The organism is Ruegeria sp. AB8 (assembly GCF_056542605.1).
Window position 1 is genome coordinate 111,792 of sequence record NZ_JBQGAB010000007.1, and the last position, 105,964, is coordinate 217,755.

Annotated in this window: 108 protein-coding genes, 1 tRNA gene and 2 pseudogenes (1 of these 111 running past the window's edge); 54 read left to right on the forward strand and 57 right to left on the reverse strand. The window is 58.1% G+C overall.

The window, feature by feature from the left end; translation table 11 throughout:
- Window positions 1-361, forward strand: partial view of an alpha/beta fold hydrolase gene (locus ACR0CG_RS09190; protein WP_480524293.1) — the end only. 464 nt of this gene lie to the left of the window's left edge; only the last 361 of its 825 coding nucleotides appear in the window; its start codon lies beyond the left edge, outside the window; its stop codon occupies window positions 359-361.
- 35 nt (window positions 362-396) lie between these two features.
- Here ACR0CG_RS09190 and ACR0CG_RS09195 read toward each other — a convergent pair whose 3' ends face one another.
- The 7 genes from ACR0CG_RS09195 to ACR0CG_RS09225 all read right to left on the reverse strand — a co-directional run bounded on the left by ACR0CG_RS09195 (window position 397) and on the right by ACR0CG_RS09225 (window position 6,570).
- The gene (locus tag ACR0CG_RS09195; RefSeq protein ID WP_480524294.1) at window positions 397-1,431 is read right to left on the reverse strand and encodes a threonine aldolase family protein; all 1,035 of its coding nucleotides are present in this window, start codon (window positions 1,429-1,431) and stop codon (window positions 397-399) included.
- Window positions 1,431-1,904, reverse strand: a complete 474-nt coding sequence (locus ACR0CG_RS09200) for a YcgN family cysteine cluster protein (RefSeq protein WP_170807905.1) — start codon at window positions 1,902-1,904, stop codon at window positions 1,431-1,433. Before ACR0CG_RS09200 ends, ACR0CG_RS09195 begins: the two co-directional genes overlap by 1 nt.
- Entirely contained in the window at window positions 1,901-2,833 is a 933-nt protein-coding gene (locus tag ACR0CG_RS09205; protein WP_480524296.1) for a bifunctional riboflavin kinase/FAD synthetase, read from the reverse strand. Before ACR0CG_RS09205 ends, ACR0CG_RS09200 begins: the two co-directional genes overlap by 4 nt.
- 68 nt (window positions 2,834-2,901) lie before the next feature.
- A complete protein-coding gene (locus ACR0CG_RS09210) occupies window positions 2,902-3,345 on the reverse strand; it encodes a MaoC family dehydratase (protein WP_170614757.1) in 444 nt (147 codons plus the stop codon).
- 100 nt (window positions 3,346-3,445) lie between these two features.
- On the reverse strand, window positions 3,446-4,321 hold the full coding sequence (locus ACR0CG_RS09215; RefSeq protein WP_480524298.1) for a TIGR01459 family HAD-type hydrolase: 876 nt from the start codon (window positions 4,319-4,321) through the stop codon (window positions 3,446-3,448).
- Window positions 4,322-4,560: 239 nt separating this feature from the next.
- Window positions 4,561-5,481, reverse strand: coding sequence for a manganese-dependent inorganic pyrophosphatase (locus ACR0CG_RS09220; protein WP_480524300.1), 921 nt, complete (start codon window positions 5,479-5,481; stop codon window positions 4,561-4,563).
- 108 nt (window positions 5,482-5,589) lie between these two features.
- Window positions 5,590-6,570: a TraB/GumN family protein gene (locus ACR0CG_RS09225; RefSeq protein WP_480524301.1), complete on the reverse strand. Its 981-nt coding sequence runs from the start codon at window positions 6,568-6,570 to the stop codon at window positions 5,590-5,592.
- 121 nt (window positions 6,571-6,691) lie between these two features.
- On the opposite strand from ACR0CG_RS09225, the gene ACR0CG_RS09230 reads away from it, so the two are divergent.
- The 6 genes from ACR0CG_RS09230 (at window position 6,692) to ACR0CG_RS09255 (ending at window position 12,565) form a co-directional block, all read left to right on the forward strand.
- Window positions 6,692-7,366, forward strand: coding sequence for a DUF2161 domain-containing phosphodiesterase (locus ACR0CG_RS09230; RefSeq protein ID WP_480524303.1), 675 nt, complete (start codon window positions 6,692-6,694; stop codon window positions 7,364-7,366).
- 174 nt (window positions 7,367-7,540) lie between these two features.
- Window positions 7,541-7,828: a co-chaperone GroES gene (locus ACR0CG_RS09235; RefSeq protein WP_480524305.1), complete on the forward strand. Its 288-nt coding sequence runs from the start codon at window positions 7,541-7,543 to the stop codon at window positions 7,826-7,828.
- Between the two features lie 55 nt (window positions 7,829-7,883).
- Complete coding sequence (groL, locus tag ACR0CG_RS09240) at window positions 7,884-9,524, forward strand: chaperonin GroEL (RefSeq protein ID WP_170614751.1); 1,641 nt, start codon at window positions 7,884-7,886, stop codon at window positions 9,522-9,524.
- A gap of 238 nt (window positions 9,525-9,762) precedes the next feature.
- A complete protein-coding gene (locus tag ACR0CG_RS09245) occupies window positions 9,763-10,605 on the forward strand; it encodes a DMT family transporter (RefSeq protein WP_480524307.1) in 843 nt (280 codons plus the stop codon).
- Window positions 10,606-10,643: 38 nt separating this feature from the next.
- Window positions 10,644-11,417, forward strand: a complete 774-nt coding sequence (locus tag ACR0CG_RS09250) for an alpha/beta fold hydrolase (RefSeq protein WP_480524309.1) — start codon at window positions 10,644-10,646, stop codon at window positions 11,415-11,417.
- Window positions 11,414-12,565, forward strand: coding sequence for an alpha-D-ribose 1-methylphosphonate 5-triphosphate diphosphatase (locus tag ACR0CG_RS09255; protein ID WP_480524311.1), 1,152 nt, complete (start codon window positions 11,414-11,416; stop codon window positions 12,563-12,565). The genes ACR0CG_RS09250 and ACR0CG_RS09255 overlap by 4 nt, the downstream gene beginning before the upstream one ends.
- Before the next feature lie 67 nt (window positions 12,566-12,632).
- Here ACR0CG_RS09255 and ACR0CG_RS09260 read toward each other — a convergent pair whose 3' ends face one another.
- The 3 genes from ACR0CG_RS09260 to ACR0CG_RS09270 all read right to left on the reverse strand — a co-directional run bounded on the left by ACR0CG_RS09260 (window position 12,633) and on the right by ACR0CG_RS09270 (window position 14,470).
- Complete coding sequence (locus tag ACR0CG_RS09260) at window positions 12,633-13,700, reverse strand: 5-(carboxyamino)imidazole ribonucleotide synthase (protein WP_480524313.1); 1,068 nt, start codon at window positions 13,698-13,700, stop codon at window positions 12,633-12,635.
- On the reverse strand, window positions 13,693-14,181 hold the full coding sequence (gene purE, locus ACR0CG_RS09265; protein WP_170614746.1) for a 5-(carboxyamino)imidazole ribonucleotide mutase: 489 nt from the start codon (window positions 14,179-14,181) through the stop codon (window positions 13,693-13,695). The genes ACR0CG_RS09260 and purE overlap by 8 nt, the downstream gene beginning before the upstream one ends.
- A gap of 64 nt (window positions 14,182-14,245) precedes the next feature.
- The gene (locus tag ACR0CG_RS09270) at window positions 14,246-14,470 is read right to left on the reverse strand and encodes a YdcH family protein (RefSeq protein WP_037308505.1); all 225 of its coding nucleotides are present in this window, start codon (window positions 14,468-14,470) and stop codon (window positions 14,246-14,248) included.
- A 164-nt stretch (window positions 14,471-14,634) separates the two neighbouring features.
- Here ACR0CG_RS09270 and ACR0CG_RS09275 point away from each other — a divergent pair, with 164 nt between their 5' ends.
- The 4 genes from ACR0CG_RS09275 (at window position 14,635) to ACR0CG_RS09290 (ending at window position 17,148) form a co-directional block, all read left to right on the forward strand.
- Window positions 14,635-15,048, forward strand: coding sequence for an Hsp20 family protein (locus ACR0CG_RS09275; RefSeq protein ID WP_058275530.1), 414 nt, complete (start codon window positions 14,635-14,637; stop codon window positions 15,046-15,048).
- Between the two features lie 5 nt (window positions 15,049-15,053).
- On the forward strand, window positions 15,054-15,278 hold the full coding sequence (locus ACR0CG_RS09280; protein ID WP_170614745.1) for a DUF1150 family protein: 225 nt from the start codon (window positions 15,054-15,056) through the stop codon (window positions 15,276-15,278).
- Window positions 15,279-15,391: 113 nt separating this feature from the next.
- Window positions 15,392-16,279 carry a PhzF family phenazine biosynthesis protein gene (locus ACR0CG_RS09285; RefSeq protein WP_480524315.1) on the forward strand — a complete coding sequence of 296 codons (888 nt, stop codon included), beginning with the start codon at window positions 15,392-15,394 and terminating at the stop codon, window positions 16,277-16,279.
- A complete protein-coding gene (locus tag ACR0CG_RS09290; RefSeq protein ID WP_480524317.1) occupies window positions 16,276-17,148 on the forward strand; it encodes a glycosyltransferase family 10 domain-containing protein in 873 nt (290 codons plus the stop codon). The genes ACR0CG_RS09285 and ACR0CG_RS09290 overlap by 4 nt, the downstream gene beginning before the upstream one ends.
- Window positions 17,149-17,205: 57 nt before the next feature.
- Here ACR0CG_RS09290 and ACR0CG_RS09295 read toward each other — a convergent pair whose 3' ends face one another.
- The 3 genes from ACR0CG_RS09295 to trxB all read right to left on the reverse strand — a co-directional run bounded on the left by ACR0CG_RS09295 (window position 17,206) and on the right by trxB (window position 21,867).
- The gene (locus tag ACR0CG_RS09295; protein ID WP_170807918.1) at window positions 17,206-18,924 is read right to left on the reverse strand and encodes a bifunctional sulfate adenylyltransferase/adenylylsulfate kinase; all 1,719 of its coding nucleotides are present in this window, start codon (window positions 18,922-18,924) and stop codon (window positions 17,206-17,208) included.
- A gap of 206 nt (window positions 18,925-19,130) precedes the next feature.
- The gene (locus tag ACR0CG_RS09300; protein ID WP_480524319.1) at window positions 19,131-20,801 is read right to left on the reverse strand and encodes an adenylate/guanylate cyclase domain-containing protein; all 1,671 of its coding nucleotides are present in this window, start codon (window positions 20,799-20,801) and stop codon (window positions 19,131-19,133) included.
- A gap of 124 nt (window positions 20,802-20,925) precedes the next feature.
- A complete protein-coding gene (trxB, locus tag ACR0CG_RS09305) occupies window positions 20,926-21,867 on the reverse strand; it encodes a thioredoxin-disulfide reductase (RefSeq protein WP_480524321.1) in 942 nt (313 codons plus the stop codon).
- Window positions 21,868-22,094: 227 nt separating this feature from the next.
- Between trxB and ACR0CG_RS09310 the strand changes: the two genes are divergently transcribed.
- Window positions 22,095-22,595, forward strand: coding sequence for an Lrp/AsnC family transcriptional regulator (locus ACR0CG_RS09310; protein ID WP_170619551.1), 501 nt, complete (start codon window positions 22,095-22,097; stop codon window positions 22,593-22,595).
- Window positions 22,596-22,712: 117 nt separating this feature from the next.
- On the opposite strand, the gene ACR0CG_RS09315 is transcribed toward ACR0CG_RS09310, so the two are convergent.
- From ACR0CG_RS09315 to lgt, 4 genes are all read right to left on the reverse strand, one after another.
- Window positions 22,713-23,495, reverse strand: a complete 783-nt coding sequence (locus tag ACR0CG_RS09315) for a Hint domain-containing protein (RefSeq protein ID WP_480524323.1) — start codon at window positions 23,493-23,495, stop codon at window positions 22,713-22,715.
- A gap of 736 nt (window positions 23,496-24,231) precedes the next feature.
- On the reverse strand, window positions 24,232-24,990 hold the full coding sequence (gene pgeF / locus ACR0CG_RS09320; RefSeq protein ID WP_170807922.1) for a peptidoglycan editing factor PgeF: 759 nt from the start codon (window positions 24,988-24,990) through the stop codon (window positions 24,232-24,234).
- Window positions 24,987-26,054 (reverse strand): class I SAM-dependent methyltransferase, encoded by a 1,068-nt coding sequence (locus ACR0CG_RS09325; RefSeq protein WP_480524326.1) that lies wholly within the window; start codon window positions 26,052-26,054, stop codon window positions 24,987-24,989. The genes pgeF and ACR0CG_RS09325 overlap by 4 nt, the downstream gene beginning before the upstream one ends.
- A complete protein-coding gene (gene lgt, locus ACR0CG_RS09330) occupies window positions 26,051-26,938 on the reverse strand; it encodes a prolipoprotein diacylglyceryl transferase (protein ID WP_480524328.1) in 888 nt (295 codons plus the stop codon). The genes ACR0CG_RS09325 and lgt overlap by 4 nt, the downstream gene beginning before the upstream one ends.
- Window positions 26,939-27,036: 98 nt before the next feature.
- Here lgt and ACR0CG_RS09335 point away from each other — a divergent pair, with 98 nt between their 5' ends.
- The 5 genes from ACR0CG_RS09335 (at window position 27,037) to ACR0CG_RS09355 (ending at window position 30,249) form a co-directional block, all read left to right on the forward strand.
- A complete protein-coding gene (locus ACR0CG_RS09335; RefSeq protein ID WP_050604795.1) occupies window positions 27,037-27,285 on the forward strand; it encodes an accessory factor UbiK family protein in 249 nt (82 codons plus the stop codon).
- A gap of 327 nt (window positions 27,286-27,612) precedes the next feature.
- Window positions 27,613-28,113, forward strand: coding sequence for a type III secretion system chaperone family protein (locus ACR0CG_RS09340; RefSeq protein WP_170614734.1), 501 nt, complete (start codon window positions 27,613-27,615; stop codon window positions 28,111-28,113).
- A gap of 39 nt (window positions 28,114-28,152) precedes the next feature.
- Window positions 28,153-28,968, forward strand: coding sequence for a pyrroline-5-carboxylate reductase (proC, locus tag ACR0CG_RS09345; protein WP_480524330.1), 816 nt, complete (start codon window positions 28,153-28,155; stop codon window positions 28,966-28,968).
- Window positions 28,961-29,299 (forward strand): tRNA-binding protein, encoded by a 339-nt coding sequence (locus tag ACR0CG_RS09350; protein WP_480524331.1) that lies wholly within the window; start codon window positions 28,961-28,963, stop codon window positions 29,297-29,299. Before proC ends, ACR0CG_RS09350 begins: the two co-directional genes overlap by 8 nt.
- A complete protein-coding gene (locus ACR0CG_RS09355) occupies window positions 29,299-30,249 on the forward strand; it encodes a 2-hydroxyacid dehydrogenase (RefSeq protein ID WP_480524333.1) in 951 nt (316 codons plus the stop codon). The genes ACR0CG_RS09350 and ACR0CG_RS09355 overlap by 1 nt, the downstream gene beginning before the upstream one ends.
- On the opposite strand, the gene ACR0CG_RS09360 is transcribed toward ACR0CG_RS09355, so the two are convergent.
- On the reverse strand, window positions 30,246-30,824 hold the full coding sequence (locus ACR0CG_RS09360) for a thymidine kinase (RefSeq protein ID WP_170680897.1): 579 nt from the start codon (window positions 30,822-30,824) through the stop codon (window positions 30,246-30,248). The genes ACR0CG_RS09355 and ACR0CG_RS09360 overlap by 4 nt on opposite strands.
- Window positions 30,825-31,179: 355 nt before the next feature.
- On the opposite strand from ACR0CG_RS09360, the gene ACR0CG_RS09365 reads away from it, so the two are divergent.
- On the forward strand, window positions 31,180-31,641 hold the full coding sequence (locus ACR0CG_RS09365) for a hypothetical protein (protein WP_480524335.1): 462 nt from the start codon (window positions 31,180-31,182) through the stop codon (window positions 31,639-31,641).
- A 65-nt stretch (window positions 31,642-31,706) separates the two neighbouring features.
- Here ACR0CG_RS09365 and ACR0CG_RS09370 read toward each other — a convergent pair whose 3' ends face one another.
- Window positions 31,707-32,831, reverse strand: a complete 1,125-nt coding sequence (locus tag ACR0CG_RS09370; RefSeq protein ID WP_480524337.1) for a beta-ketoacyl-ACP synthase III — start codon at window positions 32,829-32,831, stop codon at window positions 31,707-31,709.
- A 220-nt stretch (window positions 32,832-33,051) separates the two neighbouring features.
- Entirely contained in the window at window positions 33,052-36,405 is a 3,354-nt protein-coding gene (gene carB, locus ACR0CG_RS09375) for a carbamoyl-phosphate synthase large subunit (RefSeq protein ID WP_480524338.1), read from the reverse strand.
- A gap of 178 nt (window positions 36,406-36,583) precedes the next feature.
- Here carB and ACR0CG_RS09380 point away from each other — a divergent pair, with 178 nt between their 5' ends.
- The 4 genes from ACR0CG_RS09380 to aspS all read left to right on the forward strand — a co-directional run bounded on the left by ACR0CG_RS09380 (window position 36,584) and on the right by aspS (window position 40,836).
- Complete coding sequence (locus ACR0CG_RS09380; RefSeq protein WP_480524340.1) at window positions 36,584-37,711, forward strand: aminodeoxychorismate synthase component I; 1,128 nt, start codon at window positions 36,584-36,586, stop codon at window positions 37,709-37,711.
- Window positions 37,666-38,313, forward strand: a complete 648-nt coding sequence (locus ACR0CG_RS09385) for an aminotransferase class IV family protein (protein WP_480524342.1) — start codon at window positions 37,666-37,668, stop codon at window positions 38,311-38,313. The genes ACR0CG_RS09380 and ACR0CG_RS09385 overlap by 46 nt, the downstream gene beginning before the upstream one ends.
- On the forward strand, window positions 38,310-38,981 hold the full coding sequence (locus tag ACR0CG_RS09390; RefSeq protein WP_480524343.1) for a CPBP family intramembrane glutamic endopeptidase: 672 nt from the start codon (window positions 38,310-38,312) through the stop codon (window positions 38,979-38,981). The genes ACR0CG_RS09385 and ACR0CG_RS09390 overlap by 4 nt, the downstream gene beginning before the upstream one ends.
- A 79-nt stretch (window positions 38,982-39,060) precedes the next feature.
- Window positions 39,061-40,836, forward strand: coding sequence for an aspartate--tRNA ligase (aspS, locus tag ACR0CG_RS09395; protein ID WP_480524345.1), 1,776 nt, complete (start codon window positions 39,061-39,063; stop codon window positions 40,834-40,836).
- A gap of 333 nt (window positions 40,837-41,169) precedes the next feature.
- Here aspS and ACR0CG_RS09400 read toward each other — a convergent pair whose 3' ends face one another.
- Window positions 41,170-41,889, reverse strand: coding sequence for a response regulator (locus ACR0CG_RS09400; RefSeq protein ID WP_480524347.1), 720 nt, complete (start codon window positions 41,887-41,889; stop codon window positions 41,170-41,172).
- A gap of 151 nt (window positions 41,890-42,040) precedes the next feature.
- Here ACR0CG_RS09400 and ACR0CG_RS09405 point away from each other — a divergent pair, with 151 nt between their 5' ends.
- Window positions 42,041-43,015 carry a 2-dehydropantoate 2-reductase gene (locus ACR0CG_RS09405; RefSeq protein ID WP_480524348.1) on the forward strand — a complete coding sequence of 325 codons (975 nt, stop codon included), beginning with the start codon at window positions 42,041-42,043 and terminating at the stop codon, window positions 43,013-43,015.
- 6 nt (window positions 43,016-43,021) lie between these two features.
- On the opposite strand, the gene ACR0CG_RS09410 is transcribed toward ACR0CG_RS09405, so the two are convergent.
- The 3 genes from ACR0CG_RS09410 to hrpB form a co-directional block, all read right to left on the reverse strand.
- Window positions 43,022-44,500, reverse strand: a complete 1,479-nt coding sequence (locus tag ACR0CG_RS09410) for an inorganic phosphate transporter (protein WP_480524350.1) — start codon at window positions 44,498-44,500, stop codon at window positions 43,022-43,024.
- A 90-nt stretch (window positions 44,501-44,590) separates the two neighbouring features.
- Window positions 44,591-45,049: an NUDIX hydrolase gene (locus tag ACR0CG_RS09415; RefSeq protein WP_170614720.1), complete on the reverse strand. Its 459-nt coding sequence runs from the start codon at window positions 45,047-45,049 to the stop codon at window positions 44,591-44,593.
- Window positions 45,050-45,226: 177 nt separating this feature from the next.
- The gene (hrpB, locus tag ACR0CG_RS09420; RefSeq protein ID WP_480524352.1) at window positions 45,227-47,674 is read right to left on the reverse strand and encodes an ATP-dependent helicase HrpB; all 2,448 of its coding nucleotides are present in this window, start codon (window positions 47,672-47,674) and stop codon (window positions 45,227-45,229) included.
- A 123-nt stretch (window positions 47,675-47,797) separates the two neighbouring features.
- Here hrpB and meaB point away from each other — a divergent pair, with 123 nt between their 5' ends.
- The 5 genes from meaB to ACR0CG_RS09445 all read left to right on the forward strand — a co-directional run bounded on the left by meaB (window position 47,798) and on the right by ACR0CG_RS09445 (window position 51,849).
- Window positions 47,798-48,775, forward strand: coding sequence for a methylmalonyl Co-A mutase-associated GTPase MeaB (gene meaB / locus ACR0CG_RS09425; protein ID WP_480524354.1), 978 nt, complete (start codon window positions 47,798-47,800; stop codon window positions 48,773-48,775).
- Window positions 48,776-48,940: 165 nt separating this feature from the next.
- Window positions 48,941-50,077: a Hint domain-containing protein gene (locus ACR0CG_RS09430; protein ID WP_480524356.1), complete on the forward strand. Its 1,137-nt coding sequence runs from the start codon at window positions 48,941-48,943 to the stop codon at window positions 50,075-50,077.
- 222 nt (window positions 50,078-50,299) lie between these two features.
- Window positions 50,300-50,587, forward strand: coding sequence for a 50S ribosomal protein L28 (gene rpmB, locus ACR0CG_RS09435; RefSeq protein WP_170614716.1), 288 nt, complete (start codon window positions 50,300-50,302; stop codon window positions 50,585-50,587).
- Window positions 50,588-50,984: 397 nt separating this feature from the next.
- A complete protein-coding gene (locus ACR0CG_RS09440; protein WP_170614715.1) occupies window positions 50,985-51,335 on the forward strand; it encodes a hypothetical protein in 351 nt (116 codons plus the stop codon).
- A gap of 40 nt (window positions 51,336-51,375) precedes the next feature.
- Window positions 51,376-51,849 (forward strand): copper chaperone PCu(A)C, encoded by a 474-nt coding sequence (locus tag ACR0CG_RS09445; protein ID WP_480524358.1) that lies wholly within the window; start codon window positions 51,376-51,378, stop codon window positions 51,847-51,849.
- Between the two features lie 96 nt (window positions 51,850-51,945).
- Here the strand turns inward: ACR0CG_RS09445 and ACR0CG_RS09450 are convergent, their stop codons facing one another.
- Both ACR0CG_RS09450 and ACR0CG_RS09455 read right to left on the reverse strand, forming a co-directional pair.
- A complete protein-coding gene (locus tag ACR0CG_RS09450; protein ID WP_480524360.1) occupies window positions 51,946-52,554 on the reverse strand; it encodes an HdeD family acid-resistance protein in 609 nt (202 codons plus the stop codon).
- Between the two features lie 61 nt (window positions 52,555-52,615).
- The gene (locus ACR0CG_RS09455) at window positions 52,616-53,311 is read right to left on the reverse strand and encodes an NAD-dependent deacylase (RefSeq protein ID WP_480524362.1); all 696 of its coding nucleotides are present in this window, start codon (window positions 53,309-53,311) and stop codon (window positions 52,616-52,618) included.
- Between the two features lie 28 nt (window positions 53,312-53,339).
- Here ACR0CG_RS09455 and ACR0CG_RS09460 point away from each other — a divergent pair, with 28 nt between their 5' ends.
- Window positions 53,340-53,783, forward strand: coding sequence for a low molecular weight protein-tyrosine-phosphatase (locus tag ACR0CG_RS09460; protein WP_480524363.1), 444 nt, complete (start codon window positions 53,340-53,342; stop codon window positions 53,781-53,783).
- On the opposite strand, the gene ACR0CG_RS09465 is transcribed toward ACR0CG_RS09460, so the two are convergent.
- Together ACR0CG_RS09465 and ACR0CG_RS09470 are read right to left on the reverse strand one after the other, a co-directional pair.
- Entirely contained in the window at window positions 53,780-54,730 is a 951-nt protein-coding gene (locus tag ACR0CG_RS09465) for a LysR family transcriptional regulator (protein ID WP_480524365.1), read from the reverse strand. The genes ACR0CG_RS09460 and ACR0CG_RS09465 overlap by 4 nt on opposite strands.
- A 65-nt stretch (window positions 54,731-54,795) precedes the next feature.
- Window positions 54,796-55,107 (reverse strand): hypothetical protein, encoded by a 312-nt coding sequence (locus tag ACR0CG_RS09470; protein ID WP_170614710.1) that lies wholly within the window; start codon window positions 55,105-55,107, stop codon window positions 54,796-54,798.
- Between the two features lie 520 nt (window positions 55,108-55,627).
- Here ACR0CG_RS09470 and lepA point away from each other — a divergent pair.
- Window positions 55,628-57,427 (forward strand): translation elongation factor 4, encoded by a 1,800-nt coding sequence (gene lepA, locus ACR0CG_RS09475; RefSeq protein ID WP_480524367.1) that lies wholly within the window; start codon window positions 55,628-55,630, stop codon window positions 57,425-57,427.
- 267 nt (window positions 57,428-57,694) lie between these two features.
- Here the strand turns inward: lepA and ACR0CG_RS09480 are convergent, their stop codons facing one another.
- Together ACR0CG_RS09480 and ACR0CG_RS09485 are read right to left on the reverse strand one after the other, a co-directional pair.
- Window positions 57,695-58,327 (reverse strand): hypothetical protein, encoded by a 633-nt coding sequence (locus tag ACR0CG_RS09480; RefSeq protein ID WP_480524369.1) that lies wholly within the window; start codon window positions 58,325-58,327, stop codon window positions 57,695-57,697.
- A 68-nt stretch (window positions 58,328-58,395) separates the two neighbouring features.
- Complete coding sequence (locus ACR0CG_RS09485; protein ID WP_480524371.1) at window positions 58,396-58,716, reverse strand: helix-turn-helix domain-containing protein; 321 nt, start codon at window positions 58,714-58,716, stop codon at window positions 58,396-58,398.
- Window positions 58,717-59,208: 492 nt separating this feature from the next.
- Here ACR0CG_RS09485 and ACR0CG_RS09490 point away from each other — a divergent pair, with 492 nt between their 5' ends.
- Entirely contained in the window at window positions 59,209-59,694 is a 486-nt protein-coding gene (locus tag ACR0CG_RS09490) for a hypothetical protein (protein WP_170807944.1), read from the forward strand.
- A 168-nt stretch (window positions 59,695-59,862) separates the two neighbouring features.
- The gene (locus tag ACR0CG_RS09495; RefSeq protein ID WP_170680848.1) at window positions 59,863-60,315 is read left to right on the forward strand and encodes a hypothetical protein; all 453 of its coding nucleotides are present in this window, start codon (window positions 59,863-59,865) and stop codon (window positions 60,313-60,315) included.
- A 99-nt stretch (window positions 60,316-60,414) separates the two neighbouring features.
- On the opposite strand, the gene ACR0CG_RS09500 is transcribed toward ACR0CG_RS09495, so the two are convergent.
- The 3 genes from ACR0CG_RS09500 to ACR0CG_RS09510 all read right to left on the reverse strand — a co-directional run bounded on the left by ACR0CG_RS09500 (window position 60,415) and on the right by ACR0CG_RS09510 (window position 62,058).
- Window positions 60,415-60,882: a type II toxin-antitoxin system Phd/YefM family antitoxin gene (locus ACR0CG_RS09500; RefSeq protein WP_480524373.1), complete on the reverse strand. Its 468-nt coding sequence runs from the start codon at window positions 60,880-60,882 to the stop codon at window positions 60,415-60,417.
- A 380-nt stretch (window positions 60,883-61,262) separates the two neighbouring features.
- A complete protein-coding gene (locus ACR0CG_RS09505; RefSeq protein WP_480524375.1) occupies window positions 61,263-61,472 on the reverse strand; it encodes a hypothetical protein in 210 nt (69 codons plus the stop codon).
- A gap of 244 nt (window positions 61,473-61,716) precedes the next feature.
- Window positions 61,717-62,058 (reverse strand): metalloregulator ArsR/SmtB family transcription factor, encoded by a 342-nt coding sequence (locus ACR0CG_RS09510; protein ID WP_170614702.1) that lies wholly within the window; start codon window positions 62,056-62,058, stop codon window positions 61,717-61,719.
- 341 nt (window positions 62,059-62,399) lie between these two features.
- On the opposite strand from ACR0CG_RS09510, the gene ACR0CG_RS09515 reads away from it, so the two are divergent.
- The 6 genes from ACR0CG_RS09515 to ACR0CG_RS09540 all read left to right on the forward strand — a co-directional run bounded on the left by ACR0CG_RS09515 (window position 62,400) and on the right by ACR0CG_RS09540 (window position 66,290).
- A complete protein-coding gene (locus tag ACR0CG_RS09515) occupies window positions 62,400-63,032 on the forward strand; it encodes an ATP-dependent Clp protease proteolytic subunit (RefSeq protein ID WP_170614701.1) in 633 nt (210 codons plus the stop codon).
- 133 nt (window positions 63,033-63,165) lie between these two features.
- A complete protein-coding gene (clpX, locus tag ACR0CG_RS09520; protein WP_170614700.1) occupies window positions 63,166-64,434 on the forward strand; it encodes an ATP-dependent Clp protease ATP-binding subunit ClpX in 1,269 nt (422 codons plus the stop codon).
- A gap of 188 nt (window positions 64,435-64,622) precedes the next feature.
- On the forward strand, window positions 64,623-65,006 hold the full coding sequence (locus ACR0CG_RS09525) for a RidA family protein (protein ID WP_480524377.1): 384 nt from the start codon (window positions 64,623-64,625) through the stop codon (window positions 65,004-65,006).
- Window positions 65,007-65,085: 79 nt separating this feature from the next.
- Window positions 65,086-65,469, forward strand: coding sequence for an NADH:ubiquinone oxidoreductase subunit NDUFA12 (locus ACR0CG_RS09530; protein WP_480524379.1), 384 nt, complete (start codon window positions 65,086-65,088; stop codon window positions 65,467-65,469).
- Window positions 65,470-65,481: 12 nt separating this feature from the next.
- Window positions 65,482-65,934 carry an outer membrane lipid asymmetry maintenance protein MlaD gene (gene mlaD / locus ACR0CG_RS09535; protein WP_170614697.1) on the forward strand — a complete coding sequence of 151 codons (453 nt, stop codon included), beginning with the start codon at window positions 65,482-65,484 and terminating at the stop codon, window positions 65,932-65,934.
- Window positions 65,931-66,290, forward strand: coding sequence for a DUF2155 domain-containing protein (locus ACR0CG_RS09540; protein WP_480524381.1), 360 nt, complete (start codon window positions 65,931-65,933; stop codon window positions 66,288-66,290). Before mlaD ends, ACR0CG_RS09540 begins: the two co-directional genes overlap by 4 nt.
- Here ACR0CG_RS09540 and aat read toward each other — a convergent pair.
- From aat to ACR0CG_RS09560, 4 genes are all read right to left on the reverse strand, one after another.
- Complete coding sequence (aat, locus tag ACR0CG_RS09545; RefSeq protein ID WP_480524383.1) at window positions 66,254-66,886, reverse strand: leucyl/phenylalanyl-tRNA--protein transferase; 633 nt, start codon at window positions 66,884-66,886, stop codon at window positions 66,254-66,256. The two genes, ACR0CG_RS09540 and aat, sit on opposite strands and share 37 nt — an antisense overlap.
- Before the next feature lie 48 nt (window positions 66,887-66,934).
- Window positions 66,935-68,284, reverse strand: a complete 1,350-nt coding sequence (gene accC, locus ACR0CG_RS09550; RefSeq protein ID WP_170614694.1) for an acetyl-CoA carboxylase biotin carboxylase subunit — start codon at window positions 68,282-68,284, stop codon at window positions 66,935-66,937.
- A 9-nt stretch (window positions 68,285-68,293) separates the two neighbouring features.
- Window positions 68,294-68,797 carry an acetyl-CoA carboxylase biotin carboxyl carrier protein gene (accB, locus tag ACR0CG_RS09555; protein ID WP_170614693.1) on the reverse strand — a complete coding sequence of 168 codons (504 nt, stop codon included), beginning with the start codon at window positions 68,795-68,797 and terminating at the stop codon, window positions 68,294-68,296.
- 152 nt (window positions 68,798-68,949) lie between these two features.
- Window positions 68,950-69,486: a LuxR C-terminal-related transcriptional regulator gene (locus ACR0CG_RS09560; RefSeq protein ID WP_170614692.1), complete on the reverse strand. Its 537-nt coding sequence runs from the start codon at window positions 69,484-69,486 to the stop codon at window positions 68,950-68,952.
- A 278-nt stretch (window positions 69,487-69,764) separates the two neighbouring features.
- Here ACR0CG_RS09560 and ACR0CG_RS09565 point away from each other — a divergent pair, with 278 nt between their 5' ends.
- The 5 genes from ACR0CG_RS09565 (at window position 69,765) to ACR0CG_RS09585 (ending at window position 75,630) form a co-directional block, all read left to right on the forward strand.
- Window positions 69,765-71,006, forward strand: a complete 1,242-nt coding sequence (locus ACR0CG_RS09565) for a short-chain fatty acyl-CoA regulator family protein (RefSeq protein WP_480524385.1) — start codon at window positions 69,765-69,767, stop codon at window positions 71,004-71,006.
- Between the two features lie 78 nt (window positions 71,007-71,084).
- Complete coding sequence (locus ACR0CG_RS09570) at window positions 71,085-71,465, forward strand: response regulator transcription factor (protein WP_170680831.1); 381 nt, start codon at window positions 71,085-71,087, stop codon at window positions 71,463-71,465.
- Window positions 71,462-71,776: a hypothetical protein gene (locus ACR0CG_RS09575; protein ID WP_170807953.1), complete on the forward strand. Its 315-nt coding sequence runs from the start codon at window positions 71,462-71,464 to the stop codon at window positions 71,774-71,776. Before ACR0CG_RS09570 ends, ACR0CG_RS09575 begins: the two co-directional genes overlap by 4 nt.
- Window positions 71,764-74,442 carry an ATP-binding protein gene (locus tag ACR0CG_RS09580; RefSeq protein ID WP_480524387.1) on the forward strand — a complete coding sequence of 893 codons (2,679 nt, stop codon included), beginning with the start codon at window positions 71,764-71,766 and terminating at the stop codon, window positions 74,440-74,442. The genes ACR0CG_RS09575 and ACR0CG_RS09580 overlap by 13 nt, the downstream gene beginning before the upstream one ends.
- 78 nt (window positions 74,443-74,520) lie before the next feature.
- Window positions 74,521-75,630: a FliM/FliN family flagellar motor C-terminal domain-containing protein gene (locus ACR0CG_RS09585; protein WP_480524389.1), complete on the forward strand. Its 1,110-nt coding sequence runs from the start codon at window positions 74,521-74,523 to the stop codon at window positions 75,628-75,630.
- Here ACR0CG_RS09585 and ACR0CG_RS09590 read toward each other — a convergent pair whose 3' ends face one another.
- From ACR0CG_RS09590 to ACR0CG_RS09605, 4 genes are read right to left on the reverse strand one after another with little or no spacing between them, the layout of a single operon-like run.
- The gene (locus tag ACR0CG_RS09590) at window positions 75,631-76,062 is read right to left on the reverse strand and encodes a TIGR01244 family sulfur transferase (RefSeq protein WP_170680823.1); all 432 of its coding nucleotides are present in this window, start codon (window positions 76,060-76,062) and stop codon (window positions 75,631-75,633) included.
- 9 nt (window positions 76,063-76,071) lie between these two features.
- Window positions 76,072-76,503: a DUF6691 family protein gene (locus ACR0CG_RS09595; protein ID WP_480524391.1), complete on the reverse strand. Its 432-nt coding sequence runs from the start codon at window positions 76,501-76,503 to the stop codon at window positions 76,072-76,074.
- Entirely contained in the window at window positions 76,503-76,925 is a 423-nt protein-coding gene (locus ACR0CG_RS09600; RefSeq protein ID WP_480524393.1) for a YeeE/YedE family protein, read from the reverse strand. Before ACR0CG_RS09600 ends, ACR0CG_RS09595 begins: the two co-directional genes overlap by 1 nt.
- 33 nt (window positions 76,926-76,958) lie before the next feature.
- Window positions 76,959-77,822 (reverse strand): MBL fold metallo-hydrolase, encoded by an 864-nt coding sequence (locus ACR0CG_RS09605; protein WP_170619544.1) that lies wholly within the window; start codon window positions 77,820-77,822, stop codon window positions 76,959-76,961.
- Window positions 77,823-78,075: 253 nt separating this feature from the next.
- Between ACR0CG_RS09605 and ACR0CG_RS09610 the strand changes: the two genes are divergently transcribed.
- Window positions 78,076-78,291: a hypothetical protein gene (locus tag ACR0CG_RS09610; protein WP_480524395.1), complete on the forward strand. Its 216-nt coding sequence runs from the start codon at window positions 78,076-78,078 to the stop codon at window positions 78,289-78,291.
- Window positions 78,292-78,301: 10 nt separating this feature from the next.
- Here the strand turns inward: ACR0CG_RS09610 and ACR0CG_RS09615 are convergent, their stop codons facing one another.
- Complete coding sequence (locus ACR0CG_RS09615; protein ID WP_170614682.1) at window positions 78,302-78,520, reverse strand: hypothetical protein; 219 nt, start codon at window positions 78,518-78,520, stop codon at window positions 78,302-78,304.
- Window positions 78,521-78,683: 163 nt separating this feature from the next.
- On the opposite strand from ACR0CG_RS09615, the gene ACR0CG_RS09620 reads away from it, so the two are divergent.
- Window positions 78,684-78,953: a DUF2312 domain-containing protein gene (locus ACR0CG_RS09620; protein ID WP_170614681.1), complete on the forward strand. Its 270-nt coding sequence runs from the start codon at window positions 78,684-78,686 to the stop codon at window positions 78,951-78,953.
- Between the two features lie 294 nt (window positions 78,954-79,247).
- Here the strand turns inward: ACR0CG_RS09620 and ACR0CG_RS09625 are convergent, their stop codons facing one another.
- A complete protein-coding gene (locus ACR0CG_RS09625) occupies window positions 79,248-80,123 on the reverse strand; it encodes a hypothetical protein (protein WP_480524397.1) in 876 nt (291 codons plus the stop codon).
- A gap of 180 nt (window positions 80,124-80,303) precedes the next feature.
- Between ACR0CG_RS09625 and ACR0CG_RS09630 the strand changes: the two genes are divergently transcribed.
- Window positions 80,304-80,379, forward strand: a tRNA-Thr gene (locus tag ACR0CG_RS09630).
- A gap of 104 nt (window positions 80,380-80,483) precedes the next feature.
- Here ACR0CG_RS09630 and ACR0CG_RS09635 read toward each other — a convergent pair.
- From ACR0CG_RS09635 to ACR0CG_RS09670, 8 genes are all read right to left on the reverse strand, one after another.
- On the reverse strand, window positions 80,484-80,999 hold the full coding sequence (locus ACR0CG_RS09635; protein WP_480524399.1) for a hypothetical protein: 516 nt from the start codon (window positions 80,997-80,999) through the stop codon (window positions 80,484-80,486).
- A 373-nt stretch (window positions 81,000-81,372) separates the two neighbouring features.
- On the reverse strand, window positions 81,373-82,962 hold the full coding sequence (locus ACR0CG_RS09640; RefSeq protein WP_480524401.1) for a hypothetical protein: 1,590 nt from the start codon (window positions 82,960-82,962) through the stop codon (window positions 81,373-81,375).
- 281 nt (window positions 82,963-83,243) lie between these two features.
- On the reverse strand, window positions 83,244-83,960 hold the full coding sequence (locus ACR0CG_RS09645) for a hypothetical protein (protein ID WP_480524403.1): 717 nt from the start codon (window positions 83,958-83,960) through the stop codon (window positions 83,244-83,246).
- Window positions 83,945-84,730 carry a terminase large subunit domain-containing protein gene (locus ACR0CG_RS09650; RefSeq protein WP_480524405.1) on the reverse strand — a complete coding sequence of 262 codons (786 nt, stop codon included), beginning with the start codon at window positions 84,728-84,730 and terminating at the stop codon, window positions 83,945-83,947. Before ACR0CG_RS09650 ends, ACR0CG_RS09645 begins: the two co-directional genes overlap by 16 nt.
- A complete protein-coding gene (locus ACR0CG_RS09655; RefSeq protein ID WP_480524407.1) occupies window positions 84,720-85,295 on the reverse strand; it encodes a hypothetical protein in 576 nt (191 codons plus the stop codon). Before ACR0CG_RS09655 ends, ACR0CG_RS09650 begins: the two co-directional genes overlap by 11 nt.
- Before the next feature lie 2 nt (window positions 85,296-85,297).
- Window positions 85,298-85,702, reverse strand: coding sequence for a hypothetical protein (locus ACR0CG_RS09660; RefSeq protein ID WP_480524409.1), 405 nt, complete (start codon window positions 85,700-85,702; stop codon window positions 85,298-85,300).
- Window positions 85,683-86,318: a hypothetical protein gene (locus ACR0CG_RS09665; RefSeq protein WP_480524411.1), complete on the reverse strand. Its 636-nt coding sequence runs from the start codon at window positions 86,316-86,318 to the stop codon at window positions 85,683-85,685. The genes ACR0CG_RS09660 and ACR0CG_RS09665 overlap by 20 nt, the downstream gene beginning before the upstream one ends.
- A gap of 401 nt (window positions 86,319-86,719) precedes the next feature.
- On the reverse strand, window positions 86,720-87,802 hold the full coding sequence (locus ACR0CG_RS09670) for a Zn-dependent alcohol dehydrogenase (RefSeq protein WP_480524413.1): 1,083 nt from the start codon (window positions 87,800-87,802) through the stop codon (window positions 86,720-86,722).
- 180 nt (window positions 87,803-87,982) lie between these two features.
- Between ACR0CG_RS09670 and ACR0CG_RS09675 the strand changes: the two genes are divergently transcribed.
- Together ACR0CG_RS09675 and ACR0CG_RS09680 are read left to right on the forward strand one after the other, a co-directional pair.
- On the forward strand, window positions 87,983-88,672 hold the full coding sequence (locus ACR0CG_RS09675) for a winged helix-turn-helix transcriptional regulator (protein WP_480524415.1): 690 nt from the start codon (window positions 87,983-87,985) through the stop codon (window positions 88,670-88,672).
- A 582-nt stretch (window positions 88,673-89,254) separates the two neighbouring features.
- Complete coding sequence (locus ACR0CG_RS09680) at window positions 89,255-90,178, forward strand: LysR substrate-binding domain-containing protein (RefSeq protein ID WP_480524417.1); 924 nt, start codon at window positions 89,255-89,257, stop codon at window positions 90,176-90,178.
- A 288-nt stretch (window positions 90,179-90,466) separates the two neighbouring features.
- Here ACR0CG_RS09680 and ACR0CG_RS09685 read toward each other — a convergent pair whose 3' ends face one another.
- The 6 genes from ACR0CG_RS09685 to ACR0CG_RS09710 form a co-directional block, all read right to left on the reverse strand.
- The gene (locus ACR0CG_RS09685) at window positions 90,467-90,733 is read right to left on the reverse strand and encodes a hypothetical protein (RefSeq protein WP_480524419.1); all 267 of its coding nucleotides are present in this window, start codon (window positions 90,731-90,733) and stop codon (window positions 90,467-90,469) included.
- Window positions 90,734-90,759: 26 nt separating this feature from the next.
- A complete protein-coding gene (locus ACR0CG_RS09690; protein WP_480524421.1) occupies window positions 90,760-93,096 on the reverse strand; it encodes a bifunctional DNA primase/polymerase in 2,337 nt (778 codons plus the stop codon).
- Between the two features lie 136 nt (window positions 93,097-93,232).
- Window positions 93,233-93,484, reverse strand: a complete 252-nt coding sequence (locus ACR0CG_RS09695) for a helix-turn-helix transcriptional regulator (RefSeq protein WP_480524423.1) — start codon at window positions 93,482-93,484, stop codon at window positions 93,233-93,235.
- A gap of 137 nt (window positions 93,485-93,621) precedes the next feature.
- On the reverse strand, window positions 93,622-94,773 hold the full coding sequence (locus ACR0CG_RS09700; protein ID WP_480524425.1) for a tyrosine-type recombinase/integrase: 1,152 nt from the start codon (window positions 94,771-94,773) through the stop codon (window positions 93,622-93,624).
- A gap of 808 nt (window positions 94,774-95,581) precedes the next feature.
- Window positions 95,582-98,068: a hybrid sensor histidine kinase/response regulator gene (locus ACR0CG_RS09705; protein ID WP_480524437.1), complete on the reverse strand. Its 2,487-nt coding sequence runs from the start codon at window positions 98,066-98,068 to the stop codon at window positions 95,582-95,584.
- A 99-nt stretch (window positions 98,069-98,167) separates the two neighbouring features.
- Window positions 98,168-98,647 (reverse strand): molybdopterin-binding protein, encoded by a 480-nt coding sequence (locus ACR0CG_RS09710; protein ID WP_170617483.1) that lies wholly within the window; start codon window positions 98,645-98,647, stop codon window positions 98,168-98,170.
- Between the two features lie 135 nt (window positions 98,648-98,782).
- On the opposite strand from ACR0CG_RS09710, the gene ACR0CG_RS09715 reads away from it, so the two are divergent.
- The 6 genes and pseudogenes from ACR0CG_RS09715 to ACR0CG_RS09740 all read left to right on the forward strand — a co-directional run bounded on the left by ACR0CG_RS09715 (window position 98,783) and on the right by ACR0CG_RS09740 (window position 105,870).
- Complete coding sequence (locus ACR0CG_RS09715) at window positions 98,783-99,403, forward strand: response regulator transcription factor (RefSeq protein WP_170617481.1); 621 nt, start codon at window positions 98,783-98,785, stop codon at window positions 99,401-99,403.
- 478 nt (window positions 99,404-99,881) lie between these two features.
- A pseudogene (locus ACR0CG_RS09720) lies at window positions 99,882-100,307 on the forward strand (integrase core domain-containing protein); the annotation flags it as partial.
- Between the two features lie 1,904 nt (window positions 100,308-102,211).
- A complete protein-coding gene (locus ACR0CG_RS09725) occupies window positions 102,212-102,661 on the forward strand; it encodes a phasin family protein (protein ID WP_480524428.1) in 450 nt (149 codons plus the stop codon).
- A 58-nt stretch (window positions 102,662-102,719) separates the two neighbouring features.
- Complete coding sequence (locus ACR0CG_RS09730; protein WP_480524429.1) at window positions 102,720-103,127, forward strand: universal stress protein; 408 nt, start codon at window positions 102,720-102,722, stop codon at window positions 103,125-103,127.
- A 421-nt stretch (window positions 103,128-103,548) separates the two neighbouring features.
- Window positions 103,549-103,734: pseudogene (locus tag ACR0CG_RS09735) on the forward strand (IS6 family transposase); the annotation flags it as partial.
- A 462-nt stretch (window positions 103,735-104,196) separates the two neighbouring features.
- Window positions 104,197-105,870 carry an acetolactate synthase large subunit gene (locus ACR0CG_RS09740; protein ID WP_480524431.1) on the forward strand — a complete coding sequence of 558 codons (1,674 nt, stop codon included), beginning with the start codon at window positions 104,197-104,199 and terminating at the stop codon, window positions 105,868-105,870.
- Window positions 105,871-105,964: the final 94 nt, after the last annotated feature.

Sequence of the window (105,964 nt, forward strand, 5' to 3'; positions counted from 1 at the left end):
CAACCGCATGTGGAGCACACAGGACAGCCCCCGCTGGGCGGATCTGCCGGACCGTACCCGCGCCGCAATGATTCGCGGGGTGCATGTAGTCCCGGCCTCCAACAATGCCCTATCCGAGGACGGTGCGGGCCTGTTGCAACCGGAAAAACTGGAACGCGCCCAGATGCCGGTCCGGATCCTCAGCGGATCGCTGACGCACCCGGTCATCCCCGCAATATGCAACAGCCTGCAACGCCGTCTGCCTGCGGCAACCACCGAAATCATCCCGGAGGCAGGGCACATGCTGCCGATTTCCCATCCAAAAGAGACGGCGCGCAGCCTGTCGGAGTTCTTCCGAATTCCGTTGGCTTCTTCCGTTTGAATTTGCTGCGGCGGGGGCGACGCCCCCGACAACCGTCAGAAAAGGGCCAGAAACCGGTCGATCTGTTCCGCACTGATGGACCAGTCGCAGACAAGGCGGCAGGCCAGCATTTCGTCTTCGTCCGCCCCGTCCAGTTCATCACCCCACATGTGATAGACCGCGCCCTTTTCGTGCAATCGACGATGCAGGTGCCTCGGGAAACGGGCGAAAACGATATTGGCTTGCGGCTCGTGCAGGAAATCCGAACCGGCCGCCCGCAATCCTGCCGCCAGCCTTGCGCAATTCGCGTTCGCCTGCCGGGCTGCGCGCAGCCACAGATCATCCCGCAGATAGGCCGCCATCTGCGCGGACAGATAGCGGTGTTTGGAAAACAGATGCGCGCCCCGCTTGCGGCGCAACTCAAATTCCCAGGCTTTGCTTTCGTCAAAGAAAACGACAGCCTCGACACCCATCAGCCCGTTCTTGGTGCCGCCAAAGCTTACGGCGTCCACCCCGGCTTTCCACGTCATTTCGGCAGGGGAACAGTTGAGCGCGACCAGAGCATTGGCGAACCGTGCCCCGTCCAGATGCACCGGCAGGCCGTATTCCCGTGCCACACCGCACAGCCCCTGCAATTCGGCGAGCGAATAGACAGACCCGCGCTCGGTCACCTGAGTGATCGAAACAGGACCGCGCTGCGGACCATGTACGCCGCGGGTCTCCTCGCCCAGAATGCTGCTGCGCAATGCCTCTGGCTGCATCTTGTCGCCGCCGGGCACCAGCGTCAGCTTGGCGCCGCTGTAGAACTCGGGCGCGTTGCACTCATCCTCGTGAATGTGGGCGACGGGCGAGCAAAAGACGGTGTCCCAAGGGTTCGCCAGTGTCGCCAGCGCCAGCGAGTTTGCAGCCGTGCCTGTCGCCACCAGGTATACCGCCGCGCCCGGCGCCTCGAAGACGCCCCGGATCCGGTCGCGCACCTCGTTCATCAGCGTGTCGGCGCCATACGCCATCTGATAGCCATCATTGGCTTCACTCAGCGCGGTCAGCACTTCAGGATGGACTGGTCCGGAATTGTCAGAGGCGAAAAACATCAGACGGGCTCCTCGATAATATGGTCTTCCCACTCTTCCAGAGGGGTCTCGAATTCGGAAACGGTGCGCCCCTGAACGGAAACCCCGGCCGCATGAACGCTGTCCGGCGTCCCCGATATCAAGGGGTGCCAGTCATACAAGGGCTTGCCTTCCCACAGCAGCCGGTAGGCACAGGTCTGCGGCAGCCAATAGGCGTGATCGTCAATATTGTCCGGGGTCATCACGATGCATTCCGGCACGAACTGATGGCGGATGTCGTATTGCGTGCAGCGGCAGCTTTCGTCGTCCAGCAGGCGGCAGGCGACGCAGGTCAGGGCGACCTCGCCCGTGTCTTCATCTTCCAGCTTGTTCAGGCAGCATTTACCGCAGCCATCACACAGGGCCTCCCATTCGCGCTCGTTCAGGCGACGCAGGGGCTTACGCTCCCAAAAGCGATGCGGCAGGCCACCGCGTTCGATCGGGTCTTTTTTCATTGTCCCGCCAGAATCTCGCGGGCACGGGCACAATCCGCATCCATCTGCGCGACCAGCCCGTCCAGCCTCTCAAACGTCATCTCCGGGCGCAGATAGTCCACCAGCCCCACCGACAATGTGGCCCCGTAAAGATCGCCCGAAAAGTCGAACAGAAAGGTCTCAATATTCGGCACTGCGCCATTGAACATCGGGCGCGTCCCAACAGATGCGGCACCGCGATAGCTGCCCTGATTGGGTCCATCCAGAACGTCAACCAGCACCGCGTAGACGCCGAATTTCGGCGGATGCAACCCTTCGATGGACATGTTGGCCGTCGGAAAACCCAGTTCGCGCCCGCGTTGTTCCCCGCCGATGACCTCGCCTTCGATCCGGTGCCAGTGACCCAGCATCGAGGCGGCGTCGAGGGGACGCCCGTCACTCAGCGCCTGTCGGATCGCGGTGGATGAGACCACATGCTCGGACCGTTCTTTCAGCGGCGCGATGGTGACACCAAACCCCATGTCCCGGCCAAACCGGACCATGTCATCGGCTGTGCCGCTGCGTCCCTTGCCAAAACAGAAATCGGCCCCCACCACCACATGTGCCAGACCCAGGCCTTTGCAAATGACATCGCGCGCGAATTCCTCGGGGGTCAGGCCGGCCAGCGCACTGTTGAAGGGCAGCTCATACAACTTCTGCACCCCCAGCTTTTCCAGCCGATGCGCTCTGCTGTTGCCGCGCATCAGCCGAAAGGGGGGGCTGTCCGGCGCGAAAAACTCGCGCGGATGCGGCTCGAACGTCATGACACCCAAGGGCGCATCCGGCGCGGCTTTGCGCGCCAGTTCGATGACCGACTGATGGCCGATATGAACGCCGTCAAAATTCCCGATCGCCACGCTGGCGCCCCGGTCCTGAGGCTCGACAAACTGAAAATCCCGGATGATGCGCATGGCGTCTGCCTAGCGGGACTGAGAGGCGGGTTCAAGACCTGCCGATAGCAGATCAGACAGAGTTCGCCTCAGTCGAATTTCCGCGAGGGGGCCAGAACCATGGCTTCGCCAACCAAAACCTTTTTGCCTTCGACAGAACAATGGCAGTCCAGCTTGACGCGCCGCTTCGAGAAGTCGATGTCGATGACCTTGACCTCGGCATAAACCATGTCGCCGGGGCGGACCGGAGCCAGAAACTTCAGCGACTGGCCCATGTATACGGTACCGTGACCGGGCAGCTGCTCACCGATTACCGCCGAAATCAGGCCGGCCGTCAGCATCCCATGCGCGATGCGCCCTTCGAAAATCGTGTCGCGGGCATAATCGTCGTCCAGATGAACCGGGTTCCGGTCGGTCGACACCTGGGCAAACATCTCGATGTCCTCGTCCGTCACCACTTTGCGCAGGTGGCGGCTCATGCCCATTTCAATGTCTTCGATACAGATCGTTCCGCGCGGAAGATTGTCCAACATGTTGCCCTCACTTGCAGTTGGCGGAGAAATAAAAAACCGCCCGTAGCCATCGATTGGCAACTTTATTACTTCGCAAGTGCAGAAAATCAAGCCCTATTTACTACCTCAGACGGCCGATCGAATAGGTTGGATTTATTTTTTCTTTTTCAATATAGCTGTTTAGCGCATCCGGGTCAGGCTGGTATGATGTTTTTGTCTCGGATGCAGCCAGACCGCCGGATATGAACAGGGAATCAATCCCTTCCCCCATACCGCCGGCGATGTCCGTATGTGGACCGTCACCGATTGCCAGAATATCGGCATCGGCAATGTCTGCGCCCAGTTCCTGCAGCCTGCGCCGGGCCAGATCATAAATCGGCGGATGAGGCTTGCCAAAATAAAGGCTCTCACCGCCCATTTCGGTGTAAAGGCGGGCCAGAGCCCCTGCACACCATTCCCGTACTTCACCACGATCAACGACTATGTCGGGGTTTGCGCAGAGCAGCTTCAGCCCTTTTTGTTTGGCGTACAGAAAATCGGCCCGGTTGACCGCCGGGTCCGCCATGGGGTCGAACGGGCCGCAGCAAACAATTCCTTCGGCTTCATCCAGCGGCACCCGTTCGATCTGGATTGGGTGATGCAACAGCTTGAGTGGTTCAAAGAACCCTTCGTCACGCTCCCATTCGCCCATGAAATAGACTTTCTGGCCAACCGTGCCCCGGAACATGGCTGACCGGGCCGAGTCGCCACTGGTGGCGATAGTGTCATAGGCGTCGGCCGGTACGTTGAACTGCGTCAGTTGCACTGCCACACCGGCACGGGGTTTTGGTGAGTTTGTGACCAGAACCACCAAACCACCCGACGCGCGGTAAGATTGCAGCGCAGCAACTGCTTCGGGGAAGGCTGTAATGCCATTGTGCACGCAGCCCCACAGGTCGACGAACAGAGCTTTGTAGCGGTCGGAAACCTCGTCAAGCGATTGGATGATCTGTGTCATGTCAGGCCCCTGTTGACGCGGTGGGAAAGTCATCAAAGCCTATGGCAGAGGAATACCGGTTTGGCCAGTAGGGGCTTTGCCCCCGCCGCCTTTCGGGCGTCTCCCCCAGGATACTTTCAGCCAGATGAAGCAGGGGATCCAAACTTCATCTGGCCAAAAATATCCCGGAGCGCGAGGCAGAGCCTCGCAAAAAAAAGGTGCCCGATAGGGGTGCCTAACTTTCTGTAAAGAGTTCGGTGTTAGACCTTGAGGTTCGGGATGATCTGTTTCTTGCGGCTCATGATGCCGGGCAAAACCACGGCATCGCCGTCGACCGAGGCGCCAAAGCTTTTTTCGGCAACGGATTTGACCAGATCGTTCGGAACCAACAGGGTGGCTTCTTCGTTCAGGATGTCCACAACGAACAGCAGAACCTGATCCACACCATCTTCCCTGGCGACATCCGCCATCGAGCCTGCCAGGCTGTCCTTGCGGTCCAGAACAACACCGGGCGCGGTGGTTTCTAGAACCGAGACGCGGAATTTGGTGCCGTCGACTTCGTATTCCTTGCTGTCCATGCGGATCAGTTCCGCGTCGGAAAAGGACGAAACGTCCGACTTCGCGGCGAACATGTCGGCAGCGTATTCCGCAATATCCAACTCAAGTTCTGCGGCGAGCTTTTCCGCGACCGCACGATCGCGCGGGGTCGTGGTCGGCGAGCGGAACTCCAGCGTATCGGACAGGATGCAAGTCAGCGCCGCGCCTTTGATGGCGTCAGGCATCCTGGCCGCGTCATCCCCGATCAGGTCGATCATGATGGTTGCGGTACAGGCCAGCGGGCGGACGGTAATGTCGATCGGGCCTTTGGTTTCCAGGCCGCCGACCAGCTTGTGGTGGTCGATGATGGCGCGGATATCGGCGCCGTTGATACCGGCAGGCAGCTCGGCGGGGTTGTTGGTGTCGACGATGACGACCGGAGCGCCCTCACTCACGTCATCGATGATCCGCGGTTTCGGCAGATCCCAGTGGCGCAGCATGAAGGCGGCTTCGGTATTAGGCTCACCCAGCAGCACAGGCTCAGCTTTCTCGCCCTGGATTTCGTTCAGATACCAGGCCCACAGAATGGGCGAGCCGGTCGAGTCAGTGTCGGGGGACTTGTGGCCGAAAACCTGGATTGTCATGTCAGTGTCCTGCAGAAATGGGATTTTGCGGGCCTTATAGGGTGGACAGACAGGCTTGTCACCCGGCTGTGCGCCAGATGCGACTGTTCGTCAAACCTGACTGTCAGATCAGAAGGGCGCGCGGGTCAGCGTGAAACCTGCAAGCTGTAATTGATGCAACAACCCCTGCTTACCGGCCAGATGCCCCGCACCCACGGCGATGACGGCCGTTTGGTTCTTCAGTTCCAGAATGTGCTTCAGCCAGTTGTCGTTGCGCTGGATCAGCAATTGCTGCTCGAACGCCTTCCATTCGGCATCAAATTCTTCCTGCGTCAGATCTGATGCGTCGAACCCCTGCAGCAAGGAAAGCTGGATGATTTCGGCATGTTTTTCTTCCAGATAGGCGTTGGTCATCGTGGCCAGCTGGTCTTCGCTGGCCTCCAGCGCGCCGGCAAGCCGGGCCAGTGACTGGGCCTGTTCTTCGATCGGATGGCTTTCGAACATCGCAATGACATCTTCGACCTGTTCCAGCGAATGCTGCGGGATACCGTGAGTATCGGCGAGTTCGGACAGGCGTGCATCCATGCCGCGGTCTCCGTCCGGGGTCTGTGCCACGCAGGATGGCACGCCCAATGTCAGGCTCAAAAACCAGGGGCGCAACTTGGCGGCGGTCCAGGCGGGAATGCCGCGTTTGGCCAAGGTGGCTGACAGGGCGGCCCAATCCTCGGCCGGCATCAGATCAATCAGAGTCGGCCCCGATGTGATCAGCAAAGGGCTGGGGTCCTTGGCCAGAGCCTGCTCGAACGCTTTCATCTCGGCCTGCGAGGTTTCAAAGAAAAAGGCGTCGGCGTCTTTCAGGAGTGGTTCCAGCCGCTCGACCACGGCGGACATGCGCGGGTCATTGACGTGCAGGGTTCCGATCAGATGCAACACCGTGTCGCCCCTGACAGCAACCCAGTGGTTGCCTTCGGGAAAGAGGATGCCGTCCAAGGCGTGTTCAAGGCGGGTCGCCATCTCGGGTGTCATGTCCGCCCTCAGGTCGCGGCCTTCGCAAGCGGCGTGAAGGCTGGCAGGCAAGATCAGGCACAACAGAAATATCAGAAGGCGCATCGTTTTCCCCGGTTTGACGGCTATCCTATCGGGCGCGACATTGCCTTTCCTTTCGGCGGGGCGCAAGCTGAAGGGGCTGGCAACGTCTGGCAATCCCGGCCGAATAGCCTAGCATGGTGAGATGAAGCGCGAACAGGACCTTTACCCGCCGATCAAGGCGTTGCTTGAGCGTCAGGGATACACCGTCAAGGGCGAGGTCGGCGCAGCCGATATCGTTGCCGCGCGCGACGGCGATGATCCGGTCATTGTCGAACTGAAGCTGGGGTTTTCGCTGGCCCTGTTTCATCAGGCGATCACGCGCCTGAAAGTGACCGATCAGGTCTATGTCGGCGTGCGTAAACCCAAGGGCCGGACCGCAAGGCGGGCGCTGAGGGATAACCTGTCCTTGTGCCGTAGGCTGGGTTTGGGCCTGATCACCGTCCGGGAAGACGGCCGGGCCGAGGTGCATTGCGACCCGGGGCCTTACGCGCCCCGCAAGAACAAGGTAAGGGCCGCGCGGTTGTTGCGGGAATTCGACCGGCTGCAGGGCGACCCGAATGCGGGCGGGGCCACGCGGCATGGAATCGTGACCGGGTACCGCCAAGACGCCCTGAAATGTGCAGCATATCTGGCGGAATGCGGCGCGACCAAGGGATCTGACGTGGCCAGCGCAACCGGAGTTACCGGGGCGACGCGCATCATGCGCGACAATCACTATGGCTGGTTCGAAAAAGTCGAAAAGGGGGTCTACCAATTGTCGGCCTGTGGATCCGAGGGGCTGAAGCACTGGGCCTACAGCTGGGAACAGCAGGACTGAAGCCCGAAACGGCCCCGCTGGAATCCCGGACGCAAAAAGTTTCTCACATCTTGTTGACTCGGCCTTTCCAACTCCCTAGCTATGCGTCGTTATCACTCGGATGACCCGAGTGCTAACGCCTCGCCGTTAGGTGAGGGGAGGATAAACAAACTTTGAGCCCAAGGAGCTGCAAAGATGGCATTGAAACCGCTTCATGACCGTGTGCTGGTCCGTCGCGTTGAAAGCGACGAGAAAACAGCAGGCGGCCTGATCATTCCTGACAGCGCAAAAGAAAAGCCCAGCGAAGGCGAAGTCGTTGCAACCGGCGAAGGCGCACGCAAGGACAGCGGCGAACTGATCGCAATGGCCGTAAAAGCCGGCGACAAGATCCTGTTCGGCAAATGGTCGGGCACCGAGGTCAACGTCGGCGGCGAAGAGCTGCTGATGATGAAAGAAAGCGACATCATGGGGATCATCGAGTAAGCCTGCGCGCTTTCTCTGATCTTCATTTCCAACATATTTCTCAAGGAGAAACGACATGGCTGCAAAGGACGTCAAGTTCGACACCGATGCCCGCAACCGTATGCTGAAGGGTGTGAACATCCTGGCTGACGCGGTTAAAGTGACCCTGGGCCCCAAAGGCCGCAACGTGGTTCTGGACAAATCCTTCGGCGCGCCGCGCATCACCAAAGACGGTGTTTCGGTTGCCAAGGAAATCGAACTGGAAGACAAGTTCGAAAACATGGGCGCGCAGATGGTGAAAGAAGTCGCCAGCCGCACCAATGACGAAGCCGGCGACGGCACCACCACCGCAACCGTTCTGGCACAGGCCATCGTCAAAGAAGGTCTGAAGCAGGTTGCAGCAGGCCTGAACCCGATGGACCTGAAGCGCGGCATCGACCTGGCAACCGCCAAGGTTGTTGAAGGCATCAAGGCCGCTTCGCGCGAAGTCAAGGACTCGGCAGAAGTTGCTCAGGTTGGCACCATCTCGGCCAACGGCGAAGCCGAAATCGGTCAGCAGATCGCAGACGCGATGCAGAAGGTTGGCAACGAAGGCGTTATCACCGTCGAAGAAAACAAAGGTCTGGAAACCGAAACCGACGTTGTCGAAGGTATGCAGTTCGACCGTGGCTACCTGTCGCCCTACTTCGTCACCAACGCAGACAAGATGATCGCAGAGCTCGACGACTGCATGATCCTGCTGCACGAAAAGAAACTGTCCTCGCTGCAGCCGATGGTTCCGCTGCTCGAGCAGGTGATCCAGTCGCAAAAGCCGCTGCTGATCATTGCCGAGGATGTTGAAGGCGAAGCGCTGGCAACTCTGGTTGTCAACAAACTGCGCGGCGGCCTGAAAATTGCTGCTGTCAAAGCACCGGGCTTCGGCGATCGCCGCAAAGCCATGCTGCAGGACATCGCAATCCTGACCGGCGGTCAGGTCATCAGCGAAGATCTGGGCATGAAGCTCGAGTCCGTGACCATGGACATGCTGGGCACCGCCAAGAAGATCGAAATCACCAAAGACGAAACCACCATCGTCGACGGTGCTGGCGAGAAAGCCGAGATCGAAGCACGTGTTGCCCAGATCCGCACCCAGATCGAAGAAACCTCGTCGGACTACGACCGTGAGAAGCTGCAAGAGCGTGTTGCCAAACTGGCAGGCGGTGTTGCTGTTATCCGCGTCGGCGGCATGACCGAAGTTGAAGTGAAAGAGCGTAAGGACCGTGTGGACGATGCTCTAAACGCAACACGCGCTGCCGTTCAGGAAGGCGTCGTTGTGGGCGGTGGTGTTGCTCTGGTTCAGGCCGGTAAAGCACTGGAAGCTCTGAAGGGTGCAAACGCTGATCAGGACGCAGGCATCAACATCGTTCGTAAGGCTATCGAAGCGCCGCTGCGCCAGATCGCCGAGAACGCAGGTGTCGACGGTGCGGTTGTTGCAGGCAAAGTTCGCGAATCCTCGGATGCTGCCTTCGGCTTCAACGCGCAGACCGAAGAATATGGCGACATGTTCTCGTTCGGCGTGATCGACCCGGCCAAAGTTGTCCGTACCGCTCTGGAAGACGCGGCATCGGTTGCCGGTCTGCTGGTCACCACCGAAGCGATGGTTGCAGACAAGCCGCAGAAAGACGCACCTGCCGCCGGCGGCATGCCCGACATGGGCGGCATGGGCGGCATGATGTAAGACGTCGAATTCGCTCCGGCGAATTCTGACGGCCCCGACAGGCGCCAGACCCCATGGCCAGGCTGCTTCACGGGGACGCACAGTGCAAAGGAACGGGGTCGTCTTCGGGCGGCCCCGTTTCGGTTTCGATGGCCGCGATGCGGCCATGCCTCCGGCGGGAGTATTTGGGAAAAGATGAAGCGCCGGGTGTTTGCGGAAAGGACTGTCCAGTTCGCGGCGAACCGGCTATGCGGTTGATATGAGACTGTTCCTGCTGACCACCCTGACCATGTGCGCCTTCGCGGCGAACTCGATCCTGAACCGGCTGGCAATCGACAGCGGGGCCGCCGATCCGGCGGGATTTGCCGTGGTGCGGGTTCTGTCTGGGGCCTTGATGCTGGTCGTGTTGGTCCGGCAACAAGGCGAGCATCTGCCGGTATTTCACAAGCGCAGGGTTATCGGGGCCGGGTCACTGTCCATTTATATGATCGGGTTTTCGATGGCGTACCTGACGCTTGATGCGGGATTGGGGGCGTTGATCCTGTTCGGGGTTGTACAGATTTCCATGTTTGCCTTTGGCGCCGTGTCAGGTTCGGGTCCCACCGCGCGCCAGGTGGCCGGAGCGGGGATTGCGCTTGCCGGACTTGGGTATGTGTTGTGGCCATCTGGTGCTGTTCAGGTCGACTTGTCCGGCGCCGCGCTGATGACAGCGGCGGGTGTGGGCTGGGCCGCTTATTCGCTGGCAGGCCGGTCCGAGCCCGACGCGTTGCAAGGGACAGCTGCCAATTTCGTGGTTGCCCTGCCGGTCACGGCCGTTGCGCTGTTTTTGTTGGGCGGAGTTTGGCAGATGGAACCCACTGGGTATGCGCTGGCGATTTTGTCCGGCGCCGTGACTTCGGGGCTGGGTTATGCGCTGTGGTATCGGGTTCTGCCGAAGCTTTTGCCTGCGACTGCGGCCGTGGTGCAACTGAGCGTTCCGATCATCGCCATCGCGGCTGGCATTGCCCTGCTGGGGGAAACGGCAGGTCTGCGTCTGGCTGTTGGAACCGTCGCGGTTCTGGGCGGCATTGCGATGGCCGTATCGCGACGGAAGACCGGCTAGGGGTTTTCACGATCCACGATAAGCCTTATCTGGCGGCTATGAGATTTCTGGTCGTATTGCTTCTTTGCCTCGCTCCATCTTTTGCCAGCGCGAAATGCGTTGTTTTGCTGCATGGGCTTGCGCGAACCAAGGCTTCGTTTTCGGTGATGGAGCAATTGTTTAGCGCCCACGGCTACAAAGTCGTGCGTCCGGATTACCCGTCAACGGATCTGCCCATACCCGAACTGGCCCGGCAGACCGTGCCGGGCGCCCTTGCCGCCTGCGGGGACGAGACCGCGAATGTCGTGGCCCATTCGATGGGCGGGATTCTTCTGCGGTACTGGCTGCAAGACAATACACCGGACAACCTGGGCCGCGTTGTCATGCTGGGTCCGCCAAACCAGGGCAGCCAACTGGTTGACGAGCTTGGCTCATGGGAGGTTTTCGGTATGCTCAACGGTCCTGCCGGGTTGGCGCTGGGAACGGGACCGGAGGGTATTCCGGGCCAGTTGCCGCCGGTCGAATTCGATCTTGGCGTAATCGCGGGAGAGAACTCGCTGAACCCTTTGTTTTCGTCGATGATCGAGGGGCGGGATGATGGAAAGGTGTCAGTGCGAACCACCCGTGTCGCGGGCATGGCCGATCACATCGTATTGCCGGTGACCCATACCTTCATGATGAACAACCCCCGGGTCATGGCGCAGGCGCTGCATTTCATCGAGTTTGGCCGCTTTGATCCGCAGATCACCTGGCTCGACGGTGTCATGGATGTCATTGACGAGATCTGTATCGGAGAGGACTGTTCAGAACCTCCGTCGGAGCCGACGCGATGACCGCACTTGAACTGACCTTCACCCGGGCGGATGTTCTTGTGTCGGGTCACGAAGTGACGCGAACCGAACTGGCTGTGGCAGACGGGATCATTCAGTCCTCGGGGACCGGACGGCAGATCGATCTGTCGGGATACACCATCCTGCCCGGGATCGTCGATCTGCACGGGGACGGGTTTGAGCGTCATCTTGCGCCGCGTCGCGGAGCGATGAAGCAAATGGCCGAAGGTCTGGTGTCGGCCGAGGCGGAACTGGCCGCCAATGGTATTACCACAGCCGTGCTGGCCCAGTTCCACAGTTGGGAGGGCGGCGTGCGTGGCCCGGGATTTGCGGGCCAGGTCTTTGATGCGATTGCCGGGGTCAGGGATACCATCGTGACGGATCTGTTACCCCAGTTGCGGTTTGAAACCCACATGCTGGACGACTATGCGGACCTGCCCGAGCGTATTGCCCGGTGGCAGGTGCCTTATGTGGTGTTCAATGACCATCTGCCGCATGACCGCTTGGCGCAAGGACGCACACCGCCGCGTCTGACCGGGCAGGCGCTCAAGGCCGGGCGCAGCCCCGAAGCGCATCTTGAAATGCTGCAAGAAATGCATGCCCGGTCAGGGGAAGTACCGGCAGCGCTGGAACGGCTATGCGACACGCTGTCCGATCGCGGTGTCCGGTTGGGCAGTCATGACGACGCCACGGCCCGGGCCCGGGCAGACTGGCGCGCGCGTGGGGCCCGGATATCAGAATTTCCCGAAACGCTGGAAGCGGCCGAGGCGGCCCGTGCTGCCGGTGATCACGTCATACTGGGGTCTCCGAACGTGGTGCGGGGCGGCTCGCACAAAGGCAATGCCAGCGCGCTTGACCTGATCACGATGGGCCTGTGCGACGCGCTGGCGTCGGATTACCATTACCCCAGCCCGCGCCGCGCGGCCCTGATGCTGGCCAAAAGCGGTCTGCTGGATCTGGCCGGGGCCTGGGCGCTGGTCTCGTCAGGGCCTGCGCAGGTGCTGGGTCTGACGGATCGCGGCACGCTTGCACCGGGCAAACGGGCCGATCTGGTGATCCTGGAAACCGCCACCAACCGTGTCGCGGCCACTCTGGCGGGTGGGCGCGTCAGCTACATGTCCGGGGATATCGCGGCGCGCCTGGTGGCATAAGCGCGCTGCGTTTTCTATTGTTCAGGAATAGCTTCGACTGAGGCATCGCACGCAGGCTCGATAACCTTCAGCGGATGACCCGGTTGAAATGGCCCATCTTGCGGCCTGCCTTGACGTCGGCCTTGCCGTAGAGATGCAGCGCCACATCCCGTTCGCGGGCCAGATCGGGCACACGGTCCATATCGGCGCCGATCAGGTTCTCCATGACCACGTCGGAATGCCGCTGGCCATCCCCCAGAGGCCACCCTGCGACAGCGCGGACATGCTGTTCGAACTGATCCACGGCGCATCCATTCTGGGTCCAATGTCCCGAGTTGTGAACACGCGGGGCGATCTCGTTGACGATAAGACCCTCGGCCGTGACAAACAGTTCAACGCCCATCACCCCGACATAATCCAGCGCGTTCAGAATATTGGCCGCCAGCAGCACGGCATCCGTTCGCTGCGACGGCGACAGCCGCGCCGGTACGGTCGTTGTATGCAGGATACCGTCACGGTGGACGTTTTCACCGGGATCGAAACAGGCAACCTGACCGTCCAGACCTCGGGCGGCGATGACGGACACCTCGTGCGAGAAATCCACGAAGCCTTCCAAAATAGCAGGCGCGCCCGCCATATCGGCCAGTGCGGATTCGGCGTCGCCGGGCGCGCGCAGCCGGGCCTGACCTTTGCCGTCATAACCGAACCGGCGGGTCTTCAGAATGGCGGGTGTGCCAATCTCATCAATCGCTGCGCGCAGGCTGTCCAGATCTGTGATGTCGGCGAAGGGTGCCGTTTTAAGGCCCAGTCCCTGCAGAAAGCTCTTCTCGGTCAGCCGGTCCTGACTGACCCGCAGGGCTTCGCGGCCCGGGCGAATGGGGCGATGCGCTTCCAGCAGATCCAGTGCCTCGGTCGGGATGTTCTCGAACTCATAGGTGATGACATCCACGTCTTCGGCAAAGGCACGCAGGGCGTCGGCATTGTCATAGGCGGCAGTGGTCACGCGGTCGGCAACGTGGCCAGCAGGCGGGTTAGCGCCCGGCTCATAAACATGGGTGACAAACCCCAGTCGGGCCGCCGCGACCGACAGCATCCGGCCCAGCTGGCCACCGCCCAGAATTCCAATCCGAGCCCCGGTTTGCAATGCTTCAGTCATCGGCAGGCTCCTCGGGGATAGAGGCCGACAGGGCCTCACGCCAGGCATCCAGCCGTCCGGCCAGTTCGGCATCCTGCAGGGCCAGGATACCAGCAGCCATCAACCCGGCATTGGCACCACCCGCCGATCCGATGGCCATGGTCGCCACCGGAAACCCTTTCGGCATCTGTACGATGGAATAGAGGGAATCGACACCCGACAGGGCCCGCGTCTGAACCGGCACCCCGATCACCGGAACCCGTGTTTTCGAAGCCATCATGCCCGGAAGATGCGCGGCCCCGCCAGCACCCGCAATGATCACCTGCAAGCCGCGCGACACAGCGGTTTTTCCATAGTCCCACAGGCGATCCGGCGTGCGGTGGGCCGACACGATGCGCGCCTCGTAGGCAACACCCAGTTCGTCCAGAATATCCGCGGCTTCCTTCATCGTGGGCCAGTCCGACTGGCTGCCCATGATGATGCCTACCTTGATCTCACCCATCCGCATTTTCCCCGGCTTTTCAAAGAGCGCGCACTATAGCCAAATCCACCTGTCTGGCAATGCGTCAGGCGATGATGTCGGGGGTCAGGCGGTCCTCGATCAGCCGGATGATGTCCTTCAGCCGCAGTTTCTGCTTTTTCAGACGTTTGATGGTCAGCTGGTCCGAGGTACCCGTTGCCTGCAGCGCCTCGATCGCTTCGTCCAGATCGCGGTGCTGACGTCGGAACACCTCAAGTTCAACCCGCAAAACCTCATCAGTTTTCATGGAAAGATCGGTAGGCGCATTCATAGGCGACTCAGTCGTAGTTGTGGTGCTTTCCACACAAGATAGTGTGTCAGGGTTTATCGGGCCAGACCTTGTGGACATCCCTGCATATTCCCATATTCTATAACACGCGGTTGCCGCAACGGGGCCGCACCACCCGTCGCTTTGACATAAAAGGACGAGAAAACGTGTCAAAACTTACTCTTGGCTCATACCCGCATCTTTTGGGGTTCGAGCAGTTGGAACGCCTTCTGGAACGGTCTGCAAAGGCTGGCAACGAAGGATACCCGCCCTACAATATCGAACAGACATCGGATTTTTCGTATCGCATCACCCTGGCCGTGGCCGGGTTCGCGGAAGAAGATCTGTCGATCACCATCGAGGATCGCCAGCTGGTGATCCGGGGCCGTCAACGCGACGACAGCGAGGGGCGCATCTTTTTGCACCGTGGCATCGCGGCGCGTCAGTTTCAGCGCATGTTTGTGCTGGCTGATGGGGTCGAGGTTGGCGAAGCGATCATGGAAAACGGTCTGCTGCACGTGGACCTGACCCGCGCCGTGCCGGAAACCGTGGTGCAGACGATCAACATAAGGAAGGGGTAAGAGCAATGAATACACCGATTGAGATTAACACCGAAGGCGACCGGATCGTGTATGTCAAAGCGGTCGATGTTGCCGATCTTCCCTTGGAAGTGCGAGAGCAGGCCGGTGATCTGGATCAGCTTTACGCGGTTCACGATTCCGACGGACAGCAATTGGCGCTGGTCGCCGACCGGAAACTGGCCTTTGTCCTGGCCCGTGAACATGACTTTTCACCGGTGGCCGTTCACTGAACGGCCCCGCCTCCGGCTGTTTTTAGCGTGACAATGACCGCCATAGCGGCGACACATGCGAACCGGAAGGGCCGGATGCGCCCGTAATTCATATCGTTCGGGGAAAGTGACGCATGAGCTGGTTCGATTTTGACTGGGTAGACGCTTTCAGCGACCGGGCATTTGGCGGAAACGGGTGTGCCGTGGTCCACGGTGGTGCTGTGCTGTCGCAGGAAGTGTGCATGGCCTATGTCTGCGAAACCTCGCTTGTGGAATGCACCTTCACCGGCCCTTCGGAAGTCGCTGATGTGCATGTGCGTTACTTCCTGGCCAGCCGCGAAATCCCATTTGCCGGGCATCCCACCATCGCCACCGTAGCAGCCATGCGGTCGCGCGGGTTGTTCGAAGGTAACAGCCTGACGCTGGAAACCGGGGCAGGGATCGTATCGGTCCGCCTGAGCGGCGATGAAATTGAGATGACGCAGGTTGCCCCCCAATTTGGCCAGCACGTGCCGGCGGAACTTGTTGCCGCCGCGATCGGCCTGCCTGAAAGCGCCATCATCTCCCCGCCCCAGTTCGTGTCGACCGGATTGCCGTTCTGCATCACCGTGCTAGGCGATCATGATGCCCTGCGCGCCGCAAAACTGTCCGAAGAGCCTCTGCGCAAGGTGGCCGAGAAGGCAGGTTTTTCGGGCTCAGATATGGCCGAACCCTTCCTGGTGACGCTGAAGGGTGCAACGTCTGTCGGTGACACATTCTCGCGCCTGCTGCTGGCGCCACCCAGCCCGCCAGAGGATCCGTTCACCGGCTCGGCCACGGGCGCCATGGCGGCTTACCTGTGGAAATACGGCCTGATGCCGAAGGACACCTTTGTGGCAGAGCAGGGGCACGACATGGGCCGCCCCGGACAGGCAACCGTCACGCGAGTCGGCCCCCCGGACGCGATGACCGGGATCAGGGTTGCCGGTCGCGGCCATGTCCTGATGCGTGGTCAGGTCGACCTGCCAGAGACTTTGCAATGACCCGTCCCGCGATTGCCGTTTTGCCATATGGCCACCGTCTTGGGCCGAAACTGGGGGCAGTTCCCCTGTCCGATCTCATCTGGCCCGAGGGCTGCCCGGAGCGCCTGATCGGCAAGACCATCGGCGATCTCGAGCGCACCGATCACCTGATCATGTACCCCAACTCTACCGTACATCTGCGGCTGCGTCGGGGCACACGCGCGCGCATTTCGTTGATGATGGGGGAACCTTCGGCCATTCACGCCAAGCACGACCGGATGCTGCGTTGGACCCATCGCCGTTTTTTCCGGGTGTTCACCTTTCACGACATCCTTCTGCAGACCATCCCAAACGCCGTGTTCCTGCCCTACGGCGATACGCAGGTGTCGGACTGGCAGGATCTGAAAATTGAAAAAAACCGCTCCTGTTCCCTCATCGCGTCGGCCAAACGAGATCAGGTTGGGCATGAATTGCGGCACGAACTGATTGACTGGGTCCGGGAAAGTGGCGCGGATGTCGATGTAATGGGCCGGGGTTACAAACCGTTTGAAAACAAGTCCGATGGTCTGGCCCCATACCGGTACTCGGTGGTTATCGAGAACGTCCGGGAACGGAACTACTTCTCGGAAAAGCTGATCGATGCGATCCTGTGTTCGACCGTGCCGATCTACTGGGGATGCCCGAATATCGACGACTTTATGGACACTTCGGGCATGATCCTGTGCGAATCCAAGGCTGAAATTCAGCAGGCGATTGCGGATGCATCGCCAGAGGATTTCACCGCCCGTCTGCCGCATGTGCAGGCCACTCAGGCCAAAGCCGCCGAATTTGGCGCCTTCGAGCGCCGCGCAGTCGAGGCGCTTCGCGCGGAACTGAATTCCGGAAGTTGAGAGAAGATAACCCCCGGCATAGACCGGGGGCTTCCGTGTTCAGGTTCTGAAACCGGCTCAGGTCGCGGCAATCAGGCCCATGCTTTCCAGTTTCAGCAGTACCTGGTGGGCGCAGTTGTCGACCTCGACATTTTCGGTTTCGACGCGCAGTTCCGGGTTCTGCGGTACATCGTAAGGGTCCGAGATGCCGGTGAATTCCTTGATCTTGCCTTCCCGCGCCAGCTTGTACAGGCCCTTTCGGTCGCGGCGCTCGCATTCCTCAATCGTGGTGGCCACGTGAACCTCGCAGAACGCGCCGAACTGTTCGATCTCTTCGCGAACCGCGCGGCGGGTTGTGGCATAAGGCGCGATCGGCGCGCAGATGGCGATGCCACCGTTCTTGGTGATTTCAGACGCCACATAGCCGATGCGGCGGATGTTCAGATCCCGGTGTTCCTTCGAGAAGCCCAGTTCCGATGACAGGTTCTTACGCACAATGTCACCGTCCAGCAAAGTCACAGGGCGGCCGCCCATTTCCATCAGCTTGACCATAAGCGCGTTGGCGATGGTGGATTTGCCCGAGCCCGAGAAACCGGTGAAGAACACCGTAAAGCCCTGCTGGCTGCGCGGCGGCTTGGTCTTGCGCAGTTCTGCAACGACTTCGGGGAAGCTGAACCATTCGGGGATTTCCAGACCTTCGGCCAGACGGCGGCGCAGTTCGGTGCCCGAGATGTTCAGGATCGTGACCTTGTCCTTGTCCAGGATCTCGTCATTCGGCTCGTACTGAGCACGCTCCTGCACATAGACCATGTGTTTGAAGTCGACCATCTCGACGCCGATTTCGTCCTGAAACTGGCGGAACAGATCCTGCGCGTCGTAGGGGCCATAGAAATCCTCGCCCTGGCTGTTCTTGCCGGGGCCGGCATGGTCGCGGCCCACGATGAAATGGGTGCAGCCGTGGTTGGCGCGGATCAGGCCGTGCCAGACCGCCTCGCGCGGGCCGGCCATGCGCATCGCCAGGTTCAGCAGCGACATCGATGTGGTGGATGCGGGATACTTGTCCAGTACCGCCTCATAGCAGCGCACGCGGGTAAAGTGATCGACATCACCCGGCTTGGTCATGCCGACAACCGGATGGATCAGCAGGTTGGCCTGCGCCTCCTTGGCGGCGCGGAAGGTCAGTTCCTGATGCGCTCGGTGCAGCGGGTTACGGGTCTGGAACGCCACGATGCGGCGCCAGCCCAGCTTGCGGAAATAGGCGCGCAGCTCGTTCGGGGTGTCGCGGCGGGCGCGGAAATCGTAGTGGACCGGTTGCTGAATGCCGACCACGGGGCCGCCCAGATATACCTTGCCGGCCACGTTGTGCAGATAGTTCACGGCCGGGTGCGCGTCGTCGTCCGCGCCAAAGACTTTCTCGGCCTCACGCGCCTTGTCCGGCGTCCAGCGGTCGGTCACGGTCATGGTGCCCAGAATGACGCCTTCCTGGTCGCGCAGGGCAATGTCCTGACCCAGTTCGATATTCTCGGCAAAATCTTCGCTGACATCCAGCGTAATCGGCATCGGCCACAGGGTGCCGTCAGCCAGGCGCATGTTTTCCACGACGTTGTCGTAGTCGGCCTCGGACAGGAAACCCTTGAGCGGGTTGAACCCGCCATTCATCAGCAGCTCCAGATCGCAGATCTGGCGCGGGCTCAGGTCCCAGCTTGTCAGATCGGCGGCTTCGACCTTCAGTTTCTGGGCCGAGTCATAGGATACGTACAGTTCAGGGATCGGTGCCAGATTGCTTAACATCGTCATCAGAATACTCTTATTACAGTGTGGTGTTGCCTGTCGTCGCGGCGCATGTGCCCCGATGCAGGCCCGGAGTCCATATACCTTCATGAAACAAAGGACGATATGCGTCGAATTCTCCCGGATTGGAAGGATTTTCCATGTTTGGAATGCAATTGCGATCGAGGTTCTTCAAATTGGCAACAATTCCGCCGCTTTCAGCGAATGTGTTCCTATGCAGCGACGCTCAGCTCAAGTTCCGATGCACGTTTGACGGTCAGGGCCGGCACCGGGTGGCTCACACCGCGCAGCTCGAAAAAGTGGATGTCTGAAACGCTGTAATCAAACTCCGCAGCCTGCAAAAGCGTCTCGGACACCAGCAGTTCCGCACCCAGTGCCTTGGTTTCGGCTTCCAACCGGCTGGCCACGTTCACGGCATCCCCGATAATGGTGCGCGAAGCCGAACCGGCAGCGCCGATCTCGCCCAGTACCAGATCGCCCAGATGCAACCCCATGCCGATCCGAACACCCGGTGCGCCTTCGCCCTCAAGCTGACGGTTGAACTGCTGCAGCGCCTGGCTGATCTCGGCTGCCGCCTTCAGCCCGGCCCGGGCCGAGCTTGCGGTATCCGGCGTTTCAAACACGGCCAGCAGCCCGTCGCCCATGTACTTGTCGACAACACCGCCCTGGGCAGTGATGGGCGGCACGATCGCGTCAAAGAACCGGTTCAGAAGGAACACGATGTCATACGGCAATTGGCCGGTCGTGCGCGCGGTGAACCCCCGCATGTCCAGAAACAGCACGGCAAGCTGGCGTTCTTTTCCCTGACTGGCATGCGCGCGCCCGCGGCGGCCTTCAGGGCGGAACATGCGGAACACGGTTGCGGATTCGGTCGGGCGAATCTGACAGGCCAGGCGTGCGCCCTGCGGGGCGTTCACCGCGCTCAGACTGCGTGCCTCGACTGCACTGGGGGACGGAAGATCGTCCGCGCCTTTCTCGACAATTACACGGCAGGTGGTGCAACGCCCCTTGCCGCCGCACAATGCAGTGTGCGGGATGCCGTTGGCCTGAGAAATCTCAAGCAGGGTCATGCCTTTCTCTGCCACTACCTCGGGGCCGTCCACATACCGGACACGCACCGAATGCCTGCGCCGCCACATCTTGCGCCCGTAATAGATCAGCAGCGTCGCCCCAAGGGCCACCCAAAACACCAGTAGCGAGGTATTTTTGACACCGAACATGGTCTGAAAAGCTTCGGGGGAGGGCCAGTTGTAGTGCTCGATATACTGCTCGCGCAGGTCATCATCGGCGAAATCCAACCACAGCCGCCGTCCCTCTGTGAGCAGCCCCGCAAGCGCAAAGGTTGGGATGAAAACGGCCAATCCAATCAGATAAGGCACGGCCCGAGACCACCAACGGGTCAGGCGTAGCCACATATGCAGGCCGATGCAGCCATGTATCCAGACCAACAACAGCAACAGGCTTTGCATCCAGATCGCGATGCTGGGCCACATCAGGATGATGATATAGCCCATCTCGTCATTCACATCGAAAATCTCGTGCGCATACCGTGTATGAACAATGTGAGAGATCAGCTGCAGCGGGATCAGCAACCCCAGAACAACCTGCAATCCTGTGCTGAACGGCATGCGCAGGGTTCTGCGCTGGGCAATGGAATAAAGTGCCAGACCGGCATGGGTGAACAGCGCCGCATACAGAAGGATTGCCCCGGCATCGTGCCGGGTGACAGCCTGACGCCCATCCTGCATGCCATGCAGGTAGTCTGTGTGAAACAGGCCCAGGCCAATGTTGATGAAATGAAAGAAGGCAAAGGTAAACAGGACAAGGCCGCTGCCGATCCGAAGACGGGTAGCCCATCCGCCGCGCCACAGAACGTTACTCAAAGATGCCACCCATATCCGGCCTTTCGTGCCCCCAAAGTCTGATACGGGGTAGGGCGGCGGTCAAGACGGCCATCGGGCGAAGGACTGAATTCACCGTGCGGCGCTGGTGAATTCAGCCAATTGCTTATTCCTGTTCGGCCAGGAAACGCTCGGCGTCCAGGGCAGCCATGCAGCCCATACCGGCGCTGGTGACGGCCTGGCGATAGATATGGTCCGTCAGGTCACCCGCAGCGAAAACACCGGGAACCGAGGTTTCACTGGACCCCGGCTTGGTCACGACATAGCCACCCATATGGGTTTCCAGCGTTTCCTTGACCAGTTCGTTGGCCGGAGCGTGGCCGATGGCCACGAACACGCCCTTGCATGGAATTTCTGTGATCTCGCCAGTTTTCACGTTCTTCACGCGCACGCCTTCCACGCCCAGCGGAGCATCGGTTCCGATCACCTCGTCCAGTTCATGGAACCACAGCGCCTCGATCTTTTCGTTTTTGAACAGGCGATCCTGCAGGATCTTTTCTGCCCGCAATTCATTCCGGCGGTGAATCAGCGTGACCTTGCTGGCAAAATTGGTCAGGAACAGCGCCTCTTCGACGGCGGTATTGCCGCCACCGATCACCACGATTTCCTGTCCACGATAGAAGAACCCGTCGCAGGTGGCGCAGGCAGACACGCCAAAGCCCTTGAACTTGTCTTCCGAGGGCAGGCCAAGCCATTTGGCGCGGGCGCCAGTGGCAAGAATGACCGCGTCTGCCGTATAAACCGTGCCGCTGTCACCCTTCGCGGTGAACGGGCGCTTACTGATATCCAGATCGCTGATGATGTCTCCGATGATCTCGCAGCCCATCGCCGCTGCGTGTTCCTGCATCTTGATCATCAGGTCGGGGCCCTGCACCTCGGTAAAACCGGGGTAGTTCTCGACATCGGTTGTGGTGGTCAGCTGGCCGCCGGGCTCAATCCCCTGTACCAGGATCGGCTCCAGCATTGCGCGGCTCGCATAAACGCCTGCCGTGTATCCGGCCGGTCCCGACCCGATGATCAGAACCTTGGTGTGTTTTGTGTCGGCCATGGTACCCCCAACTCGATCTGCCTGATGTGGGCGCTCGGCCCGTTGAGGATGGATATAGCGACCGCTTGATCGGGCTTAAAGCCCTTTCCTGACGGTTCCTGTACGGCAGGCGGGGCAGGCGTTGTCGATGAAATTTGCATTACAAATAAACAATATTGCGCGGCGGTGAAATAATATTGCGCATTAGCCGGGCGCTGATATAACAACTGAAAATTCAGGAGCATTCCATGGTCGCTACACGGCTGGATGAGATTGACCGCAAAATTCTGGCGGAATTGCAGGCAGACGGTCGCATGACCAATGTAGAACTGGCCAAACGCGTGGGAATATCAGCCCCACCGTGTCTGCGCCGGGTGCGCACGCTCGAGGAATCAGGCCTGATCCACGGCTACCACGCCGACGTCAACGCCCGCGAACTTGGGTTCGAAGTGCAGGTCTTTGCCATGGTCGGCCTCGAAAGCCAGGCCGAATCCGAACTCAGCGCGTTCGAAAATCGGTGCCGGGAATGGCCACTGGTCCGCGAATGCCACATGCTGAACGGCGAAGTCGATTTCATCCTGAAATGCGTTGCGCCAGATCTCAGCAGCTTTCAGCAGTTTCTGACAGGCGACTTGCTGACCACGCCGAACGTGGCCAGCGTCAAGACGTCGCTTGTCATCCGCGGCGCAAAAGACGAGCCCGGCGTGCCCTTCGACGTTCTGGAAGAACGAATGAACCGGACGGCGTAACCCCCGCGCGTTTTGGATGTGCCGTAACCGGCGGCAGCATTGCGGCGACCGCCAAAGATAAGATCCAACTGAGTATTAGCTGCATTATGCCCCCACTATGCAGTAATCGTTAACATTTCACGCTGATATCGCGTCCACCTCTCCATCTCCGGCGCGCGGCATCAGCAGCGGGCCAAAATCGTTGAGCGACTCGATATGAGCAAACAGGTTCAAATAGATCGACCGCAAAGAGTGGCTGATCATCCGAACAGCATTAACACCTGGATGATAAGACTCAAAAGATAACCCATCAACACTTATCACCGAATGCCGTTTGAGGCAGATATGAAACAGTTCGACCGGAGTGGGCGGCAATGTTTCGATAACGCCCATTCCGTCCTGGAACTCCCGAACCGGTGCCAGAATCGGCGCGCCGCCATGCAGGTGGCGCAAATGGGCCGGGCAGCCCAGCAGCCGGGCCGCTGGTCCGGCGATGACACCGGACATCGGTTTCTGCATTCCGAACGTGTCGGCCATGATCCGGGTCAATGGCCGCGTCCGGCCGCGAGAATCTTCGCGTCCTGGAATCAGCGTGACGGATCCTTTCCACAGCACGGTTTCCGAGGTGCCATCCTGTGTCAGGACCGTATCCCCCGGCATCAGATCTTCGATTGCAATCGGTCCGTGTTCGGTATCGACCAGCGAACCGCGCGTGAAGGCGCAGAACGCATCCTCGAACATGGGCAGCGCCGGTGCGATATGGCGGGTTTGCGAAACTTCACCGTTTTTCAGCAACGTGCTCACCTCGTAGCGCCGCAGCTGCGCCTTTGCCTTTACTGGCGGTTGTTGGGCTTCGCGCAGCATCGCCGACGTTTCGACGGCATTTCTGGCGGCGCGTGCCAATGAATTTGGAATAGTCATATTTATTCCGTCCCCTCTAAATACCGGTCATGCAGGCCGAACCCTAGGGCAGACCCACCAGATCGGTGTTGTTCTTTGTCTTGAATGAAACGAGAGACCACAGGACGGCAGTCGGAATTCCCGCGCGTCGCGACGCAATATCGCATAACTTTGGTCAACACATTGACCCCCCAGACAAACTCACACAAACGCAAACTGAAATTGTTCACGCACACACGCCCCGTATCAGCGCCACGCAGTATGGTCGTGGCAGCTCGTGCATCGGGCCGGAGCACCCTCCCGTTGCACGTATTAGCCCTTGGAACCGGCAGCATGGTTCCGCGGGCCTTCATGATCAGCGCCGCGCCGTCAGACGGCGTGCAACTCTGACAGATCTGCTGGAAACTCGCTTCCATGGCATGTCAGGGTTTTGATCCCTGATCGCCGCGAAAACAGCGCATAGAAAACGTGATCTCGTCTTCATAACTTTGTCCTGCTCAATTATTGGGGCTTAGGCCCGTTTTCCCTTGTGTGAACCATTTGTGACGCTGATTTGCGGCACCGATAAGGCTGATCCGGGATCAATTGAGGACAAATTGAAGGTAAGCGGCTCCCTTTTGTTAACATTGCCGCGCCAATCAAAGGTCAAAACGTATAACTGTTTGACAGCGGACAATAATTTCCGTTCGATTCTGATTAGAATAAACACCACAAATGTGGCGGAAAAGCGGCAAAATTGCCTTAATCTTGCCTAAAACTACAATCTGATCGCGGAGATCAGGCGCCCGTAGTCCGCCTCTTTGGCGTGTGTCGACCGGCGGTAGGAATAGAACCTTTCGGGGTCGGAATAGGTGCAATGCCGTGTCCATTCCGCCTGCCCGATACCCGCCGCCCGCAGCCGGTGCAGGCCAAAGGCGGGCAGATCGAAATGAAGCCGATCGCCTTGCCCATTTGCGAAAAACCGCATGTTATCGGGCGAGTCCGCGGCAAAGTCATCCAAAAACTCCGGCCCGACCTCATATGCGCGTTGCGAGATCGTGGGGCCGATCACCGCAATGGTGTCTTCGCGGCGCGCGCCCAGGGCCACCATGGCCTCCAACGTGGCTTCCAGCACACCATCCAGGGCACCGCGCCACCCGGCATGTGCGGCCCCGATCACATTTGCGTTTGGATCAGCAAACAGCACTGGCTGGCAGTCGGCCGTCAGGATCGTCAGGGCCAGCCCGGGCGTTGCGGTCACAACCGCGTCCGCCTTTGGCTTCTCTCCGGTAATCGGGGCATCGACCGTCAGGACGGTCGGGGAATGCACCTGATGCACACCGATCAGCGCGTCGGGGGCAACTGCCATCGCATCGGCCACCCGGCTGCGGTTCACGGTTACAACGTCGGTCTGGTCAGACGACCCGTACCCGCAGTTCAGCCCCGAGAAGATTCCGGATGACGCCCCGCCGCGGCGGCTGAAAAACCCATGTCGGACAGGGGACAGAAGATCAGATGTCAGAATCTCGAGCGTCATGGTTCCAGTCCCGGTGGTGGAGAAGCGTTTGCCGGATAGAGGCCCAGCACTTTGAACAGGTTTCCCATTTCCTCGGGATGCGTCAACCGGCGATGTGCCGAGACCAGCGAATCCAGTGCCGGACCGGTTAACGATTGAGCTAGTCTTTGCGCGCGTGCCGTTATCCCCAGCCGCTCAAGGAAAACGCCCTGTGGGGTCAGGCGCGTGTGGGCACAGCCCGCTGTCCGGCTGGCCGCTGCAAGGGGTTCGAAATCAACATGGGCCGTCAGGTCGGCCTGGCCCGGATCCGTCAGCACGTCTGACCGCTGATGCCCGCGCAGTGCCTGCAACGTGTCGCCCAGCGATCGCCAGTCGCCGTAATCCACGATCAGGCCAACTCCTCCATACGCCGCTATGCGACCGGCAGTTTCGGTGAGATAAGGCGCCGCAGCTGCGCAAAGCTCGACCAAATCGCCATCCATTGTATCCTCAAGCCGGTCTTGCAGGGCAATTTGCGACCCCAATGGCCCCAGACCAAAATGCAGCGCACCCTGATCCGCGCCGATCAGACGCTCGCGCCAACCCTCGCCGTCACGCAGGAATTGCCGGATGGGCAGGGCATCAAAGAACTCATTAGCTACAAGATAAGTGGGAAGGCTTGGCAATTCATCGATCGCGTCGATCCAAACGGGTGCGTAGTCCTTCAGAGTCTCCGCCTGCATGGCGCGCAGTGTGGGTGATGCCTCCAGCAACAGCACCCGCGCCGCGTCATGAAAGCCGGGAACCTCCCGCGTCGCGCGCAGGATATCGGCCATCAGGGTTCCGCGACCGGGACCGAGTTCAACCAATGCAATCCGCGACGGACTTCCCTGATCCAGCCAGCTTTGCGCCAGGCACAAGCCGAGCATTTCTCCGAACATCTGGCTTATTTCGGGTGCGGTAATGAAATCGCCCTGCACGCCCAGCGGGTCGCGGGTTGTGTAGTATCCCAAATCAGGATGCAGCAGGCATTCGCTCATGTAATCGGCAATGGTCATCGGGCCGTCCTGCCCGATCCGTGCCAGCAGGTGATCGGTCAGGGTCATTGCGCCGCCCGGGCACGCAGGGCAAACCAAAGACCAAGAGCGATCATCGGCAAAGACAACAACTGTCCCATCGTCAGCCCATAGCCGTCCACATGCCACGCAAGACCCAACGGGTTGCCGGGAGAAACAAACTGCGCATCCGGCTGGCGGAAGAACTCGACGATAAAGCGGGATGCGCCGTATCCGGTCAGAAACACGCCCGTAATCAGGCCGGGTTTGCGGAACGCCCCGCGCCGATAGGCCAGCCACAGCAAAAGCGCGCCAAGCAGGATGCCTTCAAGTGCAGCCTCATACAATTGTGAAGGGTGGCGCGCGCACATGCCCGTCACAACGCCGGGGCAGTCCTGCGCGGCCATGCCTGGAAAGATCACAGCCCATGGCGCATCGCTTGGCCGCCCCCAGAGTTCCGCATTGATGAAATTGGCCAGTCGCCCAAGCAACAATCCCGGCGGTACGGTGTGGGCGATCAGATCGGCCAGAGACAGCGCCGGTATATTATGCCGCCTTGCATAAAGATATGCGGCGACAACCACGCCCAGCAATCCGCCGTGAAAGGCCATGCCGCCTTGCCAGACTTTCAGGATATCCAGCGGATGCGACAGGTAGTATCCGGGCTGATAAAACAGCACGAACCCCAGCCGTCCGCCCAGAATGACGCCAAGGATGATCCACGTGACCAGATCCTCCAGCTGTTCCTTGCGCAGAGGCGGCACCTCGCCGGGCCACAGGGCAGGGCGACGCAATGCGGACAGCGCCATCCGCCACGCGATCAGAATGCCGGCGATGTAAGCCAGTGCGTACCATCGCAGCGCGAACTCCATCCCGAACAGCGAGATCGAGAACAATTCGGGCGACAGATCGGGAAATTTCAGAACAGCCTGCATGTGCGTCTCATTGCCCGGGCTTTGCAGGGCAAGTCAACCTTGAGTCCGGCTCATTCTTTACCCATATAGGGACCAACCGCGAAACCGGAGTTAGAGACATGCAAACCCGCAACAAAATCCTGGACGACGTATCCCAGCTGATGACCAACGCGATGGGCGTGGCACAGGGCGCGCGGGAAGAGGCCGAAAACGCGATGAAGTCGATGATCGACCGCTGGCTGGCCGACCGTGATTTCGTCACCCGCGAAGAATTTGATGCCGTCCGTGCCATGGCCCAGAAAGCGCGCGAAGAAAATGCGGCGCTCGAAGCGCGAATTGCAGCGCTTGAGGCGAAACTGGACAAGTAACGTTCCATTCGCGCCGCGTTGACCAAGTTTTCAGGACAAAATTTTCTGCCGCGCAATCCGAATTAACGGGTTGTGCGATGCGGTGTATTTTGACGCGTCGCAGAATTTAATCAAGAAAAAGCTGGGCAAAGTGCCAATATTTTGGATGCCGTTGCAGGCTGTCCACAACTTATTGCTGTTATCCCCAAGAATGGGGGTTGTCAGAATATCAACCACATCGCACCATATTTAGTACAGGCCCAAGGGGGAAGCCCGGCTTGTAGAGCAGGCAACTAGCAATGGGGCGCTGCCAGCCCCGAAATGCTAGAGAAGGAGCGAGGTGGCATTATGGCCCTTTCCGAACAGTTTCTAGAAGAAGACCTTCATCCGATTGATATTGTTGAACATCTGGCCGAACACCACGACTGGGACTTTGACCGCATCGGCGATGACCAGATTGCCATGGCCGTCGAAGGCCAGTGGCGGACCTATTCGATCACGCTGGCCTGGTCCAACTATGACGAAACACTGCGGATGGTCTGTTCGTTTGAAATGGAACCGCCGGCCGAACGGGAAATGCAGCTTTACGAGCTGCTCAACAAGATGAACGATCAGTGCTGGGCTGGGGCCTTTACCTACTGGGCCAACCAGAAACTGATGGTCTACCGCTATGGTCTGGTGCTGGCGGGCGGCCAGATGGCCAGCGCCGAGCAGATCGATACGATGATCAACGCCGCCGTTCTCAGCGCCGAGCGGTATTACCCGGCGATACAACTGGTCACATGGGGCAACCGTACCCCGGAAGAGGCCATTCAGGTCGCCATTGCAGAGGCCTACGGCCGCGCGTAAAGCTTTGCCCTGAATCGTTACGTTACGAGAGGGGCAATCATGGATATGTCACGCGTCGCCGATCAGGGGCTTGTGCTTTTGGGATGTGGCAAGATGGGGTCCGCCATGCTCGCCGGATGGCTTGAGCATGGTCTTCTCGCATCTTCGGTCTGGGTTATCGACCCTTACCCTTCCGACTGGCTCAAGGCGCAGGGCGTGAACATCAACACACCGTTGCCCGAAGCGCCCGCCGTGGTGCTTGTTGCCGTCAAACCGCAGATGATGGGCGACGCGCTGCCCGCGATCAAGGCGCTGGGCGGTGGCACCAGCCTGTTCATCTCTGTTGCAGCCGGAACTTCGCTGGCCACGTTCGAGGACGTTCTGGGGCAGGGTACCCCGATCATCCGCGCCATGCCAAACACGCCCGCCGCGATCCGCCAGGGCATTACCGCGCTGATCGGCAACGCCAACGCCACAGACGCCGATGCGGATCTGGCCGAATCCCTGCTCTCGGCCATCGGACAGACGGTCCGGCTGGAGAATGAGGACCAGATGGATGCCGTAACCGGCCTCAGCGGTTCGGGTCCAGCTTATGTTTTTCACCTGATCGAAGCGCTCGCCAAGGCGGGCGAGGCGCATGGCCTGCCGCACGAACTGGCGATGAAGCTGGCCAAATCCACCGTGGCTGGGGCCGGTGCGCTGGCCATGGCAGCCGAGGAAGACCCCGCACAACTGCGCATCAATGTCACCTCGCCCAACGGGACAACGCAGGCCGCGCTTGAGGTTCTGATGCACGAGGAAACCGGGTTCCCGGATCTTCTGCACCGCGCCGTCGGCGCTGCAACCAACCGGTCAAGGGAGCTGTCGCGTGAGTGAAATTTCCTTCGACGATTTTCTCAAGGTCGATATCCGCGTGGGTCAGGTGGTGCGCGCGGAACCATATCCCGAGGCCCGCAAACCCGCGATCAAGATGTGGATCGACTTCGGCGACGAGATCGGCGAGCGCAAAACCTCGGCTCAGGTCACGGCCCATTACGACCCGGCGGGGCTAGTCGGCAAACAGGTGATGGCCGTGATCAACTTTCCGCCGCGTCAGATTGGACGTTTCATGTCCGAAGTTCTGTTGCTGGGGCTGCCGGACGAAAACGGCGAAATCGTTCTTATCGGCCCTGACGGCAAGGTCCCGCTGGGCGGGCGGATGCACTGATGAAGCTCTGGATCACCCGACCGATGACACCCGCCGTCGAAGCCCGCGCCCGTGCCGAGTTCGACGTCCAGATCAGGTCTGAAACCACGCCGCTTGACCACGCTGAAATGCATCGTGCCTTGACCGAGTTCGATCTGGTGGTTCCGACGTTGGGCGATCAGTTCTCGGCGCAGATCATCGGTGAGGTGCCCGCACCGCGATGCAAGCTGCTGGCCAATTTCGGCGTGGGTTACAACCATATCGACGTGGATGCGGCACGGTCGGCAGGTATCGCCGTTACCAACACGCCTGGCGCTGTCACGGACGCCACCGCTGACATCGCCATGACCCTTCTGCTGTCCACTGCTCGCCGTGCGGGCGAGGGTGAGCGGCTGGTCCGTTCGGCTGGCTGGCGGGGGTGGCACCCGACCCAGATGCTGGGCCACCACGTGACCGGCAAGCGGGTCGGCATCGTGGGCATGGGCCGTATCGGGCAGGCCATCGCACGGCGCTGTCATTTCGGGTTCGGTATGCAGGTTGCCTATCAGTCCCGCAGCCCAAAGGACGTCGATTTTCCCGCGGACTACATCCCCAAACTGACCGACCTTGCTGCGTCTGTCGATTTCCTGTTGCTTGCCGTCCCCGGCGGCGCGCAAACGAGGCATCTGGTCAACACGCAGGTTCTTGAGGCGATGAAGCCGTCCGGCCTGCTGATCAATATCGCGCGGGGCGAGGTCGTGGACGAGGCGGCCCTGATCGCGGCCCTGCAAGACGGCCGAATCGCGGGCGCGGGTCTGGACGTATACGAATTCGAACCGATCGTCCCTCAGGCCCTTCGTGATATGGAAAACGTGACATTGTTGCCGCATCTGGGCACGGCCACCGAAGAGGTGCGTACCGATATGGGGCAGATGGCGCTGGACAATGTCGCGGCCTTTGTTGCGGGGCGTCCGTTGCTCAACCCGGTTTAGACGCCCACCGCCTGGCGCCAGTGTTTGCGGCACAGCGAAACATAGGTTTCGTTGCCGCCGATCTGCACCTGTGCGCCTTCGGTGATGGCCTGGCCGTTTTCGTCCTGCCGGATCACCATGGTCGCCTTACGTCCGCATCTGCAGATGGTGCGCACCTCGCGCATCTCGTCGGCCAGCGCCAGCAGGGCGGCCGAGCCCGGGAACAGCTTTCCCAGAAAATCGACCCGCAACCCATATGCCAGCACGGGAACATCCAGATCGTCCACCGCGCGGGCCAGTTGCCATACCTGATCCTCGGTCAGAAACTGCGCCTCATCGACGAAGACGCAGGCGATTTTGCCTTTGTTCCGGCGATCTTGGATCATCTGAAAAACGTCGTCTTCCGTTGCGAACACATCCGCTTCGGCGGATATGCCGATGCGAGAGGCGATGCGACCGACGCCGGCCCGTCCGTCCAGCGCGGCGGTCATCAGATAGGTATCCATGCCCCGCTCGCGATAGTTGTGCGACGCCTGCAGCAACACGGTCGATTTGCCCGCGTTCATGGTGGAATAGTTGAAATACAGTTTTGCCATGGGCCGGGTCTAAATCGGGTGAACCAAGTGGGCAAGTCATCAATGGCATTGAGGAAGCGACGTCGCCGTTGCGGTTGCATGGGCCGAGCAGATGCTCTCTGGGGATGGAACCCGCGCGCCCACAACAACGACGCCGTCGGCCAACATATGGCCTAAACAGAGCGGAGCCAAAAATCAGCTCCGCGATCACTCATTACCGGCTTGAAATGCCGCCACTCACTCACAAAATCCCCGCATATCTGAGGGATAGCCAATATATGACATTTCAATTATGAATCGAATATGGGAAATTTCCCCACCCTTTCCCCCAAATGCGGTCGGCTGAAGGGTGATTACAGGTAACAAAGGTAAAACAATGGCAGATATCGGGGCCTATCTGAAAAAGCATACCGAAGCACTGGTCAAAGATGTGGGAATCGAATCTGCCTGTAAGATAACGGGCAAGTCCAAAGCGACACTTGGGCGGTACTATTCAGACAACGCCGAACACAGTGACCGGTTCATGCCGGTGGACGCCGTAGCGCGGCTTGAGACGGTGGCAGGCTTTCCCCACGTTACCTCTGCGCTGGCCGATCTCAATAACATCACATTGTCGTATGACGGCCGGAATTCCGACACACCGCGCACCGGTGGCGTGAACTCGGATGTCATCGCCTTAAGTCAGCGTTTTGCGATGCTGATGACCGAATACCAGGCTGCCATCGAAGACGGTATCATCACCGTGAACGAGGCAAAGCGGCTGCTGAGAGAAACCAGCCTGTTGCAGCAGGTGCTGATCGAAATGAAGCTGCATCTGGAAGAAGAAAGCGTCAGCTGAACCGCCGGAACTCGGGTCCGAGATGCGATTTTCGTGAACAGACGCTTGCCCGAATGATTGTGAACTCAGCCTCTCCGCTTCACGATGACAGACCCGACCGAATAGCCGGCCCCGAAGGAACAGATCAGGCCGATCTGGCCATCTTCCAAATCGTCCGAGTATTTCGAGAATGCAATGATCGACCCGGCGGATGAGGTGTTAGCGTAATCTTGCAGGATATTGGGCTGCTCACCCGGATCGGGCACGCGGCCCAGAACCTTTTTGCCGATGAAATCGTTCATGGTCTTGTTGGCCTGATGCAGCCACAGCCGTTTCAGATCGTCATTGCCTAGCCCCTCGGCCTCCATGTGATCGGTGATGTGCTGGCTGACCATTGGCAGCACCTCCTTGAACACCTTGCGCCCGTTCTGCATGAACTGCATGTCGCGCCGATCTTCCATCCCGGCCGGTCGGGCGCGGCGCAAAAAGCCGTTGTTGTTGCGGATGTTGTTGGAAAATGCCGTGGCGCAGCGGGTCGAGAGAATCTCAAAATGGGCGCCCGTGGCATCCTCCTGCCGCTCGATCAGCGTGGCGGTTGCAACATCGCCGAAAATGAAGTGGCAATCGCGGTCGCGCCATTCCAGATGGCCCGAGCAGATCTCGGGGTTGACCACCAGCGCCGCCCGGACAGACCCCGACCGGACCATATCCGCAGCCGCCTGAATCCCGAACGTGGCCGAGGAACAGGCGACATTCATGTCAAACCCGAAGCCCGAGATACCAAGCGCCTGCTGTATCTCGATCGCAATGGCAGGATAAGCGCGCTCGTGGTTCGAGGCAGCGCAGATCACCAGATCAATGTCATCCGCCGTGCGACCGGCCTGCGTCATGGCCTTTTTGCAGGCATCCACCGCCATTTCGGTCATGATCCCCGGCTCATCATCGCCGCGCTGCCGTAGAAGCGGGTGCATCACGTCCGGATCCAGAACGCCGGATTTGTCCATCACATAACGGTTTTCGATCCCTGACGCCTTCAGGATGAACTCTTCCGACGAATGCTGCATCGCCTCCATGCGCCCGTCCGCGATGGCCTGCGCGTTCGCGGCGTTCTGTTTGTCGGCATAGGCGTTGAACGCTTCGACAAGCTCGGCATTGGTGATGACATTTTCGGGTGTGAAAACCCCGGAGCCGGTGATGGCAGGCGTATACATGGTCGGTCCTGATTGGTCTGGATCAGCACAAAATGCCGATGCAAGGCGGGCAGATCAAGGTTGGGTGACCTAAGGGAATGCGCGGGAACACGCCGGGTGATGTAACCTCCGGCGTGATTGCTTTTGCTTACCCGACTATGTGAACAACCTTCCCGAGCCAGAAAAAGCCCCCGGAATGCTCCGAGGGTTTCGAGTAACATTCAAATGGCGCTGAACCGTGTCAGCCCTGCAGCGACCTGACCTCGACATCACCCTCGGCCTGCGCCTTGATCGCCAGAGCGGCAGCATGGCTGGCAGCGGCTGTGGTGAAATACGGGATCTTGTCATAAAGCGCGATCGAGCGGATGGCCTTACTGTCCTCGACCGCCTGCGCGCCTTCGGTGGTGTTCATCAGCAACTGAACCTGACCGTCTTTCAGCATGTCGACCACGTCCGGGCGGCCTTCATAAACCTTGTTGACCACGTCGCAGGGCACGCCCTGTTCAGCCAGCCAGCTTTGCGTGCCCCGGGTCGCGACAAGTGTAAAGCCCTGCGCCACCAGCACCTGCGCCGCTTCAAGCATCGTCCGGCCCTTGTCCGCATCCTTGATCGAGATGAACGCGCGCCCCGAAGACGGCAGGACCATCCCGGCGCCCATCTGCGCCTTCAGGAAGGCGCGCGGGAAGCTGCGGTCCCAGCCCATCACTTCCCCGGTCGAGCGCATTTCGGGGCCTAGGATTGTGTCGACGCCGGGGAAGCGGGCAAAGGGCAGCACCGCCTCTTTAACCGAAAACCACGGCATGTCCGGGTCGGCCAGTGTCATCTGATCGGCGATCTTGGTGTCGTCCACGGTCTTGTAGGCTGGACGCATCGGAAAGTTCGACAGTTTCTCTCCGGCCATCACCCGCGCGGCAATCGAGGCAATCGCACTGTCGGTCGCCTTGGCCACGAAGGGCACGGTGCGCGAGGCGCGCGGGTTGACCTCGATCAGGAAAATCTCGTCGTCCTTGATCGCGAACTGCACGTTCATCAGGCCGACGACGTTCAGCGCCTTGGCCAGTTTGAACGCCTGTTCCTTGATCTGGCCGATGATCTCTTTCGACAACGAATAAGGCGGCAGCGAACAGGCCGAGTCGCCCGAATGCACACCTGCTTCCTCGATATGCTGCATGATGCCGGCCACATGCACGTCAGTGCCGTCGCACAGGGCATCCACGTCCAGTTCGACCGCACCGGCCAGATAGCTGTCCAGCAGAACCGGGCTGTCGCCTGAAACCACCACGGCCTCGTTGATATAGCGTTTCAGCTGATCCATATCGCGCACGATTTCCATCGCGCGGCCACCCAACACGTAGGACGGGCGGATCACCAGCGGGAAACCGATCTTTTCGGCGATCTCAAGCGCCTGTTCGCCGGTCGAGGCGATACCGTTCTTGGGCTGCTTAAGACCCAGATCGTTGACCAGCGCCTGGAACCGTTCGCGGTCTTCGGCCAGATCGATGGCGTCCGGTGTGGTGCCAAGGATCGGGATACCTTCGGCCTCCAGCGCGTTGGCCAGTTTCAGCGGGGTCTGACCGCCGAACTGAACGATGACACCGTGCAGCGTGCCGTTTTCCTGTTCCTTCGTCAGGATTTCCATGACGTGTTCAAAGGTCAGCGGCTCGAAATACAGGCGGTCCGAGGTGTCATAGTCGGTCGAGACCGTCTCGGGGTTGCAGTTGACCATGATGGTCTCATACCCAGCCTCGGTCAGCGCGAAACAGGCGTGACAGCAGCAATAGTCGAATTCGATCCCCTGACCGATCCGGTTCGGGCCACCACCGAGGATGACAACCTTCTTGCGGTCCGACGGACGTGCCTCGCATTCAACCTCACCCATCATCGGGGCTTCGTAGGTCGAGTACATATAGGGCGTCTGCGCTTCGAACTCGGCGGCACAGGTGTCGATGCGTTTGAACACGGCATTCACACCCAGGTTGCGGCGGGCGCGGCGGACGTTTGCTTCGTCGCGGCCAGACAGATTGCCCAGACGCGCATCGGTGAAGCCAAGCATTTTCAGCTTGCGGATGCCGTCCTCGGTTACCGGCAGGCCGTCTTTGCGGACCGTGCGCTCGGCCTCGATGATCTCGCGGATGCGTGCCAGGAACCACGGGTCAAACTTGGTGACGCCGAAAATCTCGTCATCGGTCAGGCCGTGGCGCATGGCCTGCGCGATGGTGCGAAGGCGGTCGGGCGTCTGCTGACTGATCGCCTTGATGACGTGCGCCTTGTCGTCGCCGCTTTCGACCTCGTCCCACAGGCCGATGCTCAACCCCGGAATTTCGATCTCGTCAAATCCGGTCAGGCCCGATTCCATCGACGCCAGCGCCTTCTGCATCGATTCGTGGATCGTGCGGCCGATGGACATCGCCTCACCCACCGACTTCATCGCGGTGGTCAGGTAGGGTTCCGAGCCCGGGAATTTCTCGAAGGCGAATTTCGGGATCTTGGTGACGACATAGTCGATGGTTGGCTCGAACGACGCGGGCGTGACCTTGGTGATGTCGTTGTCCAGTTCGTCCAGTGTATAGCCCACAGCAAGCTTGGCGGCGATCTTGGCAATCGGGAAACCGGTCGCTTTCGAGGCCAGCGCCGAGGAGCGCGACACGCGCGGGTTCATCTCGATCACGACCATGCGGCCATCTTCGGGGTTGATCGCCCACTGCACGTTCGACCCACCTGTTTCGACGCCAATCTCACGCAGAACGGCGATCGAGCCGTTGCGCATGATCTGGTATTCCTTGTCGGTCAGCGTCAGGGCAGGGGCCACGGTGATCGAGTCGCCGGTGTGCACGCCCATCGGGTCCACGTTTTCGATGGAACAGACGATGATGGCGTTGTCGGCGGTGTCGCGCACCACCTCCATCTCGTATTCCTTCCAGCCCAGCAGGCTTTCATCGACGAGGATCTGGTTCACCGGCGAGGCATCCATGCCCGAGCGGCAAAAATGGATATAATCCTCGCGGTTATAAGCAACACCACCGCCGGTTCCGCCCAGTGTAAAGGCGGGGCGGATGATCGCAGGCAGGCCGATTTCTTCCAGCTCATCCAACGCCATTTGTACGCCGGCATCCAGATCGGTGGAGCCGTTCTCGCGCTTGGGTGCGGTCACGATGGTTGCCTTGGGGTTCTCAAGACCCAGCCGGTCCATCGCCTCGCGGAACAGGGCGCGGTCCTCGGCCATTTCGATGGCATTGCGCTTGGCGCCAATCATCTCAACCCCGAACTTCTCGAGCACACCCATCTCTTCCAAAGCCAGCGAGGTGTTCAGACCGGTCTGCCCGCCCATCGTGGGCAGCAGGGCGTCGGGGCGCTCTTTCTCGATGATCTTGGCAACCACTTCGGGCGTGATCGGTTCGATATAGGTGGCATCCGCAAGACCGGGGTCGGTCATGATCGTGGCGGGGTTCGAGTTCACCAGAATGACCCGGTACCCTTCTTCCCGCAGCGCTTTGCAGGCCTGTGCGCCCGAATAGTCGAATTCGCAGGCCTGTCCGATGACAATGGGGCCGGCCCCGATGATCATGATCGACTGGATGTCGGTTCTTCTGGGCATGGCCTGGTTCCTTCGATTGTCCGCGAGTCAGGGCACCCTCCGAGTGCCCAAATTGTCCTGCGTTATAGGGACCGCGCCAAAAGGTTCAAGGGGGATCGGAAACAGGGATGAAATTGCCGCTTTCCCCTCTTTCCCTTACCGCCGTATTCTCTATACCGCGCAGCACGGTAAATTGAGGATGCACGTGCGAATTCGTTTCGATCAGGGGCCAGCCGGACCCGGAACCAGTTTCGACCGGCCAGCCAGAGTGATCCGCGCGGACAGGGCGGAGGACGTGCCCCAGGCGATGGCGGCGCTGGATTCGGCGCGCGCTGACGGTGCATGGCTGGCAGGCTACGCCAGTTACGAGCTTGGCTATGTTTTAGAGCCGCGCCTGAACGACCACCTGCCGGAAGATCGCCGCCTGCCGCTTCTGTGTTTTGGCGTTTATGACGCGCCCACAACGCGTGATCTTCCCCCTGCCACCGGCGGGGTGACCGGTTTTCAGCCACGCTGGGATGAGGCCCGGTATACCCGCGCCTTTCGGCAGGTTCATGACGCGATCGGGGCCGGGGACATTTATCAGGCCAATCTGACCTTTCCGATCGATCTGACGGTCGAAGGCGACAGCGCCGCGCTATACGCGGCCCTTGCTGCAGGCCAGCCTGTCGGCCATGGCGCGTTGATCGAGCAGGATGATCTGCCCGATCTGCTCAGCCGCTCGCCCGAGCTGTTTTTCCGCACCGACGCCGACCGCGGGATCGAAACCCGCCCGATGAAAGGCACTCAGCCGCGCAGCGAGGACATGGCGGAAGACGCCCGCCGCCGCGCATTCCTGTCGACCGACGACAAGAACCGCGCCGAGAACCTGATGATCGTTGATCTGCTGCGCAACGATATCAGCCGCGTCGCCTTGCCCGGATCGGTCCGGGTGCCCGAACTGTTCAAGGTGGAAACCTACGCCACCGTGCATCAGATGGTCTCGCTGGTGCAGGCGCAACTTCATATGGGCGCGGAATTGTCCGATATCCTCACGGCACTTTTTCCCTGTGGCTCCATCACCGGCGCGCCCAAAATCCGCGCGATGGAGATTTTGTCCGACCTCGAACTCTGGCCGCGCGACATTTATTGCGGCACAATCGGCTGGGCAGCGCCGGACGGACGGTCGGAATTCAACGTGGCGATCCGTACCCTGATGGTGGAAAACGGCGCGGCCACGCTGAATGTCGGCGGCGGTGTCGTCTGGGACAGCACCGCCCCGTCCGAATATGAGGAAGCGCTATGGAAAGCCCGCTTTGCCCGCCAGCCGAGACTGACTTCCGCCTGATTGAAACACTGGCCTACCAGCCGGGCCAGGGGATGATCCGGCTGGATCTTCATCTGAACCGGATGCAGCGCACCGCAAACGCCCTGCACCTACCGTTTTCCCCGGACGACGCACAATCGGCGCTGGAGACCATAACGGGCGATACCCCGCTGCGGTGTCGTCTGACGATGGACGTGTCGGGTCGTTTCGAGGTGACCACCGGTGTGTTGGCCGACAATCCTGCGGTCTGGCGGATTGCCGTGGCCGAAACACGGCTGTCTTCGTCGGATATCTGGTTGCGGCACAAGACCACGCAACGCGAAACCTATGACACCGCCCGGGCCTCGTTGCCTGCCGGAACGGATGAGCTGATTTTCCTGAACGAACTGGACGAGCTGTGCGAGGGCACCATAACGAACCTGTTCATCGAAACCTCGCGGGGCCAGCACCTGACACCGGCACTGACCTGCGGTCTTCTGCCGGGCATTCTGCGGCAACAGCTTCTGGAAACAGGAAAAACCACTCAGGCGGTCCTTACCCTGGCCGATCTGCGCAACGCCCGGAACCTCTGGGTCGGCAATTCCCTGCGCGGCCTGATCCCGGCTGAACTGGTGCAGCATTGAGCGCGTTTGGCGAATGGGCCCTTCCGCCGACAACCCGTGTCCGGCTCTGGCTGGAGTTCGGATTGTTCTTCTTCGCGGTCCCGGTCCTGATTGCCGTCCTTTTCCCGCCGAACTGGATGTTTCCGATGCTATTCATCTTCACGGCAATCGGGATCGTTCTGTTGCACAACACGCCCGGCTTTTCATGGGCCGAGCTGCGCTGGAACTGGCGCAACTGGTCCTGGGCCGAACTGTTGGTGTTCATCTTCGCCATGGCCCTGTTCTGCTCGATCCTGGTGTTGTGGACACGGCAGGACGCAGCGTTTTACCTGCTGCTCCACCGGCCCGAGTTTCTGGCCATCATCTGGCTCGGGTATCCGCTGGCCTCGGCCCTGCCTCAGGAGTTGCTTTTCCGGCCCCTGTTCTTCCGCCGCTACCACGTGATCCTGCCGGAGAGCCGAGCGGCCTATCTTCTCAATGCCGCGCTGTTTTCACTAGCGCACCTGATGTATTGGAGCTGGATTGTCGCCCTTATGACCTTCGGCGGCGGGTTGCTGTTCACCTGGGCCTACCGCAAGCGCGGGTCGTTTTTCTACGCGGTGCTGCTGCACGCGATTGCGGGCAATATCATCTTCGCGGCCGGGCTGGGCGTCTATTTCTACTCGGGCAACGTGCAAAGGCCGTTTTGACGGCGCGACCTGCCTTGACTTTCCAAGCCCGACGGGGTGTATCGGCGCGACGAATTCTGCGCCCGAAGGGATATGATCCATGCACGCCTACCGCAGCCACACCTGCGCCGCTCTGACCGCCGCCAATGTCGGTGAAACCGTCCGCCTGTCCGGCTGGGTGCATCGGGTCCGAGATCACGGCGGCGTGCTGTTCATCGATCTGCGCGACCATTTCGGCGTAACCCAGGTGCTGTGCGACGGCGACAGCGCCGCCTTTGCTGCCCTGGAAAAGGTGCGGTCCGAGTGGTGCATCCGCATCGACGGCACTGTCAAGGCGCGTGATGCCGAACTGGTGAACCCGAAATTGCCGACCGGCGAGATCGAGGTGTATGTCCGCGAACTCGAAGTGCTGGGCGCCGCCGAAGAATTGCCGCTGATGGTCTTTGGCGATCAGGAATACCCCGAGGAAACCCGCCTGCGCTATCGCTATCTGGACCTGCGCCGCGAGGCCATGCAGCAGAACATGACCCTGCGCTCGGACGTTGTCGCATCGATGCGCAAGCGTATGTGGGATCAGGGCTTCCGCGAGTATCAGACGCCGATCATCACCGCCTCGTCGCCCGAGGGCGCGCGCGACTTCCTGGTGCCTTCGCGCCTGCATCCGGGCAAGTTCTACGCCCTGCCGCAGGCCCCGCAGCAGTTCAAGCAGCTGATCATGGTGTCGGGCTTCGACAAGTATTTCCAGATCGCGCCGTGCTTTCGCGACGAAGACCCTCGCGCCGACCGCTCGCCTACCGATTTCTACCAGCTCGACCTCGAGATGTCGTTTGTCGAGCAGCAGGATGTGTTCGATACCATCCAACCCGTTCTGACCGGCGTGTTCGAAGAATTCGGCGGTGGTCGCAAGGTCGATCAGGACTGGCCGCAGATTTCCTACAAGGACTCGGCCCTGTGGTACGGCACCGACAAGCCCGACCTGCGCAATCCTATCAAAATGCAAGTGGTCTCCGACCACTTCCGCGGGTCTGGCTTCGCGATTTTCGCGAAGCTGCTCGAGCAGGAAGGCACCGAAATCCGCGCCATCCCTGCGCCGACTGGTGGCAGCCGAAAGTTCTGTGACCGTATGAACGCCTTTGCCCAGAAAGAAGGTCTGCCCGGTATGGGCTACATCTTCTGGCGCGATCAGGGCGAAGGCATGGAGGCCGCTGGCCCGCTGGCCAAGAACATCGGCCCCGAGCGGACCGAGGCGATCCGTCAGCAGTTGGGTCTGGGTGTCGGCGATGCGGCTTTCTTCCTGGGCGGCAAGCCGAAAGCCTTTGAAAAGGTTGCAGGCAAAGCGCGCGACGTGATCGGCGAAGAACTGAATCTGACCGAGAAGGACCGCTTCGCCTTTGCCTGGATCGTGGATTTCCCAATCTACGAGCAGGACGAGGAAACCGGTGCGATCGATTTTGAGCACAACCCATTCTCGATGCCGCAAGGCGGGATGGAGGCGCTGAACGGCAATCCGCTGGACGTGCGCGGCTATCAGTATGATCTGGCCTGCAACGGGTACGAACTTGTTTCGGGCGCAATCCGGAATCACAAGCCCGAAATCATGCTGAAGGCCTTTGAACTGGCTGGGTATGGCGAGGACGAAGTCAAGTCCCGCTTCGGCGCCTTGTTCAACGCCTTCCACTATGGCGCGCCGCCGCACGGCGGCTGTGCTGCCGGTATCGACCGGATCGTTATGCTGCTGGCGGATGAGGCGAACATCCGCGAAGTCATGATGTTCCCGATGAACCAGCGCGCCGAGGATCTGATGATGGACGCCCCGTCCGATCCGACCTCGGATCAGTTGATGGAACTGGGCTTGCGCCTCATTCCGCAGGAGTGATCCGGTAACGCCCGCCTTGCGCGGGCGGTTGCCCTGACAGGCCGTTTCCGGGATCGCGCCATAGGTTCCGGGCATCGATATGCGCTGACCGGTGATGCAATCCCTTAATCCACACGAACCCGCCTCATTCTGCGCGGGGCGTTAAGGCCTTTCCACTCGGCATCCTGACCTCACCACTCACGCAGGGGTCCGACCGGACAACGATCAGCGGATCAGTCCAGCGGGTTTTCCAGATGCTGCCGGTTGTTCCGAATGCTGCGCGCCGCCGTGCGCGTCTGCCGGTAGGCCCATAGAAACAGCAGCGTGGCCGTGATGAAATACGCCGTGACCATGTCAGATCGCCTCCCGCTGTTGTAAGCGGGACTGAACGATACCGGCCACCTGCGCCGCCCGCGCGGTGACAGGCGCACCCGCAGCCCGGGACGCGGCCAGTTTTTGCGCGGCATCTGCCAGCACCGTGTCTTCCGCATCGCGGGCCACGCCGGTCAGGAATTGCGCGGCATAGTCCAGCGTCCGGTGGTCGTTTGGCCCGGCCAGAACGTCGGCGATATGGGCCATGTCGTCCTGATAGGCCATCGGATCGGGGCGTATAACCTCATCCTGGATGGCATGCAGTCCGCCGGGGCGGCCATCTTCGGGCAGCAACTCCAGAATGGTGCGCTGAAAACAGGCCAGAGAGTTCAGGGGCTTGTTCAGAAAACCGTCTGCACCAGCCTGCATTGCCAGTTTCTCGGCACAGTCATCGCCGGACAGGCCCAGAATGACGCCGATCCGGGGCGAGGCCTCGTTAAGCTCGGCAATCAGGTCCGCCCCGGGCCCGTCGGGCAACCCTATGTCAACCAGAATGACCGATGGGCGATAGATCTTCAGATGACGCCGCGCAGATGTCAGACAGTCCGCCCGCCGGATCCGCGCGCCGCTGTGCAGACACATCAGCCGGATCGCATCGCAGGCATAACGGCTGTCCTCGACAACCAGAATGGTTTGCCCCAAAAGCGGGCGCGTGGCGGTGGGCAAAGGGCGTGTGGCCTCGAAAGGGTTCGAATCGTCCATGGCAGACCTCCTGATCAGCAGATGCCTCACGCTACGATCTCCTGGCTAACACAGGGTTAATTTTGCACTGCACGCCAGAGGCAAACACTGGCCGTTTCCCGTCGGCCCGTGCTACCAAACCTTCTGACCCGCCAACGGCAGGAGGGCCGTCATGAACATCGTCATTGCCGGAGCCGGCAGCATCGGGTGCTATTGCGGCGCGTTACTGGCCGATGCGGGGCATCAGGTCACCTTGCTGGGTCGCGCCCGAATTCTGGACCCGATCCGGGGGCAGGGCTTGACGGTGACCGATTTCTCGGGTCTGCATCGTCACATCGTGCCGGACAGATTGACCCTGAGCGAAGACCCGGCCTGCCTGTCCCGGGCCGGGATCGTGATTGTGTCGGTCAAAACGGGCGCCACAGCGGATGTGGCGGCGGATATAGCCCGCTTCACCCCGACAAGCGCACCGATTGTGTCGTGGCAAAATGGTATGGAAAACGCACGCATCCTGCGCGCAGCCTTGCCGGGGCGCGATGTGCGCGCCGGAATGGTGCCATTCAACGTTGTGCCGACAGAACCCGCCTGTTTCCACCGGGCAACATCAGGCGATATCGTTATCGAAAGCGGAACGGGCGCATTGGGCCAGACGCTGGGCAGCGCGGATTTGCCGGTGTCTGAAAGTGACGATATTCAGGCGGTGCAATGGGGCAAACTGGTCATAAATCTTAACAACGCCCTGAATGCCCTGTCCGGCCTGACCCTGCGCGAACAGCTCATGAACCGGGCGTGGCGGTGTTTGATGGCCGATCAGATGGGTGAGGCACTGCGCGTGCTGAAGGCCGCCGGTCATCCCGTGGCCTCGACCACGCCGCTTCCGGCGTGGATGACGCCATATGTTTTGCGTCTGCCAACACCGCTTTTTACCCGGATTGCATCCCGGATGCTGACCATTGACCCCAGCGCACGCACGTCCATGGCCTATGATCTGGCGGCAGGCCGGCCGACGGAAATCGACAGTTTGCAGGGGGAGATCGTTCGCATCGCCAGTGAAGCCGGCACTTCGGCGCCACTATGCGAAAAGGTGCGGGCCCTGATCGAAAGGGCCCCCGCCGAGCCTTTGACTCCGGACCGGATTCGGGCTTGAGACAGCTCAGGAAAACGCCGTCAGCACCCAGAAAATCACCGCAGACATTGCCGCTGCCGCAGGCACGGTAATGACCCATGCCGCCACAATGGTCATGAAATGTGACCGGCGTACCAGCTTGCGGCGTTGGTACTCTTCAGGTGCCAGCTGCAACTCGGACGAGCGCCGGCGGTTGGTAACTTTCCGTCGGCGGTCCGAGTGCCACTCGCGGTAGAAGCCAACCCCGAAAACCGCGCCCACAGCGATGTGGGTCGAGCTGACGGGCAGGCCCAGCCAACTGGCGAAGATCACCGTAATGGCTGCCGACAGGGCCACGCAGAATGCGCGCATCGGGTTCAGTTTGGTGATCTGGCTTCCGACCATACGGATCAGCTTGGGGCCGAACAGGAACAGGCCAAACGAAATGCCGAAGGCTCCGATGACCATCACCCATGTGGGAATGGACACCTTGGCCGAGAAATCTCCGAATTCTGCCGCGTGCACAATCGCAGCAAGCGGGCCAACCGCGTTGGCGACGTCATTGGCACCGTGGGCAAAACTCAGAAACGTGGCCGAAATCACCAGAGGCAACCCGAACAGGGTTTTCAGCGACCGGGTGCGGTTTTCAAGACCTTCGGACTTTCGACGCACCCAAGGCACGGTAACCGCACAGACCAGCAGGGCTGCGGCCAGACCGATCAGCAGGGCGTATTCCAGATCGATCTTCACGATCCGCTTCAGGCCCTTGACGGACAGATAGGTGGCAAATGCCCCCGCCATGACCGCGACGAGGATCGGAACCCAAAAGCGGGCAGCGGCAATCTTGTCGTCCTGATACTGGATCCTGGCCTTGATCAGCGCAAGGAAACAGGCGGCGATTGCGCCGCCCAGCACCGGCGAAATGACCCAGCTGGCGGCAATTGCACCCATGGTGCCCCAGCTCACCGCGCTCAGCCCGGCCGCCGCAATTCCGGCGCCCATGACGCCGCCGACCACCGAATGGGTCGTGGACACCGGCGCGCCGATCCAGGTGGCCAGGTTGACCCACATAGCCGATGAAATCAGCGCAGCCATCATCGCCCATATGAAGACGTTGTTGTTTTGCACCGACATCGGATCGATGATGCCTTTCGAGATGGTCGAAACCACATCGCCGCCGGCCAACAAAGCTCCGGCGCTTTCGGCCACGGCGGCGATCAGGATCGCACCGCCCATGGTCAGAGCGTTGGCACCTACCGCAGGGCCCATATTGTTGGCCACGTCATTGGCGCCGATATTGATCGCCATATAGGCCCCGAACCCTGCGGCCGCGACCACGATCAGACTGCCATCGGCCTGACCGAACAGTACCGCTGCGGACAAACCGGCCAGCGCGATGAAGGCCAGCGCGATCCCCGGGGCCAGCAACGGCCGCGCCACATGCGCATTCGCATGCTCGAGCCGTGAAATACGGTGAAGGTCGCTGTCCAGTGCGCGCCAGCGGGATTTGGTCTGCGATTCTGACATCTGTTTGGGCCGTTAGGGATTTGGATGCAGGCCGCTAACGGTTTTCGGCAGGTTGGGCAACCGACATGTCATCAATTTTACGTTTTACTGTTACAAATGCAGCAGCAAATCGCGCAATTCCGGCTCGTTCACACGTTCCGCGGCCACTTTGGGCGACACCCAGCACCGCTGACGCTCATGCGCCTCGGGGTATTGATCCGACAGTTCCGTCACCGGTATGCGGTAGACATTTGTCCGGACCGCCTGGGATGTGCCGTCCTTCAGGATCTTGTCATAGGTGAAATGCCCGATCGGTGTTTTGTCGAAAGAAGTGGCCCGCACGCCGGCCTCTTCCCACGCTTCCTGCAAAGCGGTCTCGGCCCCGTCGAGGCCGTCAATCGGCCAGCCCTTGGGAATGACCCACCTTTTGGTTTCGCGGCTGGTGATCAGCAGAACATCCTCACCGGTTTCGGTTCTGCGTGTGCAAAGCGCGGCAAACTGCACCCGTTCCGGGCGCTGAAACAGAGGTTTGCCGACCTCGTTCCAGAGCTTTTGTAGCTTGTTTTTCATGTGTTCGCGTCAGTTTCCATAACCTACATTAGGCAGATATCATTTAGGAACCTAACGGAGTGTTTTCAACGAGCTTTCATTTCCGGAAAGTGTTGCCGCTCCGACTCTACCACGTGCTCACGAACACCCGGTGGCGGTCACGAAAATTCACTGAAAATCCCGCGCGGGGAGCTGTCTTCACTTGTGGCGCCTGTTGGCGCGAAGGGTCGGGTCGGCCTGAGTCGGATCTTCCGGCCAGGGGTGTTTGGGATATTGCGCCCGCATATCCTTGCGCACATCCGCATAGGACCCCGCCCAGAAACCCGGCAAATCGCGCGTGATCTGGATCGGACGCTGTGCCGGCGACAGCAGGGTGATCTTCAACGGTTCATCCCCGATGACCGGGTGGCGCGTCACTCCGAACATTTCCTGCAACCGGACCGAGATTTCGGGCACCGCCCCGCCATAGTCGATCGGAATTTTCCGACCCAGCGGCGTCTCGAACGATCCTGGTGCGCGGCGGTCCAGCTCCTGCGTCTGCGTCCAGTCCAGTCGCCCCCGCAGGGCAGGCAACAGATCGAAGCGTTTCCAGTCTTCTGCATTGCGCACGCCCGCCAACATCGGCAGCAACCAGCTTTCCAGATCCGCCATCAGCCCTTCGACCGAGAAATCCGGCAGGTCCACCCCTCCGGCCCGGACCAGTTCCACCCGGGCGGCAAGCCGGGCGGCGGCCCCGTCCAGGCGCAACCCCAGATCGCGTACACCGTCCAACATGGCGCGCGCCACCTGTTCTGCGGGCACGTCCTTCCAGGTCCTGTCGTCCAGAGCGATCGCCCCGAACCTTTCCTGCTGGCGGGCCACGACCCTGCGTTCGCGCCTGGACCAGTCGCAACTGTCGATCCATGCGATCTGATCGATGAACAGGTCGCGGATGTCCCGCTCGGTGATCTGCACCGCCATTCGTACGCGGGCCTCACGCGGGTTTCCGTCCGTATCGATCACCACCAGATAGGGTGCGGCGGCCAGCGTGTCGCCATTGTCCAGCACAACACCCTTGCCGCCTGAAAGGACATATCGTGGTACGTCCCCCTTGCGCCGCTGACCGACGCGGTCGGGATAGGCCAGCGCCGCCATGGCCGCAGGGGACAATTCACCGGCCCCGCCGGACCGCGCCTGCAACCGCCTGGTTTCACCCTTGATGCGCTCCACGACACTCATGTTCACAGGCCAGACCCGATTGCGCTGGAAAGCGCGTGGGTCTCGTAATGCCTCAAGTCGAAGGGACAGATCGGCTGGCGCGCCCTTCAACGGATCCCGTTCGGCCATCAACGCCGCCAGCGGCGCGGCGTCAGCACCCGCGTGCACCAGCATGTGCCCCAACCGAGGGTGCAGGGGCAGCGCCGCAAGCGCCCGCCCGTGATCAGTGATCCGCCCACGGGCATCCAGCGCACCCAGCATCGCCAACAGTGCCCGAGCTTCTGACATGGCCCCCTCGGGTGGTGGCGTCAGAAATGCCAGATCGCCCGGTTCGGCCCCCCACAATGCAAGCTCCAGCGCCAGTCCGGTCAGATCCGCCGCTTCGATCTCGGCGGGTGGGTAGGCGGCCATGGCGCCATCCTCGCCTTTCGACCACAGCCGATAGCACAGGCCTTCGGCGACACGACCGGCTCGGCCCGCGCGCTGAATGGCCTCGGCCCGCGTGACCCGTTCGGTCACCAGCCGGGACATGCCCGATCCGGCATCGAACCGCGCCCGTCGCGCCTGTCCCATGTCGACCACCACCCGTATGTCGGGGATGGTCAGAGAGGTTTCGGCAATCGAGGTTGCCAGCACCACCTTGCGCCCCTGATCAACTGGCGCAATTGCGGCGCGCTGGGCGGCAAAGGGCATAGCCCCGAACAAGGGCCGTACCACGCAGTCGCCGGGCAACCGCCCCGACAAGGCCGCCTCGGTCCGCCGGATTTCACCCTCGCCCGGCAGAAACACCAGCATCCCGCCGCCTGCCGCGCGGCTGTCACGCTCGGCCCGCACGACCAGATCGACCAGCGCATCCAGCCGTCGTGCCTGCGCGCTCAAAGGCCGGTCCAGCCAGCGTGTTTCAACCGGGTAGCTGCGCCCTTCTGACGTCACCAGGGGGGCATCCATCAGCTGCCCCACCGGTTCTGCATCCAGTGTCGCCGACATCGCCAGCAAGATCAGGTCGTCCCGCAACGCACCCGTGACCTCAAGACACAGGGCCAGACCCAGATCGGCATTCAAGGACCGTTCGTGAAATTCATCGAAAATCACCGCGCCAATACCCGGCAGGTCGGGTTCGGACTGCAGCATCCGGGTCAGAATACCTTCGGTCACAACCTCGATCCGGGTCGTTTTCGAGACTTTGACATCGCCGCGCACACGGTACCCTACGGTCTGTCCCGCGCGCTCTCCCAGGGTTTCGGCCATGCGCTCGGCCGCCGCCCGCGCAGCCAGACGCCGGGGTTCCAGCATCACGATCCGGCCATCGCACAGGCCGGCCTCGAGCATCGCCAGAGGCACCCGGGTGGTCTTGCCTGCGCCGGGCGGGGCCTGCAACACGGCACGGCCCCGCGCCTTCAGCGCTGAGATCAGATCGGGCAGGGCATCATCTATCGGCAGTCGGGTCATGCCGCCTTATCCCCAATGGCACCGCCAAGGTCCAGAACGCGTGCGCCGAAACCTTGCCGCGGGCACTGGACAAACCCGGGTCCACTCCGTCATCTAGGGCAAATTTCGACGAGGGACCCATCCATGAACACCGCCGAGCTTGGGGACAGAATTCTGCAGGGCGACCGCCGCGCGCTGGCACGCGCCATCACGTTGGTCGAAAGCCGCCGCGCCGATCACCGGGCGCAGGCCGCCGAATTGCTGTCCCATCTGGCAACAGCGGATCGGCAATCGCTGCGGATCGGCCTTTCGGGGACGCCGGGTGTCGGCAAATCCACCTTCATCGAAAGCTTTGGCATGATGCTGACGGGGCAAGGGCTGCGCGTCGCGGTTCTGGCGGTCGACCCCAGCTCGGCCCGCTCGGGCGGCTCGATTCTGGGCGACAAGACCCGGATGGAACGGCTGAGCCGCGAGAAGAACGCTTTTATTCGCCCGTCCCCCAGCCAAAGCCACCTGGGCGGTGTTGCCCGCCGCACGCGCGAGGCGATTGCCCTGTGCGAAGCGGCCGGCTTTGACGTGGTGCTGATCGAAACCGTGGGCGTCGGCCAGTCCGAGACGGTGGTTTCGGAAATGTCCGATCTGTTCCTGTTGCTGCTTGCGCCCGCGGGTGGCGACGAATTGCAGGGCGTCAAGCGCGGCATCATGGAAATGGCCGACATGATTCTGGTCAACAAGGCCGACGGCGACCTGAAGGCCACTGCCACCCGCACCTGCGCTGACTATGCCGGTGCACTGCGGCTGCTGCGCAAACGTCCGCAGGACCCCGAAGGTTTTCCGAAGGCGATGACCGTCTCGGCGGTCGAGGAACATGGGCTGGAACAGGCCTGGGACGAGATGCAATCCCTCACACAATGGCGCCGCGACAACGGTCATTGGCACGCGAACCGGGCTGCGCAGGCCCGCTTCTGGTTCGATCAGGAGGTGCGCCATGCCCTTCTGGCGCAGCTTGACGCACCCGAAATCCGCGCCGAGATGGAGCGGCTGAGCGCCGAGGTCGGATCAGGCGACATCAGCCCCACCGCAGCGGCGGATCGTATGCTCGGCACCCTATCCGGGCAGTAGGTTCGGGCCGGAATTCCGGCAAAGGTGGTGCGATTCCATCTGATGTTGTATTATATATGAATACTTAACGGGATCCGGGCGCTCGGGCGCTCGTCCTTCAAGGTGGCACATGTTGATGCCGCAGGGCAGGAGCCAGACTGAACAGATCAACGGGAACTGTCGATCATGCCCAATATCAATGGCACCAACGGTGCCGACAACATCGACGTCACCAACAACAACGGCACCCTGAACGGTACGCCGCAAGGGTCGCCGATAGACAATATCCGTGGGCGGCAGGGCAATGACGTCATCAACGTCTCGAACAGCACGGTCGTGGGCGATGTGCGAGGCAATGCCGGAAGCGATGACATCACCATCACGGGCAGCACCATCGGCGGCACGCTGGCGGCCGGCAGCGCAGGCGACACGGTCACCGTCCGAGGGTCGGACGTTTCCAACATCCGCCTGGGCGGCGGCAATGATACGCTCGATTTCCAAAGCACCAATGTGTCCGGCGATATACGCGGTGGCGGTGGAACCGATACGCTGAACCTGCCTGCGGGCACGGTCATCACCGACAACACATTTGGCGCCATCACGGTTGTGGCCGGGACAGGTTATTCGTTGTCCAGTGGCACGTTCACCCTGCCATCGGGCAGCACCGTGACCTATTCCACCTTCGAAAACGGAGCCGGTGTTCCCTGCTTTACCCGCGACACGGAAATTCAGACCGAACACGGACCCGTGCCCATCCAGAACCTGCGCACGGGCGACAGACTTCCCACCGGCGGCCACGGGCTGCAGCCCATTCGCTGGATCGGTCGCCGCCGCATGGGCGCAAAGATTCTTGCCGCCAACCCCAAACTCCGGCCCGTCCGGATCCACGCCGGAGCCCTGGGCGGCGGGTTGCCGCAGCAGGATCTGTTGGTCTCCCGGCAGCACCGCATGGTGGTGCGGTCGAAAATCGCCATGCGCATGTTCGGCGCGCCCGAGGTGCTGATCCCCGCGATCAAGCTGACGCAACTGCCGGGTATCCATGTTGATGACACGCTGGCTGAGGTTGAGTATTTTCACCTGCTCTTTGACCGGCACGAGATCATCTTCGCCGAAGACGCCCCCACCGAAAGCCTTTTCACCGGACCCGAAGCGCTCAAGACCCTCAGCGATGCGGCGCGCGAGGAGATTTTCGCCATTTTCCCGGAACTGGCGGACGTGACACATGAGACGGATCCCGCCCGTTTCATTCCGCGCGGGCCGCAACAGGCCCGGCTGGTCGCGCGCCACTTGCGCAACAACAAGCCCCTGCTTCTGAACCCGTGATCCGGGCAGCAAGGATTGCGATTATTGCCCGAAACGGATGTCCCGGTCGGACATCGCGGATTACCTCCGAAGGTGCTGGAAAGAATTCGCAGCATCCGTCTTGACCCTTCCGCCGATTCCCACTACACGCATCCAACCAGTTTTCGGGCGCGACTTCGGGTTGCGCCCCTTGTGATTTGGCCGCAGGCAGTAGCCCGGCCTCCAGAAACAAAGGAAGAAACCATGTCGCGCCGTTGCGAACTGACCGGAAAAGGCCCGATGACTGGCAACAATGTCAGCCACGCCAACAACAAAACCAAGCGTCGCTTTCTGCCGAACCTGAACGACGTTACTCTGCAGTCCGAAACACTGGGCCGTGGCGTCAAGCTGCGCATCTCGGCTGCTGCTCTGCGTTCGGTTGACCACCGCGGTGGTCTGGACGCGTTCCTGGCCAAGGCCAAAGACGATGAGCTGTCGGCAAACGCGCTGAAAGTGAAAAAGGAAATCGCCAAGGCACAAGCCTCGGCCTGATCTTTCTCACAGCGGGAATTTCGGCCCTGCACCGGTCCGGTGCGGGGCCTTTTTCATGGCCCGATTGCAAACTGTTCCCCAAAGGGAAATAGTTTTATTCTCTTTCGTGAAATTGTTCACAGACGCCCATCGGTGACAGGTCTATTGTCTGACTCGCAATTCCGGTGGAGATTGTGGATATGTCGTTAAAATCGTTTTACTTTTTCTCTCTGTTGGCTACCGTTTGCGCCAAAACCTTTGCGGCCTGCACGCGGATGCAGAGACGGGTGAACCATCTTCACACCAGCCTGACCAAAAGCCAAGTCCGTCGTAACGGCGTGGATACCTGACGCGGAGAAAAGGACGCAGGCGAATGCCCTTGTGACGCGCGCGAAAGCGGGCGTATATCGCGGATAAGATGAGATCCGTATTCAAGCAAAATCTGGCTCTGGCCATTTCCCTGCTCGTCATTCTGACCGGGCAGGGGGTGGCTGTATCGCGGGGGATGGACCGCGCCGTTGGTCAGATGGTGCTGTGCACCGGAACCGGCCCGGTTGTCGTCTACATGGACGAAGACGGCCAGCCCACCAAAGCCCCGCATTACTGCCCTGACTACGCCCTGAGCCTTCTGGGGGCGTTGGCGGCGGCGCAACCCGAGTTGCCTGCTGCTCCGCGCCTTTCGCAACCGGCCCCATTGCCGTTGGCCGAAAACCTCGTCGCCCGGACGCTGCCGCGCAAACCGGCCCGCGCGCCTCCTTTTCTGATCTGATTCCAAACCAGTTTTCAGATCCAATCAAAGGAGAGGCACAATGTCCTTCAAATCCACCCTGTTCGCCACCATCGCCACCGTAGCCATGGCCACTACCGCATTTGCCCAGGACCTGATCCTGGTCGAAGACGCCTATGCCAGATCCTCGGGCAAATCGGCCAAGGCCGGCGCAGCTTTCATGATGATCCGGAATGACAGCGGTCAGGATGACCGCCTGGTCGGTGTGACGTCGGATGTGGCGGCACGGGTCGAGCTTCATACCCACAAGGTAGACGAAAACGGCGTCGCCAAGATGATTCATGTCGAGGAAGGCTTTGCCATCCCGGCGGGCGAGGTTCACATGCTGAAACGCGGCGGCGATCACGTGATGTTCATGGGCCTGAAGCAGCCGTTCGAGCAGGGCGCGACCGTTCCTGTCACCCTGATCTTCGAGCAGGCCGGTGAAGTCACGGTCGAGGTCCCGGTCGATCTCGAGCGTCAGGATCAGGGCGGCCACGGCTCGCATTCCAACTGAACCAACGCCTGTCTTCAGGCCGCTCTGCGGCCGTCATCCATGCGTCAGGCCGGGTTTAGCCCGGCCTGTTGCCCTTTGGCGGTCCGGGTATGTTTGCTATCTGTTGACGACACGCAGGGCGATCCGGTCATGGGCCCGTTTGAACCGGGCCGTCAGCCAGAACATTACGGCGGCAAATGCCAGCGCAGAAAACGCAATAGCCCATCCCAGCGCAACCAACCCGCTGCCGGGCCAGAACATCAGAACCAAACCGATCAGAATGGCGATGATTCCGGAATTGCGCAGGGTCGGCCCTGCCGGGTCCATCTGGTGCATCTGCCGCCATGTCATGACGGATCCGATCCCCACAATCAGCGCCCAGGCCCCAAGCAGGAAGAAGGCAAGCCGGGCGGTTCCTTCGGGCCAGATCAGCAGGATCATTCCAATCAGCACGGCGCCGATGCCAAACCCGCCAATCAGCCCGCGCCGCCCGAACCCCAGCAACGTCAGCCCGCCATCGAGAATCAGCAAAAGACCGACCAGTTGCAACAGAACCGTGATGCTGCCGGTCGGCCAGAACAGGGCCGCAAGCCCAAGTGCGGCGGCCATCAGCCCACGCAGCAGGAATGTCCACCAAAGATTGGCGAGCTTGTCACCAAGCGCGTCCCGCCCTGCAAATGTGCCGTCTTCCAGAACTTCACCGCTCCGGGTCTGATGTTCCTCCATCTGGGTCTCCTGTTTTCGGGTCTTATTCCAATACGCGTGAACCCGATTGTAACGGATGGCATCAGGTCCGATCCAGCAGCCGATCCACCCACCCGGGCACGATCTGTGTGGCCGGGCCAAATACCGTCTCATCAAAATGGGACGCTCCGGAGGACGGTTCAAGGTTCAGCTCGATCGTCCGCGCCCCGGCGGCCTGCGCCTCGTGCACAAAAGCCGCCGCAGGATAGACCTGACCCGATGTGCCGATGGCGGCAAAGATCGCGGCTTCGGCCAGGTGATCATAGATGTCGTCCATGAAATAGGGCATCTCGCCAAACCACACGACATCGGGGCGGGCGGTTGGATGGTCACATGCGGGACAACGCTCGCCCACCGCCATTTCCGTCGGGGCCTGCCAGCGATGATTGCAGGCTGAACACAATGCGCCGGCCAGAGTGCCATGCATATGGATGACCCCTTTGGCCCCGCCCGCCTCATGCAAGCCGTCGACATTCTGGGTCACGATGACCACGTCTCCGTGCCAATCCCGCTGCAGCCGCGCCAAGGCTTCATGCGCCGCGTTTGGCTGCACCTGCGCGGCCTGTTTTCTGCGGGCATTGTAGAACCCGTGGACCAGCGCCGGATCGCGGGCAAAACCTTCGGGCGTGGCCACGTCTTCGATGCGGTGTTGCGCCCATAATCCGCCTTCATCGCGAAACGTGCTCAAGCCGCTTTCGGCTGAAATTCCGGCTCCGGTCAGAATGACGATCTTTCCCATGTCTCCTCCGCGCGCTACACCTTGGACTATGACCCACCGTATCCTGTTTGTCTGTCTCGGCAACATCTGCCGCTCACCCGCGGCCGAGGGCGTGTTCCGCGCCCGTGCCCCGCAGCACGAAACCGACAGCGCCGGCACCATGGGCTGGCACACCGGCAATCCGCCCTATGGCCCGATGCAGACCGCCGCCCGCACCCGGGGCATCGACCTGAGCGACCTGCGCGCGCGGCAGTTCCTGGCGGCCGATTTCAACCGGTTCGACCTGATCATCGGGATGGACGCCAGCAACATCGCAGACATCGAGGCCTTGCGCCCACCGGGCAACCAAACCTCTGTCCGCCTGCTGACGGACTTCGCGCCCCAGACCGGGGCCGATCATGTGCCCGATCCGTACTATACCCGTGATTTTGACGGTGCGCTTGACCTGATCGAAGCGGCGGTCGAAGGGCTTGACGCCCACCTGAGGGATTAGCCGATCACCTTCAGCCGGTCGCTGAGCCACGGCACCTGCTCGATCGCGGGGTCAAGGATATGGCTCCGCATCAGCCTTTGAATCATGCCCGCAATCTCGCGCGGAACCTCGTCGGGCCAGTCCGTGCGGGTGAACAGTGAGATGGTGCGCGAAAACTCTCCGAACGGGGCCGGGTAGACTTCAAGCCCGTCATGAAACCGCGCCGCCCGCATATAGCCCAGCGGTGTGGTGATCGCCCAGCCCAAGCCCCGCGCCACCATCGCCATCAGCGCCAGGTGCGAGCCGATCTCGAACCGTTCCTCGAACTCGACCTGCTGCCGCGCCAACTGGCTCTCGATCTGGCGGCTGATCAACTGTTCGCGGGCATACCGCAGGAACGGCAAGTCCCGCAGCGAGGCCTCCACACCTCCGGCGCCCTTGGGGGCCACCAGTATGAACGGATCGCGGACCAGGGGATACTCGACCACCCCCTCCAGCACCTCGCCGCTATGGGCCGAGACCGCCAGATGCAACCGCTGCTCCTCAAGCGCCTGAAACAGGTCAAGGCTGGACAGCGTGATCAGCTTGAATTTCGACCGGGTCAGGCTGTCGGCCAGCAACGTTGCCAGGCGTGGGGTCAGTTCGTTGTCGAAATCGTCGATCAGACCGATGGACAGCGTGGCCAGATGCCCCAGGTCCATCACGGAAAGCTCGCTCTGCGCCATCTGCAATTCGGCCAGCACGGCCCTGGTCCGGGCCAGAAAGCTGCGCCCGGCCTGCGTCAGCCGCATCGGTCGCCGCCCGTGATCCACCAGTTCAGCCCCCAGCGCGTTTTCCAGATTGCGCAACTGCTGGCTGACCGACGGCTGGCTGAGCCCGGTGATCTCGGCCGCCTGCGCTACCGATCCCGTCCGCGCCAGCGCCTCGAACACTTCGAGGCCGCGCAAGCTCAGCCCTTTCATAACCATGCAAAATCCTCTCGCTGCGCCTTTTCTGAGGGGCAGCGGGCGTCAGGTCAAGGATTGCGTCCGGCTTAGCTGCAGATCGCCTGCGCCATCTGGCCGAAGTTCTGATACCGATCCCACAGCGCGTCATCGCGCGCAGTTTTCGACATCTTCAACTCCTGCGCCTTGTGTGGGTCGGTAAACCACTTGGCGACGGTCTTCTGGTCGCTGCGCGTCAATGCCTGATTGGCCACATGCTGAATGCAGCTGCACCGATCCCGCGTCGCCGCCGCCCGGTCGGACGCCAGACATGCCTGTTTGATCTTGGCCGCATAGGAAGGGGCCGGAGCCACCGCCGTCAGCGACGCCGCACAGAATGCGATTAAGAGGAACTGTTTCATACTCGAGCCTCGTTTTTTTGCCTGCCCGGACGGGTCTTGTGCCCCTCTCGGTCTGCGGCGGAGTATGAATTAATCGGGGGTTCGGATCAATCATGCGTTGCGAAAAAGTGATTACCGTGGTCACCCCCGCCACACCCGTAGGCCGGGCTTCAACCCCGGCACCGTTCAAGGCAGGAACGCCAACCACTCTTGAACAGCTTCAATTGACCCTTCGATTGTCTGGAATACTCGGCAGTATGCACTGGCCCCGGCGACCGGAATGTTCCATCGAATGACCCCTTCTTCGGCAGGATCAGCTCTGCGCGCACCAGACCTGCAGGTCTTCCAATCCAACCTTCAGCATCGTCCCTCAGGCAAGACACGATTGCCGATGCAGGTGACGGCAGTTTCACTGCAACCCACCGCAGAGCACAGTATTGTCGGCATTCGTTTGCCAAGCTCCAATTCTTTCTTGGCTCAGGTTCCGATTGCAGTCGTTCTCCACCTTGACCGCCTTAAAAAACCCGCTAATACGCGGAACATGACAGACCTCGCTCATATCCGCAATTTCTCCATCGTCGCCCATATCGACCATGGCAAATCCACCCTTGCCGACCGGCTCATCCAGGAGACCGGAACGGTGCAGGATCGCGACATGAAGGAACAGCTGCTCGACAGCATGGACATCGAGCGCGAACGGGGCATCACCATCAAGGCCAACACGGTCCGCATCGACTATACCGCCGACAACGGCGAGCAATACGTCTTGAACCTGATCGACACCCCCGGCCACGTCGACTTCGCCTATGAGGTCTCGCGGTCCATGCGCGCGGTCGAAGGCTCGCTGCTGGTCGTGGACTCGACCCAAGGGGTCGAGGCGCAGACGCTTGCGAACGTGTATCAGGCCATCGACGCCGATCATGAGATCGTTCCGGTACTGAACAAGATCGATCTGCCCGCGTCCGACTGTGACCGCGTGGCCGAGCAGATCGAGGACGTGATCGGCATCGACGCGACCGACGCCATTCAGGTTTCGGCAAAAACCGGGCAGGGCATCCATGAGACGCTGGAAGCCATCGTGCGTCAACTGCCCGCGCCGAAGGGCACTCTGGACGCGCCGCTCAAGGCGATGCTGGTCGACTCGTGGTACGACGCCTATCTGGGTGTGATCGTTCTGGTCCGCATCATGGACGGCACGTTGAAAAAGGGTATGCGGGTCAAGTTCATGTCGAACGGCACCCTGCACCATGTCGACCGCGTCGGGGTGTTCCGGCCCGAAATGCAGATGATCGACAGCCTTGGCCCCGGCGAGATCGGCTTTCTCACCGCCTCCATCAAGCAGGTCCGTGACACCCGCGTCGGTGACACCATCACCAATGACCGCAATGGCACCGAGGTCGCCCTGCCGGGCTTCAAACCCGCGCAGCCGGTGGTCTTCTGCGGTCTCTTTCCCGTGGACTCGGCCGAATTCGAGGACCTGCGCGACGCGATCGACAAACTAGCGCTGAACGATGCCAGTTTCAGCTTTGAAATGGAAACCTCGGCCGCGCTGGGCTTTGGCTTCCGCTGCGGTTTCCTGGGCCTCTTGCACCTCGAGGTCATCCGCGACCGCATCGAACGCGAATATGATATCGACCTCATCACCACGGCGCCGTCGGTGATCTACCACGTCTACATGAAAGACGGTGAGATGATCGAGCTGCACAACCCCGCCGACATGCCGGACCTGTCCAAGGTCGACCACCTGGAAGAACCGCGCATCAAGGCGACCATTCTGGTGCCCGACGAATACCTCGGCGACGTGCTGAAGCTGTGTCAGGATCGCCGTGGCATCCAGCTGGACCTGACCTATGCGGGCAGCCGCGCCATGGTCGTCTATGACCTGCCGCTGAACGAGGTCGTCTTCGACTTCTACGACCGCCTGAAATCGGTGACCAAGGGCTATGCCAGCTTCGACTACCAGATGACCGGCTACCGGGAGGACGCGCTGGTCAAGATGTCGATCCTTGTGAATGACGAACCGGTCGACGCGCTGTCGACCATGGTTCACCGCGACCGGGCCGAGATGCGAGGTCGGGCGATGTGCGAAAAGCTCAAGGACCTGATCCCGCGCCACATGTTCAAAATCCCGATCCAGGCCGCCATCGGAGGCAAGGTGATCGCCCGCGAGACCCTCTCGGCCCTACGCAAGGACGTGACCGCCAAATGCTACGGAGGCGACGCCACGCGGAAACGCAAACTGTTGGACAAGCAGAAGGCGGGTAAGAAGAAGATGCGTCAGTTCGGGAAGGTCGATATCCCGCAGGAGGCGTTTATTAGCGCCTTAAAAATGGACAGCTAAAAGCTGGCCAGTTTTACGGCGGGTGGGCGAAAGCGGTTGGCGCAGCCAACTGCGTGCCCGCTGTTTGGGGTGGATGGAAAACAAAAAACCTGATCGCTAATCATCATCGTGTCCCAAGCGAAATCGTAACTCGCCTTTTGGGTACTTCCAGACTGCGCTAATTGGAGTTTTTCTCCAAATGGCGACAATCACGACTAGCAATAGCGCCGCAATACCAAGTAGCGCGATAACTCCATAGTCCATTTCACTGCTCCTACCATTCGTTCACTACTTTTTTTGTTGAATGATAGCCTTCGCTCGGTGGTAGTCCTTGGCGAGCATCGCGGCTAGGTACGCTACCTTATGCGAAACTGCATAAGTTTCAGCGATTTGTTCGATAGAGAGGTTTCCGTCGAGATGTGACACGGGAACTTGTAAAGCTATGCCGAAGAAATCGGCCTCTTCTTCTAGGTCTAAGTTTCGATGACGGATGGCGTGTTTTGCTTCGGTGGTAACCGAAGTATCTTTGGCTGCACGTTTGCTTGTGTTGAAACCTGAATTCCTGGCTCTGGCCGATAGCTTACGTTTGTGGCTTTTCAGAAATATGTGCCCAAACTCATGGCCAATGACTTCGTCGACCGCTTGTCTCCGCTCGTTGGTAGATTGATCCTCGAACAAATCCAACCAGACATATTCCCGAAGATACAGAATAGTTCCTCCACTGTAGTCGCAGAACGCAGGTATGCTCTTGAACAGTGACCCATTGGCATGAAAAGCTTCGTCGTAAGGCATGTAGAATACACCTTCGGGAAGGTTTTCTTTGAGCATATTCAACATACAAATTGGCTCCATCACACCTGCCCCACAAAGGCGCAGTTGACTGGCTTTCTCAACGATCTCAAATAGACGCTCGATCGACATGATCCTCTTTGGTCTGGGATCGCGGAGGTTCGAATAAGGTGATGTTGGAAAGGGAATTGGCATCAAGCTTACTCCGGAAGATAATCTGGGCCGCGCAGTTCGCGGAAAAAGGCAAGGATTTTGGTGGCTTCGTTTGTATCTCTTGGCCTAAGGGAGAGCTTTTCTTGGCTGATTGCCGCGAGGTATCTTAGGTTCTCGGCTTCCTCTGGTGATAGCTCAAAAACTTTGACGCAACTGTCCACGAAGCTGGTTGTCGGTGGGCGGGAGCCATTTAGAACGCGCGCGAGTAGAGCTGGTGAAACCTCCATTTCGGCAGCGATTGCCTTGTAGTTCTTTGCGCAAACTCGTGCCAGGTTTTGGAACTCCTGACTGAATGGTGAAATTGTCATGTTCTGCTCTCCTGCATAGGCAGGAGTATTTGACAATTTACGTAAATTGTCAATTATTTCCTATGGAGACATACAATTTATTGTATTTTGGGTGTTAGGTGGTACGAGATTTGGTCGGCGGGGCGCAGCGTATGTTGCTACTATTAATGTGCTCAATTCAACCCACCCGCCCGGTAGCACCGCCGGGCCGCGCCGACCTGCCCCCGTCAAACCGAAGGTTTGCCTCCGGCAAAACGGGCGGCGCGTTTGCGCCCCGGGGTTCCGCCCGTTCGCGGCTGAATTCGTCCACTGGACGAATTCCGGGACGCCGCTCACCCCCTCGGGCCAACCGCTGCTCTCACTTTCACCGACCACCCGCTACGCCATACGCGCAATTTAGACCCAACCATCTGATCAGAATGTGGTATTGTCTCTCCGGGGGACCGAGTTCAGGTGGACGCATTTCTTGTCCGGAAACTTGCAACGCCCAGGCCTCAGAAACGAGAGGGTATAATGCAAAAGTTCTTTCAGACGACCGCAATCTCTGTCCTTGCCATCGGACTGTTCGCTGCCTCGGCATCCGGGGAAACCTATGATTCCGCAGGCAAGGGGATGGGTATGAATGCCAACGAAGTCTACGGCATTTCTGACGGCCACGCGGTGGTGAAAACGCAGACCAACTACGACAGTTTCGAGGTCCCGTCCGGCCATCCGCTGGAAGGGGCGACAGGGGCCTGTTTTGGCGCGTTGCTGATCAATGCGGGCGCGGCCTCGGGCACCGGCAACTGCGTGTTCGACACCGCGTCAGGGGACAAGGCGGTGCTGAGCTGGGTCGCCAAGGGCCTCGGCGCGGATGGCGCGCTGACCGGGGACTGGACCGTGTCGGGTGGCACCGGCGGATGGGGCACCGCGTCGGGGAGCGGCACGTTTTCGTCGCTGACCGATCCGGAAACCAAGACGTTTGTGAACACGATAACCGGCAGTATCACGATGAACTGACTAAAAAGTTTAAAGCCATGGTATCGGGCGCGCGGGCAGGGGTTCGCGCGCCCGATCCGCGTGGGCATCGCCTGAGCGTTAGATGAACCGATCATGAAGTTTCCCTTAGGTAAGTTGTAACCCGCTTTCACCCTCCCAATCTGTTTGGCAGAGAGAAGGAGAGAGCCCATGACCAGATACATGACCGCCGGAGCCGCCGCTCTGGCCACCACACTCGCCCTTGGAACCGCCGCGCTGGCAGATGCCACACCGGATCTGCGCGGCACCTGGGCCGGCAGCTACACCACGGTATCGCCCTCGCGTACCGCCACCGGTGACGTGCCGCGCTTTAACAATGCCGAATGGGTGCTGCATATCGAAAAGCAGCAGGACAACGTGTTCTGGGGACCCAGCAAATGGCGGCGTGCGGCCAGCGAGGACTGGACTGTCTATGACGCCACAGGCTCGGTCAGTCTGGACGGGTCGGGCAAGATCGGCATCGTCGAAAGCTCGGCCGATCCGACGATTGGCGTGAATGCCCTGATCGATGCCCGCTATGAGGATGGCAAGATCTATGCGGATTTCCGTAGCCTGCGGAACGGAACGACCTACAGCACTGTTCTGGAACGTCAGGTGAACTGAAGTGTTTCCGGCCCGGTCGGGCTGTAGGGGGTACTGGCTGTCGTTGGCAGCGCGTAATAGGTAATCCCGCCCGGGCCGGAACGCTTCTCAAAAACGGAATCAGCGTCTCCGCCAGGAGGGGACGGGCCGGGCGGCAAGCTCGCCGCCCGCGACAGGATCCAGACCGCCCCGCGCAAGAATGCGGCGTTCCTCGGCGCGGGTCATCTGGATTTCGCGAACCTTCAGCGCGGCCCCGCGCGCGGTGACGTAGATGCCGTCCGGCTCCGGTTCCATCCCCGGACTGTTCCGCCCCCGCGACCACACTCCGCGGATGCCGCTCAGAAGATGTTTCCACCCGACCTTGTCATCGTCCTGCAGGTGCCAGATCCGGCTGGCCTCGGTGATCGAGATCAACGCAGCCTGCGGTTTGCCGTGGCGGGTCAGGATGATCACTGCGCGGGAATCCTGGGCACGGGTGACCAGATCACCCAGATGGGCGCGGGCGTTGGAAATGGTGCAGCGTATCGGCGAATCTCCGTATGTACGATTCGAAAGATCGGGGGGCCGATGGATGTACAAACCCTGCAATTTCGGCCTAGGGCACTGCGCGGGGCCTTCGCACCTGCAGAAATCGTCCAAAATTGGGCCGCTGTTTCATGTCCGGACTTATCCACCCTCAACCCCACGCGGCATCGCGGATTTCAGAGTTGTCCACAACTCTTTCCCGGCGGATACCAACAGGTTATCCCCGTCTAATTTTCATGCTGCAGTGCTATTTTCTTGTCGGTTGATGGTGTGAATGTAACAGTCTGATCACCGCAACGGTTCTTAGGAACCCAAGCGGGACGCAAGGGCCAAGGGGGCCGCGGTGATGAAAGCGGATCTTAGGATTTAGTTTTGATCACAATGGCTTACCGGTGGAGGATCGGTTGAGTTGGGCTTTATGTCCGGATCAGATGATCAGCCTCTCAGACGGTTCGTGCGTGCTGCGCCGCGACATTGAGCGTGACGTAGCGGCTTTGGTCCTTTCGGGGGCCGGGCAACTGGATCGTGATGTCTTTCGGGACGGATCGGACAGGCAAGGCGTCAGGGGTGTCCGCAAGGATACATGCAAAGACCGCGTCTGCGCACCTGACGCCTTTTCCTTTTTCGAACCCCGGGTTCATACAGGCTGCCACTACTCACCTGCCAACGAGAGCGGGGTTCTTTTGCTTGAGCAAAAGAACCCCGCATTTGTATCAGGATATGCAATGCCGCGTCTATGCACCTGTGGGTAACATCCTACATGACCTTTTTGAGGTGCGCAACTATATATAGGGTACACTGCTGCCGCCGACGCAATATGCGGAGGGTCTTCGGCGGTTGTTCAGTATGTGACCATTGAGTTATTCGGTCTGTCCGTTGTCCGTAGTGGAACAGTTGTCAGGCGTGTTTCCCGGCGCAGAATAGCTCGTAAACCACTTCCAGTATCCGGCGCGGGCGATCATCTGCCAGGCGATAATAAATGGCTTTGCCTTCCCGGCGGGGCGTCACAAGGCCTTCCAACCGCAAACGGGAAAGTTGTTGCGACACAGCGGCCTGACGGGCAGACAGCAACGTCTCCAGCTCGGTCACAGATTTCTCTCCAGATACCAGATGGCACAGGATCATGAGGCGACCCTCGTGACTGATAGCTTTTAGAAAGTTGGACGCTTCTGTCGCGCTGGTCACCATACGGTCCAGGTCTTCAGGGTTCATGTCCTGTGCGAGCTGAGGCAGTGCCATTGTTCCGATCCTTCTTGGCCCGATAAAAGGGCAGGTGTTAACCAATTACAGACGCTCAATATGGGCTGTGTAGATACAGTTATTGATCATGCATCACAATATGCACGCATCAAAATACCGTGATGAAAGACATACGCCACCGAAGCCAAACCGCATTTCGATGATTTTCCGGACACCGATCCGAACCACGGGCGCCCTCAAATGCCACTCGACAATTCCAAAAGCAAGAATACCTGACCGATGTCAGCCGACCCCTTGCAGCCCCTCTGTGCCGATACTAAGACTCGTGTAACTTTTCTTCGGGTAGTGTCCCGATCCATAGCAAAGCAGGCAGGTTCCGAATGTTCGATCCCGTAGACACATATATGAACACTCTTGTCCCGATGGTCGTCGAACAGACCAGCCGGGGCGAGCGCGCATACGACATCTTCTCGCGCCTCCTGAAAGAGCGGATCATTTTCATCAACGGTCCGATACACGATGGCATGAGCCACCTGATCGTGGCGCAACTGCTGCACCTTGAGGCGGAAAACCCGAACAAGGAAATCTCGATCTACATCAACTCGCCCGGCGGCGTCGTCACCAGCGGTTTGTCGATTTACGACACAATGCAGTACATCAAGCCGAAATGTTCGACATTGGTGATCGGTCAGGCGGCCTCGATGGGTTCGGTTCTGCTGGCTGGGGGCGAGAAAGGCATGCGCTTTTCGCTGCCCAACAGCCGGATCATGGTGCACCAGCCCAGCGGTGGCTATCAGGGTCAGGCCAGCGACATCATGATCCATGCTGCCGAGACGCAAAAGCTCAAGGATCGCCTGTATGATATCTACGTGCGTCATACCGGACAGACCAAAAAGGCGGTTGAAAAAGCGCTGGATCGTGACAATTTCATGAGCCCGGAAGAAGCCAAGGACTGGGGCCATATCGACGAGATCGTCGAAAACCGCGCCAAGATGGGCGGAGAAGAGGCCTGAGTTCAAAACCTCGCGCGCACTGCGCGAGGTGCGATTTTGAGATTGTAGCGGCCCCGGCGCTGGCCTAAGCTGCGTCAAAAGGCGGCAAGCGCGGCTCGATGGGGTCGCTGGGATGGAGCCCGAAAGGTAGAACATGGCGACGAATTCAGGCGGTGACGGCAAGAACACGCTCTACTGCAGTTTCTGCGGCAAGAGCCAGCATGAGGTGCGCAAACTGATTGCCGGCCCGACCGTGTTCATTTGCGACGAATGCGTCGAGCTGTGCATGGATATCATTCGCGAGGAAACCAAGGCCAGCGGCCTGAAGTCTTCAGATGGCGTGCCAACGCCTAAGGATATCTGTGAGGTGCTGGACGATTATGTCATCGGTCAGGCCACTGCCAAACGGGTTCTGTCGGTTGCCGTGCACAACCACTACAAGCGCCTGAATCATGCCCAGAAGGCGGGCAATGATATCGAACTGGCGAAATCGAACATCCTGCTGATCGGCCCCACCGGTTGCGGCAAAACCCTGCTGGCGCAAACGCTGGCACGGATTCTGGATGTGCCATTTACCATGGCGGATGCGACGACGCTGACCGAGGCCGGATATGTGGGTGAGGATGTCGAAAACATCATCCTCAAGCTGCTTCAGGCCAGCGAATACAATGTCGAGCGTGCGCAGCGCGGCATTGTCTATATCGACGAAGTCGACAAGATCACGCGTAAGTCAGAAAACCCATCGATCACCCGCGATGTCTCGGGCGAAGGCGTCCAGCAAGCGCTGCTGAAACTGATGGAAGGCACCGTGGCCAGTGTTCCGCCGCAAGGTGGCCGCAAGCATCCGCAGCAGGAGTTCCTGCAGGTGGATACCACGAATATCCTGTTCATCTGCGGCGGTGCGTTTGCCGGGCTCGACAAGATCATCGCGCAGCGCGGCAAGGGTTCGGCCATGGGTTTCGGCGCAGACGTCCGAGAGAATGACGAGCGCGGTGTCGGCGAGATTTTCAAGGATCTTGAGCCGGAAGACCTGCTGAAATTCGGCCTGATCCCGGAATTTGTCGGCCGTCTTCCGGTTCTGGCCACGCTGGAAGATCTGGATGAGGACGCTTTGGTCACCATCCTGACCAAGCCCAAGAACGCCTTGGTCAAGCAGTATCAGCGTCTGTTCGAGCTGGAAGATGCCGAGTTGGCCTTTACCGATGACGCATTGCAGGCAATCGCCAAGAAGGCCATCGAACGCAAGACCGGCGCGCGTGGTTTGCGCTCGATCCTCGAAGACATCCTGCTGGATACCATGTTCGACCTGCCGGGGATGAAAAACGTGACCGAAGTGGTGGTCAATGAAGAGGCCGTGATGTCAGACGCTCAGCCTCTGTTCATCTATGCCGATGCCGGACAGGAATCCGCCTCTGCGGGTTGATCGGACGCGGTTTCAAAAAATCGGTTGGTTTCGGCCTTTCGAGGGGGGGGGCTGCCCCCATCGCGGCAGGCCGCGATTCCCCCGGGATATTTTTAGCCAGATGAATAAAGGATCCCTTGTTCATCTGGCCGCAAATATCCCGGAGCGCGAGGCAGAGCCTCGCAAAAGCACCGCGGTGCAGACCCCGGATGAACCTTCTTAAGGAGAGCAGTGTGATCAAACGTATTTCCTCGGGCGGCGAGTTTGAGGCCAAGGTTGGATATTGCCGCGCGGTTGTGGCCGGTGGGTTTGTTCATGTCGCGGGCACGGTCGGGCAGGGCGATACGGTGGTTGAACAATGCCGGTCCGCGTTGGGCATCATCGAAAAGGCACTGGCCGAGGCCGGGGTGGGTTTTGCCGACGTGGTTCGGGTCACATATATGCTGCCGGACCGGATGGAATTTGCACCGTGCTGGCCAATCCTGGCCGAAGTTTTCGGAAAGCACCCTCCGGCAGCGACGATGATCGAGTGTGGCCTGATCGACCCAAAATACAGGATCGAAATAGAAGTAACCGCGGTTTTGCCGGAATGACGCAGATGCGTTGCGTGGTACTGGACCTTGCCCGGCCTTTGGTCCATACCTTCCTTGACTTAAATGCCGGAGGCAACCGATGGGAATCCTGAACACTCTATTGCGGGCGGTGACCTGGTGGAATGGGGCGACCCTGAACACACGGATTTTCACCTCGCGCAATGGCATCAAGGTTGGCGAAGACAACGAAGGCAATATTTTTTACCGCAATGCCGATGATAGCAAGCGCTGGGTCATCTTCAATGGCGAGGTCGAGGCCAGCCGGATTGATCCGGACTGGCACGGTTGGCTGCACCGTACCTGGGATGAGCCGCCCACCGACAAGCCGCTTGCGCACAAGTCCTGGGAAAAACCACATCAGGAAAACCTGACGGGAACAGCTTTGGCATACATGCCTGCTGGATCGTTGCGCCGGGCCGAACCGGTCGAGCGATCCGACTATGAGGCCTGGAGCCCGGAATAGGCGAGGCGAGCGATGTCTACCCATAACATGACCGAAGTTCTGGTCGGCGGTGTTGTACTGGCATGCGCCGTCGCATTTGGCGTTTATGCCAGCCAATCCACCGGCCTGTCGCAAAACCGCACGGGCTATGAACTGGGCGCATCCTTCCGATCCCTGGAAGGTGTGGGGGTCGGAACAGACGTGCGCTTGGCGGGGGTGAAGATCGGGACTGTGACGGGTGTCGAACTGAACGCCGATACCTATCGTGCCGATACAACCTTCACGATTGCGGATGGTGTCTTGGTACCGGATGACAGTGCCATCGTGATCTCTTCCGAGGGGTTGCTCGGCGGGAACTTTGTTGAAGTCATGCCCGGCGGTTCGCCCTTCTTTTTTGAACCCGGAGACGTGGTCGAGGATACGCAGGGTGCCGTCAGCCTGATCTCACTGCTGGTCAAGTTTGTGGCCGGAGACGGCAGCGAATGATGCGCGCAGCGCTTTTGGCGCTTATCCTGTCCGCAACCGGTGCAATGGCCCAGCAAAAAGTAGCGTCGGGGCCGGGTGCCATGCTGCGTGGTCTGGACAAGGTCAGTGGCCAGACCGTCGATGTCGAGTTGAAAAGCGGCGAGACACAGACCATCTTTGGGCTGGATGTCGCTCTGGGCGATTGTAGGTATCCGATTGAAAACCCCACCGGCGATGCGTTTGCCTTCCTGACAATCTGGGAACAGGGCAAGACCGAGCAACTGTTTGACGGCTGGATGATTGCAACCTCGCCCGCGCTGAATGCGCTGGACCATTCCCGTTATGACGTTTGGGTAATCCGCTGTATGACCCCCTGAGGGGTTTGAGAGATTTCGGCGGAAAAATGAGCGCTGGCATTGACCGCCCTTTCCAGAGCCTGCTGGTAGCGCGCGCGCGGGATTTCAATTGCGCCAAGCGAGGCTAGATGCGCGGTCAGAAACTGCGTGTCGAACAATTGAAATCCGGTCTGACTTAATCGGTCCACCAAATAGGCAAGGGCGATCTTCGACGCATCGGTTCGGTAAGAGAACATGCTTTCGCCAAAAAACGCGGCACCGAGGGCCACGCCATAGACGCCTCCGACCAATCTGCCTTGGGCGTATATTTCCAGCGAATGGGCATGGCCCGAGCGATGAAGCTGCAGATATAGATCGCGTAGTTCGGCGTTTATCCAGGTGTCCGCGCGGTCTGCGCATCCATCGACAACCCCGGCGAAATCACGATCGATTGAAACAGAATAGTCCGCGTTTCGTATGCGACGGGCCAGGCTTCGGGAAATGTGAAACCCATCCAGCGGAAACACTCCGCGCAGTTTGGGATCAACCCAGAACAGTTCAGCCGCGTCCCGGTGCTCGGCCATCGGAAAGATACCGATGGAATACCCGTGCAGCAGAAGTTCAGGAGACAGGCTCATGATTTTTGGCCGGGCATTGGGTGGGTGTGACCACCCAATGCCGCTGTCTTACTGGGCCATGTTTTGCGCAAGCCAACGCTCCAGCCAGTGAATGTTGTAGTCACCGCTGTGAATGTCGGATTCCTGCAAAAGCGCGTGGAACAGGGGAACCGTGGTGTCGATACCGTCGACGATCAATTCACCCAGCGCTCGTTCCAGCCGCGCCAGCGCTTCGGCCCGGTCACGGCCTTGCACGATCAGCTTGGCAATCAGAGAGTCGTAATAGGGCGGGATCGAATACCCGTCGTAAAGCGCCGAATCCATCCGGACGCCCAGTCCGCCCGGCGCGTGATACGCTGTGATCTTGCCCGGGCAGGGCGAGAAGTTGGGCAGTTTTTCAGCGTTGATCCGAACTTCGATGGCGTGACCGTTGATCTCCAGATCGTCCTGGCCGAAGGACATCGGCTCACCTGCGGCGACGCGGATTTGCTCGCGCACCAGATCGACGCCAAAGATACCTTCGGTGACGGGATGTTCTACCTGCAGGCGGGTGTTCATCTCGATGAAATAGAACTCGCCTTTCTCATAGAGAAACTCGATGGTCCCGGCGCCGATGTAGTTAATCTTGGCCACCGCATCTGCGCAGACCTTGCCGATCTTGGCGCGTTCTTCCGGGGTGATGCAAGGGCCGGGGGCCTCTTCAAACACCTTCTGGTGGCGACGCTGCAGCGAACAATCGCGCTCGCCCAGATGTACGGCCTTGCCTTTGCCATCGCCGAACACCTGAATCTCGATGTGGCGCGGCGTGGTCAGGTATTTCTCGATATAGACCTCGTCGTTGCCAAAGGCGGCCTTGCCCTCGGCGCGCGCGGTCATGAATGCGCTTTCCATCTCGTCGGCATTCATCGCGACTTTCATGCCGCGCCCGCCGCCACCGGCGGTGGCCTTGATGATGACGGGATAGCCGAATTCCTCGCCGATCTGCTTGGCTGTGGCCAGATCAGGCACTCCGCCATCCGATCCCGGAACGCAGGGCACGCCCAGGGCTTTCATCGTATCCTTGGCGGTGATCTTGTCGCCCATGATGCGGATATGTTCTGCAGTGGGGCCGATGAAGGTAATGCCGTGGTCCTCGACGATCTGCACGAACTCGGCATTCTCGGACAGGAAGCCATAGCCGGGGTGAATGGCCTGCGCTCCGGTGATTTCACAGGCCGATATGATCGCAGGCATCGACAGGTAGCTTTGCGGGCTGGGCGGAGGGCCTATACACACCGATTCGTCCGCCATACGCACATGCATGGCGTCGCTGTCAGCGGTAGAATGCACGGCGACCGTCTTAATCCCCATCTCGCGCGCGGCACGGATCACGCGCAGGGCGATCTCGCCTCGGTTGGCAATCAGGATCTTGTCGAACATGGGCCCGCCTTACTCGATGATGACCAGAGGGGTGCCGAATTCCACAGCGTCGCCATCGCCGACCAGAATACGTTTGACTGTACCCGACTTGGGGGCGTGGATGTGGTTCATGGTCTTCATCGCCTCGACAATCAGCAACGTGTCGCCTTCGGACACGGATGCCCCGACAGAGATGAAAGAGGGTGCACCGGGTTCGGCCTGCATGTAGACAGTGCCAACCATGGGCGACGTCACGGCGCCGGGGTGGCTGGCGGGATCTTCGGCAGCGGCGGGCGCTTCCGCAGGGGCCGGAGCCGCAGCAGCAACGGGGGCGGCAGCGACCGGTGCAGCGGCCGGAACGGTCATCTGAACCGGGGCAGGCACGGCCTGCGACATGCGGCTGACGCGTACGTTCAGGCTGTCTTCCTCGCCATACTCGCGCTTGACCTGCAATTCGGTCAGGTCATTTTCGCGCAACAGTTCGGCCAATGCCTTGATGAACGCCACATCCGCTTCGTGCTTGGTATCTGTCATGAGTGTCCTCGACGGTTCCCCTTTGGCCCGTCTGTTTCGTGCGGGCTTTGGTCTGATTAGGCAGCGTTATAAGCCATGCGCACGGTCATGAAAAGTGCCGTCTCGCCCTGCTAAATTGGGGTTTTATTCGGAAACGTGAGGGGGTGAGGCGCTCATAATGGCATCCCCGACAATTTGGCGACAAGCTCGGGCAGTTTCCGGGCGCCGAACTTCTCCAGAAGCCGCGCGCGGTAGGCCTCGATGGTGCGATAGCTCAGGCCCAGTTCTCCGCCGATCTCCTTGGCGGATAGCCCCCGGCACGACAGGATGGCCACTTCGCGTTCCCGCGCGGTCAACTCAACCAGTGGCCGTTCTTCGGAGATATCGGAAAAGCTCCAGATTCCATGTCGAAACGGGTCATCAGGCGTCAGCGAGCGCCCGCGCGCCCGGCACCAGAACAGATCGCCATTGCGCCGACGCATGACGCGTTCATCCGTGTAGTAGCCCGTATCGCGCATCACCTGCAGACTGCGTGCGCCAATGCGCTCCCAGTCGGCCACGGACGGGTAGAGATGCAGCAGCGGCATGTTGCGATATTCCGCTTCTTCGCCGCCAAAGGTGCGCGCGAATTGCAGATTGCATCGCCGGATGATCCGGTTTTCCAACTCGACAAGGCCGATCGGCGCGTATTCGAATGCAGGGTCGCTCATTTCTGTATCGTGCCGGGATTTGTGATGAAAATGAAGTAGTATGAAGAAATAGATCGAACGGGGATGCCTGTTGGTGAATATTAAACGAAACGCATGGTGCGGTATAGCTTGTCAATTGTGTAAAGACCGGTTGAAAATAATGCTATAAACTTCTTTTATTAATAATTTTATCTGAAAACAAATCTGGGATATACAGTAGCGGCAACCGAAGGGAGGGTGCTGCAATTCGGGGTGTATTGACAGGAAGCCGTATCAGGGAACGTCGGCAGATAGCTGGTATGCGCCAGTCCGAACTTGCCCGGCAGGTCGGCATTTCGGCCTCTTACCTGAATCTGATCGAACACAATCGACGCCGGATCGGCGGTAAGCTGTTGGTCGATATAGCGTCAGTTCTGATGGTGGAACCTTCGGTACTGACGCAAGGTATTGAGGCCACGCTGATTTCGGCCCTGCGTGAGGCTGCGGCGGAATCGGTCGGCCATTCCGCCGAAATTGACGGGCTGGAAGAATTTGCCGGACGCTTTCCTGGGTGGGCGAAGGTGCTGGCACAGATGCATCGGCGGGTCGTGTCGCTTGAACGCACAGTCGAAACACTGTCCGATCGCCTGACGCATGACCCGCACCTGGCCGCATCCATGCACGAGGTTCTGTCAACGGCAGCAGCGATTCGATCCACGGCAGCCATTCTGGTCGACACCCGGGATATCGAGGCCGAGTGGCAGGACCGATTTCATCGAAACCTGCATCAGGATGCAGAGCGTCTGGCCGACAGTTCAAAGGCGTTGGTGGCCTATCTGGATGACAACGACTCGGCAAACGATCGCCGGGGTGTCCCACTGGAAGAAGCCGAGGCGTTCTTTTCGGATCATGCGCACCATTTCCCAATGATCGAAGAGAACGGAGCAACCGGCGAAATAGACCTCAACGCGCTTGATTCTGGTGCCGCCAGGGCCGTCACGCGCGATCTTCTGAGGCTCTACGCACAGGACGCACAGGCCCTGCCGCTTGAGCCACTGAAGGCAGCTCTGGCTGATACAGGAACAGATCCGCTGAAACTTGCGGCCCGGTTTTCGGTCGACCACGCCACGGTATTGCGCAGGCTGGCCTTTTTGCCCAAGGACACGCTGACACGCCCGACAGGCCTCGTGATCTGCGACGCCTCGGGAAGCATCCTTTTCTTCAAGCCGGTACAAGGGTTTGCCTTGCCGCGATACGGCGAAGCCTGCCCGCTGTGGCCGTTGTATCAGGCGTTGAACCGGCCATTGGTGCCGATCCGCAGGCGTGTTCTGCAACTTGGCAGAACAGCGGCAGAATTCGAGTGTCATGCGGTGGCCTGGCCGCATAGCATATCGGGTCACGAGGACGGGCCGGATTACCGGTCTGTCATGCTGGTGCAACCGGTCGAGTTTGCCGGAGACACAAGTAATGCAAGTGTCCGCGCCGGTCCCGGCTGCCGTGTGTGCCCAAACCCGGAATGCGGATCGCGCCGCGAACCGTCGATTCTGAGTGAAGGTTTTTGACAGTTTCGTAACATAGCGCTTAATCTGAATGTGACAGGTCGCCAGGCGCGTGGCCGGTCTCGGGGAGGAATTGCAAATATGAGCCGTAAGGTTCTGTTAATTGAGGATGAGCCGAACATTGCTGAGGCCATTCGGTTTTTGCTGACGCGTGAAGGCTGGCAGGTCGAAACCCATGCCGAGGGTACCGATGCTGTTGAAGTGATTCAGGGGGCAAACCCTGATCTGGTGATACTAGACGTGATGTTGCCGGGGAAAAACGGCATGGACATCCTGCGGGATTTACGCGAGCTGGACGAGATGAAAGCTCTGCCGGTCCTGATGCTGACTGCGCGGGGCCAGTCCCGCGACCGCGAAATGGCTGAAAATGCGGGGGTCAGTCGGTTCATGACCAAGCCGTTTTCCAATGCCGAAGTTCTGACAGCGGTGCGGGACCTGCACGCACAGGCCACCCGGACATGAGCCAGAGCGAAGACCATCAGCCGCCAGCGGGGCGGTCTTCGCTGTTTCTTGAACGTCAAGGCTATCGTCGGCGCAGGTTGATGGATGCGGCCCGGTTGCTGCCCGTTCTCGGCGGCGCCCTTGTTGCAATCCCGCTGTTATGGCCCTCGGTGGATAGCGCCGGGGCCGGCGTTCCATTGTCCTCGGCCATCTATTACATCTTTGCCTGTTGGGGGCTGCTTATTCTGGCCAGCGTGGGATTTGGCTATGCGGCCAGGCGTTTGTCCCGGCGCGATGAAACCGAAGCGGATACGGATCAATGGCAACGCTGAACGTCCTGATCCTGGTCTGCCTGGGCTATGTGGTGTTGCTGTTTGGCGTTGCGTTCGCCGCCGACAGAATGGCGGCAGCGGGCAAGGGTAAATGGCTGCGTTCACCGCTGATATATACGCTGTCCCTGTCGATCTACTGCACCGCCTGGACCTTCTACGGTGCAGTCGGAAACGCAGCCCGTTCGGGGCTGGAATTCGTGACCATATATCTGGGGCCGACTTTGGTGATGATCGGTTGGTGGTGGGGCCTGCGCAAATTGGTCCGGGTCGGACGCAGTCAGCGTGTGACTTCGATCGCGGACCTGATCTCCTCCCGCTACGGCAAGTCCAACACGCTGGCCATCTGTGTGACTATTCTGGCGGTACTGGGCGGCACGCCTTACATCGCGCTGCAACTACAGTCGATAACCCTGTCCTTTTCCATTTTTGCCGAAGCAGACCCCTCGGGCCTCTATCGCGAAGGTTCCAGTGTATTCTGGGTTGCGGCAGGTCTTGCCGTTTTTGCCATCCTGTTCGGCACACGCAACCTGGACGCGAACGAGCGACACCACGGTGTGGTGACGGCCATCGCGTTGGAATCCGTGGTAAAACTGTTCGCCCTGCTTGCCGTCGGTGCGTTTGTGGTCTGGGGCGTTGCGGGGGGGATCTCCCCGATGATGGAGCGTATCGACGCGTCGGATATCGGTCGATGGAACGTGGATGCGGGCCGATGGACCACTTTTGTTTTCCTGTCCGCCGCTGCCTTTGTCTGTCTGCCGCGCATGTTCCAGGTCATGGTGGTGGAAAACGATGACGAAAGTCATCTGCGAACCGCTGCATGGGCATTTCCGCTGTATTTGCTGCTGATGAGTCTGTTTGTCGTTCCGATTGCCGTTGTGGGGCTGGATCTGTTGCCCGAAGGCTCGAACCCGGACCTGTTCGTTCTGACCGTGCCGCTGTCGCAAGGCAATGACTGGCTGGCGATGCTGTCCTTTATCGGCGGGTTCTCCTCGGCCACGTCTATGGTGATCGTGACTGCGATGGCGCTGTCGACCATGGTATCGAACCATATCGTCATGCCAATCTGGCTGAGCACGCAGGAAGGTTCCGGTTCGGTTTCGGGTGACGTGCGCAACGTGGTGTTGATGTCGCGCCGTGTGTCCATCGCAGCCCTGATGGCGCTAGGCTACTTTTACTACCGGCTATCAGGGGGCGGGGCGGCTTTGGCCTCGATCGGTCTGATTGCTTTTGCGGGTGTATCCCAGATTCTGCCGGCAATGGTCGGCGGCCTGTTCTGGCGCGGTGCCACTCGAACCGGAGCACTTGCCGGGCTGAGCGTTGGGTTCGTCCTGTGGATCTATACCCTGCTTCTGCCGGGAATGGGCGGCGCCATAATGCCTGACAACGTCGTGCAGAACGGGCTGTTCGGTTGGGGCTGGCTGCGGCCACAGGCGCTGTTCGGGATCGAGGGGATCGACCCGATGGTGCATTCCGTTCTGTGGTCCATGTCTCTGAACACTGTTGCCTTCTGTATCGCCTCGCTGCTGAGCTTTCCCAGCCCGCTTGAACGCCTGCAGGGTGCGCAGTTCGTGAATGTCTTTGATCACTCTGTCGCGCCGGGTGGCTGGACCGGTTCGGTCGCTCAAAGCGAAGATCTGATGATCATGACCCAGCGGATTCTGGGTGCAGGTCCCGCGCAGGAGTTCTTTCAGTCCGAGGCCAGACAACAGGGCGGGCGCGCCGATCTGCCTGAACCGACGCCGGGGTTTCTGGAACGGCTGGAACGCGAGTTGAGCGGTTCGGTTGGTGCCGCTACAGCCCATGCCATGATCGGACAGATCGTTGGCGGTGCATCGGTTTCCGTCGAAGATCTGCTGGCGGTCGCGGACGAATCCGCGGAACTGCTGGAATATTCCAGCAAGCTTGAGGAAAAGTCCGCAGAACTCAGCCGCACGGCGCGGAAACTGCGCGAAGCCAACACGAAGCTGACGCAGATTTCCGAGCAAAAGGACACATTCCTAAGTCAGGTCAGCCACGAATTGCGTACGCCAATGACCTCGATCCGGGCTTTTTCCGAGATCATGCGTGACACGGACGGACTGAAGCGCGAGGAACAGACCCGATATGCCGCGATCATTCATGACGAGGCGTTGCGATTGACTCGTTTGCTGGACGATCTGCTGGATTTGAGTGTTCTGGAAAGTGGCAAGGTCAGTCTGAATATGGGGGACGACACGTTGCGCTCGGTTCTGGATCGAGCGGTCTCCAGCGCGCTTGCAGGAACGGAAAAGACCCTGACCGTGCGGCGGGTGCGTGGTGCTGAACGGATTCCGCTGCACACGGATCTGGACCGCCTGGCCCAGGTGTTCATCAACCTGATTTCGAACGCTCAGAAATACTGCGACGCGGCTGATCCGGAACTGACGATTTCGGCTCATGACATTGGCGGTCAGGTGGTGATTGACTTCGTGGACAATGGCACTGGCATCCCCCCCGAAGCGCGTTCGGTTGTGTTCGAGAAATTTGCCCGCGTAGGGGTCGAAAAGGCCCAGGGGGCGGGGTTGGGTCTGGCGATCTGCCGCGAGATCGTGCAGCGGCTGGGCGGCGAGATCAACTATCTCGCGGGGCAGGGCGGGGCGGCGTTCCGGGTCAGCCTGCCGCTGGCCTACCGGCAGGCTGCGCAATAACGGCCGTCTAAAGACATTCGTAACTTTGGCTGGGTTACACCTGAACCTGGAATTCGGAATAAGGTGGCGAACAGGGCGATGACACAACCCGTCAATGCGGCTTTGGTGCGTAAGCTTGCAATCAGGCCGGTCGAACCCGACGACACGCCCCGATCGGTGCTGCGGGCCCTCCGACTGGCACTGGCCAGGGCGGCGGGCGAACAATGGAACCTACCACTAACTGTAATCGGCGCAAAACAGACGACCTGCCCGCAGGACGGGTTGGCTGACCTGATAGGGAAAGACTGGCTTTTACTGTTGTTTCGGGCGGACAATGGGGTCATGGCTGCCGTTTGTCTGAACCCCGGCGCTGTGTCCGCGATCGTGCAGGCGCAAACCTTCGGTGAGGTGCTGCCGGGTGAACCTAAGCCGCGCCCTTTCACAGAAACAGATGCGGCCATGGTGGCGCCTCTGATCGAAGATACGCTGGCTCGGTCCGTCGATCTGGTCGCCTTGGCGTCCGATCAGGCGAGCCTGTCGGGGTTTGAGTTTGCTTCCCGCCTGCCGGATACACGGGCCCTGTCATTGGCTTTGGTGGAAGACAGATACCGCCTTTTCGACCTGACTGTGGAGCTGGGCGGAGGGGCGCGGCAAGGTCAGATGTGCTTTCTGCAACCCGTGCCAGCACAGGTTGCGGAAACCGGTGACGCGGCCATTCAGCAAACAGGGCCCCGACTGGATCAGGCGACCGGCGTTTTACGGGCTGAACTGAACTCCGTGATCTGCCGAATGTCACTGCCCCTGACGGCATTGTCGGAACTAAAGGTGGGCGATGTTGTTCCCCTGACCGGCGCAAGGCTGGACCGTACCAGGCTCCTGACGATTGACAAAAGCCCCGTCGCTGTCGGTCGTCTGGGTCAATGTGGGGGAATGCGCGCTGTTCGGCTGAATGAGCAAGGAATTACACCTGTCCCCGCCGATGCGGCAGCGTTGGCATTTCTGGAAAGCAAGCCCGACGAAAAACAGTCGATCCCCAACGATCCAACCGCACAAGTCGATGCGGTTGAGGCCTCCTCGCCAAGAGACACGCGTTTGCTGACATCAGCCGATGCGGAACTGAATTATGAGGACGCCGATCAAATGGCCGCCGAGATATCCCAGCTTGCTGGATTGACCGGGCCGGAAACCGACCCGGGCCATAATTTCTGATCAGCTTTTTTCCTGGCGGATGTGATCCAATGCCGGACGCAGGTTTTCCAGCATGTAACCTGCATTGGTTGTGGCGGACAGGATGTCATCCGTGCTCATCCGATCACATTGCCCCAGCGCCCAGACCACCGAGCATCGCGTGCCTGATGCGCAATAAGCCAGAACCGGCCCGCTGCAGCTTTCCGCAAGTTCACGTTGAAGTGCCACGTTCTCGGGGGTCATGGTCTGGTGTGTCAGTTCCAGAACCTCGTATTCCATCCCTGCATCGCGAACTGCCTGTCCGATGGCGTCAGACTGCATGTTCGCCGGAACTTCGATGTTGGGCCTGTTGCAGATGACTTTGACGAATCCTGCCGCAGCGATAGCTGGCACATCCTCGACCGTGATTTGTGGCGAGACGGCATAGCGGGGGGTGATTGGTCGAATCTCCATTCTGATTGCTTAGGCCGGGTTTGCGGTTCTGTCCAGTTGCGAACCAAGGGTTGGAGCCATCAACATACCCGTGATCATTGCCACCATGAACACAACGCCGCCAACCCCGCCGTAGCTGAGCGACGCAATGGCCGGGCCCGGGCACAATCCGGCCAGCCCCCAGCCGGCCCCGAACAGAACCGATCCAATGATCAGACGGCGATCCAGTTCCGATGAAGGTGCGTTCGGAAACTGCCCACCCACCAGAGGTGCGCGGTTGGTCGTCAGCTGCCAGGCAACCAACATAGGCAGAATTGCACCTCCCATCACAAAGGCCAGGGTAGGATCCCAATTGCCGAACACGTCCAGCCAGCCTTGCACCTTGGTGGTGTCCGTCATGCCCGAGATCAGAAGACCCGCGCCAAAAAGGGATCCGGCAATCAGAGAAATCAGAACGCGCATCAGATCACCCCCCAAACGTGCCGCAGCAGGGCAATCGTCAGCCCGCCCGCGGCGATGTAGACAATCGTGGCAACGATCCCACGCGTTGAAAATCGCGAGATGCCGCACACACCGTGCCCGGAGGTGCAGCCGTTTGCGATCCGGGTGCCGACGCCAACCAGAAGGCCGGCGGCTATCACAACCGCGATGTTTCCGGTCAGATGGGTTTCAGCTTGCGGATTCATCAAGGGGCGAAGCAATGCCGGTATGGCGACAACACCGGCGATGAACGCCAAACGCTCGGCCATTCTGCCGCTGCGATCCACCAACCCGCCAAGGATACCGCTGGCGCCCATGATGCGGCCGTTTCCCAACAGATAAACTGCGGCGCCGAGCCCGATCAGAAGGCCTCCGGCGAGGCCCCATATCCAGTCTGCATTCATGTTGTTTTGCCTTCTTCTAAGCGCCTGTACGCGTCAAAGCTTGTTGAGGGGCAGCTTCAGAAATACGTCGCCTTTTTCGTCCGCAGGCGGCATCTGCCCGGCCCGCATATTGACCTGTAGCGATGGCAGGATCAGCCGGGGCATCGCCAGTGTCGCATCCCGCGCATCCCGCATTTCCACGAATTCTTCGATGCTGCGTCCCTGTCCGATATGTACGTTCAGCGCCTTTTGCTCGCCCACCGTCGTTTCCCAGGCAAACTCATCGCGTCCGGGTGCCTTGTAGTCGTGCCCGACGAAAATCCGGGTTTCATCCGGCAAGGACAGGATTTTCTGGATCGAGGCATACAGCATTTCAGAGGAGCCGCCCGGAAAATCGCAACGTGCGGTTCCGAAATCGGGCATGAACAGGGTGTCCCCGACAAAAGCCGCGTCACCGATCACATAGGTCATGCAAGCCGGGGTGTGCCCGGGCGTATGCAGAACGTCGCCCCGCATCTGGCCGATGTGAAAGCTGTCATTTTCCGAGAACAGAGCGTCGAACTGACTGCCGTCGCGTTGGAATTCCGTACCTTCATTGAACACCTTGCCGAACGTGTCCTGCACCGTGACGATCTGGGCGCCTATCCCGATCTTTCCGCCCAACTCCTGCTGCAGATAGGGCGCGGCCGACAGGTGATCTGCATGCACATGGCTTTCCAGAATCCATTCGACTTTCAGTCCGCCGGACCTGACGTATTCGATGATCCGGTCGGCCGAACCCGTGCCGGTCCGCCCCGATGCATGGTCAAAATCCAGCACGCTGTCGATAATTGCGCACGCAGTGCCTTCGGGCTCTTGCACGACATAGGATACGGTGAATGTATCCGGATCGAAAAAGGCTTTCACTACTGGTGTCATGCACACCCCCATTAAACGTATCACATATCATATAGTAAATTCGGAATGTGATGCAATCATCAATTCCTTGTTGATGTCGGTCAAGGCATTCTGACTCGGAACCGCATAAAATTCATGCAGTGCGCGCAAAGTGGCGAAATCTTCCCCGGGAACCGGCGGGAATCCGCAACCTTGGGTGGAAATGTTCTGAAAGTCGCAATACCGTTACTTACTACGCATATCTGCAAGACTGGCACCATTTGGGAGGATGGAAATGTCGAAACAGAATCTCTACTCAGAAGCTGAACAACTGGAGCGTCAATTGCATGGTGCATGCCTTGAAACACGACTGGCCCTTCAGCCCTCCGTCAGCAAAATGATTGACCGTCTGCATCAGCGGGGGCTGCATGTGCCGTCCCGACTGAAGCGACTGGATGCGTCGCTGTGCGAAGACGCCATGGAAGCGCGCTTCGACAACCTGCCAGTCTGAGCTTAGTTGGTCATCCGAACGAGATACCGAGGATGACCAGCATCAGCCCGATCACCGATAAAAACAATGAGGCGAGGTTCCACGGCAGAACGCTTTGAACAGCCGCGCGCAATTCATCATCCGAAAGGCCGGCCTTGCGCGCCTTCATCACGCGCAGAATGCACCAGACCAGCCCGGCCAGCCCCGCCAGCGAAAGAGCGGCCCCGCTCCATGTGATGAGTTCGAACATGGGTTTCCACATATTGCCTTTTTCTCAAGCTGCGCTTAGCGGATCAGGCCGGATGGCACAAGCCTGGCCCGCTATTGGGTGCTTGCGGCCCGGACGGCACCGATGTATCCGGCATATTGCCCGATGTCACAGCATCAGACCGCAGCCTCTGGGAGAGACGTAAATGGAAGACATGACCGAAGATCAGGCCACCGCCAACTACCGTGTGACGGCGGGCGAATTGCGCCAGTTCATCGAACGATTCGAGCGCCTCGATGCCGAGAAGAAAGACATTGCCGAACAGCAAAAAGAGGTGATGGCAGAAGCCAAAGCGCGCGGCTACGACACCAAGGTCATGCGCAAGGTAATCGCGCTGCGCAAACGGGACAAGGACGACATCGCCGAGGAAGAAGCGGTTCTAGAAATGTACAAAGAAGCTTTGGGTATGAGCTAGGCTCAGAACCACAGGGTACTTTGCTGCCATTCTGCTCGGGTCTTAGGGGGAAGCCCGCGAATTTCGGGCTGTCGCAGCGTTCAGGCGCAGTGTGGGTCTATCAACTCTTTCTTTGGCTTCGCGCGTTGTCAGTTCGTGGCACTCAGTAACAGGCCTTTGGCCGTCCCGATTTTGACCGGCAGGGCAGGTGCATTCATACTCCTGAGGACCTGAAACGCACCTCGCCAAACCCTCACGAAGTTCACCCGCATTGGCGGCGACCCGCACCGGGTGACCGTCACCCTCGGCCGACCATCAGGGTTTCAGAAAGCGAATGCCCGGCATGGATTGAATTCGGGCCAGGTCCTGTTCGTAAAGTTCGGAAAACGCTTCGACTATATCCACACTCCAGCCGGGCAATTCCAACTCCTCTTCAACCTCTTCAGGCGATGCGTGTGTTTCAAAGATCCCGGCCAGTTCCTCACGCAGATCATGTTTGTCGGGCTGAGGGTCCTGACGGATCAGCGCCAGAACCTCGCGCTTGCCGGGTTCCGTCAGCAGGGAGGAGAGGAAGGCATATTCATCCTGCATCACCACATCGTCGTCTAGCCCGGCCATCGCGCGCAGCACATCCCCCCAGATCAGAGGCGTATCCTCGTTGCACCAAAGCGTTATTCCGACGCCGGGTGCGAGATCGCGAATATCTTCTATCGTGCTGAGCCAACTCAGGCAGCTCAGATCGGTGTCCCGGAGGATCTGATCGCGACGGTCTTGCGGAAGTGCCGCCAGGGTTTTCGGAATGAAGCTTGCGGGATTGATCAGCCCGAAAAACAGCTCGACCTGATCATTGGGGAAGGCGTGTTCCAGGATGGCCATGCGTTGCCCGGCCGCAGGATAGAACTGTCCATCCTTTATGGCCTCGACCGGCTCACCGATGAAATCCGGGCTGGTGAATATTGTTCGCTGAGTGTTTTCGTCATCCGGCAGTATTTCCATAAGCCGGACAAGCTCATCAGTGGAAACCGGATGCGATCCTATCGCGTTGAACACAGGCCGAAAAACCTGTCGATAGCGCCGTGGTCCAACCAGAGACACCCCATGCGCAGACAGGATGTTCAAATTCGCCTGCAATGAGTTCAGCAGCCGACCATCGTCCGCAAAAGCTCCGCCTGCGTGAATGACAACCTGCATCTTTCTGTTTCAGCCCTTGCGTCCTCATGGTGCCTTGTCGGGTTACAGCCTGCAGCAACCACAGTCAAATTCGCAACGGGGAACAGTGGCACAGTTATCAAAACGTTCTGGGAAAGATTTCCATGCGGGCAAAATTTGTGGGTTGCAGTCCCTTTCCGGAGAGAGTAATCGGACGCCAGCGCCCCTATAGCTCAGCTGGTAGAGCAACTGATTTGTAATCAGTAGGTCCGCGGTTCGAGTCCGTGTGGGGGCACCATCAAACACATGTAAATCAAGCGGTTAAAGGCCCATTGTTCGACGGGCCTTTGTTTTTGTTGGGTTTTCTGCATCGTCTCTGCGACATCGCGCAGTCGGCGCTGTTCAGAACGGAATCTCATCGTCGCCATCACCTGAACCGAGGCAAGACAAGTCTTCGTCGCTAAGCGCACGCATTTCTATTGGAACGACCGAACCAAGTTTCCGGTTTTTTTCCCGCCCCAAGACCTTGAGGTTCCAAGGAACATGGAGCCCGCAGGCAATGTGTTCGCCAGTGAAGCCGCATTCGCCAACTAGAGGCAACTCGTGGTGAACTTCGTGTGGGATGCCTGTCCATCGTTCTTTTTCGACGGCGCGTTCATACTTGAACTGTATTTGGCGCTCTTGAATCTTCGTCAACCATGGCATGACCGCGTTTTTTGCCCTAGCGCGGCGCATCGCTTGTTTGTGGCGGAGAACAGCGGTGTTTTTTGCCCGGTATTTGGCCTTGCTATTCAGCGTTGCTAGATGGGTCTCCCATTCCCGTTGTTGCTCAACAAATGCGAGCTCAACGTCGAGCTCAGTTTGCAGGTGAGACGCGATGTCGAGCGCGTCCATAGGCCATAGATCAGTAAAATTCATTCCCGAAGTCCTTTCCGAGTTGCGGTGTCGGAATCGGATCAGGAGACCGGCACCATAAGGTGTTTTGGTTTCCTGAAAGGCAATCAGCGATGAGCGGATTGGGGCGCAGTCTCGGAAAAGGTACCGTGCAGCGGACCCGGAGAATGTCACAATCATCAGCCTGAGTCAATTTTTGCTGCGACTTCGTTGTGGCCACCCCTTAGGAGGAGGCTGCTCTATCCGGTTGAAGCGTGGGGCCATTCACACAAGTAAATTGGACTTTTTGAGTTGAACAGATTTTCTCCGGTCAGCATGCGGGGTAGCAAGATACGGACTCCGCCAGCTGTCGTTGTTGCGCCTTTTGTGTCTCATTTGGTCAACTGGATCGAGCGGATTACTCCCCTAACACCTCTCGGCGATAATGAGCGATAAAGCCCTCCGTCTCGTTCACCCACCGAGCCAGTTCAATTTGCGATACAGAATGGTTTTTGTGAACAACACTGTCACGCTTTGAGAGCATGCTTCGCAACTGGGTCTGGTACTTAAGTGCAGTTGTAGAAGACATACTGCCTTTAATGACAAGATGCTCTTTCAACTTTCGCATCGCCTCTCGCGCACCAATAGTTTTGTCGGCGGACTTCTCATCATAGTAGTCGACTCCAACGTCCTCATGGGCCAAAATCGAATACAGATTGAACTCAAGGCTATGAGCAAGTGCGATGACAGCCAGCTTGTAGTTTGAACCCGTGCCGCGCGAAAGAAGTTCCTTTGCGATCAAGAGAAACTCTCTTGAAGTCGAAACCAAGTCGCCCAAAGTGCCCTGTGATCTGCTCGACCCAACATTTTGAAAGTGTTCCAGCACCTTCCGAGTGAAGAAGGCGTCGTCCAAGTAGTCATTTGTCCACGCTCCACTCGGGACTTGGTTGTCCAAAAGAAATTCACGTCCATGTGTGATGTGTGTTGCGTATGTTTCCCCATCACAGTTTTGAAGCGCGTCTACGCAAAGTAATGTAGTCAGAGTGTCGCTTTCGTCAGCTTTTTTGCCTTCAAGCATTCGCCAACCACCATCAGGCATCTGTTCAGAAGCCAACCACTCGCAAGCAGGAACAGCGTGGCTCTCAATCCATTCGTCACGCTTTATGGCGAACAGTGAATTGGCGAAAAGTGCAGTTGCCGGGACCGACGCCTTCGGAGCGTAGTCTAGGAACTTGCCGTTAGGCTCGCTTGGAGAAGTCGGCACCGCCTGCCAGAGCGCGCCATTAGATAGCGTGAATTTTAGCAGTAGTGGTATGATCCGGTCTAGTTCTGGGCGAAACAGCTCGACGAACCTTTCCGAACTCGTCCAAAGCCAAAGTGAGAAGCTGACGCTTAGTACCGTTGGGCTCAGGAATTGTGGCCTCAACTCAAAACTAGCATACTGGCTGTCAAAATGCGCTGTCCAAGAAGAGTGGATTTCGGTTAGGTCGTTGCGGAAGCTCCATTCGAGGTCCTTCACATACTTATCTGTTTGACCGTTGCTCAATCCTAAAGCGATCAAGTAATCCGACATCCGGCTGCACTCGATCGACTGCTGCGATCTTTTGTTCGGCCTTATTTCTCCGTGTCCATCTCGATATTTTCGCACGCGATCAAGTGCATCTGACGGCGGAAATTTTTTCCAAATGACGCTCTCAAATGGCTCCAGATCTCGCTGAAATTCAGTTTCCAACCATGAAGCTGCTTTTGAGGTAGACGGAGGAATATCATCTAACTCTTTAAAAGCAGCATCAATCGCGGCCGCCATTCCTTTCTTAATCTCAGCTATAGCTGACCCAGCGCTTTTAGCTGAACTATTACGCAGCTTTTCTATGAGGGTTTTTTCCACTAAATCGCGTTCCAATAGTCGATCGGCGATATCACCCATCGCTTTCTTAACGGCCTGATCGCGAGACTTTTGGGATGGGAACTGATTCACGTAGAACTCGAGCATCGACAGTTCATTCATGAATGTGTTGTTCGCCCAAAAGGTGGAAATGATCTCTACTACTTCCTGTTGCGGTCTTACTTGCATCCTACTTTCTAACTTTTTGGCGATTTTTTTCGTATACCCGGCCTGATCCAACTGGGCACAAAAATTGCGCTAACCTATGCTCTGCCATTCCGCCGCAAAAGCCGACGGACAGAATGCAGAAATGTTTGCGGTTATTTTCGCCCAATATGTGCACCTTGGTATCGAAGCCGTCGCTCCTATACCAGCGAAACGGTCGTCGATGTCTACCGGGTAGCCTAGTGCCATCCGCGAAGCTTCCACTCCACCAATGCGCAGGTCTGGAGATATTGCGAAGCAAACGAACTCACCACCAGTGAAATGCCCATGTCGCCATGACCCGACGAATTCCGCGACTGAGTGATGATCTGATTGCCCGCTGCCGTCGTCTGCGTCGTGAAGGAGGCAAGGTCTTCTTCGATCTCCCGTCGCAGCGGCAGATCATGTGCGAAGGTCAGTTCACCAGAGGCAAACAGCACAGCCAGGTTTTCCACCATCAATGTCTTACTGGCGTTCACATAGCGGCCCTTGCGGGACCAATCCTGCCCGCCTGTCATCTGGATAGCACTGTGATCCACGCCCTGCTCCCAAAGCATGTCCGACACCACGCGCCCAATGGACGTGCCGTCGATGACGAGTTCGGACTTGCCACCAAATGGCGACGCGTTGCGCAGTTGGACGAGATGGTCGACGACATCCACGTAGGACACGCCGCGAAACCGGTCAGCATAGACAACCGTTCGCTCACGCTGTCCCAACACGACCTTCGATCCATCGGAGATCGGAAGGCGTCGATCCTTGACCACGCAAACAGCAGAGTAGTCATTCGCCTGTCCCAAATCCACGCCAATCCAATATCGCTCGTAGCCTGTCACGCGTGGGATAGCGGGATCCATGTTGGTCTCGTTTACAATGCGCCCGTCCGGCATGTGGATCAGGTTCAAATCCTTGGCCATATCGCACTCTCGCTGCTGGTGGCGTTTTCGATGATGGACAAATCAAAATATGAAAGACCGTCAGCAAGCATCTCGACTTCAACTTCTTGCCGGAAGCGCGTGGCTGACAATTGCGAGCGCAGGCGTTCTACGCGGGCAGCAAGGCGGGGAATGGATGTTCCGGGCACGACGATGCGGTGAACGCCTTCGCGCCTCTCTGTGAACAGCTCTGCGAACATGTTGTGCTTGCCCGCTGGCGTCGAGGCGTAGAATGTCTGGCCGTTGTCCTTGAGCATCGGCAGCAGTGCGACCACGATGTCTTCGCCTCCGTTGTGTCCCGGCAGATAGGCCATCTCATCGACCATGATCAGATCAGCGGTGTACCCGCGAATGGTTGCACCAGACGCAGGCACGGCGATGAAACGCCCGCCGTTTGATGTCTCGATCTCGGACTGCGTCGCCCGCTCTACCACCAAATCGGTGGTGCGCAGGTACATCGCCGCCTTCCGCGTGATCTCACGCGTCTGTCGTTCGGCCGGCGCAAGACAGATCGTCGTGCCGCCGCGCTTCAACTCACGCACGCCGCGCGTCGCCAATACGCAAGATTTGCCAGCCTGTCGGCAGACACGCATGGCAACCGTTGGCGCAGTCGACGTGATTGCCTCCAATTGCCACGGATCAACAACATCGGCGGTCGGCACCTCTTGCCGCAGGAAATGCAGCATTTCCGCACCCGGATCGAGATCGCGCTCCACTTTGGCGCACCAGTCGTGCAGTGCATCAAACGGCATCGCCGACCTCATTCGTTACACTCAGGACGTGGTGGCGCATGTGACGAAGGAGAGGTTCGCGCGCAGCAGGCACCTCCTCACAAACATTTTGCAGAATACCGCGCAGCGTGACCCACTCTTTGCTTTCCGCGAGCGTCACATTCACGGTTAGGTTCTGTGCCAGCTTGCCCTGCACCTGCGCGATGTCACGCAAGACGCGCCGCAATCCTTCCATCGCCGCCAGCGCAAAGCCATCATCCGCGTTCTGCTCCGCCTTGGAGATCAGGCGTTCTACGCGCTTGGCCAAGGACTCATAAGTCATGGCGACATCAAAGCGATCCTGATTGACGATCTCGGTGTCCGCTTCGATCCGCTGGATGCGCTCTTGTGCCAGAATCTCCCGACGCATTTCTTCGGTGATCTTGTCATCCCGATACCGCTGCACTGTCGAGTAGTTGCAGCCGATCCGCCGCGCGATGTCGGACAGGGACCGGCGACTGAGGACAATGTCCTTGATGATCTCATTCCGGTCCGGGCGCATGTCGATGATGGCCCGTCGCCCGGAATTCTTGTTGCCGCCGCGCATTTTCAGGAGACTCCTGAATTCTCGGTTTCAGCGTAAATCGGTGAGGCGTTATCGTCGCGATACCAATCAACGCGCTCTTTGAGGCGCTTCCATTCTTCCTTGGAGACATCGACCAAATGATAATGAACCCGATCTGCGAACTGTTTATCGACGCCCGACTGAATGAGGTCATTGCGCATCTGGCCAAGACCGAGGCCCGCCAGATGGAATTTCATCGCCTGACCAAGAGTGACAACAACCGCGTCTTCAACGCCGCGTGACGGATCAAGCTTAACTACTGGATCTCCCTCGATGATGTAGTGTTGTCCGTCTCGCAGGACGTAACACTCGGTATCCGGCATGATGCCGATTGTGACATGTAGAGCAAACTGTAGGCAGGCTCGGTCTTCAGGTGTTGCCGTCCGCATTGGCCGCCCTTTCCATGAGTTCGAATTTGGTCCGAGCATGCGGTGGCAGATCGTCCAGTGTGCGGAATGTCTTGTAGGTGAAGCCTTCCTGCTCTGCTTGCAGGCGGCGGTGGACGAGGCCATTGCCCTTGTCCATGTCAGCACGGACATAGCGCACGCGTTCGAAGTCATCATCGAAGGTAAATGTCTTGCTTTGGATTGTGTTGGTCTGACCCGTGTTGCGGATCGTCGGATCACCGTCGCCATCATCGATGACCGTCACAGTTGTACCTTCCCTCTGCGCTGCAGCCTTGGCTTCGCGATATTTCACCGGATCGCGCGCATCCTTGCGGGAGATGGCGTGCTTCGGTCGTGTCCCTTTCAGATACCAGTTGCCATTGGCGTCTTGATCGAAGTTTGCAGCCCGCATTTTGCGGTCGTGTTCTTCATCCTCGTAGACAGATGGCACTGCCTGTTGCGCTTTGAGTTGACGCTGCATGTCCTTCTTCTCGTCAAGGATGCGCGTGTTGAAGGTGTGCAGATCGTCGAGACGTTTCGCCTGATCTGAGACGGTGGTGGTGAGTGTTTCGACCTGCTTGATTAGCGTTTGCAGGGCGGCGGTCGTCGCATTGGTCATTGTGTTTTCCTTCTGACTAAATGAGCGCGGCGTCAGGACGACACCGCGCTCATCTGGACAAGTCAGAAAGAGAGCGATGCGCCGCGACGCTCACCAATCAATATAATGGTTATGCGCATGAACTCCGACCGGTAGAATAAGGTAATTATTGATTTTTTAAGGTAGCGAACCTCGGACTAGGAATAGCAAGAAAGATGGTGGCGACGTTCGTATTTTGGCGACCGGTAATTGCCGGAGGCGTTGGAGGTCCGTTTTCATGACGATTGCGGACATCCGACCAAATCGCTCGGATGACGTCTTCAAGCCTAATTTAACGAATGCTGCAGAGCGAACGAATGTCCGCAGTTTCCAGTACGGAAAATTGGCTATGCACCCTTTGTAGCGCCTAGTGGCAAGAGCTATCAGAATTCAATGACCGAACGCATGCCTGTCCCAGCTTTCATGGCTGCAAAGCCTCGGTTGATCTCCTCCAAGGAAATGCGCTCGGATATCCATTCGTCCAATTGGAGGCGGTTTTGAAGGTAGAGTTCGATCAAACGCGGCATGTCTGTCCGAAAGCTGCCGCCGCCCATGAACGACCCCTGCAAGCGCCGTTCATACAGCAGATCGAGGCCATCAACTTCGATGTTCAGGCCATATGGGACCATACCCACAACAGTTGCGGCACCACCTCTGGCAGTCATTCGGAATGCCTGTTCTGCGGTGGCTTTCAAGCCCAGGCACTCGATTGCATGATGAACTCCGCCCGGAGCCAGTGCCAGAACCTGCTCCACAATATCACCATCAGAAGGGTCTATGACATCGGTTGCACCCAATTTGGAAGCCAATTGGCGCTTGTCCGGGTTGGTGTCGATTGCGATGATCTGTCCTGCACCAGAAATCCACGCGCCGTTGACCGCCGCCATTCCAACGCCGCCACATCCGATTACTGCTACGCTTTCACCGGGCTGGAGTCGTGCAGAGTTAGCCACTGCGCCAAACCCTGTGAGAACGCCGCAACCAATTAGAGCAGCTCGGTCCAAAGGCATGTCCTTGCGAATTTTTGCCAGCGCATTTTCGTGCACCAGCATTTGTTCTGCGAATGACGACAGATTTAGGAATTTGTTTAGATGCGGCTTTTTTTCCCAGCTCAGTTCGGTCGAACTTCCCATTTCAGGTCGCACTTCGGGGTTAGAGCAAATCGCCGGTTTGCCGGACAGGCATGTCTCACACGTGCCGCAAAAAACGGCCAAACAGGTAATTACATGGTCGCCAGGCTTCACATACGTGACATCCGGCCCAACGGCTTCGACAACACCAGCTGCCTCGTGACCGGGCACCAGAGGCACCGGATGTGGATACAATCCCTCAATGAAATGTAAATCTGAGTGACACAGCCCTGCATATACTGTTTTGACAAGAACTTCGCGCCCGACAGGCTTTCGGATTGAAATGTTCTCTATGACAAGCTCGGTGTTCGGTTCGTACAGTACCGCGGCTTTCATTCGAAATCTCCCAGTGTCCATGATCTGTCGGCGGCAGTGGTATGCCGCGCGGGGGGCACTCATCAATTTAATCGGGCTCCAGGAGTCCCGCTAGTGTAGAAACTGGATTGTCGCCAGTACAGAAAATGGACTGGATCGGAGTTGGATAGCTGCTTACGCTTCCGAGTTGGAGGTTATGCATTGCCCAATCCAAACAACATGCTGTTCTGCCCTATCAATATGGCCTGCGAGGTTCTGCAACCACGTTGGACCATTCACATCCTGACCGAGATGCGTTGGGGGTCAACACGGTTCAACGATATCCGGCGCGGTATCCCGGGAATATCTCCAACTTTGCTGACAAAGCGATTGAAGACGCTTCAATCGCAGGGGTTGGTGAAACGCGTTGAAAACACTGTTTCCGGAAGCATTGACTATCTCCGAACGGATGCTGCAATTGAGCTTGATCCGATAATCACCGAACTGGGGAAATGGGCGTATCGCAATACGTCGATACAAGACCACACCAGATTAACCAAGCCGTCCGCATTTGTCTGGAATCTCCGCCTTTGCATTGATTCCAGCGCACTGCCTAATCGCCGCGTGGTCATGAAGCTGTCATTCCCCGAACAAGGGGAAGGAGAGAAAGATTTTTGGATTATGAACCGTCCGGGCCAAGATGTAGACGTCTGCTTCCTTGATCCAGGCTTTGACGTCGATCTGTACATCACATCAGAGTTTGAGACGTTGGTATCGGTGTTCTTCGGATACTCGCAAATGTCGCATGAGATCGAAAATGAACACATCAACCTAATCGGCGAAACCGCGTTAGCCAAAACAGTAAATCAGTGGCTCATTCTCAGTTCGTATGCGCGTGAGGCTGTAATCTAAACATTCAAAGTGGACATTGGTGGAGACGCAAAGAATACACCCTTTGACCCGCACAACCGTCATTCGTTCATCGAGCAGCTAAGGTCAGCAATGAGCCCAAAGTCCCTATTGCTGCACCTGATCCGAATGTCTGGCCTTTGACGCCAGCCAAGATACGGTATTGGCGTAACACCATTTGTTGGTTCGCTAAAAAAACAAATCAAATGACGGCGGAGGCATGCTTGTCACTGAAGACAATCACGCAGTGCCTGCCCCGGCGCCATACGGCTCTTTCGCAGGAACACGCGTTAACGTCACGCTCAAACCCTATATCCGCCAGCGTGTGCGGTGCGCTCAGAGCAAGGCGCTCCAGTTCTTTTTTTAGCTGCGTGTCAGACGCTTCTACCCCCGACCCTGGGATTAGCTTTTTGCACGCTTCCCACACATCTGCAACTTTCCGAAGCGACAGAGTATTTTCAACCACACCGACCGACATAGAAATTTCCTCATGTTTTCTGACTTGACTGAGGGATACCGCGAACAGAAACTATTGAGCAAACCAAGCTTTTGCACCCAGAGGATCAGAAAAAATGAGCCTAACATATGGCAAAACTACCACCCCTTAACGCCCTCAGAGCCTTTGAGGCTGCAGCGCGTCACAGTGGTTTTGTGGGTGCGAGCGAAGAGCTCAATGTGACGCGCGGCGCGATCAGTCGGCACGTCAAGCTGCTGGAAGACCATTTGGGCGTACAGCTCTTCGAGCGACTGGCTCAAGGGGTCCGATTGACGCCAGCGGGCACCGCGTTTCTGCCCACTGTATCGGAGGCTTTCAGCATGATCGGGCGCGCGGCGGAAGAAGTTTCCGCAGATGCCAACGAGTTGCGCGTCGTTTGCCCCCCGGGGACGTCAATCAGGTGGTTGCTGCCGAAGTTGGAAGGCTTCAGGGAAGCCCATCCAGAGTTCAATGTACGCCTGACAACGGATTTTTATCCAGATGGCGGCTTCGACCCAATCCAGGCTGATATCGGTTTCTCGATATCCAACCTGTCGAGCCGCTCGCATGATCTTGAGGTGCAGACACTTTTTCCGATTTTACTCACCCCGGCCTGTACGCCGGCCTATCGTCTTAATAAGTCATTAAAATCTCCCGAGGTGCTTGCCGATTGTGAGTTGCTGCACGAAACAAGAAGTCATGCTGACTGGAGAACTTGGGTCGATGCTTTTCAGCCCGTCGGCGTCGACCCGGCTGACGGTCAGGAGTTTCCTAACATTGACATCGCAACCAAAGCGGCGGTCATGGGTATTGGAGTTGCGATGGCCGACCTTGTCCTGTGTCGCGAAGAATTGCAGTCGGGAACGTTGGTTGCCCCGTTTCCGGACAAGGTGTGCAAATCGCCTGACGGTGCCATCTGCCTCCTAGCCGGTCGTCACAAATGGCACTCGCCGAAGGTTTCGGCGTTTCGGTCATGGGCCTACGAGATTGCAGAGGCGGACCGGTCGGCTGCTGAACAACCATTGCATAGTTAGTATCCGTGCGCACCGAAAGCAGTCGTTGAATCGATGGCCTTCAAAGGCGACTTCGTCCGCAGAGCAGCCAATGGTCCCACTTTTGAAAACGCGCGCTCAGATGTGTGAAGCGGACATCGCCACTCAGGGATCAATCACCTATCCGAGCTACCGATTTCAGCCTCGCTACTCTGGATTGTCGCAGAGCTAAAGCGCTCTGCAACGCGTATGTCGGAAAACCTCTTACTGAAGAATCAATTGGTGGACGACTGCGGTTGATCACCTATCAATTGGTCGCGCAAATTCTGCCTAAACAATCGCCTCTGGTTTCAGGTAGGCGGAGAATTCTGGGACAGGCAGGATCGCATGGTGGCGACGGTGCGTGCATGGTGCAGGCGGTTTATCTCGGCGCATCAAGTGGATGACACCGTTTGCACCATGTGCACCATCGTTTTTATGCAAAGCGCGATCCTGACGACCGAGCATGAGCGCCTCCGTACGACGTAAAACGTCCAAACTGATGGTGGCGACGGTGCAGATGGTGTCATTGCCTTGATCGCCAAGCGCATTTCCCACGCACCGTGTCCGCACCGTTTGCACCGTCAACTTTCGACCTCGCGCTCCACGTACCAATATGTCCCGCGACTGTCTTTGTGCATGGTCAGCCGTAATTCGACGCTGCGCCCCGAATTTGCCTCCATGGCGAAGACGCGCCCACGAAACCGCTTGAGAAACGTCGCCATCACTTTGCGCTCATCTTTGAAACCGTAGTCGAAGTCGATGTTGAGAGCAGAGACAAGATCGACCACATCGCCCGCCCTCACCGGTTTTGACCAATCTGTTCGCCGCGTGGCGTTACCATACTCATCGATGTCGCCCGATGGATCGACCTGGCCTCGGTGCGCCCTGTCCATCGCGTGGAACAGTTCGCGCGCGATCTCCTCGTCTGGATCTTCTGGTCTGCGGTCATCCGGCGTTTCAAGAAACCCGCGCACGCCAATGGTTTCGAACAAGCCCGACATCTTCGCGCTCCATGCCTCATAGGACGCCTTGGACGCCATGCCCTCCGGCATGCCCTGATTGACCCAGTATTGGATGATCGTCAGCGCGGAACGGACCTGATCAGCCTGATGATCTCGCACCCATGACTTCAAATCTCTTATACGGAATTGCGAGACGTCCCGATCTTCCGGATTTGCCATTTGCGCGTCCATGCGGATGTCCACCGTGCGCCGATGCAGCTCGCCCGATAGTTCGGTGTTGTTCCCCGATCCCACCCATTGAACCTGCACAGGCACGCGCAGCATGTTGGAGACGCCCAAGATACGCGCTGCATAGACCTCTGCCGTCAACACCGAGGCGAAGGACGGCGAGTTCAAAGTGTCTGCGTTGTCGAAGTAGATGCACCTCAGCCCATCTACGAAACAGGCGGTCAGCGTCTTTTTCATCTCCTCATCAGACTTTGACGGCGTTTGTGCGTCTGGCCACTTCCCGAGCGTCGGATAGAGAGACGTTTCTATGAACAGAGACGCGCCTGTGCCTGCCGCTGGCTTGTTGATGAAGTACAGCGGCGTCGGACCGAACATGTCTCGCATGTACGGTTCCAAGATCATGGCGACGGCATGCACCTTGTCTGATTTGTCCTCGAACGGAAACTGAGAGATCGGCTTCCACAACTGACGTAGCGCGGACCAAACTTCCAATCTGGTCGGCTCTTTCGGAACATCGACGGAAACATGGAGATCGAGAAAGATGCCTGACGCTTCGTCGAAACCATTCTCATTGAGCAGGCGTCCGTCGCCTGTGAACGTCGGAACGATGGAAACCTGCTTTAGCGTCGGGACGGTTACATCGCGGCGGCGCGCCGCCAACATATCCCGCACGACGTTCGCCGGCGCAGACACCGGCTTCCATTTGTCGTCCTTTTGCGCCAACCACGTCGTGCAACGGTTCAGCTCGAACTCAAGCCCGGATGCATCAAGCAGCCCCATGCGCCCATCATCCACACGCGCTAGCGCCTCTCCGTAGGCGTAAACGCCCGGATCGCCATCGACTTGGTATTCGGCCAGTGCGTCCCACGCTTGTTTGGCAACCTCAGCGACTTGCGCTGACACGAAGACAGCCGAGCCTTTACCTCTCGGGTTACGCTGTTTCCATCCCAACCAGATCGCCACTTCCTGCATCCACTCGATTGGGATGCCCATGATTTCCGCCGCCTTGGGAATGCCCGCAACTTTGCGACCGGCTTCAAGGCGTGTCAGAGCACGTCGCGCTTTTGATGCGCGCATTTTGATTTGCTCGTCACCAGTTAGGCGGCAGAGGAAAGTCATGAAGCCGTTGACCTGCTCTTCCGACCAACCTGCGCGGACCATACAGCCTGTCAGCGCAAGTGCGAATTCGTCTCGCGCGCCTTCGCCGGGATAGAAGCGCGACAGAACCGCTATGCCTGCATACATGCCAAAGCAGCGCACGATGCTCTCGGACGACCATTCGCGGGGCATGTCTTTGTTGATCCATTCGAGTTCGTCGCCATCAGGATGCACGCTGTCAGGTATCATTGCCTGATACGCTTCACCGTCGCGCGACGTTCGCAGTTCACACACCGTGAAGGCATGTTCACCCTCAAGGACAGGTGCACCGACTACATGAGGCAGGCGGAATGTGACAGGATTCTCCAGATCACTGCGATAGACATAGTGTGTCGCTTTGCCCAAACGGCCCCACACTAGCGTGTCGTACCGTCCGTCAGTGCATAGATCGCGCATTTCCGGCCAGTCGAGATCGACATCGACCATTCCCGGCTCGATCACGAGACCTATCTGCCGACCGAGATCGGCGGCGGTGTAAGTGTTTTGGCCCCAGCCATTGTCGCGCGGACGTTTCTGCTGATCCACCAATGGCACCAGCTTGTATCCGGCTTTTAGAAGTTCGTTTTTCATCGTTCCGTCTCCAGACGGAGCGCGTTCAAGACCTTAAACTTCGGTGGGCGCGACTACGGCAATCGACTATAATGCGATTGCACATCTCCAAAATCTGCGCAGCCCAATCGGAGCGAAGTCTTGTGCTTCGCTCCGATTATTTCACTTCGTGAGAATTGACCCATTCGATCACCGTGTCCCTGTCGTACAGGATCGACCGCGACGACAGGTGCAGGTACGGTGGTCCTTTGCGGTCGCGCCGCCATTCGTAGAGAATGTCCGGCGATTTTCCGAGGAACGCCGCGCATTGCGACGTGTTCATAAGTTTCGGCGCCGACGCGCATTCGACACGTTCGGCCAGTGTTTTAATTTCGTCGCGCAATGCACGAATTTCGTTGGAGAGATCCATATCAACACCTCCGTATATTCTCTCTCTATTCATGAAGAGACGGGGAGTTGAATTGCTGGCTTGCCCTCACACAGGTTCGCAGCCAGCAAGCGGCCCTGTGATATGCTCTGTCATCCCCGAACGGCGTGTCCGGTTCATCAACTAATGTAGTCAGGTGCTTTGATCTGCTCAACCACGGAACAAGGTACAAGACCGCATTCCTGAATAATGCGCTCGGCGATCATATTGGCGTCGTCATGGTTCGCCGAGCCTTGGTCGTAGATGTCCTGCACATTCTTGGGCGTGTCGCCACGAAGCTCGTCGATTATGTACTCAGGCAAGCGAGCGCGACGCGCTGCGGTTGTGAAAAGTCGACGGCAATCGTGCGGGCGTAATAACTTGCGATCGCCCTCACGGAGCGCGTTGAGATGGTCGATGTAGCCAGCCTTTACCCTTGCCGTGAACACATAACCCTCGCGATGAGGAAGGCATGTCAACGCCTCAGCCACGACGTCTGCGACCGGGAACGTCCGGCTCATGCCGTTCTTCATTGCTGTAAGCGAAATGGTTTTGGCGTCCAAGTCGATCTGATCCCACGCAAGCGAACGGGCATTTCCGGATCGAAAACCGGTCATCAGCATTGTGAACCAAGCAACACGGTGGATGAGTTTCGGTCGCGCCAATATCAGATCAAGGGCAGGCCATTTGATGTTGGGATCGAAGAGAACCTTGTTTGCAGGACGATGCCGTTCCATGACTTTGAGGTCTGCTGATACGTCGAAGCAGCGGCGCAAAGTCGATGCCCGTTTGAATGCCATCCGAATGATCTGTGCAAGATGTATTGCCGTTGATGGCGACTTTCTTTTGATGGCATCTTCCAGCATTGGGAGCGTGATTTTCTCGATAGGCATCGAGAACAAGCCGGAAAGGTGACAGTCGATCTGCCTGCGATACTCGTCTTTGGTGGAAGGCTTGGCCTTTGACCGTGCAACGTGGCTTTCAAATGCATCCATCAACGTGGCGATGCCTGTCGCAGTCGCATCTGTTCCTGATGTTAGTTCATCGATCTTTTCACGCGCGACCTCCATCGCAGCGTCGCCATTTGCAATCTCAGGCCAGCGTCCGACCGTGATCGAACGCGACTTTCCATTAATCCTTTTGGACATGATCCAAGTCTTGGTCCGTGTGCCGACAGCCAGTCTTAGACCTTTCAATGCGTCACCATCATGGCGAAAAAATACTGTCTCACCGTCGCTTGGTTTGATGGCTTGTATCTTTGGACGTGAACGTAAGTTCGCTATGTTTGGCATAATCAGGCCTCTGCAACAGTCTCTGCAAAAAGTGTTCCCGATGTAATACGATCCATTCCGCAAGCGCCCAACCGGTCGCTCGCACAAAACCGCGATTTTACCTTAAATAATAGGCACTTGCCCGATCTATCCCGTTCAACTCCAATTTGATGGTAGGTCTTTGTAATCAGTAGGTCCGCGGTTCGAGTCCGTGTGGGGGCACCAAAACTCCTAATTTATCCAAAATATAACAATAAGTTAATATGTTTTTGCTAATTTTTATCCACCCTACTAGCCACCCTTTTGATGGTTGAGAAATATTTCTCAAGGCCTGCGCGTTTGGACAAAGTGTGAGAGCGCAAGGTTCAAAGAGGCTAAGCCAAAAAACCTACAAATTCATAACTATCATTCTAAGTCACCGAGCGAACCTGTTTTCGATCATACCCTTCACGACGTCAATTGCGTCGGACCAGTTCAGTCTCTGCTCGATCATCATGGCCAAACATCCCCGACTGAACTAATCAATTGTGTTCAGCGTCCGAAAAGCATTTCCGTCCCCGGAGATTTTCTACGAGGCTAATCCTGCAAAGCCTTGCTCCTCCAATTTAGACAGTGCTGTACAAATAGAAAAGCCCGCCGAGCGGAGCCGGCGGGCTTAGAACGATAGCGTTTTTCCAGTGAGTGGTTATCGCTCTAAACTTTGAAATTCACATCCCATTATTTTCGATCTCACGACTTTCTCAACCTACCAATTAGGCTAGACTTGCACACACTTTGCTGGCCTTAAGTATTGCTAGTTCATACAAGGTCCCTACTGTTGTTGGGAAACTTAAAGAGATTGTGGAAACTGTAGCCTATCAACCTGTTCGCGAGTGTCCTTTGTGTCTTTCTTTAGTCTACCAAGGGCGATCTCTAGAGAGGCCACATCAGCCTTCGTGGCAGTTATTCGCGTAGTCTCGATTGATTTTGTCAATGAGCGAAAACCGAACAATGCAGCGGCTCCATTTAGCTTATGCAAGTGGGAGGAAAGCTCACTTCTTTCGCTTAAATCGGTGATCCTCTCATGTTGTAAAAAGAAATCTGACATCTCTTGGAAGAAATCCAAAATAGCTTTTCGCATTTGCTTTGCACCTAAGGTACCACCCAGCTCTTGGAGAATGTTACTGTCGATTAAAGGAGTGCTAGGCTGCCTAGTGTTTGAATATATGGGCTCCCCCAGCAAGACTCTCTTGAGATCACTCAGGCGAATCGGCTTGGTCGTGTAACCGTTCATTCCAACGGCCAAGGCTTTTTTTAGGAGCGCCTCTTCGTTATAAGCAGACAGACCATGAATCCGACAAAATCTATTCACTCCCTTGGAATTCCTGATCATTTTGGTGAGTTCGCATCCGTCAATGTCCGGTAGACCAACGTCCATGAGAATAACGTCAAACCGCATACTTGTTGCCAGTTTGTATGCATCGGCCGCAGAGGTCGCAGAATGGACTCTGTGGCCCAAGCTATTCAACATTTCGCACAAGACTGAATTGTTGACGACGTTGTCTTCGACGACAAGGACGCTTAGTTTTTTGGTGTTGGGCAAGGTGAAATTTGAAGCTGTATGATCGTCTTCAAGCACGTTTTGCGGCTGTTCTTCCACTTTCATCTGAGGAAGCTTGAGAGTGAAATGACTTCCGTGCCCCAAATGCGAATCTACAGTGATATCTCCCCCCATTAACCTTGCAATTCGCCTTGAAATTGAAAGTCCGAGTCCATCTCCTCTAGATAATCGCCCTTTCACCGGTGCACGGGTCACGTAGTCACCGAATATTTCTTCAAGCTGATCCGTAGGAATTCCATCTCCGGTATCTGAAACAGTCAAAACTAAGTTTCGAGCCTGCGGTGCGTCTTCGAACTTCATCTGGACACTGACAATTCCGGTGGAAGTGAACTTGATCGCGTTTCCAACAAGGTTTGTAACAATCTGGCCAAAGCGTACTTCGTCGGCGATGAAAGTACCAAGCAAGCTTGGGTCGAGATCAGAGTCCAGCTTCAGCCCCTTCTCGGCAGCCAATGGTTCAAGAACTGCAACGACTTGAGATACCTTTTCGTGAGGGTTGAACGAAACTGGTGAGAGAACCAAAGCGCCGGATTCTATTCTAGTAATATCAAGGGCTTCGTTAATCTGCTCTAGAAGAACTTCTCCGGATCCCGCAGCCACTTCCAAAAAATGGTTCTGCCTTTCGGTAAGATCTGTGGTTTTGAGTAAGTCCAGAACTCCTAGAATACCAGTTAGTGGAGTCCGCATCTCATGGCTCATGACTTCCAAAAACCGCGATTTTGCGCGATCAGTTCGCTCTGCTCTTTCTTTAGCCTCCAAAAGCGCTTGCTCGTTACGTTTTCTGTCACTTATATCACGTAGATATACTGCGACCAAGTCTCCCGCGGCGTTCGATACCCTTGTGACATTGATTTCAGCAGGAAACTCATCCCCGTTGCGTCGAGTGCCCACTATCTCAACCCGATTTCTTTTAGTGAGCCCTGAGATCAGGTTGGGACCCTTGTTGTCATCAAATCTGCCGCTTTGGTCAAAATGAGCTCCTGGAAGAATTGTGCTCTTGATGTTTTTGCCAAGAACTTCCCCTTTCCTCCAGCCAAATACTCTCTCCGCAGCGCTATTGAACTCTACAATTTCTCCCTTTTCATTGCCGATCACTATGGCATCGAGAGAAGCGGAAACCGTCGATTCCAATCTGCCAGTTGTCTCCCGAAGCGCAAGATCGCGTTCCCTAGAAATCTGCAACGATCTGTACAAAAACAAAAGTACGGCGGCCAACACGAAAACAACCGAAATAGCGACCAAACCAGCGTTTCTTAGTGCAGATGAAAACTTTTGCCGACGAGCCTCCGTTCTTTCTGCTCCGATGGTAATACCCAGCAACGCGAGTTCACGTGCTGCCGGTTGATAGAGAGACGCCAAATCGGCGAGTTCACTAACATTGACCGGTGCATCATAGTTTTGAGTTAGCCGTGTAGCCTCCTCGGCGAACTTTTTTAGTTGTTCCAGCAACTCTGATGCACGGCTATCGCTTTCGATTATGTCTCTTGCGATTCCGTGGCTTACAAGATCAATCCGGCTTAAAGTGATCTGTGTTTGTATTACGGTTCTCAGAGAGTCTGGCCTGTACCGCGAAGCTTCTTCCAGCAAAACGGATCGCAAATTAGCGAATTCAGTATCCAGCTGTAGAACTGTCCATTGGGCATTCTCATTGCCGGCAGTCGCTAAGGCCCGCTGTTCAATCCAAAGGCTTCTTCCCAAGGCAACTACGACTGCCACAAGAACCAAAACAGTCGCGGGAAAGACGAGCCTGGCTAGACCCCCTATCATTCGACCCTCCAAAACAGTTTCTCCAGACAGCCAAGGAACTTTCGTAATTCATTCGAGAAGTTCAATTGTTTGCAGTTGCCAAATTGCACGTGAATAGTTCGACTCAGTCTTGTAGTCGGGCCTATCGTCAAATGGAAACATGACCCAATAAGGTCCTTTTTCGCGAACCGACATGGTTGATCCGTCAACTCGGGTTGCGATAATCGGTACTTCTGCCTCTAGCTCGGCAACAGGTATCTTCACCGAATAATCATTCAAAGCGGACAGTTTAAGCTGTTGAACTTCGGCATCGAGGTATTGAAGCAAGCTGGCAACCGGAACACCGCTGAATTGGTTAACTCCATCTGTCCAGATTGTTGAAGTTGAAAAGGAAACCTGTTTCATTGTGTCTAGATCTTCCAATGAGAGGTTTTTCTGTTCTCCTCCGGCAAATACAACTGTCAACGGAATTTGGTCTTGCGCTCTGACCGTTGAAGAACACACTAAGGCGACAGCAGTAGTGATGCTAAGGAAATTTCTTGAACTCATAGAATTGGCCTCCCTGGAAGCATGATGTTACTGTGGCGTTGTCACTGCTTCGAGCGTCGAACAGCGAATGAATGAACCTAGGTCGATCGTTGCTTGTGGCATAACAGTTTTTTCTCGGGGGCATTCCGTTACTTGATGAGTACCATCTTAATTGCCGATGATCATCAACTGGTTCGCGATACATTGGCCACCTATCTGGCCGAAAAAGCTGGGTTTGAAGTAAAGGTAGCTTCAAGTGCAGAAGAAGCTTATGTTGTGATTTCTGCCTTCAAAAACATCGACCTCGCGATTCTGGACTATCAGATGCCAGGTATGAACGATCTGGAAGGACTGGTTCGACTCAAATCACGTTTTCCAGACCAAAAAACAGCCATTATTTCCGGTGTCGCCTCCCCTGAAGTTGCTGACAGAGCCATTGAACTTGGGGCACTCGCTTTTTTTCCAAAGTCCATGCCAGTGGATTTGATGCTCGACAGTATCAATGAACTAACCGGAGATAGGTCGATCGCGCGCTCAGCAGGCATTCAACAAAAGCAGCCCGGTGCTTTCCCAAAGGACTATGGCCTGACAATTCGGGAACAACAGATTCTTGACATGCTTGCATCCGGCCAATCCAACAAATCGATAGCACAAGACCTGCTACTAAAAGAAGTGACGGTAAAATTTCACGTCACGAACATACTTGGAAAACTTGGAGTGAGTAACAGAACTCAAGCCGCGTTGCTTGCCAAGTCAAGTTCACACTCTCGGGGATAGTAGGCCCAAATAAAAGCAAACGGACTTGATGTTATACTCAACCCAAATTGCAGCCCGCGCAACGATCATTCAGGCGATCAAGTTGCCGGCACTGTCTTGGTTCAACCTAACAAAAATTCTTGCGGCACGTTTGGAATTGTCTAGCTCAGAACAAGGTCAAAAGGCACACTTATGGGTTGGCTAAATGGCCCCAATCAACGGATACTGCCCGGAATCCAGCAAAGAATTAGTCGCTCCACCTAACAAGTAGAGGAGCGACCAGAACAATCTAAAAATCACAACCACTCACAGATTGCTACTTTAGTATAGTAATCGAACGCAGCTGAAGCGAGAAAAAACTCACAGATCGTGCGATTTCAAAAAAAGGACGTCAGACGAATTGAACCATTCTCGGTTGGGCGGGCATAGTAGCAATTGATGGTCCTCCGTTTCCTAAACATAGCGGTGGACCAGTACAGGTGGCAGGCTCAGAGTGCACAGCCGGGAATGCCTGGCTGCCGTCGTGGACACATCCATTTGGGGGGGCGCACGTGTCACCCGTGAGTTGGATCGGATCGCTGAGTTGCGTGGCTATCCTTGCCTGGTAGTCTCAGATAACGGCACCGAACTGACCTTAAACGCGATGCGCAAGTGGCAAGGAAATCGCAAGGTCGATTGGCACTACATTGCGCCAGGCAAGCCCATACAAATCGGCGTGGTCGAGAGCTTTAACGGAAGGATGCGTGAGGAGTGCCTCAACGAACACCTATTCCAGTCTCTGCGCCATGCCGGTCGCACGATTGCTGCATTGCGCGCCGACTACAATCGCAACCGACCTCTTTCTAGCCTCGCGGGCCTGACGCCACACGAATATGCTGACCGGTCAAAGGAAGACCAAAACCTGAACAGAGCTAACCTAAATTAGCAGACTCGAAGGGGAGCAGTTCATTTTACACATCTGAAAGCTTGAGCAAACGGCTGGTGGGGACATAGTCCTCTGCTCTCAGTACACCTTTTGGGGCATGGTGCGACGCGCCGAACTCGCACCCCTCATTGAAATCGTAAACCCTCATCAAGGCGCGCCGCTCCACACTGCTACTTGTTCGGGTTGTTCAAATTGGGTCGGTGGAATGAAAAATGCGGTTGTGCTCTGACATTTAGAAATCGCAATTCAATTCTCCAGCGAGCTTTTTGGGGCTCGTGGGGCGGCACGCCGAACCCAACAACCCGCTCATAACCGGTCGCAATATTCGGAATGCGCAAAAATCAACGCGTGCCACCCACGGTCAGAGGATTGCATGGTGGCAAAATTATGCCCGCTGCTCGTTACGAAACTTACTGCTTGCCTTTTGGAAACAGACTATTTCGCCAGATTTTGCAATGCTACGGGAATTCCCCAATTTCGAGGATTGGGTGCTCAAGGTAAGTTGTCTTCAACGGAACACTACTACCACTCCGGAATTCCCCCTTGTGAGAGAGGGGCTGGCTCTTACCCCCTCGTCCAGCCCCTCGCTCCACCCATCACAAAGCTATCAATTGTGACAGGTAGTATGCTTGATCTGATTGTAATTGGCAGTGCATATCAGCTTCACGGTCTGGTCCACTCGCTTTTTTCGGGGAGTTCGAGGTGTGCGACACTCGGGTCGCGTTGTTTCAGAAGCCATTTCGTACTATTTTCTTCAATCTCGTTGAACACTTTTTTGGTTTAGGGTTGCAGCGTTATGCGGCTTTTTCTGATCGGCGTTGTTGTGATTTCGCTGTCCGCGGCTGTCTCTTGAACGAGGTACTTCAGGTCCGATTTTGATAGCGATGTAGTCGGTCCCACCCCGGCGCACCAGTTGGCGACGTGCTGTTCTAGATTGAAGGAAGTAGAAGCGTCAATGTCAGCAATTCCATAGTAGATGTCGGTATCTTACTAAAAGTCCGAGCGAACTGCTTGCACAAGGTCCTGCTGACATATCAGTCGCCGAAATCAACTATGCGGTTGTGGGTCGTCAAGGTTCAACTCTCGCTGCGCATCATCAGCGGCGGCGAGACAGGTAAAGCAGAAAAACGAACGGTACTAGTTGGCCCGCGCTGCAAGCTAGCTAGAGGGGACAAGAGCAACGCGGGCCCCCCGAAGGGTGGTAGTAATAATTAGTTAGCGTGATTGCCTGACCCGGCTCCGCGTCGCAGCGCCGCAGGCAAGAAAAATCCGCGCTGCTGAGGGGTGGGATCATTCGCGGCGTAGGGTTGCTCCGCAATAACCCCCCGACAAGGTGTGCCACGGCGCGCAAGATCAGGAAAAGAGCACCGGCCCAACCCATCAAGCCAAAGGCCTCAATATCCAACGTGGCGCCAGCCAACCGGAAGAACAGGATGATGAATGGCCATTGAATGTGCTCGATCTCATGAAAAGCACGGTCATGATGGTGGGCAAGATTTCCGACAACTGCGCCTGCAACCATGCCTGATAAAAGAAACGAAACCTCCAGCAATAGCGAAAGACCCGCTGTCAGAAAGACGATACAAACCGCTTCGGCTTTCAGGGGCGCTCCCGTTTTCAAGCGCCCGGTCAGACAAGCGGATGGCACGCCAATCCGGCAAGGATGAGGACACCAAGGGTAATCAGAAAGACGGCAACGTGCACATAAAACCAAGCGTTAACTTCTTGTCTAGAATACTCAAATTCCGACCCTGCCTTGTAGGAACTGATGTCGGAGCGAATGCGAATACCCTTACACGGTCTGAACCGAGGATCATAAGAATAAGAGATATTGATCTGTATTAAGGCGGATGCCCACCGCAAGTGGCACAATAGGTCAATCAGGGAATGAGGAGGAATTTTCGATGTCGACAAAGAAGTCCAAGTCAAATTACCCGGCTTCACTTGTGGACGTTTTCAAGAATGTGCAGCCGCCCATGTCTGGCAATCCGGCCTTCGGTGCCCAAATCGAACAATTCTGGGACGCGCAAGAAAAAATGCTTGAGGAAACAGAGGCCTTTGCGCAGCATTGGTTCGAGCGGCGACATGAGGCGGTCCGAACGGCCCTGCAAGCTGCGCGTGAAGTGTCTTACGCTAACTCGTCGGAACCGTCGAAAGCCCTTCAGAGTATGGCGGAATGGCAGCGCCACTCGACGGAGCGATTGGTTGCTGACGCGCAGGAATGGTTCGAAACCGTGGCCCGTTGTGCAGCATATGTCGCTGAAACCGAGGCTGAAGCTGTTGAGCAAACAGTTGATGATGTTGCAGCCGCTACAAAGAGCGCAGGGAAATCTTCAAAGTCTGAGCCGGTTTAGATTTCCTGCTGCCGACTAAACCAGATTGAAATCATCAGAGAAGTAGATAGGAGGTCAAATGTACAAGAACATCCTGATCCCGGTTGCACTGGACCAAGAGCACGACACCCAAGCATCGTTTGAGGCCGCACACCAATTGGCTGATGCGGACGCTGTATTTACTGTTGTGCACGTCCAAGAGCCTATCCCCGCGTATGTGGGGTCCCAGATTCCAAGCGAAGTGCTTGCAAATACGCGGCATGAGATCCTTGAGAACTTGCATCAGACAGCTGCTGAAATTCCATGCGCGGAAACTCGGCTTATCTCTGGGCATGCGGGCAGGGCTATTGTCGATTTCGCAAATGAGAGCGACGCGGATTGCATCGTCTTGGCCTCGCACAAGCCTGGTTTTGAGGACATATTTCTAGGTTCCACTGCGAACAGAGTCGTGCATCACGCCAAGTGTTCGGTTCACGTAATTCGTTGATCCAAGTTTAACGGTGTGTGTTCTTTTTGGAGCGGTCCCTCACTTAGTGAGCCAAATTAAAGTGAGACAATAGGCAACTATGTCAAGGAAGCCTTGGGTTGCGGTTAGATTTTCTACATTTTTTTCAGCTTAACTGCGGTATTGATTTTATTAGAATGAAGGATGGCCTTGTAGGGCGAACTTGGATTTAGGCGGGCCGCGGGCTTTCCAAACCTTCGTCCATCGGCCTTGTCAGATCAGATAGTTCTGATACCGCTTCAGATTCCTGTTTTTCTGTTCCGCACCGCTCTGCAAAGTCTTTCTCTTTACAGATCAAATTACTGCGTGCTCTCGTTAGAAGAGAGAGCAAAGAAGGACGGCAGGAGGCCTTGTCAGAAGTACTTTGCTTGAGCGGGGCAGGGCGGTTGCGTAGCTTTTGTCCATGACCAAACCTGCCTCGTTCAAATACTTCAAAACCAGCCCCGAAATCATCCGTCTTGCGGTGATCTCGTACATCCAATTTTCGCTTTCTTTGCGGAATGTGCAGGATTTGCTGCAAGAGCGAGGCATCAATGTTAGCCATGAAACTGTCCGATACTGGTTTTACAGGTTCGGCCAGGTGTTAGCTTAAGAGTTCAGGTGCAAGCCGGTGCAACAACTGCGCGCTTTGCCGCTTTGTAGGCAGAGCGGTCATTCAAATCGTCTCGCAATACCGCTCCGCAGCGAACAGTTGGAAAGTCCGTTTAGCAGACATGTAGGAAAGGCGATCCCCTCAAAGGTTCGGGACACATCTGAGCCGACTGTCCAATTTTTTTGGGCCGCTTCAAATAATGCTATTTCATTGGCCGCGCGGATACTTGTTCGAATTCATTTTGCAGTGCCTACTTTACACCGGTACTGCTGTTGAAGCTATCCTTCGCGCGTGCTGTATTGAATTAAAGCAGGTGAAATTCGATGGTGGTGCGTTAATTCAAGCATCGGTGGTTGCAAACCACTGAAAACAGAATTTTCCGCATCCTATTTGAATTACTGACAACTCATGTGCATGTGGAGCCAAACCGACCGGCCCAATGTGATTTTAGGAGGGAACATGTCCCCTTTATATCAAACTGCGTCGTCGTTCACCAAAGCCTCGGATTTGCTGGTCGAAGCGCTCGAGGCGGAGGGCGTTGAGTATGTTTTTGCCGTCCCGGGTGAGGAAAACCTGGATGTGTTGGAGTCCTTGAGGACGTCCAAGATTGAACTTGTCCTGACCCGTCACGAACAGGGGGCGGCATTCATGGCGGCAACGTATGGGCGTTTGACGGGCAAGGCGGGGGTTTGCATGGCAACACTTGGTCCCGGTGCCACAAACTTTGCCACACCCGCAGCTTATGCGCATTTGGGCGGGATGCCTCTGGTTATGATAACGGGCCAAAAACCGATCAAGAAATCGAAACAGGGGCAGTTTCAGATCATCGATGTGGTGGGTCTGTTTGATCCGATCTGCAAGATGTCCAAGCAGATTGTGCACGGCAACACCATCCCCTCGTTAATCCGCGAAGCGTTTCGCGTCGCGCAAGAGGAGCGACCCGGTGCGGTTCTGCTGGAACTTCCTGAGGATATAGCAGCCGAAGATACCACCGAACCAGTCCTGCAACCTCATCCGCGTTACTATGCCGTGGCAGGTGACACGGTTCTGAATGAGGCAGCCGAGATGATCCGCTCAGCCAAAATGCCCTTGCTGCTATTGGGGGCAGGTGCCAACCGGAAACACGCCCGCAGTGCGCTCAGTCAGTTTGTAAATGACACGCAGATTCCTTTCTTTGTCACGCAGATGGGCAAAGGCGTGGTGGACGAACGGTCCGATCTGTTTTTGGGAACGGCAGCGTTATCCGATGGGGACTACTTACATTGCGCGATCGAACGGGCAGATCTGATTATCAATGTGGGTCACGACGTGGTGGAAAAGCCTCCTTTCTTCATGAAAGAAGGCGGAACCAAGGTTATCCATGTGAACTACAAGGCCGCGCAGGTCGACCAAGTCTATTTCCCACAGGTCGAGGTTGTTGGCGATCTGGCTCAATCTATTGAACGGCTGGGAAAGAAGCTTGACGGTCCCTTGGAGTTTGACCGCAGCTACTTCGAGCGGGTCAAACAGGAAACCGACATGCACATCTCGGCAGGTGCAGATGATCCGCGTTTCCCAGTAATCCCGCAGCGTTTTGTGGCCGATACGCGCAAAGTTATGCGGGATTGCGATATCATCGCGTTGGACAATGGCATCTATAAAATATGGTACGCGCGAAATTATCAGGCCTACCAGCCCAACACAGTCCTGCTGGATAACGCACTGGCCACGATGGGAGCCGGCCTTCCCTCCGCCATGATGGCGGCCAAACTTTATCCAGACCGTCGCGTTATGGCGATATGTGGCGACGGCGGCTTTATGATGAATAGTCAGGAGATCGAGACCGCTGTTCGACTAGGGCTCAATCTGGTTGTGGCCGTGTTGAACGACAACTCGTACGGGATGATCCGCTGGAAGCAGTCTCAAGCCGGGTTTGAAGATTGGGGGCTGGAGTTCAAAAACCCTGATTTTGTGGAATATGCCAGAAGCTATGGTGCGACAGGCCACCGGGTAGAGCGAACTGAGGATCTGGTACTGACCTTTGAGAAAGCGTTTGCAGCTGATGGCGTCCATCTGATCGATCTTCCTGTTGATTACAGTGAAAACCAACGCGTACTGATTGATGAACTGGCCGAAAAGGTTTGTTTGATCTAATCTTGTCTGACGTCAGCACCAATGGGACAGTTTAAGTAGATTTGATAAGAGAGGGTTTCTGGCTCATCGTAACCGCCAAGGAGTGGAGATGAGA

Bases quoted from the DNA above. Each gene is read 5' to 3' on its own strand.
- ACR0CG_RS09380 (WP_480524340.1), top strand. From the start codon at position 36,584: ATGCACGTGCGAATTCGTTTCGATCAGGGGCCAGCCGGACCCGGAACC.
- ACR0CG_RS09635 (WP_480524399.1), bottom strand. From the start codon at position 80,999: ATGAATTTTACTGATCTATGGCCTATGGACGCGCTCGACATCGCGTCT.
- ACR0CG_RS09370 (WP_480524337.1), bottom strand. From the start codon at position 32,831: ATGTATACGCCTGCCATCACCGGCTCCGGGGTTTTCACACCCGAAAAT.
- ACR0CG_RS09695 (WP_480524423.1), bottom strand. From the start codon at position 93,484: ATGGATCTCTCCAACGAAATTCGTGCATTGCGCGACGAAATTAAAACA.
- accC (WP_170614694.1), bottom strand. From the start codon at position 68,284: ATGTTCGACAAGATCCTGATTGCCAACCGAGGCGAGATCGCCCTGCGC.
- ACR0CG_RS09615 (WP_170614682.1), bottom strand. From the start codon at position 78,520: ATGTTCGAACTCATCACATGGAGCGGGGCCGCTCTTTCGCTGGCGGGG.
- ACR0CG_RS09235 (WP_480524305.1), top strand. From the start codon at position 7,541: ATGGCATTGAAACCGCTTCATGACCGTGTGCTGGTCCGTCGCGTTGAA.
- aat (WP_480524383.1), bottom strand. From the start codon at position 66,886: ATGAGCCTGTCTCCTGAACTTCTGCTGCACGGGTATTCCATCGGTATC.
- ACR0CG_RS09730 (WP_480524429.1), top strand. From the start codon at position 102,720: ATGTACAAGAACATCCTGATCCCGGTTGCACTGGACCAAGAGCACGAC.
- aspS (WP_480524345.1), top strand. From the start codon at position 39,061: ATGCACGCCTACCGCAGCCACACCTGCGCCGCTCTGACCGCCGCCAAT.
- ACR0CG_RS09485 (WP_480524371.1), bottom strand. From the start codon at position 58,716: ATGACAATTTCACCATTCAGTCAGGAGTTCCAAAACCTGGCACGAGTT.
- ACR0CG_RS09195 (WP_480524294.1), bottom strand. From the start codon at position 1,431: ATGTTTTTCGCCTCTGACAATTCCGGACCAGTCCATCCTGAAGTGCTG.
- ACR0CG_RS09260 (WP_480524313.1), bottom strand. From the start codon at position 13,700: ATGACTGAAGCATTGCAAACCGGGGCTCGGATTGGAATTCTGGGCGGT.
- ACR0CG_RS09250 (WP_480524309.1), top strand. From the start codon at position 10,644: ATGAGATTTCTGGTCGTATTGCTTCTTTGCCTCGCTCCATCTTTTGCC.
- ACR0CG_RS09560 (WP_170614692.1), bottom strand. From the start codon at position 69,486: ATGAGCGACCCTGCATTCGAATACGCGCCGATCGGCCTTGTCGAGTTG.
- ACR0CG_RS09455 (WP_480524362.1), bottom strand. From the start codon at position 53,311: ATGGGAAAGATCGTCATTCTGACCGGAGCCGGAATTTCAGCCGAAAGC.
- ACR0CG_RS09725 (WP_480524428.1), top strand. From the start codon at position 102,212: ATGTCGACAAAGAAGTCCAAGTCAAATTACCCGGCTTCACTTGTGGAC.
- ACR0CG_RS09335 (WP_050604795.1), top strand. From the start codon at position 27,037: ATGCAAACCCGCAACAAAATCCTGGACGACGTATCCCAGCTGATGACC.
- ACR0CG_RS09510 (WP_170614702.1), bottom strand. From the start codon at position 62,058: ATGGCACTGCCTCAGCTCGCACAGGACATGAACCCTGAAGACCTGGAC.
- ACR0CG_RS09480 (WP_480524369.1), bottom strand. From the start codon at position 58,327: ATGTCGATCGAGCGTCTATTTGAGATCGTTGAGAAAGCCAGTCAACTG.
- ACR0CG_RS09680 (WP_480524417.1), top strand. From the start codon at position 89,255: ATGGCAAAACTACCACCCCTTAACGCCCTCAGAGCCTTTGAGGCTGCA.
- ACR0CG_RS09220 (WP_480524300.1), bottom strand. From the start codon at position 5,481: ATGACAATCCAGGTTTTCGGCCACAAGTCCCCCGACACTGACTCGACC.
- ACR0CG_RS09490 (WP_170807944.1), top strand. From the start codon at position 59,209: ATGCAAAAGTTCTTTCAGACGACCGCAATCTCTGTCCTTGCCATCGGA.
- ACR0CG_RS09595 (WP_480524391.1), bottom strand. From the start codon at position 76,503: ATGCGCGTTCTGATTTCTCTGATTGCCGGATCCCTTTTTGGCGCGGGT.
- mlaD (WP_170614697.1), top strand. From the start codon at position 65,482: ATGTCTACCCATAACATGACCGAAGTTCTGGTCGGCGGTGTTGTACTG.
- ACR0CG_RS09245 (WP_480524307.1), top strand. From the start codon at position 9,763: ATGAGACTGTTCCTGCTGACCACCCTGACCATGTGCGCCTTCGCGGCG.
- accB (WP_170614693.1), bottom strand. From the start codon at position 68,797: ATGACAGATACCAAGCACGAAGCGGATGTGGCGTTCATCAAGGCATTG.
- ACR0CG_RS09360 (WP_170680897.1), bottom strand. From the start codon at position 30,824: ATGGCAAAACTGTATTTCAACTATTCCACCATGAACGCGGGCAAATCG.
- ACR0CG_RS09460 (WP_480524363.1), top strand. From the start codon at position 53,340: ATGACCCACCGTATCCTGTTTGTCTGTCTCGGCAACATCTGCCGCTCA.
- ACR0CG_RS09655 (WP_480524407.1), bottom strand. From the start codon at position 85,295: ATGCGCGGCGGCAACAAGAATTCCGGGCGACGGGCCATCATCGACATG.
- ACR0CG_RS09405 (WP_480524348.1), top strand. From the start codon at position 42,041: ATGAACATCGTCATTGCCGGAGCCGGCAGCATCGGGTGCTATTGCGGC.
- ACR0CG_RS09430 (WP_480524356.1), top strand. From the start codon at position 48,941: ATGCCCAATATCAATGGCACCAACGGTGCCGACAACATCGACGTCACC.
- ACR0CG_RS09285 (WP_480524315.1), top strand. From the start codon at position 15,392: ATGAGCTGGTTCGATTTTGACTGGGTAGACGCTTTCAGCGACCGGGCA.
- ACR0CG_RS09410 (WP_480524350.1), bottom strand. From the start codon at position 44,500: ATGTCAGAATCGCAGACCAAATCCCGCTGGCGCGCACTGGACAGCGAC.
- ACR0CG_RS09645 (WP_480524403.1), bottom strand. From the start codon at position 83,960: ATGGCCAAGGATTTGAACCTGATCCACATGCCGGACGGGCGCATTGTA.
- ACR0CG_RS09625 (WP_480524397.1), bottom strand. From the start codon at position 80,123: ATGCAGGTTGTCATTCACGCAGGCGGAGCTTTTGCGGACGATGGTCGG.
- ACR0CG_RS09495 (WP_170680848.1), top strand. From the start codon at position 59,863: ATGACCAGATACATGACCGCCGGAGCCGCCGCTCTGGCCACCACACTC.
- groL (WP_170614751.1), top strand. From the start codon at position 7,884: ATGGCTGCAAAGGACGTCAAGTTCGACACCGATGCCCGCAACCGTATG.
- ACR0CG_RS09200 (WP_170807905.1), bottom strand. From the start codon at position 1,904: ATGAAAAAAGACCCGATCGAACGCGGTGGCCTGCCGCATCGCTTTTGG.
- proC (WP_480524330.1), top strand. From the start codon at position 28,153: ATGGATATGTCACGCGTCGCCGATCAGGGGCTTGTGCTTTTGGGATGT.
- lepA (WP_480524367.1), top strand. From the start codon at position 55,628: ATGACAGACCTCGCTCATATCCGCAATTTCTCCATCGTCGCCCATATC.
- rpmB (WP_170614716.1), top strand. From the start codon at position 50,300: ATGTCGCGCCGTTGCGAACTGACCGGAAAAGGCCCGATGACTGGCAAC.
- ACR0CG_RS09270 (WP_037308505.1), bottom strand. From the start codon at position 14,470: ATGAATGCGCCTACCGATCTTTCCATGAAAACTGATGAGGTTTTGCGG.
- ACR0CG_RS09215 (WP_480524298.1), bottom strand. From the start codon at position 4,321: ATGACACAGATCATCCAATCGCTTGACGAGGTTTCCGACCGCTACAAA.
- carB (WP_480524338.1), bottom strand. From the start codon at position 36,405: ATGCCCAGAAGAACCGACATCCAGTCGATCATGATCATCGGGGCCGGC.
- ACR0CG_RS09660 (WP_480524409.1), bottom strand. From the start codon at position 85,702: ATGCGGACGGCAACACCTGAAGACCGAGCCTGCCTACAGTTTGCTCTA.
- ACR0CG_RS09310 (WP_170619551.1), top strand. From the start codon at position 22,095: ATGGTCGCTACACGGCTGGATGAGATTGACCGCAAAATTCTGGCGGAA.
- purE (WP_170614746.1), bottom strand. From the start codon at position 14,181: ATGGGTGAGATCAAGGTAGGCATCATCATGGGCAGCCAGTCGGACTGG.
- ACR0CG_RS09385 (WP_480524342.1), top strand. From the start codon at position 37,666: ATGGAAAGCCCGCTTTGCCCGCCAGCCGAGACTGACTTCCGCCTGATT.
- meaB (WP_480524354.1), top strand. From the start codon at position 47,798: ATGAACACCGCCGAGCTTGGGGACAGAATTCTGCAGGGCGACCGCCGC.
- ACR0CG_RS09295 (WP_170807918.1), bottom strand. From the start codon at position 18,924: ATGACGATGTTAAGCAATCTGGCACCGATCCCTGAACTGTACGTATCC.
- ACR0CG_RS09605 (WP_170619544.1), bottom strand. From the start codon at position 77,822: ATGACACCAGTAGTGAAAGCCTTTTTCGATCCGGATACATTCACCGTA.
- ACR0CG_RS09355 (WP_480524333.1), top strand. From the start codon at position 29,299: ATGAAGCTCTGGATCACCCGACCGATGACACCCGCCGTCGAAGCCCGC.
- ACR0CG_RS09450 (WP_480524360.1), bottom strand. From the start codon at position 52,554: ATGGAGGAACATCAGACCCGGAGCGGTGAAGTTCTGGAAGACGGCACA.
- ACR0CG_RS09565 (WP_480524385.1), top strand. From the start codon at position 69,765: ATGCGCCAGTCCGAACTTGCCCGGCAGGTCGGCATTTCGGCCTCTTAC.
- ACR0CG_RS09585 (WP_480524389.1), top strand. From the start codon at position 74,521: ATGACACAACCCGTCAATGCGGCTTTGGTGCGTAAGCTTGCAATCAGG.
- ACR0CG_RS09610 (WP_480524395.1), top strand. From the start codon at position 78,076: ATGTCGAAACAGAATCTCTACTCAGAAGCTGAACAACTGGAGCGTCAA.
- ACR0CG_RS09525 (WP_480524377.1), top strand. From the start codon at position 64,623: ATGAACCTTCTTAAGGAGAGCAGTGTGATCAAACGTATTTCCTCGGGC.
- ACR0CG_RS09740 (WP_480524431.1), top strand. From the start codon at position 104,197: ATGTCCCCTTTATATCAAACTGCGTCGTCGTTCACCAAAGCCTCGGAT.
- ACR0CG_RS09440 (WP_170614715.1), top strand. From the start codon at position 50,985: ATGAGATCCGTATTCAAGCAAAATCTGGCTCTGGCCATTTCCCTGCTC.
- ACR0CG_RS09665 (WP_480524411.1), bottom strand. From the start codon at position 86,318: ATGACCAATGCGACGACCGCCGCCCTGCAAACGCTAATCAAGCAGGTC.
- ACR0CG_RS09290 (WP_480524317.1), top strand. From the start codon at position 16,276: ATGACCCGTCCCGCGATTGCCGTTTTGCCATATGGCCACCGTCTTGGG.
- ACR0CG_RS09225 (WP_480524301.1), bottom strand. From the start codon at position 6,570: ATGCGCCTTCTGATATTTCTGTTGTGCCTGATCTTGCCTGCCAGCCTT.
- ACR0CG_RS09570 (WP_170680831.1), top strand. From the start codon at position 71,085: ATGAGCCGTAAGGTTCTGTTAATTGAGGATGAGCCGAACATTGCTGAG.
- ACR0CG_RS09580 (WP_480524387.1), top strand. From the start codon at position 71,764: ATGGCAACGCTGAACGTCCTGATCCTGGTCTGCCTGGGCTATGTGGTG.
- ACR0CG_RS09540 (WP_480524381.1), top strand. From the start codon at position 65,931: ATGATGCGCGCAGCGCTTTTGGCGCTTATCCTGTCCGCAACCGGTGCA.
- ACR0CG_RS09575 (WP_170807953.1), top strand. From the start codon at position 71,462: ATGAGCCAGAGCGAAGACCATCAGCCGCCAGCGGGGCGGTCTTCGCTG.
- lgt (WP_480524328.1), bottom strand. From the start codon at position 26,938: ATGCAGGCTGTTCTGAAATTTCCCGATCTGTCGCCCGAATTGTTCTCG.
- ACR0CG_RS09325 (WP_480524326.1), bottom strand. From the start codon at position 26,054: ATGACCCTGACCGATCACCTGCTGGCACGGATCGGGCAGGACGGCCCG.
- ACR0CG_RS09590 (WP_170680823.1), bottom strand. From the start codon at position 76,062: ATGGAGATTCGACCAATCACCCCCCGCTATGCCGTCTCGCCACAAATC.
- ACR0CG_RS09620 (WP_170614681.1), top strand. From the start codon at position 78,684: ATGGAAGACATGACCGAAGATCAGGCCACCGCCAACTACCGTGTGACG.
- ACR0CG_RS09210 (WP_170614757.1), bottom strand. From the start codon at position 3,345: ATGTTGGACAATCTTCCGCGCGGAACGATCTGTATCGAAGACATTGAA.
- hrpB (WP_480524352.1), bottom strand. From the start codon at position 47,674: ATGACCCGACTGCCGATAGATGATGCCCTGCCCGATCTGATCTCAGCG.
- ACR0CG_RS09650 (WP_480524405.1), bottom strand. From the start codon at position 84,730: ATGCCGTTTGATGCACTGCACGACTGGTGCGCCAAAGTGGAGCGCGAT.
- ACR0CG_RS09690 (WP_480524421.1), bottom strand. From the start codon at position 93,096: ATGAAAAACGAACTTCTAAAAGCCGGATACAAGCTGGTGCCATTGGTG.
- ACR0CG_RS09415 (WP_170614720.1), bottom strand. From the start codon at position 45,049: ATGAAAAACAAGCTACAAAAGCTCTGGAACGAGGTCGGCAAACCTCTG.
- clpX (WP_170614700.1), top strand. From the start codon at position 63,166: ATGGCGACGAATTCAGGCGGTGACGGCAAGAACACGCTCTACTGCAGT.
- ACR0CG_RS09255 (WP_480524311.1), top strand. From the start codon at position 11,414: ATGACCGCACTTGAACTGACCTTCACCCGGGCGGATGTTCTTGTGTCG.
- ACR0CG_RS09640 (WP_480524401.1), bottom strand. From the start codon at position 82,962: ATGAATGAACTGTCGATGCTCGAGTTCTACGTGAATCAGTTCCCATCC.
- ACR0CG_RS09315 (WP_480524323.1), bottom strand. From the start codon at position 23,495: ATGACTATTCCAAATTCATTGGCACGCGCCGCCAGAAATGCCGTCGAA.
- ACR0CG_RS09700 (WP_480524425.1), bottom strand. From the start codon at position 94,773: ATGCCAAACATAGCGAACTTACGTTCACGTCCAAAGATACAAGCCATC.
- ACR0CG_RS09710 (WP_170617483.1), bottom strand. From the start codon at position 98,647: ATGAGTTCAAGAAATTTCCTTAGCATCACTACTGCTGTCGCCTTAGTG.
- ACR0CG_RS09465 (WP_480524365.1), bottom strand. From the start codon at position 54,730: ATGGTTATGAAAGGGCTGAGCTTGCGCGGCCTCGAAGTGTTCGAGGCG.
- ACR0CG_RS09280 (WP_170614745.1), top strand. From the start codon at position 15,054: ATGAATACACCGATTGAGATTAACACCGAAGGCGACCGGATCGTGTAT.
- ACR0CG_RS09445 (WP_480524358.1), top strand. From the start codon at position 51,376: ATGTCCTTCAAATCCACCCTGTTCGCCACCATCGCCACCGTAGCCATG.
- ACR0CG_RS09715 (WP_170617481.1), top strand. From the start codon at position 98,783: ATGAGTACCATCTTAATTGCCGATGATCATCAACTGGTTCGCGATACA.
- ACR0CG_RS09530 (WP_480524379.1), top strand. From the start codon at position 65,086: ATGGGAATCCTGAACACTCTATTGCGGGCGGTGACCTGGTGGAATGGG.
- ACR0CG_RS09365 (WP_480524335.1), top strand. From the start codon at position 31,180: ATGGCAGATATCGGGGCCTATCTGAAAAAGCATACCGAAGCACTGGTC.
- ACR0CG_RS09230 (WP_480524303.1), top strand. From the start codon at position 6,692: ATGAAGCGCGAACAGGACCTTTACCCGCCGATCAAGGCGTTGCTTGAG.
- ACR0CG_RS09205 (WP_480524296.1), bottom strand. From the start codon at position 2,833: ATGCGCATCATCCGGGATTTTCAGTTTGTCGAGCCTCAGGACCGGGGC.
- ACR0CG_RS09515 (WP_170614701.1), top strand. From the start codon at position 62,400: ATGTTCGATCCCGTAGACACATATATGAACACTCTTGTCCCGATGGTC.
- ACR0CG_RS09340 (WP_170614734.1), top strand. From the start codon at position 27,613: ATGGCCCTTTCCGAACAGTTTCTAGAAGAAGACCTTCATCCGATTGAT.
- ACR0CG_RS09670 (WP_480524413.1), bottom strand. From the start codon at position 87,802: ATGAAAGCCGCGGTACTGTACGAACCGAACACCGAGCTTGTCATAGAG.
- pgeF (WP_170807922.1), bottom strand. From the start codon at position 24,990: ATGACGCTCGAGATTCTGACATCTGATCTTCTGTCCCCTGTCCGACAT.
- ACR0CG_RS09600 (WP_480524393.1), bottom strand. From the start codon at position 76,925: ATGAATGCAGACTGGATATGGGGCCTCGCCGGAGGCCTTCTGATCGGG.
- ACR0CG_RS09400 (WP_480524347.1), bottom strand. From the start codon at position 41,889: ATGGACGATTCGAACCCTTTCGAGGCCACACGCCCTTTGCCCACCGCC.
- trxB (WP_480524321.1), bottom strand. From the start codon at position 21,867: ATGGCCGACACAAAACACACCAAGGTTCTGATCATCGGGTCGGGACCG.
- ACR0CG_RS09470 (WP_170614710.1), bottom strand. From the start codon at position 55,107: ATGAAACAGTTCCTCTTAATCGCATTCTGTGCGGCGTCGCTGACGGCG.